Annotated in this window: 106 protein-coding genes and 1 pseudogene (1 of these 107 cut by a window edge); 57 read left to right on the top strand and 50 right to left on the bottom strand. The window is 58.6% G+C overall.

Annotated elements, in window-relative coordinates; all coding sequences use genetic code 11:
- Positions 1-1,996, top strand: partial view of a DNA polymerase I gene (gene polA, locus ACLK1G_RS14350; RefSeq protein ID WP_420766024.1) — the 3' portion only. It extends 773 nt beyond the left edge of the window; only the last 1,996 of its 2,769 coding nucleotides appear in the window; its start codon lies beyond the left edge, outside the window; its stop codon occupies positions 1,994-1,996.
- Positions 1,997-2,470: 474 nt separating this feature from the next.
- Here the strand turns inward: polA and yihA are convergent, their stop codons facing one another.
- Entirely contained in the window at positions 2,471-3,112 is a 642-nt protein-coding gene (gene yihA, locus ACLK1G_RS14345) for a ribosome biogenesis GTP-binding protein YihA/YsxC (protein ID WP_420766023.1), read from the bottom strand.
- A gap of 191 nt (positions 3,113-3,303) precedes the next feature.
- On the opposite strand from yihA, the gene ACLK1G_RS14340 reads away from it, so the two are divergent.
- The 7 genes from ACLK1G_RS14340 (at position 3,304) to ACLK1G_RS14310 (ending at position 10,565) form a co-directional block, all read left to right on the top strand.
- Positions 3,304-3,594, top strand: a complete 291-nt coding sequence (locus ACLK1G_RS14340) for a c-type cytochrome (RefSeq protein WP_420766022.1) — start codon at positions 3,304-3,306, stop codon at positions 3,592-3,594.
- A 45-nt stretch (positions 3,595-3,639) separates the two neighbouring features.
- On the top strand, positions 3,640-4,251 hold the full coding sequence (locus ACLK1G_RS14335) for a c-type cytochrome (protein ID WP_420766021.1): 612 nt from the start codon (positions 3,640-3,642) through the stop codon (positions 4,249-4,251).
- A gap of 187 nt (positions 4,252-4,438) precedes the next feature.
- Complete coding sequence (locus ACLK1G_RS14330) at positions 4,439-5,080, top strand: thiol:disulfide interchange protein DsbA/DsbL (RefSeq protein ID WP_420766020.1); 642 nt, start codon at positions 4,439-4,441, stop codon at positions 5,078-5,080.
- Positions 5,081-5,095: 15 nt separating this feature from the next.
- The gene (locus ACLK1G_RS14325) at positions 5,096-5,974 is read left to right on the top strand and encodes an endonuclease/exonuclease/phosphatase family protein (protein WP_420766019.1); all 879 of its coding nucleotides are present in this window, start codon (positions 5,096-5,098) and stop codon (positions 5,972-5,974) included.
- Positions 5,971-8,004, top strand: a complete 2,034-nt coding sequence (locus ACLK1G_RS14320; protein WP_420766018.1) for a diguanylate cyclase — start codon at positions 5,971-5,973, stop codon at positions 8,002-8,004. Before ACLK1G_RS14325 ends, ACLK1G_RS14320 begins: the two co-directional genes overlap by 4 nt.
- A 92-nt stretch (positions 8,005-8,096) precedes the next feature.
- Positions 8,097-8,876, top strand: a complete 780-nt coding sequence (locus ACLK1G_RS14315) for an N-acetylmuramoyl-L-alanine amidase (RefSeq protein WP_420766017.1) — start codon at positions 8,097-8,099, stop codon at positions 8,874-8,876.
- Positions 8,877-8,951: 75 nt separating this feature from the next.
- Complete coding sequence (locus tag ACLK1G_RS14310) at positions 8,952-10,565, top strand: EAL domain-containing protein (protein ID WP_420766122.1); 1,614 nt, start codon at positions 8,952-8,954, stop codon at positions 10,563-10,565.
- 7 nt (positions 10,566-10,572) lie between these two features.
- On the opposite strand, the gene ACLK1G_RS14305 is transcribed toward ACLK1G_RS14310, so the two are convergent.
- The gene (locus ACLK1G_RS14305; protein WP_420766016.1) at positions 10,573-12,363 is read right to left on the bottom strand and encodes an ATP-binding protein; all 1,791 of its coding nucleotides are present in this window, start codon (positions 12,361-12,363) and stop codon (positions 10,573-10,575) included.
- Positions 12,364-12,373: 10 nt separating this feature from the next.
- Positions 12,374-13,720, bottom strand: coding sequence for a sigma-54-dependent response regulator transcription factor AlgB (gene algB / locus ACLK1G_RS14300; RefSeq protein ID WP_420766015.1), 1,347 nt, complete (start codon positions 13,718-13,720; stop codon positions 12,374-12,376).
- Positions 13,721-14,157: 437 nt separating this feature from the next.
- Between algB and ACLK1G_RS14295 the strand changes: the two genes are divergently transcribed.
- The 5 genes from ACLK1G_RS14295 (at position 14,158) to ACLK1G_RS14275 (ending at position 18,598) form a co-directional block, all read left to right on the top strand.
- Positions 14,158-14,445, top strand: coding sequence for a hypothetical protein (locus ACLK1G_RS14295; protein ID WP_420766014.1), 288 nt, complete (start codon positions 14,158-14,160; stop codon positions 14,443-14,445).
- Between the two features lie 78 nt (positions 14,446-14,523).
- Positions 14,524-14,688 carry a DUF1328 domain-containing protein gene (locus ACLK1G_RS14290; RefSeq protein ID WP_003177151.1) on the top strand — a complete coding sequence of 55 codons (165 nt, stop codon included), beginning with the start codon at positions 14,524-14,526 and terminating at the stop codon, positions 14,686-14,688.
- Position 14,689: 1 nt separating this feature from the next.
- The gene (locus ACLK1G_RS14285) at positions 14,690-15,154 is read left to right on the top strand and encodes an inhibitor of vertebrate lysozyme family protein (protein WP_420766013.1); all 465 of its coding nucleotides are present in this window, start codon (positions 14,690-14,692) and stop codon (positions 15,152-15,154) included.
- Between the two features lie 692 nt (positions 15,155-15,846).
- Complete coding sequence (gene gltP / locus ACLK1G_RS14280) at positions 15,847-17,178, top strand: glutamate/aspartate:proton symporter GltP (RefSeq protein ID WP_420766012.1); 1,332 nt, start codon at positions 15,847-15,849, stop codon at positions 17,176-17,178.
- 190 nt (positions 17,179-17,368) lie between these two features.
- Positions 17,369-18,598: a nucleoside recognition domain-containing protein gene (locus tag ACLK1G_RS14275; protein WP_420766011.1), complete on the top strand. Its 1,230-nt coding sequence runs from the start codon at positions 17,369-17,371 to the stop codon at positions 18,596-18,598.
- A gap of 43 nt (positions 18,599-18,641) precedes the next feature.
- Here ACLK1G_RS14275 and ACLK1G_RS14270 read toward each other — a convergent pair whose 3' ends face one another.
- The 5 genes from ACLK1G_RS14270 to ACLK1G_RS14250 all read right to left on the bottom strand — a co-directional run bounded on the left by ACLK1G_RS14270 (position 18,642) and on the right by ACLK1G_RS14250 (position 25,314).
- Positions 18,642-19,649 carry a DUF5924 family protein gene (locus ACLK1G_RS14270; RefSeq protein ID WP_420766010.1) on the bottom strand — a complete coding sequence of 336 codons (1,008 nt, stop codon included), beginning with the start codon at positions 19,647-19,649 and terminating at the stop codon, positions 18,642-18,644.
- A 56-nt stretch (positions 19,650-19,705) separates the two neighbouring features.
- Positions 19,706-21,094, bottom strand: a complete 1,389-nt coding sequence (locus ACLK1G_RS14265; RefSeq protein WP_420766009.1) for a M16 family metallopeptidase — start codon at positions 21,092-21,094, stop codon at positions 19,706-19,708.
- Between the two features lie 72 nt (positions 21,095-21,166).
- Positions 21,167-22,825: a Na/Pi cotransporter family protein gene (locus tag ACLK1G_RS14260; protein ID WP_420766008.1), complete on the bottom strand. Its 1,659-nt coding sequence runs from the start codon at positions 22,823-22,825 to the stop codon at positions 21,167-21,169.
- A gap of 336 nt (positions 22,826-23,161) precedes the next feature.
- Complete coding sequence (locus tag ACLK1G_RS14255; RefSeq protein ID WP_420766007.1) at positions 23,162-23,929, bottom strand: TerC family protein; 768 nt, start codon at positions 23,927-23,929, stop codon at positions 23,162-23,164.
- Between the two features lie 77 nt (positions 23,930-24,006).
- Positions 24,007-25,314, bottom strand: coding sequence for a CitMHS family transporter (locus tag ACLK1G_RS14250; RefSeq protein WP_039593443.1), 1,308 nt, complete (start codon positions 25,312-25,314; stop codon positions 24,007-24,009).
- Positions 25,315-25,878: 564 nt separating this feature from the next.
- Between ACLK1G_RS14250 and ACLK1G_RS14245 the strand changes: the two genes are divergently transcribed.
- Entirely contained in the window at positions 25,879-26,538 is a 660-nt protein-coding gene (locus tag ACLK1G_RS14245) for an NAD(P)-dependent oxidoreductase (protein ID WP_420766006.1), read from the top strand.
- 5 nt (positions 26,539-26,543) lie between these two features.
- Here the strand turns inward: ACLK1G_RS14245 and ACLK1G_RS14240 are convergent, their stop codons facing one another.
- Positions 26,544-27,494: a choline sulfate utilization transcriptional regulator gene (locus ACLK1G_RS14240; RefSeq protein ID WP_420766005.1), complete on the bottom strand. Its 951-nt coding sequence runs from the start codon at positions 27,492-27,494 to the stop codon at positions 26,544-26,546.
- Between the two features lie 114 nt (positions 27,495-27,608).
- On the opposite strand from ACLK1G_RS14240, the gene betC reads away from it, so the two are divergent.
- The 3 genes from betC (at position 27,609) to ACLK1G_RS14225 (ending at position 31,785) form a co-directional block, all read left to right on the top strand.
- A complete protein-coding gene (betC, locus tag ACLK1G_RS14235) occupies positions 27,609-29,117 on the top strand; it encodes a choline-sulfatase (protein ID WP_420766004.1) in 1,509 nt (502 codons plus the stop codon).
- Between the two features lie 23 nt (positions 29,118-29,140).
- Entirely contained in the window at positions 29,141-30,061 is a 921-nt protein-coding gene (gene choX, locus ACLK1G_RS14230; protein ID WP_420766003.1) for a choline ABC transporter substrate-binding protein, read from the top strand.
- Between the two features lie 155 nt (positions 30,062-30,216).
- Positions 30,217-31,785, top strand: coding sequence for a SulP family inorganic anion transporter (locus ACLK1G_RS14225; RefSeq protein WP_420766002.1), 1,569 nt, complete (start codon positions 30,217-30,219; stop codon positions 31,783-31,785).
- A gap of 151 nt (positions 31,786-31,936) precedes the next feature.
- On the opposite strand, the gene aroE is transcribed toward ACLK1G_RS14225, so the two are convergent.
- On the bottom strand, positions 31,937-32,758 hold the full coding sequence (gene aroE, locus ACLK1G_RS14220) for a shikimate dehydrogenase (protein ID WP_420766001.1): 822 nt from the start codon (positions 32,756-32,758) through the stop codon (positions 31,937-31,939).
- A gap of 13 nt (positions 32,759-32,771) precedes the next feature.
- Positions 32,772-33,686, bottom strand: coding sequence for an oxygen-dependent coproporphyrinogen oxidase (gene hemF, locus ACLK1G_RS14215; protein WP_420766000.1), 915 nt, complete (start codon positions 33,684-33,686; stop codon positions 32,772-32,774).
- A 162-nt stretch (positions 33,687-33,848) separates the two neighbouring features.
- Between hemF and ACLK1G_RS14210 the strand changes: the two genes are divergently transcribed.
- Positions 33,849-34,826 carry an NADPH:quinone reductase gene (locus ACLK1G_RS14210; protein ID WP_420765999.1) on the top strand — a complete coding sequence of 326 codons (978 nt, stop codon included), beginning with the start codon at positions 33,849-33,851 and terminating at the stop codon, positions 34,824-34,826.
- Positions 34,827-35,093: 267 nt separating this feature from the next.
- On the opposite strand, the gene tsaC is transcribed toward ACLK1G_RS14210, so the two are convergent.
- From tsaC to ACLK1G_RS14195, 3 genes are all read right to left on the bottom strand, one after another.
- Entirely contained in the window at positions 35,094-35,651 is a 558-nt protein-coding gene (tsaC, locus tag ACLK1G_RS14205; protein WP_420765998.1) for an L-threonylcarbamoyladenylate synthase type 1 TsaC, read from the bottom strand.
- A gap of 60 nt (positions 35,652-35,711) precedes the next feature.
- On the bottom strand, positions 35,712-36,806 hold the full coding sequence (dprA, locus tag ACLK1G_RS14200) for a DNA-processing protein DprA (RefSeq protein WP_420765997.1): 1,095 nt from the start codon (positions 36,804-36,806) through the stop codon (positions 35,712-35,714).
- Positions 36,807-36,886: 80 nt separating this feature from the next.
- Entirely contained in the window at positions 36,887-37,912 is a 1,026-nt protein-coding gene (locus ACLK1G_RS14195; protein WP_420765996.1) for a LysM peptidoglycan-binding domain-containing protein, read from the bottom strand.
- 170 nt (positions 37,913-38,082) lie between these two features.
- Here ACLK1G_RS14195 and def point away from each other — a divergent pair, with 170 nt between their 5' ends.
- The 8 genes from def (at position 38,083) to ACLK1G_RS14155 (ending at position 46,415) form a co-directional block, all read left to right on the top strand.
- Complete coding sequence (gene def, locus ACLK1G_RS14190; protein ID WP_053126951.1) at positions 38,083-38,589, top strand: peptide deformylase; 507 nt, start codon at positions 38,083-38,085, stop codon at positions 38,587-38,589.
- A 71-nt stretch (positions 38,590-38,660) separates the two neighbouring features.
- The gene (gene fmt / locus ACLK1G_RS14185; protein ID WP_420765995.1) at positions 38,661-39,620 is read left to right on the top strand and encodes a methionyl-tRNA formyltransferase; all 960 of its coding nucleotides are present in this window, start codon (positions 38,661-38,663) and stop codon (positions 39,618-39,620) included.
- Complete coding sequence (rsmB, locus tag ACLK1G_RS14180; protein WP_420765994.1) at positions 39,617-40,927, top strand: 16S rRNA (cytosine(967)-C(5))-methyltransferase RsmB; 1,311 nt, start codon at positions 39,617-39,619, stop codon at positions 40,925-40,927. Before fmt ends, rsmB begins: the two co-directional genes overlap by 4 nt.
- Before the next feature lie 24 nt (positions 40,928-40,951).
- The gene (gene trkA / locus ACLK1G_RS14175; protein WP_420765993.1) at positions 40,952-42,325 is read left to right on the top strand and encodes a Trk system potassium transporter TrkA; all 1,374 of its coding nucleotides are present in this window, start codon (positions 40,952-40,954) and stop codon (positions 42,323-42,325) included.
- Positions 42,326-42,501: 176 nt separating this feature from the next.
- Entirely contained in the window at positions 42,502-42,813 is a 312-nt protein-coding gene (locus ACLK1G_RS14170; RefSeq protein ID WP_420765992.1) for a tetratricopeptide repeat protein, read from the top strand.
- Positions 42,814-43,038: 225 nt separating this feature from the next.
- Positions 43,039-43,281, top strand: coding sequence for a hypothetical protein (locus ACLK1G_RS14165; RefSeq protein WP_420765991.1), 243 nt, complete (start codon positions 43,039-43,041; stop codon positions 43,279-43,281).
- 61 nt (positions 43,282-43,342) lie between these two features.
- Complete coding sequence (locus ACLK1G_RS14160) at positions 43,343-44,050, top strand: DUF2459 domain-containing protein (RefSeq protein WP_420765990.1); 708 nt, start codon at positions 43,343-43,345, stop codon at positions 44,048-44,050.
- A gap of 172 nt (positions 44,051-44,222) precedes the next feature.
- Positions 44,223-46,415, top strand: a complete 2,193-nt coding sequence (locus ACLK1G_RS14155) for a TonB-dependent receptor (RefSeq protein ID WP_420765989.1) — start codon at positions 44,223-44,225, stop codon at positions 46,413-46,415.
- A gap of 264 nt (positions 46,416-46,679) precedes the next feature.
- Here the strand turns inward: ACLK1G_RS14155 and ACLK1G_RS14150 are convergent, their stop codons facing one another.
- The 5 genes from ACLK1G_RS14150 to ACLK1G_RS14130 are packed head-to-tail and all read right to left on the bottom strand — an operon-like array spanning position 46,680 to position 50,585.
- Positions 46,680-47,315 carry an SCO family protein gene (locus ACLK1G_RS14150; RefSeq protein ID WP_420765988.1) on the bottom strand — a complete coding sequence of 212 codons (636 nt, stop codon included), beginning with the start codon at positions 47,313-47,315 and terminating at the stop codon, positions 46,680-46,682.
- On the bottom strand, positions 47,312-48,211 hold the full coding sequence (gene cyoE, locus ACLK1G_RS14145) for a heme o synthase (RefSeq protein WP_420765987.1): 900 nt from the start codon (positions 48,209-48,211) through the stop codon (positions 47,312-47,314). Before cyoE ends, ACLK1G_RS14150 begins: the two co-directional genes overlap by 4 nt.
- Positions 48,199-49,278 (bottom strand): COX15/CtaA family protein, encoded by a 1,080-nt coding sequence (locus ACLK1G_RS14140; RefSeq protein ID WP_420765986.1) that lies wholly within the window; start codon positions 49,276-49,278, stop codon positions 48,199-48,201. The genes cyoE and ACLK1G_RS14140 overlap by 13 nt, the downstream gene beginning before the upstream one ends.
- Positions 49,279-49,288: 10 nt before the next feature.
- The gene (locus ACLK1G_RS14135; RefSeq protein WP_420765985.1) at positions 49,289-49,882 is read right to left on the bottom strand and encodes a hypothetical protein; all 594 of its coding nucleotides are present in this window, start codon (positions 49,880-49,882) and stop codon (positions 49,289-49,291) included.
- Positions 49,848-50,585 (bottom strand): SURF1 family protein, encoded by a 738-nt coding sequence (locus ACLK1G_RS14130; RefSeq protein ID WP_420765984.1) that lies wholly within the window; start codon positions 50,583-50,585, stop codon positions 49,848-49,850. Before ACLK1G_RS14130 ends, ACLK1G_RS14135 begins: the two co-directional genes overlap by 35 nt.
- A 70-nt stretch (positions 50,586-50,655) precedes the next feature.
- Between ACLK1G_RS14130 and ACLK1G_RS14125 the strand changes: the two genes are divergently transcribed.
- The gene (locus ACLK1G_RS14125) at positions 50,656-50,859 is read left to right on the top strand and encodes a twin transmembrane helix small protein (protein WP_420765983.1); all 204 of its coding nucleotides are present in this window, start codon (positions 50,656-50,658) and stop codon (positions 50,857-50,859) included.
- Positions 50,860-50,883: 24 nt separating this feature from the next.
- Here ACLK1G_RS14125 and ACLK1G_RS14120 read toward each other — a convergent pair whose 3' ends face one another.
- The 4 genes from ACLK1G_RS14120 to coxB all read right to left on the bottom strand — a co-directional run bounded on the left by ACLK1G_RS14120 (position 50,884) and on the right by coxB (position 55,265).
- Positions 50,884-51,771 carry a cytochrome c oxidase subunit 3 gene (locus ACLK1G_RS14120; RefSeq protein ID WP_420765982.1) on the bottom strand — a complete coding sequence of 296 codons (888 nt, stop codon included), beginning with the start codon at positions 51,769-51,771 and terminating at the stop codon, positions 50,884-50,886.
- Between the two features lie 24 nt (positions 51,772-51,795).
- The gene (locus ACLK1G_RS14115; protein WP_420765981.1) at positions 51,796-52,347 is read right to left on the bottom strand and encodes a cytochrome c oxidase assembly protein; all 552 of its coding nucleotides are present in this window, start codon (positions 52,345-52,347) and stop codon (positions 51,796-51,798) included.
- 121 nt (positions 52,348-52,468) lie between these two features.
- Entirely contained in the window at positions 52,469-54,055 is a 1,587-nt protein-coding gene (gene ctaD / locus ACLK1G_RS14110; protein WP_420765980.1) for a cytochrome c oxidase subunit I, read from the bottom strand.
- An 82-nt stretch (positions 54,056-54,137) separates the two neighbouring features.
- Positions 54,138-55,265, bottom strand: a complete 1,128-nt coding sequence (coxB, locus tag ACLK1G_RS14105; RefSeq protein WP_420765979.1) for a cytochrome c oxidase subunit II — start codon at positions 55,263-55,265, stop codon at positions 54,138-54,140.
- Between the two features lie 373 nt (positions 55,266-55,638).
- Between coxB and ACLK1G_RS14100 the strand changes: the two genes are divergently transcribed.
- Positions 55,639-56,289 carry a hypothetical protein gene (locus tag ACLK1G_RS14100; protein ID WP_420765978.1) on the top strand — a complete coding sequence of 217 codons (651 nt, stop codon included), beginning with the start codon at positions 55,639-55,641 and terminating at the stop codon, positions 56,287-56,289.
- Positions 56,290-56,461: 172 nt separating this feature from the next.
- Here the strand turns inward: ACLK1G_RS14100 and ACLK1G_RS14095 are convergent, their stop codons facing one another.
- The 5 genes from ACLK1G_RS14095 to ACLK1G_RS14075 all read right to left on the bottom strand — a co-directional run bounded on the left by ACLK1G_RS14095 (position 56,462) and on the right by ACLK1G_RS14075 (position 61,632).
- Positions 56,462-57,991 (bottom strand): SulP family inorganic anion transporter, encoded by a 1,530-nt coding sequence (locus tag ACLK1G_RS14095; RefSeq protein WP_420765977.1) that lies wholly within the window; start codon positions 57,989-57,991, stop codon positions 56,462-56,464.
- Between the two features lie 92 nt (positions 57,992-58,083).
- A complete protein-coding gene (locus ACLK1G_RS14090; RefSeq protein ID WP_420765976.1) occupies positions 58,084-58,815 on the bottom strand; it encodes a carbonic anhydrase in 732 nt (243 codons plus the stop codon).
- A 209-nt stretch (positions 58,816-59,024) separates the two neighbouring features.
- Positions 59,025-60,083 carry a PA0069 family radical SAM protein gene (locus ACLK1G_RS14085; protein ID WP_420765975.1) on the bottom strand — a complete coding sequence of 353 codons (1,059 nt, stop codon included), beginning with the start codon at positions 60,081-60,083 and terminating at the stop codon, positions 59,025-59,027.
- Positions 60,084-60,178: 95 nt separating this feature from the next.
- Positions 60,179-61,069 (bottom strand): 4-hydroxybenzoate octaprenyltransferase, encoded by an 891-nt coding sequence (gene ubiA / locus ACLK1G_RS14080; protein WP_420765974.1) that lies wholly within the window; start codon positions 61,067-61,069, stop codon positions 60,179-60,181.
- Complete coding sequence (locus ACLK1G_RS14075; protein WP_420765973.1) at positions 61,069-61,632, bottom strand: chorismate--pyruvate lyase family protein; 564 nt, start codon at positions 61,630-61,632, stop codon at positions 61,069-61,071. Before ACLK1G_RS14075 ends, ubiA begins: the two co-directional genes overlap by 1 nt.
- 175 nt (positions 61,633-61,807) lie before the next feature.
- Between ACLK1G_RS14075 and ACLK1G_RS14070 the strand changes: the two genes are divergently transcribed.
- From ACLK1G_RS14070 to ACLK1G_RS14060, 3 genes are all read left to right on the top strand, one after another.
- A complete protein-coding gene (locus ACLK1G_RS14070; RefSeq protein WP_420765972.1) occupies positions 61,808-61,975 on the top strand; it encodes a rubredoxin in 168 nt (55 codons plus the stop codon).
- A 24-nt stretch (positions 61,976-61,999) separates the two neighbouring features.
- Positions 62,000-63,148: an NAD(P)/FAD-dependent oxidoreductase gene (locus ACLK1G_RS14065; protein WP_420765971.1), complete on the top strand. Its 1,149-nt coding sequence runs from the start codon at positions 62,000-62,002 to the stop codon at positions 63,146-63,148.
- A 191-nt stretch (positions 63,149-63,339) separates the two neighbouring features.
- A complete protein-coding gene (locus tag ACLK1G_RS14060) occupies positions 63,340-63,615 on the top strand; it encodes an HU family DNA-binding protein (protein ID WP_003213368.1) in 276 nt (91 codons plus the stop codon).
- A gap of 104 nt (positions 63,616-63,719) precedes the next feature.
- On the opposite strand, the gene ACLK1G_RS14055 is transcribed toward ACLK1G_RS14060, so the two are convergent.
- Both ACLK1G_RS14055 and ACLK1G_RS14050 read right to left on the bottom strand, forming a co-directional pair.
- Entirely contained in the window at positions 63,720-64,082 is a 363-nt protein-coding gene (locus tag ACLK1G_RS14055) for a DUF6124 family protein (protein ID WP_420765970.1), read from the bottom strand.
- A gap of 166 nt (positions 64,083-64,248) precedes the next feature.
- Positions 64,249-64,476, bottom strand: a complete 228-nt coding sequence (locus tag ACLK1G_RS14050) for a hypothetical protein (RefSeq protein ID WP_420765969.1) — start codon at positions 64,474-64,476, stop codon at positions 64,249-64,251.
- A 417-nt stretch (positions 64,477-64,893) separates the two neighbouring features.
- On the opposite strand from ACLK1G_RS14050, the gene ACLK1G_RS14045 reads away from it, so the two are divergent.
- Positions 64,894-67,188, top strand: a complete 2,295-nt coding sequence (locus ACLK1G_RS14045) for a lasso peptide biosynthesis B2 protein (protein ID WP_420765968.1) — start codon at positions 64,894-64,896, stop codon at positions 67,186-67,188.
- On the top strand, positions 67,181-68,959 hold the full coding sequence (locus ACLK1G_RS14040) for an ABC transporter ATP-binding protein (RefSeq protein ID WP_420765967.1): 1,779 nt from the start codon (positions 67,181-67,183) through the stop codon (positions 68,957-68,959). The genes ACLK1G_RS14045 and ACLK1G_RS14040 overlap by 8 nt, the downstream gene beginning before the upstream one ends.
- Here ACLK1G_RS14040 and ACLK1G_RS14035 read toward each other — a convergent pair.
- From ACLK1G_RS14035 to tnpB, 4 genes and pseudogenes are all read right to left on the bottom strand, one after another.
- Positions 68,943-69,128 (bottom strand): DUF6124 family protein, encoded by a 186-nt coding sequence (locus tag ACLK1G_RS14035; RefSeq protein WP_420766121.1) that lies wholly within the window; start codon positions 69,126-69,128, stop codon positions 68,943-68,945. The genes ACLK1G_RS14040 and ACLK1G_RS14035 overlap by 17 nt on opposite strands.
- A 181-nt stretch (positions 69,129-69,309) precedes the next feature.
- Positions 69,310-69,916: pseudogene (gene tnpC / locus ACLK1G_RS14030) on the bottom strand (IS66 family transposase).
- Positions 69,838-70,179: a transposase domain-containing protein gene (locus ACLK1G_RS25865; RefSeq protein WP_489685933.1), complete on the bottom strand. Its 342-nt coding sequence runs from the start codon at positions 70,177-70,179 to the stop codon at positions 69,838-69,840. The pseudogene tnpC and the gene ACLK1G_RS25865 overlap by 79 nt, the downstream one beginning before the upstream one ends.
- The gene (tnpB, locus tag ACLK1G_RS14025) at positions 70,142-70,504 is read right to left on the bottom strand and encodes an IS66 family insertion sequence element accessory protein TnpB (RefSeq protein ID WP_420765966.1); all 363 of its coding nucleotides are present in this window, start codon (positions 70,502-70,504) and stop codon (positions 70,142-70,144) included. Before tnpB ends, ACLK1G_RS25865 begins: the two co-directional genes overlap by 38 nt.
- Positions 70,505-71,357: 853 nt before the next feature.
- Between tnpB and tssA the strand changes: the two genes are divergently transcribed.
- The 16 genes from tssA to ACLK1G_RS13945 are packed head-to-tail and all read left to right on the top strand — an operon-like array spanning position 71,358 to position 91,496.
- The gene (gene tssA / locus ACLK1G_RS14020) at positions 71,358-72,914 is read left to right on the top strand and encodes a type VI secretion system protein TssA (protein ID WP_420765965.1); all 1,557 of its coding nucleotides are present in this window, start codon (positions 71,358-71,360) and stop codon (positions 72,912-72,914) included.
- Between the two features lie 31 nt (positions 72,915-72,945).
- Positions 72,946-73,449, top strand: coding sequence for a type VI secretion system contractile sheath small subunit (gene tssB, locus ACLK1G_RS14015; RefSeq protein WP_420765964.1), 504 nt, complete (start codon positions 72,946-72,948; stop codon positions 73,447-73,449).
- 24 nt (positions 73,450-73,473) lie between these two features.
- The gene (tssC, locus tag ACLK1G_RS14010) at positions 73,474-74,949 is read left to right on the top strand and encodes a type VI secretion system contractile sheath large subunit (RefSeq protein ID WP_420765963.1); all 1,476 of its coding nucleotides are present in this window, start codon (positions 73,474-73,476) and stop codon (positions 74,947-74,949) included.
- A 14-nt stretch (positions 74,950-74,963) separates the two neighbouring features.
- Entirely contained in the window at positions 74,964-75,377 is a 414-nt protein-coding gene (tssE, locus tag ACLK1G_RS14005) for a type VI secretion system baseplate subunit TssE (RefSeq protein WP_420765962.1), read from the top strand.
- A 5-nt stretch (positions 75,378-75,382) separates the two neighbouring features.
- Positions 75,383-77,170: a type VI secretion system baseplate subunit TssF gene (gene tssF / locus ACLK1G_RS14000; protein WP_420765961.1), complete on the top strand. Its 1,788-nt coding sequence runs from the start codon at positions 75,383-75,385 to the stop codon at positions 77,168-77,170.
- Complete coding sequence (tssG, locus tag ACLK1G_RS13995; protein WP_420765960.1) at positions 77,134-78,153, top strand: type VI secretion system baseplate subunit TssG; 1,020 nt, start codon at positions 77,134-77,136, stop codon at positions 78,151-78,153. The genes tssF and tssG overlap by 37 nt, the downstream gene beginning before the upstream one ends.
- The gene (tssH, locus tag ACLK1G_RS13990) at positions 78,150-80,720 is read left to right on the top strand and encodes a type VI secretion system ATPase TssH (protein WP_420765959.1); all 2,571 of its coding nucleotides are present in this window, start codon (positions 78,150-78,152) and stop codon (positions 80,718-80,720) included. The genes tssG and tssH overlap by 4 nt, the downstream gene beginning before the upstream one ends.
- Entirely contained in the window at positions 80,720-82,246 is a 1,527-nt protein-coding gene (locus ACLK1G_RS13985; protein WP_420765958.1) for a sigma-54 interaction domain-containing protein, read from the top strand. The genes tssH and ACLK1G_RS13985 overlap by 1 nt, the downstream gene beginning before the upstream one ends.
- A gap of 55 nt (positions 82,247-82,301) precedes the next feature.
- Complete coding sequence (locus ACLK1G_RS13980; RefSeq protein WP_420765957.1) at positions 82,302-82,442, top strand: type VI secretion protein; 141 nt, start codon at positions 82,302-82,304, stop codon at positions 82,440-82,442.
- An 18-nt stretch (positions 82,443-82,460) separates the two neighbouring features.
- The gene (tagH, locus tag ACLK1G_RS13975; protein ID WP_420765956.1) at positions 82,461-83,642 is read left to right on the top strand and encodes a type VI secretion system-associated FHA domain protein TagH; all 1,182 of its coding nucleotides are present in this window, start codon (positions 82,461-82,463) and stop codon (positions 83,640-83,642) included.
- 5 nt (positions 83,643-83,647) lie between these two features.
- Positions 83,648-84,148 (top strand): type VI secretion system lipoprotein TssJ, encoded by a 501-nt coding sequence (gene tssJ / locus ACLK1G_RS13970; RefSeq protein ID WP_420765955.1) that lies wholly within the window; start codon positions 83,648-83,650, stop codon positions 84,146-84,148.
- Positions 84,145-85,476, top strand: coding sequence for a type VI secretion system baseplate subunit TssK (tssK, locus tag ACLK1G_RS13965; RefSeq protein ID WP_420765954.1), 1,332 nt, complete (start codon positions 84,145-84,147; stop codon positions 85,474-85,476). The genes tssJ and tssK overlap by 4 nt, the downstream gene beginning before the upstream one ends.
- A gap of 4 nt (positions 85,477-85,480) precedes the next feature.
- Positions 85,481-86,341, top strand: a complete 861-nt coding sequence (gene icmH, locus ACLK1G_RS13960; protein WP_420765953.1) for a type IVB secretion system protein IcmH/DotU — start codon at positions 85,481-85,483, stop codon at positions 86,339-86,341.
- Between the two features lie 12 nt (positions 86,342-86,353).
- The gene (gene tssM, locus ACLK1G_RS13955; RefSeq protein ID WP_420765952.1) at positions 86,354-89,809 is read left to right on the top strand and encodes a type VI secretion system membrane subunit TssM; all 3,456 of its coding nucleotides are present in this window, start codon (positions 86,354-86,356) and stop codon (positions 89,807-89,809) included.
- A complete protein-coding gene (locus tag ACLK1G_RS13950) occupies positions 89,809-90,537 on the top strand; it encodes a PP2C family protein-serine/threonine phosphatase (RefSeq protein WP_420765951.1) in 729 nt (242 codons plus the stop codon). The genes tssM and ACLK1G_RS13950 overlap by 1 nt, the downstream gene beginning before the upstream one ends.
- Entirely contained in the window at positions 90,534-91,496 is a 963-nt protein-coding gene (locus ACLK1G_RS13945; protein WP_420765950.1) for a serine/threonine-protein kinase, read from the top strand. The genes ACLK1G_RS13950 and ACLK1G_RS13945 overlap by 4 nt, the downstream gene beginning before the upstream one ends.
- 132 nt (positions 91,497-91,628) lie before the next feature.
- Here ACLK1G_RS13945 and ACLK1G_RS13940 read toward each other — a convergent pair whose 3' ends face one another.
- The gene (locus ACLK1G_RS13940; RefSeq protein WP_420765949.1) at positions 91,629-92,708 is read right to left on the bottom strand and encodes an aminopeptidase; all 1,080 of its coding nucleotides are present in this window, start codon (positions 92,706-92,708) and stop codon (positions 91,629-91,631) included.
- 59 nt (positions 92,709-92,767) lie between these two features.
- Between ACLK1G_RS13940 and ACLK1G_RS13935 the strand changes: the two genes are divergently transcribed.
- Entirely contained in the window at positions 92,768-93,181 is a 414-nt protein-coding gene (locus ACLK1G_RS13935; RefSeq protein WP_420765948.1) for a PA0061/PA0062 family lipoprotein, read from the top strand.
- Between the two features lie 38 nt (positions 93,182-93,219).
- On the top strand, positions 93,220-93,648 hold the full coding sequence (locus ACLK1G_RS13930) for a PA0061/PA0062 family lipoprotein (RefSeq protein WP_420765947.1): 429 nt from the start codon (positions 93,220-93,222) through the stop codon (positions 93,646-93,648).
- A 6-nt stretch (positions 93,649-93,654) separates the two neighbouring features.
- Here the strand turns inward: ACLK1G_RS13930 and ACLK1G_RS13925 are convergent, their stop codons facing one another.
- Positions 93,655-93,888: a DUF1161 domain-containing protein gene (locus tag ACLK1G_RS13925; RefSeq protein WP_420765946.1), complete on the bottom strand. Its 234-nt coding sequence runs from the start codon at positions 93,886-93,888 to the stop codon at positions 93,655-93,657.
- A gap of 137 nt (positions 93,889-94,025) precedes the next feature.
- Positions 94,026-94,457 (bottom strand): OsmC family protein, encoded by a 432-nt coding sequence (locus ACLK1G_RS13920; RefSeq protein WP_420765945.1) that lies wholly within the window; start codon positions 94,455-94,457, stop codon positions 94,026-94,028.
- A 235-nt stretch (positions 94,458-94,692) separates the two neighbouring features.
- Between ACLK1G_RS13920 and ACLK1G_RS13915 the strand changes: the two genes are divergently transcribed.
- Positions 94,693-95,694 carry an LLM class flavin-dependent oxidoreductase gene (locus ACLK1G_RS13915; RefSeq protein ID WP_420765944.1) on the top strand — a complete coding sequence of 334 codons (1,002 nt, stop codon included), beginning with the start codon at positions 94,693-94,695 and terminating at the stop codon, positions 95,692-95,694.
- 54 nt (positions 95,695-95,748) lie between these two features.
- On the opposite strand, the gene ACLK1G_RS13910 is transcribed toward ACLK1G_RS13915, so the two are convergent.
- Together ACLK1G_RS13910 and ACLK1G_RS13905 are read right to left on the bottom strand one after the other, a co-directional pair.
- Positions 95,749-95,973, bottom strand: a complete 225-nt coding sequence (locus tag ACLK1G_RS13910) for a DUF1161 domain-containing protein (protein WP_420765943.1) — start codon at positions 95,971-95,973, stop codon at positions 95,749-95,751.
- Positions 95,974-96,084: 111 nt separating this feature from the next.
- Complete coding sequence (locus ACLK1G_RS13905) at positions 96,085-96,300, bottom strand: dodecin (protein WP_003177209.1); 216 nt, start codon at positions 96,298-96,300, stop codon at positions 96,085-96,087.
- Positions 96,301-96,456: 156 nt separating this feature from the next.
- Between ACLK1G_RS13905 and ACLK1G_RS13900 the strand changes: the two genes are divergently transcribed.
- Entirely contained in the window at positions 96,457-96,783 is a 327-nt protein-coding gene (locus ACLK1G_RS13900) for an ElaB/YgaM/YqjD family protein (RefSeq protein WP_420765942.1), read from the top strand.
- Here the strand turns inward: ACLK1G_RS13900 and ACLK1G_RS13895 are convergent.
- Complete coding sequence (locus tag ACLK1G_RS13895; protein WP_420765941.1) at positions 96,780-97,673, bottom strand: LysR family transcriptional regulator; 894 nt, start codon at positions 97,671-97,673, stop codon at positions 96,780-96,782. The two genes, ACLK1G_RS13900 and ACLK1G_RS13895, sit on opposite strands and share 4 nt — an antisense overlap.
- Positions 97,674-97,785: 112 nt before the next feature.
- Here ACLK1G_RS13895 and trpB point away from each other — a divergent pair, with 112 nt between their 5' ends.
- Both trpB and trpA read left to right on the top strand, forming a co-directional pair.
- Positions 97,786-99,018 carry a tryptophan synthase subunit beta gene (gene trpB, locus ACLK1G_RS13890; RefSeq protein ID WP_420765940.1) on the top strand — a complete coding sequence of 411 codons (1,233 nt, stop codon included), beginning with the start codon at positions 97,786-97,788 and terminating at the stop codon, positions 99,016-99,018.
- Entirely contained in the window at positions 99,018-99,830 is an 813-nt protein-coding gene (gene trpA / locus ACLK1G_RS13885; protein WP_420765939.1) for a tryptophan synthase subunit alpha, read from the top strand. Before trpB ends, trpA begins: the two co-directional genes overlap by 1 nt.
- A 77-nt stretch (positions 99,831-99,907) precedes the next feature.
- Here trpA and ACLK1G_RS13880 read toward each other — a convergent pair whose 3' ends face one another.
- The 10 genes from ACLK1G_RS13880 to ACLK1G_RS13835 form a co-directional block, all read right to left on the bottom strand.
- Positions 99,908-101,869: a DUF7844 domain-containing protein gene (locus tag ACLK1G_RS13880; RefSeq protein WP_420765938.1), complete on the bottom strand. Its 1,962-nt coding sequence runs from the start codon at positions 101,867-101,869 to the stop codon at positions 99,908-99,910.
- Positions 101,866-102,186: a DUF2388 domain-containing protein gene (locus ACLK1G_RS13875; protein ID WP_420765937.1), complete on the bottom strand. Its 321-nt coding sequence runs from the start codon at positions 102,184-102,186 to the stop codon at positions 101,866-101,868. The genes ACLK1G_RS13880 and ACLK1G_RS13875 overlap by 4 nt, the downstream gene beginning before the upstream one ends.
- Before the next feature lie 27 nt (positions 102,187-102,213).
- Positions 102,214-102,522: a DUF2388 domain-containing protein gene (locus ACLK1G_RS13870; RefSeq protein WP_420765936.1), complete on the bottom strand. Its 309-nt coding sequence runs from the start codon at positions 102,520-102,522 to the stop codon at positions 102,214-102,216.
- Between the two features lie 106 nt (positions 102,523-102,628).
- A complete protein-coding gene (locus ACLK1G_RS13865) occupies positions 102,629-102,946 on the bottom strand; it encodes a DUF2388 domain-containing protein (RefSeq protein ID WP_420765935.1) in 318 nt (105 codons plus the stop codon).
- A gap of 335 nt (positions 102,947-103,281) precedes the next feature.
- Positions 103,282-103,497, bottom strand: a complete 216-nt coding sequence (locus tag ACLK1G_RS13860; protein ID WP_181288343.1) for a DUF1127 domain-containing protein — start codon at positions 103,495-103,497, stop codon at positions 103,282-103,284.
- Between the two features lie 318 nt (positions 103,498-103,815).
- On the bottom strand, positions 103,816-105,309 hold the full coding sequence (scpC, locus tag ACLK1G_RS13855) for a succinyl-CoA:acetate CoA-transferase ScpC (RefSeq protein WP_420765934.1): 1,494 nt from the start codon (positions 105,307-105,309) through the stop codon (positions 103,816-103,818).
- A 196-nt stretch (positions 105,310-105,505) separates the two neighbouring features.
- Complete coding sequence (locus ACLK1G_RS13850) at positions 105,506-106,942, bottom strand: NAD(P)(+) transhydrogenase (Re/Si-specific) subunit beta (protein ID WP_420765933.1); 1,437 nt, start codon at positions 106,940-106,942, stop codon at positions 105,506-105,508.
- On the bottom strand, positions 106,942-107,265 hold the full coding sequence (locus ACLK1G_RS13845; protein WP_003187010.1) for an NAD(P) transhydrogenase subunit alpha part 2: 324 nt from the start codon (positions 107,263-107,265) through the stop codon (positions 106,942-106,944). Before ACLK1G_RS13845 ends, ACLK1G_RS13850 begins: the two co-directional genes overlap by 1 nt.
- Before the next feature lie 15 nt (positions 107,266-107,280).
- Positions 107,281-108,402, bottom strand: a complete 1,122-nt coding sequence (locus ACLK1G_RS13840; protein WP_420765932.1) for a Re/Si-specific NAD(P)(+) transhydrogenase subunit alpha — start codon at positions 108,400-108,402, stop codon at positions 107,281-107,283.
- A gap of 436 nt (positions 108,403-108,838) precedes the next feature.
- Entirely contained in the window at positions 108,839-109,735 is an 897-nt protein-coding gene (locus ACLK1G_RS13835) for a LysR family transcriptional regulator (protein ID WP_420765931.1), read from the bottom strand.
- A gap of 155 nt (positions 109,736-109,890) precedes the next feature.
- On the opposite strand from ACLK1G_RS13835, the gene ACLK1G_RS13830 reads away from it, so the two are divergent.
- Both ACLK1G_RS13830 and ACLK1G_RS13825 read left to right on the top strand, forming a co-directional pair.
- Positions 109,891-111,072 (top strand): acyl-CoA dehydrogenase, encoded by a 1,182-nt coding sequence (locus ACLK1G_RS13830; RefSeq protein WP_039593369.1) that lies wholly within the window; start codon positions 109,891-109,893, stop codon positions 111,070-111,072.
- Between the two features lie 13 nt (positions 111,073-111,085).
- Positions 111,086-112,306 (top strand): CaiB/BaiF CoA transferase family protein, encoded by a 1,221-nt coding sequence (locus ACLK1G_RS13825; protein WP_420765930.1) that lies wholly within the window; start codon positions 111,086-111,088, stop codon positions 112,304-112,306.
- Positions 112,307-112,744 lie beyond the last annotated feature (438 nt).

Genomic DNA, 112,744 nt, shown 5'->3' with positions numbered 1-112,744 from the left:
CGGCCTTGACGACCTGCAGATGGGCTCGCCGGATCACGAAAAGCTCGCCGAGTTGTATACGCTGCTGGAATTCAAGAGCTGGTTCGAAGAGAACCAGCGCGACGCCAAGCGTGCCGGCCAGGATATCGTGGAAGTCACCGAAGAGCCGGCGGCGGGTATCGAGAAGAAGTACGAGGTCATCCTTGATCAGGCCAGCTTCGATGCGTGGCTGGCGAAGCTGGAGCAGGCGCCGCTGTTTTCCCTGGTGACACAAACCAATGGTGGGGATGCGCAGCATTCTCAACTGGTGGGGTTGTCGTTCTCCGTGGCCCCTTTCGAGGCGGCCTACATCCCGCTGACCCATTCCTACATGGGCGTGCCGGAGCAATTGGATCGCGACACAGTGCTCAAGGCGCTCAAGCCTTTGCTGGAAAATCCGCACAAGCTCAAAGTCGGTCAGCATGCCAAGTTCGAAACCAACATCCTGGCTAATTGCGCCATCGATGGCGACCAAAACAACGGCATCCTGGTGCAGGGCATCGTCTTCGACACCATGCTGGAGTCCTACGTACTGGATTCCACGGCGACCCGTCACGATATGGACAGCCTGGCGCTGAAATATCTGGGGCAAAGCAAGACCGATATCCAGGACATCGCCGGCAAAGGCGTCAAACAGCTGAGCTTCGACCAGATTTCACTTGAGCTGGCGGGCCCGTACGCGGCCGAAGACGCCGACGTGACCTTCCGCCTGCACCAGGCCTTGCAAGAAAAACTGGCCGTCACGCCAAGCCTGGGCAAGGTGCTCAACGAGATCGAAATGCCGTTGATGCCGGTCCTGGCGCGCATCGAGCGCCAAGGGGCGCTGGTGGATGCCAACCTGCTCGGTGTACAGAGTGTCGAGCTGGGTGACAAATTGGTGGCGCTGGAGCGTGAGGCGTTTGCCATTGCCGGTGAGGAATTCAACCTGGGCTCGCCCAAGCAATTGGGCGTGATCCTGTACGAAAAGCTCGGCTTGCCGGTGCTCAGCAAAACCGCCAAGGGCCAGGCATCGACCGCCGAAGCAGTGCTTGCCGAGCTGGCGGAGCAGGATTACCCGCTGCCAAAGGTGCTGATGCAGTATCGCTCGTTGAGCAAGCTCAAGAGCACCTACACCGATCGCCTGCCGGAGCAGATCAACAGCCGCACCGGACGCGTCCATACCAACTACCAGCAGGCCGTCGCCGCGACCGGGCGCTTGTCATCCATAGACCCGAACCTGCAGAACATTCCTATCCGTACCGCGGAAGGCCGTCGGATTCGTCAGGCATTCGTCGCGCCCAAAGGCTACAAGCTGTTGGCGGCGGACTACTCGCAGATCGAGCTGCGGATCATGGCGCACCTGGCTAAGGATGAAGGGCTGCTCCATGCCTTTCGCAACGACCTGGACGTGCACCGCGCCACTGCTGCCGAAGTGTTCGGCGTAGAGCTGGAGGCGGTGACCCATGATCAACGACGCAGCGCCAAGGCAATCAATTTCGGTTTGATCTACGGCATGAGCGCCTTCGGCCTGGCCAAGCAGATCGGTGTCGATCGCAAGCAGTCCCAGGCTTACATCGATCGCTACTTCACCCGTTATCCCGGTGTGCTGGAGTACATGGAGCGCACCCGCGCACAGGCCGCCGAACAAGGTTTCGTCGAAACCATTTTCGGTCGCCGGTTGTACCTGCCGGACATCAACGCGAAAAACCCGGCCCTGCGCAAAGGCGCCGAGCGCACCGCCATCAACGCGCCGATGCAAGGCACGGCGGCCGACATCATCAAGAAAGCCATGGTTGCCGTGGATGGCTGGCTGAGCGCGTCAGGGCTGGATGCGAAAGTCATCCTGCAGGTCCACGACGAACTGGTGCTGGAAGTGCGTGAAGACCTGGTCGACCAGGTGAGTGTGGAAATCCGCCAGCACATGAGCGCCGCGGCCTCGCTGGACGTCCCGCTGCTGGTGGAGGTGGGCGTGGGCAATAACTGGGACGAGGCACACTGATTCTTTCGTGCTGAGACCTCCGAGCTCTTGTGGCGAGGGAGCTTGCTCCCGCTCGGCTGCGCAGCAGTCGTAAACCGGGCGATGCGGTCTACTGGAAAATGCACGGGCCTGCGGCGCAGGCCAGCGGGAGCAAGCTCCCTCGCCACAGGGGATTGGTGTCAGGATAGGGATATGGCTATCGCGAGCAAGCTCGCGATAGCGTCAGCCCAGGCAATCGATACCGCATTGAATCACCGCAAACCCAGGCGTGGCCTCGTTAGCTCTGAAATTTCCTACAGTTATTTCCAAAATAATCTGAACTAAAGTTGTGAATTACCACTCAGAGATTCTGAATGGCTGGTGAAGCCCTTCAATGCTCCTATGTTGTGTTAAGTGTTGGCAGATATCTGGACCCCGCCCTAGCGGTCCGGAACTTGGACCCCGAACTTCCCCCTCCCCATACGAAGTCCGGGGTTTTTTTTGCCTGCGATTTGGCTATTCAGCCGCCTCGCCGCCCTTGTCCGCCAGCTCCATCCAATCGGCCAATACCGTGTAGGCCTCTTCCAGCCCCATGCGCTTGGGGGCAGAGAACAACTGGATAGTAATCGTGTCGCCCCAACCCTTACGGATCTCCGATTGCACTTTGAGCAGGGTGTTCTTTGCCGCGCCGTAAGTGAGCTTGTCGGCCTTGGTCAGCAAGATGTGCATCGGCATGCCGCTGGCAACGGCCCAATCGAGCATCAGCAGGTCGAAGTCGGTCATCGGATGGCGGATATCCATCATCAGAATCAGGCCTTTCAAACTCTCGCGGCTACCCAGGTAAGCTTCCAGGTGACGTTGCCAGTGCTGTTTGAGCGGGATTGGCACCTTGGCATAACCGTAGCCCGGCAGGTCGACCAAACGGCGTTCATCGTCTAGCTTGAAGAAGTTCAAGAGCTGTGTGCGACCCGGGGTTTTCGAGGTGCGCGCCAGGCTTGCATGGGTCAGGGTGTTCAGCGCGCTGGACTTGCCAGCGTTGGAACGTCCGGCGAAAGCCACTTCGAAACCTTCGTCGTCAGGGCATTGATCGACTTTGGCAGCGCTGAGCATGAAGGTGGACTGTTGGCACAGGCCAAGGATGGGGTTCTTCAGTTGCATGGGATTTCCGATGTGGGCGGCGTCGGGAATGGACGCGGCAAGCTGTGTCGTTTCCGTTTCAGTGACGCCAGTATATAATGCCGCAGATTTTGTGTGCGCTTTGTCCCAGCGTAGGATGAAGCTCACGGGAGCGATAGACCTGAATTGCGCATCAGAACGCAGCTCGTTCCCAACCCTGAAAAGGTCGTTTTATGACGAAATGGCTGCTAGCTGCCGGTGTCTTGATGCCGCTTTACAGCGCTCAGGCTACACAGGATCCGGAAGCTGTGTACAACCGTGTTTGTGGTGCCTGTCATTCCGGCCAACTACCCATGGCGCCTCGCAAGGGTGACCAGGAAGCTTGGACGCCGAGGTTGGCGAAAGGTATGGGGACGCTGGTGCAACACGTGACCCAGGGTTTCAAGGCGATGCCGCCGCGTGGTTTGTGCATGGACTGCAGTGCCGAGGATTACCAAGCCATCATCCAGTGGATGAGCGAGTAAGCCCGGTCCATAACTCTTAACCCTTAGCCGTAGTTGGATTAGCTGATGAACAAACTGATCGTGAGTCTGCTGTTGACCTTGGGGATAACCGGCGTAGCCCACGCCGCTGGCGATGCCGCCGCCGGTCAGGCGAAAGCGGCCGTATGCGGGGCCTGCCACGGTCCGGATGGCAATAGCATGGCGCCCAACTTTCCAAAACTGGCGGGCCAGGGTGAGCGCTACCTGACCAAGCAGCTGAAGGAAATCAGGGATGGCAAGCGTGTCGTCCTGGAAATGACCGGCCTGCTGAACAACCTGAACGATCAGGATCTGGCGGACCTCGCGGCGTATTTCGCCAGCCAGAAGGGCAGCGTCGGCGCCGCCGATCCAAAACTAGTGGCTCGCGGCGAAGCGCTGTTCCGCGGTGGCAACCTGGAAAAAGGCCTCCCAGCCTGCACCGGGTGCCACTCCCCTGACGGCAAGGGCAATGCCGCTGCCGGTTTCCCACACCTGGGCGGCCAGCATGCCCAGTACATCACCAAGCAACTCACCGATTTCCGCAAGGAAGAAGGTGGTCGCGCCAACGATGGCGACGCGATGACCATGCGTACGATTGCTCGCAAGCTGAGCGACGAAGACATCGCGGCCGTTTCCAGCTACATCCAGGGCCTGCACTGAGGCCGTTGCAAGGGGGACATCTCTTGCAACGTTAACGCCCGATTAATCTATCGATGCAAACATCAAAAGGGTGGCTTTGGCCGCCCTTTTTTGTGGCCGCTGCCGTTACACTAGCGAAACTGAACCCGCCGGGCCCTGTCTGAAAAACACGCCTCGCGAGGCCACCTCATTTGTCCAGGAGTAAAGCATGCGTAATCTGATCATCAGCGCCGCGCTCGTCGCCGCCAGCCTGTTCGGCGTGACTGCCCAAGCAGCTGAAGCACCCGCCGCGCCTTATGTCGAATTGGCCAACCCCGTGCCGGTAGCAGTGCCTGGCAAGGTCGAGGTCGTGGAGCTGTTCTGGTACGGCTGCCCGCATTGCTACGCATTCGAGCCTGTGATCAATCCATGGGCTGAAAAGCTGCCTTCGGACGTGAATTTCGTGCGCATTCCCGCCATGTTCGGCGGCCCATGGGACGCTCACGGCCAGATGTTCCTGACCCTCGAGGCCATGGGCGTCGAGCATCAGGTTCACGCTGCGGTGTTCAACGCGATCCAGAAAGAAGGCAAGAAGCTCACCAAGAAAGAAGACATGGCTGAGTTCCTCGCAACCCAGGGCGTCGACAAGGATAAGTTCCTGGCCACGTTTGATTCCTTTGCTATTCAGGGACAGATCAAGAAGGCCCGTGAGCTGGCGAAGAAATACGAAATCACCGGCGTACCGACCATGGTCGTCAATGGCAAATACCGCTTTGACATCGGCTCCGCTGGCGGCGCGAACGAAGCGCTGCAACTGGCGGACACGCTGATCGCCAAAGAGCGAGCGGCCACCAAGGCTGCTGCCAACTAAGCCCGGCCCACGGCCATGGCCCGCTGGAGTACCGAGCGCATCGTTGGCCTGCACGAACCGCGGGTCAACGAGCACCATGTCGCCTCCACGGGCCTGCCGGCGGACAGCCGCCTGCGGTTGCTCAGTTTTAATATCCAGGTCGGCATCAGCACCGAGCGCTACCGGCACTACCTGACCCGGGGCTGGCAACATCTGCTACCCCATACGGGACGCGCCGGTAACCTGCAAAAGATAGGCGACCTGCTGAAAGACTTCGATCTGGTTGCCTTGCAGGAAGCCGATGGCGGAAGCCTGCGCTCCGGCTACATCAATCAAGTCGAACACCTTGCCCATCTTGGTGCGTTCCCCTACTGGTACCAACAACTCAATCGCAACCTCGGCCGGCTCGGCCAGCACAGCAACGGCGTGCTGAGTCGCCTGCGACCGTGGGCGATCGAAGACCATCCGCTACCAGGCCCCAAGGGGCGTGGAGCGATCCTGGCGCGCTTCGGCGAAGGTCCGGAGGCGCTGATTGTGGTGATGATGCACTTGGCTCTCGGGGCTCGCACCCGAACGATGCAGTTGGCCTACATTCGCGAACTGATCGGCGGCTACAAGCACCAGGTGCTGATGGGCGACATGAACACCCACGCCAATGACTTGCTCCAGACGTCGCCTCTGCGCGACCTTGGCCTGCTCGCCCCGCAGCTCGAAGCCACGTTTCCCAGCTGGCGCCCCCAGCGCTGCCTGGACCATATCCTGCTGAGCCCGACCTTGACCCTCGAACGCGTCGAAGTATTGGCCCAGCCCATTTCCGATCACCTGCCGGTCGCGGTCGAGATACGTCTGCCGGGTTCGCTCACGGCCGACGCATTCCCTGCGCTGAGTCCTTCCCCTTGCGGACCCGATGAATGAGCGACGACGCCGAACGCTGGAGAGAGAAGTACCTCAAGAGCATCGAACAACAGGAAAAGCTTGAGCGCCGCTGGGACGCTCGGCTCGACTTGCTGCGTCGAGGCCTGGTGCGCAGCACCTTGGCCGCCGAGGGTACCGACCGGGCCGTAGACCAGTGCATGAAAGAGATGCGCGAGGTGGTGCGCACCGACGACATGGACGCCGCCCTCGCCGCCTTGCTGCCGCGCCTGGAGAAAGCCGTACTCGATTCCGAACAGCGTCGCGAGACGCGTGTGGACCAAATGAGCGCCGCGTTGACCGCGTTGGTCGCCCAGTTGCAATCCTTGCCGCTGCCTAAGGAAGTCAGCCGGCCATTGAAGAAGTTCTCCAAGCAATTGGACGCCCGGGTCGGCCAGGCGCGGGAAATCCCATTATTGCTCAGCGAATTGAGCGGCTTGCAGGGCAAGGCGCTGAGCGCGCTGGAAACGCCGGATCAGCCGAGCCGGCCCGGTCTGCTGCAACGGCTGTTCGGTGGGCACGGTCACGATGAGGTGCCCGTCCAGCCCCAGCCGTCCGAGCCGGCCCGGTCCAGCCCGACGCCTGAGACGGATGCCGAGGCGCTGGCGCCTGCGCAACCGGCAGTCGAGACGGTATCCATCGCACCTGCCCCCACCCCATTAGCGGAGCAAGACCACGCAGCCACCGTGCCAGAAACGGGGCCGGTCGCGGTAACGGAGCCGGCAGATGAACCGCAAGACGAGCCTGCACCGCAGCCCGAGCCGGAAGCCAGCACCCAGGTAGCCCAGGCCGCCGTCGAACCATCCCCGGTCCTCGCCGAGCACGCCGAACCCGGAACCGTGCTGGAAAACCCGGACGAGCTGGTGCCAGAGGCGTCAACGCAGCCGCTTGAGGAAATACCCCTTGCTGTCGAAGAGCCCGTCGAGCTCCCCGCATCGGTCGATCCCGATGAGGCTCATTACGCCCTGCCAGACTCGCCGGAACCCTCCTACAGCTCGGTCGCCAGGCATATCGAAGACACCCTGCTGGGCTTGCTTGGCGATCTGACGTTGCCCGAGCGTCATCGGCCCCAGGCGCAAGCCATGCGAGAGCGTTTGCGCAACGGTTTGAACTGGTATGAGTTGTTGCCGATCCTCGACGATCTGGCGGTGCTTATGTTGGCGATCACTGACAGCGGCCAGCACGAGTTTGAAGCTTATCTGCAACGACTCAACGATCGTCTGGAGTCATTCCAAAGCACGCTGCAAGCCGCCAGCGATGACCATGCCGACAATCTTTCGGCCTCCAGGGAAATGGACTACCAGATCCGCGAGCAAGTGGATGGCCTGCAGAGCAGCATGCAGCAAGCCGATGACCTGGAAGGCCTCAAGCAAGTGCTGGAAAACCATTTGGAAGGGCTGCTGGGTACGATGGATGAACATCGCAAGCAGCGTGACCAGCGTGAGAAGGACGTTTCGATTCGCCTGAAAAGCCTGGCCGAGCGCGTTGCGTTGATGGAGCAGGACGCTCTGATCGTGCGCGAGAACCTGGAGGAGCAGCGGCAAAAGGCCTTGATCGATCCGCTGACCGGCCTGCCCAACCGCGCAGCCTGGAGCGAGCGTCTCGAACGGGAAGTCGACCAGTGGCAGCGGCACGGCAATAGCCTGTTGATCGCCATGCTCGACCTCGATCACTTCAAGCGGATCAATGACAACTACGGTCACTTGGCCGGCGACCGGGTACTCAAGCTCATTGCCTCGGTCCTGCGCAAGCGTATCCGCGGTAGTGACTTCATCGCCCGCTTTGGCGGCGAGGAGTTCGTCCTGCTGGTGCCAGACACGCCTCTCGCGGCCGGCGCAAAACTGGCCGAGGTATTGCGCGCGGCCATCGAGGCCTGTCCGTTTCATTTCAAGGGCGAGCCAGTGACAATCACGGTGTCGATGGGCATGACGGCCTTCAAGCCGGGGGAACGCAGCGAGCTGGTGCTCAAACGAGCCGATGAGGCGTTGTATCGGGCAAAAAATGCCGGGCGTAACCGAGTGGAGCTAGGCTGAGCAATTGTTCCATTTTATTAAGGGCATCGGATCATCCCTAGGTGATACGTTACACTGTTGCATTATCTCTTCCTGCGTGCATGTTCTTTGCCATGAAACTTATCCCGCTTCTTGCTTCGCTGCTCCTACTGGCCGGTTGTGCGAGCGGCCCCCGGCTCGATACCAGCCATCCATCGGTCAACCACGACAGCCGTGCCCAATACATCGTGGTGCACTACACCTCGGCTTCGCTTGAACGTTCGTTGTCCCTGCTGACCCACGGCGAAGTCAGCGCTCACTACCTGATAGGGGACGATAAGGACGCGACCATCTACAAGCTGGTGGACGAAAACCGGCGCGCCTGGCACGCCGGGGAAAGCGAGTGGCAAGGCCGGACCTGGCTCAACTCCAGCTCCATTGGGATCGAGATCGTCAATCCGGGCTATATCGACACGGCCACCGGCCGCCTCTGGTACCCCTACAGCGAAGCTCAGGTGCAATCGTTGATCGCCTTGCTCAAGGACATCACCCGGCGTAACGCGATCAACCCGGTCAATATCATTGGCCATAGCGACATTGCCCCCAACCGCAAGCTGGATCCCGGTCCGTTGTTTCCCTGGAAGCGACTCGCGCAGGCAGGCCTGGGCGTCTGGCCGGACGAGGGAGCGGTCGCGCGCCAGCAGGCTGCCTATGGCGATCAGTTGCCGGCCGCCAGTTGGTTCCAGGCCGAGCTGGCCCGCCTTGGCTACCCGACACCTCGCACCGGCGAATGGGATGTCGCCACCCACGAGGTACTGGCCGCCTTCCAGATGCGCTACCGGCCGGCCCGGTTCGATGGCTCGCCAGACGCGCAAAGCGCGGCGATTTTGCAGGTGCTCAATCAGACAAAATAATGACGCTCGTCTGACTAATCGAACCAAATCCAAAACAGAAGCTATAACTCATTGGTAACTTTCGGATTACTGATGATGACGGCTGCGCGCGAAACCCTGCAGAGCTGGCTCCATCGCCCTATTTTCCTGGCGATGACGGCGGCTGCCCTAAGTACCGTGTTGTTGCTGGCGGGCAGCCTGTTTGTCGTCATGCAACAGATTCAACAGCGTGAAAGCGATCAGATGAATGCCCAAGGCGAGCGTTTCCTGCAGCGCCTGGAACAACTTTTCGGCCAACTGCGCGAAAGCCTCGATGACCTGCAGGCACAACCGCTGCGTGGCTGTAACGACGACATGATCGCCACCTTGCAGCAGGTGAGTTTCAATTATCGCTTCGTCTACGAGGCGGCTTATATCGACAGCTCCGGCATGTGCTCCAGTCGTCCGCGCCAGAGCGCTTTGTCGCTGGCACGAGCGCCTGACTTGCGGGGGCCCGCCTACAGCTATTGGCTCAATACCACCACGGAGCCCGACGAGAACCGTGCTGCGTTGATGTTGGGGCGCGGAAATTTCCGAGTGGCAACGTCTCGCGGCCACCTGACCGATGTGGTCGACCTGCCGCCAGGCAGCAGCCTGCTCGTCGTCCTGGATGCTGGCGAGCGGGCCATTCCAGTCCTAGGCACCGAACAGCGCTGGCCACCGACGGAGCCGTGGCCACCGAAAAGCAAAAATGCTTTGCAAGTCACCAAGCATCGGTTGATCTACCGAATGCCGACCGATAACCCGGAATACCAATTGGTGCTGATTGCGCCCCGTAACGGCGTACGCATTCCGGCCAACGCCTGGTGGATGCTGCCTATCAGCCTGGTGCTGGGGCTGGGCATTGGTTTCCAAGTCTTTTTACTCGCGCGCCAGCGTCAGTCCATGGATGCCGAGTTGCACGGTGCTATCCGACGCGGCGAGTTGCAGGTGCTCTATCAACCGATCTTCGATCTGCACAGCCGCAACTGCGTAGGCGCCGAGGCCTTGCTGCGCTGGCGCCGGCCGGACGGCACCCTGACCAGCCCGGATCTGTTTATTCCGATGGCGGAGGACACCGGGCAGATTCGCCAGATCACCGATTTTGTCCTCCAGCGGTTGTTCGACCAGTTGGGCCAGCTGTTGCGGGCCAATCCGCACCTCTACATTTCCGTGAACCTGGCGGCCTGCGACGTGATGGTGCCGCGCATCGGCGATGTGATCGCCCGGCTACTGGCGATGCATCGTGTGTCGGCGCACCAGATTGCCTTCGAAGTCACCGAGCGTGGCCTGGTCGACGTGCTCGTCGCTCGCGATAACCTGCAATCGTTGCGCGACGTAGGGCATCAGGTATTGATCGATGACTTCGGCACCGGCTATTGCAGCCTGGCTTACTTGCAGACACTGCCGGTGGACTGCCTGAAGATCGACAAGGCGTTCATCGACGCGCTGGGGCACGACGCCGCCAGCAGTGGCGTGGCCCCGCACATCATCCGCATGGCCCACGCGCTGGAGCTCAAGGTTATCGCCGAAGGCATCGAGCACGAGGCACAGGCGTCTTATTTGAGCAGCGAGGGCGTGAAGTTCGGTCAGGGTTGGTTGTTCGCCCACGCGCTCAGCGCGGTGCAGCTCATCGAATTGATCACTCGCGGTCGCCGTCTGGTCGGGCGACGCATGGATGACGAGGCGTGAAGCGCCCTCAGACCGTCAGGGCCATGTAGAACTGGGTGCCCTGCCCTGGCCTTGAGTACACGCCCATACGTCCTCCGTGAAGCTGGACGATCTCCTTGCACAGGGCCAGGCCGAGGCCGGCGCCGCCCTTTTTGCGCCCAACCTGGACGAAGGGTTCGAAGATCCGTCCTTGCTGGCCATAAGCAATCCCCTCGCCGTTATCTTCGACGCTGATGATTACCCGTTCGCCATGGCGTCGGGCTTGCAATCGGATCTGGCCGTCATCGTTGGTGTGGCGCATCGCGTTATCGATGAGGTTGTCCAGCACTCGGTCCAGTTGCGCCGCATCGGCATGCAGGCGCGGCAGCGGACCCTGGATCTCGACGAGTAATTCGATACCTTTCGCTTGCGCTTGTGCGGCAAAGCGCATCCTGGCGGCTTCCAACAGTTCTTCGATGGAGCATGGCGCCAGGGTGAGTTTCTGCAAGCCGTTCTGGTAGCGAGAGAAGTTGAGCAAGTCATTGATGAGCTGCATCAACCGCTGCATTTCTTCGTTGACGGTATTGAGTAGATCCGCTTCACGGGACTCTCGAGGAAAATGCACGCGCTCCTGCAGCAGCCCGAAGGCCATGTGCATGCCCGTCACGGGGGTGCGCAATTCGTGGGAGGCCCGCAGGACGAATTCACTGCGCACCCGTTCGAAGGCGCGTTGCTCGGTGACGTCATGCAGCACCATCACCGCGCCTAGAATCTGCCCTTGGGTATGGATGACCGGCGTGAGGCTGTAGGTCAGCACACGCGACTCGCCATCGACTTCGATGCTCAGGTCGTCCGGCGCCCGTTCTTGTGTGCCGCCGCGCAGGACCAGCTGCAACTCGTCGTCCAGCTCGACCCGTCCAAGCGCTTCCCCGAGCCCTTGTCCCAGTCGCTCCTGGTCCCAGCCCAATTGGCGTTGCGCCACGGGGTTGAGATGCTCGAGCCGACCTTGGCGGTCAATCATCAACAAGCCATCGTCAATGCTGTCGAGTACCGCTTGCAGGCGTTGCTGGCCGGCGAGTAGCTCCTCCACATTGGTCGCCTGATGTTCGCGCAGCGCCTGGGCCATGATGCCGAAGCGCCGGCTCAGCAAGTTCAGCTCCGCCGCCGAGGAGATTGGCAGCGTCACTTCGAAATTGCCTTGACCTATATCGTCAGCCGCCGCGACCAACGCCTCGATCGGCGCGCCAAAGCGCCGGGCGATGCCATGGGCCGTCACGAAGCCGATGATCAGCACCGCCAGCCCCACCAGCCCCAGCAGGCCTGAAATCAATAGGGCACGTTCGCGGGCGCGGTCCTGGGTTTCGCTGATTTTGTTCAGGGCATGGCGATAGCCCTCGATCAAGCCTCCACGTAATACGTTGAACTTATCGGTGAGCGCCTGAATGTTGGCAAGATGTTTGGGTTGCTGCAGAGAAGCATCGAAAGCCGCGAGAAAGCTGATGTAGTCGGCTCTGGCGCGGCTGAAGCTGGTGGCGGGTTCGTCCGATCGCTGTTCCTGAGCGATGCCTTCGTCAAGCAACTCGAAATACTGGCGCTTGGACGCTTCCAGCGCCGCCAGGTTGGGGGTTTCGTCGAGCATGATCATCAACTGGTCGCCCAGTGTCTGACGGAGCTTGAGGCCCAGGTCCAGCAGCACGAAGTTGTCGCGAACGGATTGTTCTTGGGTGTTGGCCATCTGCATTACGCTGACCAGTCCCAGCAACAGCCCTAGCAGCGCCACTGTGATCAGCGCCGAAATGCTGAGGAACAACCGTGTGCGCAGCTTCATCGCCAGTTTCATAAGGTGCTGCTCACAGGTTGTATTGCTTGCGTTTGCGATACAGCGTGGACGCGTCGATGCCCAGGGTCTTGGCGGCCTGGTCAAGGGTGTCGGCAGTGGCGAGCACTGCACCGATGTGCGCCTTCTCCAGTTCGTCGAGACTCAGCGCGGCACCGATACGCGGAGCGTTGTTGATCGGTTGCTCGGCCATGCCCAAGTGACTGATTTCAACCTTCTCCTGAGGGCAGATGATGCTGGCGCGCTCGACCACGTTGCGCAGCTCGCGAATGTTGCCCGGCCAGCGGTAGCCTAGCAGCGCTTCGCGTGCCTCATCGCTGAAGCCCCGTGCCGGACGCGCGTATTCTTTGACGAAGCGCGCCAGGAAGCGATCGGCGAGGGTCAGGATGTCCTCGGCGCGTTCGCGCAGGGGTGGCAGGTGCAGGGTAATGACGTTCAGGCGGTACAAGAGGTCCTCGCGAAACCGTCCATCGCGCACCATGTCCTCCAGATTGAGGTTGGTGGCGGCGAGGATGCGGACGTCGGCACGTCGGGTCACCGGATCGCCAACCCGCTCGTATTCCTTGTCTTGGATGAAACGCAGCAGTTTAGGCTGCAATGCGAGGGGAAAATCGCCAATTTCGTCAAGAAACAGCGTGCCGCCGTCCGCTTGGTTGACCCGCCCCAGCGTGCTTTCGCTGGCACCCGTGAACGCGCCGCGGCTGTGGCCGAACAACTCGCTTTCCATCAGTTCGGTGGTCAGCGATGGGCAGTTGATGGTGACGCAGGACTTCTTCGCGCGCTTGCTCCAGCCGTGGATCGCCCGCGCCAGTTCGCCCTTCCCGGTGCCGGACTCGCCGAGTATCAGGATATTGGCGTCCGTGCTGGCAACCTGCCGAGCGGTTTCGAGGACAACCTTCATCGCTGGGCTGTGGGAGTCCAGGCCGTCCTTAGGCTTACGCATTTCTCCTTCCAGGGCTTCGAGCCTCGCGGACAGTTGGCGTACCTCCAGTTGCTTGGCGGTCGCCAGCCGCAGTTGGTCCGGGCTGCAAGGCTTGACCAGATAATCGGCGGCGCCGGCCTGGATCGCGTCGACGGCCGTGTCCACGGCGGAATGAGCTGTCACGATCACGACGCGCATCCAGGGTGCCTGGATTCGCATCTGTCCCAATACGTCGAGACCGTTGTCTTCGCCCAGGCGCAGGTCCAGGAAGCACAAGTCGAATACCTGGCGTTGCAGCAAGGCTTCGGCCTGTGCGGCACTGTTGGCGGTAGCGACGCTATAGCCCTCGTCTTCCAGGCAATAACGGAAGGTACGCAGGATGGCGGACTCGTCGTCTACCAGCAGAATGCGGCCTTGATGCTCGGTGGCGGATTCCATCTTTCCTACGCTCCTTAATGAATGATGATGATTAGTGTCAGAAAAATCGGGCAAGTTGCATGGTCCATTCTGATCGAATATTACCCACCGAATCGGAATCTGTGGACCTCCTTCGTCTAAAAGACTGATTTTCGGCCAATTTTTAGCGCTGCCGGCGACAACGGTTCGGCTCGCTCATTCCGACATCCGTTTCCGACCCGCAATTCAAAAAAGAAATCGGCCGCAGACCTTTATCTCAATTCGTGCATAACGCACGACGCTCGCCAGGCCCATCGTGCAGGATGCGCTCCCGCAAATGGTTGCTGTCTTCCTAACTGATTGATTTAAAAAGGTTTTATTGTCACAAAAAATCTGGCATGCCGGCTGCAATGTTCTGGTCAACGTGGCGCTGAGGGCGCCTCAACCAGATCACCGCTAGGGTGGGGAGGAGTTTCAGGATGAATCGTCAAGTTGCCGCCCAATTTCGCATTACCCGCCTGCATATCCAGCAGGGGCTGTGGGCTTTTGTCGCGTTGCTGGTCACGCTTGTAGCGGGTCAGCAATTGATGCTCTGGCATGAAAGCCAGAAGCCGGAAGCTCCACTGGTATCCACCTACCGTGCCCCGCAAACCCATTTCAGTGCCGCCAGTACGCTGGCGCAGGAATCCGCTTCGATGCGGATGATGGAAGTTGACCAGGCGCAGCCTCTCTCGGAAATGCCTCGTGAAGAGCGCTGGGTGTTCTGATTCGAACCGGTCGTCCGTTGCACCGGAACCATCATTGCCAGATTCGTTACTAAATAGAAAAGCGTAAGGAGAATCACCATGTTGAGCTGGGCTATTACCTTCCTGATTATTGCCATCATCGCCGCTGTATTGGGCTTCGGTGGTATCGCAGGCACCGCCACGGGCATCGCCAAGATTCTCTTTGTCGTGTTCCTGGTGATGTTCATCGCATCGTTCTTCTTTGGCCGTCGTGGCCGAGGCTGACATGAGCGTGACTCTTAAAGGACTGGCCGCCGCCCTGCTGTTGGGCGGCAGTGCCATGGCAATGGCTGCCAACGACGGTCAAATGCGGGTCAACCAATTGCTGCAGTCGGACACGCAATATCGCGAGACTTGGCGGCAGGTCGTCAAGAAGGAAGAACGTCTGCCCGAATGGGTGATGAACCTGACGGGCGATGCAGAGCAAATGAACGCGGTCGAAGAGGACGGCGACAAGTATCTGGTCGGGCCGTTGTGCGAGACTCAGGCCACTTGCAAGAGCAAACGCCTGTTCGTCGCCTTCAGCTTCGATAAAGACGAAGCTTATGCCCTGTTGGTGGAGGTGCCCGCAGGCCTGCCGGCCGATAAGTCGCCGACCCGTCACGCGGACTATCGCTTTCTTGGCAATCCCGATGAAGGTATGCAAGAACTGTTAATGGAACAGCTCAAGAAAGATCCTAACTGGTACTGATTTCTTGAAGCGGGAAGAGCAACGCTGCTTTTCTCTCTGCGAAGCCCGAGGAGGGCCGAAGCATGACCAGGGGGCTGGGACGTTCTGACCATACAGGGTCGGAGTGACCTACGGGCACAAGGGGTGCCTGCGAAAGGGCCGGGTCAGGTAAAAGCTGCGACGCAAGTTCGCGAAGTCGTGACGGCTTGGCGGACTTGCGTAGAGCTTATCCCCACGCTAGAGCGTCTCGCTGCTCTTGCGCCAATATCCGCCATCCGGCCGCGACACATTGTCCTGTTTGTTCCCCACGCGCTCGAACCGTTACCGTATATCGGAGAATGAGTGCCAGGGTTCTTGTCTCCGACCGGAGCTTCGACCCGCTCCATCCATCGTCTTTCCAAGCAATCCGAATAACGCCCGGCTACGCTGAAATGGCCGCATCACGGCACTTTTGCCTGCTCCAATGGCGTATTCGCGTTGTTTGGGACGCACGTTTCGTTTTGTAAAACTCATGCCGATTCGGCATAGGGTAGGCGTTTACGGCATTAGACGATCCCCCCTTGCATCGCAATAGTTGCGCCTTTTTTCGCCTGCTGGTGAGCTGCCTTTGGCGCTCAGGGTGACCTTATACGGGGCAGCGGCATGGGTTCGAACCGCCGTCTGGCGGTCCGTTGATGCGGTTGTCCGAGTCAAACTGAAGTAAGGGTAATGATATGAAGAAGGCAAAACTAAGCCTCGCCTGGCAAATCCTCATCGGTCTGGTGCTCGGGATTGCAATCGGCGCGCTGCTCAACCATTTCAGTGCCGAAAAGGCCTGGTGGATCAGCAACGTGCTGCAACCGGCAGGCGATATCTTTATCCGTCTGATCAAGATGATCGTGATTCCCATCGTGATCTCCTCGCTGATCGTTGGCATCGCCGGCGTAGGCGACGCCAAGAAACTCGGGCGGATCGGCTTCAAGACTATCGTCTATTTCGAGATCGTGACCACCATCGCCATCGTCGTCGGCCTGCTCTTGGCGAATTTCTTCCAGCCGGGCAACGGCATCGACATGAGCACCCTGGGTACGGTGGATATCTCCAAGTACCAGGCCACGGCGGCCGAGGTCCAGCATGAGCATGCGTTTGTCCAGACGATCCTCAACCTGATCCCGTCGAACATTTTCGCGGCCGTCGCTCGCGGCGAAATGTTGCCGATCATCTTCTTCTCCGTCCTGTTCGGCCTTGGTTTGTCCAGCCTGCAATCGGACCTGCGCGATCCTCTGGTGAAGATGTTCCAGGGCGTGTCGGAGAGCATGTTCAAAGTCACCCACATGATCATGAAGTACGCGCCGATCGGTGTGTTCGCCCTGATCGCCGTGACGGTGGCCAACTTCGGTTTCGCTTCCCTGTTGCCGCTGGCGAAGCTGGTGATCCTGGTTTATGTCGCCATCGCCTTCTTCGCCTTCGTGGTGCTGGGCCTGATCGCTCGGGTGTTCGGCTTCTCGGTGATCAAGCTGATGCGCATCTTCAAGGATGAGCTGGTGCTGGCCTACTCCACCGCCAGTTCCGAAACGGTGTTGCCGCGGGTTATCGAAAAGATGGAAGCGTATGGGGCGCCAAAGGCTATCTGCAGTTTCGTGGTGCCTACCGGCTACTCGTTCAACCTTGACGGTTCGACGCTGTACCAGAGCATCGCCGCGATCTTCATCGCCCAGCTCTATGGCATCGACCTGTCCATCGGCCAGCAGCTGATGCTGGTATTGACCTTGATGGTGACCTCCAAGGGCATCGCTGGTGTGCCGGGCGTGTCCTTCGTGGTGCTGCTGGCCACACTGGGCAGCGTTGGCATTCCACTGGAAGGCCTGGCGTTCATCGCCGGTGTCGACCGCATCATGGACATGGCCCGTACGGCGCTGAACGTGATCGGCAACGCCTTGGCCGTGTTGGTCATTTCCCGTTGGGAAGGCATGTACGACGATGCCAAGGGCCAGCGCTACTGGAATTCTTTGCCGCACTGGCGCAGCAAGGAGCCGTTGCCGGCAGGGGAAACTTCCAGCCGCTGAGGCATGCCTTAAGGCCCCATCGCGAGCAGGCTCGCTCCCACAGAGATCACTCAATCATTGTGGGAGCGAGCCTGCTCGCGATGGTGGCGGCACATGCAACATCAAGCCAACCAGACCCCGGAGAAATCCGGGGTTTGTCGTTTCGGCCAGCCCCGCTATCATTCGCCGCATCTTCCGGGGGACTTAACCGATGCTCAATGGCCTGTGGCTTGGCTTCTTTATCGTGGCAGCCGTGTCCGCACTGGCGCAGTGGCTGATTGGCGGCAACGCCGGGATCTTCGCCGCCATGGTGGAAAGCATCTTTGCCATGGCCAAGCTGTCGGTGGAAGTCATGGTCCTGCTGTTCGGCACCCTGACCCTTTGGCTGGGGTTCCTGCGCATCGCTGAAAAAGCCGGCATCGTCGACTGGCTCGCCAAGGCCCTCGGGCCGCTGTTTCTTCGTTTGATGCCGGAAGTCCCAGCCGGTCACCCGGCGATTGGCCTGATCACCCTCAATTTCGCGGCCAATGGCCTGGGCCTGGACAACGCCGCCACGCCCATCGGCCTCAAGGCCATGCGCGCCCTGCAGGATCTGAATCCCAGCCCGACCATCGCCAGCAATGCGCAGATTCTGTTTCTGGTGCTCAATGCATCGTCGCTGACCCTGCTGCCGGTGACCATCTTCATGTACCGCGCCCAGCAAGGCGCGCCGGACCCGACCCTGGTGTTCTTGCCGATCCTGCTCGCCACCAGTGCCTCGACCCTGATGGGGCTGCTTTCCGTGGCATTCATGCAACGTCTGCGCCTGTGGGATCCGGTGGTCCTCGCCTACCTGGTCCCGGGCGCGCTGGCGCTGGGCGGCTTCATGGCGCTGCTGGCCACGCTTTCGGCCACGGCGCTGGCGGGGCTGTCCTCGATCCTCGGGAACCTGACTTTGTTTGGCTTGATCATCCTGTTCCTGGTGGTGGGCGCGCTGCGCAAGGTCAAGGTGTACGAAACCTTCGTTGAAGGCGCCAAGGAAGGGTTCGATGTTGCCAAGAACCTGCTGCCGTACCTGGTGGCGATGCTGTGTGCCGTCGGTGTGCTGCGGGCCTCCGGAGCGCTTGATTTCGGCCTGGACGGAATTCGGCACCTGGCCCAGTGGGCTGGCTGGGACACGCGTTTCGTCGATGCGTTGCCCACTGCCATGGTCAAGCCGTTTTCCGGCAGCGCCGCCCGGGCGATGCTGATCGAAACCATGAAGACCTCTGGGGTAGACAGCTTCCCTGCCCTGGTGGCGGCGACGATCCAGGGCAGCACCGAAACCACTTTCTATGTGCTGGCGGTCTATTTCGGCGCGGTGGGCATCCAGCGAGCGCGCCATGCGGTGGGTTGTGCCCTGCTGGCGGAGCTGGCCGGTGTGGTGGCGGCGATCGGGGTTTGTTACTGGTTCTTTGGCTGACCTGTGCAAGCGAGCCTGCTCGCGGTAGGGCCTGACGAGCCCTTTATTCCGTCACCTTGAACCGCAGCACGCCGATCATCTGGCCATTCTCGGTCAGCACCCGCACTTGCCATTTGCCTGTCGGGTCGCCTGGGAAATTCTGCTTGTGGGTCCAGGCGCGATAGCCTTCCTTGCGCCCTCCGTGAATGTCCAAAGCGATGCGGTCCACTTCTTTGCCGTTGAATTGCCAGACATGGTAGATCCGCTCGTCCAGGCCTCGCGGCGCATTGATGGCGGTGTAGGCGTATAGGCCATTGCTGCGAATCTGGGCGGCGCTGACTTCCTTGAGGCTGGCGCCAGGCGTGCGATCTTCCACTTGGGTGCTGATCGCCACCTCGGTCATCCAGAGCGTGGCGGGCGGTACCCAGGAGCGCAGCACCCAACCGGCGGCGCCAATGCCCAAGGTGATGCACAAGATGGCCAGGGCGTTGCGCACGGTACGGATCGGAAAGATCGAAGCCAGGCTCGGGAATGACAACAGCATGGCGATGCCCAGTGCCAGCTTGAAGCTCTGGTCGGTGGTCAGGTGCAGGATCACTGGCAGCGCGGTCAGCAACGCCGCGAACAGCGTCAGGGTGTGCAACGCCAGGAAAGCCCATCGCCGCGGCGCCAGCCATTTGTAATACAGGGGGTCGGTGATCGAGACCAATGCCGCCGCCGCGAGAAGGCCAGTGAAGATCAGTTGGCTGCTGTTCCAGGTGGTGGTGATGAAGAAAAACGGCAAGACAAAAAACAGGCTTTCCTGATGAATCATTTGCGTGGCGTAACGCAACAGCGGCTGGGGAATTTCCCGTTTGAAAATCCGTGTGAACAACCGGGTCAGGCTGTTCTCCAGCATCAGCCAGAGCCAGCTCACCAGCATCATGATGGCGATCCAGGTCGCCAGGCCTTGCTGGCGATCCACCAGCATGAAACTGCCGACCCCGGAAATGAAGCCGCCGAGCGCGATGACCCCTGGGTAGCGCTTCATCAGTTCGATAATGCGCTGGATTAAATGAGTCAGGTTCGGCATTCGGCAGGTTCACGCTAAGTCGTAGGAAAAATCCCTGACAGGGTACCACTGTGAATTCATTCCGGGTCCCGTCGATGCCTGCGCCGTATCAGCCAGGCCACCAGCCCCAGCAGAACCGCCACCAACCCGCCGAGTGTCCAGACAAGTTCGTCATCGCTGAGCAGCGGCTTCTCGATGCGCAAATAGCCTGGGTCCTTGAGCAGCTCACGCAGGGCCAGGTTGGCCTGTTCCAGACTGACTGCCTGCAGGCGCTCGGCTGGGTTGGCGAAACGGCCGTCTTCGTAGTCGCCCAGGGCGCTCCAGTAAAAGTCGGCCAGTGCGCTGTTGCCTTGGACGGCCCAGGACTGATGAGCAATGGCGGCACGCTTTATCCGCACGAAACTCTCGGGGTCCAGGCCGTCCCTCAACAACGTGTTGCGCAGCGTCTCGAGCGCGTGTTCGGCCTGGGGCAGGTCCTCGCGGGCCAGGTCGGCGTTGAGGCTCAGGAAACCGACGCCGCCGAAGACGTCCCGCTCCACCCACGGGCCATAGGACAGGCCGTCAGCCAGGCGCAGTTGCCGGTAGAGCGCCCAATCCAGGTAATCCTTGAGCAGGTCGAAGGTTTCATCATGTTGTTGCTCCAGCACCGGCTCCGGGAACAGCCAGTGAAGCTTGGCGCTGTCGCCGACCAGCCCACGAATCAGGTTGCGCTTGGTCACCGCGCTGTAGCGGATCTGCGCCAGCGGTTCGTGGACGCTGGGTTCGACCGGTTCGAGCTCGCCATAGGCGCGTTCCAGAGAGGCCGGCAGCAATCGATCGAGGTCACCTACGACGATCAACGTCATGTTATTGGGCGCGTACCAAGCCTTGCGCACCTGTTCCAGTTGGGCGACGGTAAAGCGTTCGACCTCGGCCCGTTCCGCACAACGCAAGCCCAGTTCCACGGCCAGTTGGTTGCTGGCTTTGTGGCCCAGGTCCTGGCGGTCGAGCCAGCGTTGCAGATGGGTGTAATGGCCGCCGTCCTCGCGCTCTACCACCCGTTTGGCCGCTTCCAGATTCTTTGCGTCAATTCGGGTACGGGTCAGCAATGCCAGCAACAAGTCCAGGACTTTGCGTTGATTGCGCGCTGGCGCCTCGATGACAAACGTCGTGTCGGCGTTGCTGGTGAAGGCGTTCCATTCGCCACCCAGCGCCTGCATGCGCTCTTCCAGGCCGCCCTCGCCGGTATCGTCGACGCCGCTGAACAGCACATGTTCGAGCAGGTGTGGCAGTTCCTTGTCGGCGCAGCTGAAATCATCGAGGCCCACGCCCACCACCAACCGAATCGCCACGTGTCCACGTTCCGTGCCGGGCTTGAGCAACAACTGCATGCCGTTGGGCAACGTATATCCCTCGACCTGGAAGCGATCCTGGGCAACGACGGGTAGGGAACCGAACAAAAGCAGGACGAGTAGCAGACAACGCATGGCGGGCTTCCTGGCGGCTTGTAAATCCATGGTCCGGGGACACACTTGTTGACTGGCCGAGACGCCAGTCGTTCAAGGCGAATGGGTGATGTCGGACATTTCATCGGCGGACAGGGCGCCGATCTCGGATGTTTCCAGCACCACATAGGCGCTGCCGCAGAACAACGAATTCAAGCGCCGCATGTCGGCGATCAGTTCCAAGTGAAGGGAACTCGTCTCAAGGCTTTGCACGACTTTGCGCTGCAAGCGGCTGACATGGGCGTGGGCCATCCGTCGTTCCTGCGCGCGAAAGCGCCGTTTCTCGCGCAGCAATTGGCGAGCACTTTCCCGATCGGCACTGAGGAAGACCGACAATCCCAGGCGCAGGTTAGCGATCAGATGGCTGTGCAGCCCCGCCAATTCTTCCAGGCCCACGTCAGAGAACGAGCGGCGTTGGGAGGTCTTCTGCTGCTGGACCTTGCGCAACATGCGTTCGATGAGGTCACTGGCCAGTTTGAGGTTGATCGCCAGCTCGATGATTTCCGCCCAGCGGCGACTGTCCTGTTCACTGAGATCTTCACGAGGCATTTGCGCCATGTAGAGCTTGATGGCGCTGCACAGCGCTTCGACGTCATCGCTCATGCTGCGCAGTTGTTGAGTGATCGCCGTTTGCTCGCCTCGCAGCACGCCGAGCATGGCCTCGAGCATGTTTTCGATCAGGTCACCAATGCGCAGGGTTTCCCGCGCGGCGTTCGCCAGCGCCAGGCTTGGTGTGGCGAGGGCGGCGGGGTCCAGGTGCCGTGACGTGGCTTTGCCATTGGCTTGCGGTCGTTCCGGCAGCAGCCAGGCACAGAGCCTGGCCATCGGTCCGACGCTGGGCAACAGCACCAGGCAACGCACGGTGTTATAGAGCAAATGAAAGCCAATGACGGTCTCTTGGGGGCTGAAATCCAGGCCGTCCAGCCAGCCCACCAGCGGGTCGAGTACCGGAATGATCAGCAGCAGGCCGATCAGCTTGTACAACAGGCTGCCCAGCGCCACCTGGCGTCCGGCGGCGTTCTGCATGCTGGTGCTGAGGAACGCCAGCACGCCGCTGCCGATATTGGCACCGATCACCAGGCCGATGGCGACTGGCAAGCTGATCACCGCAGCGCCGGCGAGGGTCGCGGTCAGCAAAACCGCCGCCAGGCTGGAATAGGAAATCATTGCGAACAGCGCACCCACCAAGGCATCGAGCAGGATGTCGCCGGTCAACGAGGCGAAAATCACCTTCACGCCTTGGGCCTGGGTGATCGGCGCGGCGGCTTCGACAATCAATTGCAGGGCCAGGATGATCAGGCCCAGGCCGATGGAGACCCGGCCCATCTGGCCGACGCGGGTCTGTTTGCGCGAGAGGAAAAAAATCACTCCGAGAAAGATCAGCAGCGGCGACAGCCACGACAGGTCCAGGGTCAGCACCCGGGCCATCAATGCGGTGCCGACGTCCGCACCGAGCATGGTCGCCAGGGCAGGGGTCAATGCCATCAGGCCCTGGCCGACGAAGGAAGTGACGAGCATCGCCGTGGCATTGCTGCTCTGGACCATGGCCGTGACCATGATGCCGGCGATGAACGCCAGCCAGCGCCTGGACATGTTCTGGCCAATGACATGGCGCAGGTTCGAGCCGTAGACCCGCAAGATGCCGGTCCGGACGATATGCGTGCCCCAGATCAGCAAGGCCACGGCGGAAAGTAGATTCAGCAGGGTCAGCATGAGGAGCCCCCTGTTAGCGTCCCAGATGGACAAATTGACGGTGCCACATCGTTTTACTTCTTGTACTTAAGCTGTAGTTGCCGAATGGTCCGGGCGCCAGCATTGCACAGCTGAAGATGGGTTTGAAACAAAACTGTCATAAAACAGTTTCCTCGAAAACACCCCGCCCCCTGTAGGAGCGAGCCTGCTCGCGACGGCGGCAGCACATCCAACATCTTTGTTCCAGGCGATCGCTTTCGCGAGCAAGCTCGCTCCAACAGGTTTTGCATTCGAGCGTTTTTTGCAGGCATGAAAAAGGGGCTCACAAGAGCCCCTTCGTTTCACTGCCCTACATCTTTACTGACCCGGGACATCCTTGCGCAGTTTCACCGGATCCTGTTGCTTGCGCTTGCGAGCAATCGCTGTGCGCATCTTGATGTTGATCGCTTCCACCGCCAGCGAGAACGCCATGGCGAAGTAGACGTAGCCCTTGGGCACGTGCACGTCGAACGATTCGGCGATCAGCACGGTACCGACCACCAGCAGGAACGACAGCGCCAGCATCTTCAGCGACGGGTGCTTGTCGATGAACGTGCTGATGGTGCCCGAAGCCAGCATCATCACCAGGACGGCAACGATGATCGCCGCCACCATGACCGGTACATGGGAAACCATGCCCACGGCGGTGATGACCGAGTCCAGGGAGAACACGATGTCGATGATTGCGATCTGGATGATGGTGTAGATGAAGTTGCCACCCTTGACCGACGGCTCATCGCTGCTTTCTTCCTCGCCTTCCAGCGCGTGGTACATCTCCTGGGAGCTTTTCCACAGCAGGAACAAGCCACCGAAGAACAGGATCAGGTCACGACCGGAGATGCCCTGGCCGAATACTTCGAACAGATCGGCGGTCAGGCGCATGACCCAGGTGATCGACAGCAGCAACAGGATCCGCGTGATCATCGCCAGCGCCAAGCCGAAAATCCGGGTGCGCGCCTGCATGTGCTTGGGCATGCGGCTGACCAGGATCGAGATCATGATGATGTTATCGATGCCCAGGACAATTTCCAGGGCGGTCAGGGTAAAGAAGGCAACCCATATTTCCGGGTTGGTCAGCCATTCCATGTGAGTTCCTTTGAGCGAGTGTTAGGCCGCGCCGCGCCTTCGGTTGACCGATAGGGGCGACGCAGCGGGCATTGCTTTTATAGAGTGCTGAACAGCGGAAAAATCCCCATCAGCAAGGCGGCGAACATTATGCACAGGCAAACCAGTACTGCCCACTTCAAGGTGAAGCGCTGGTGATCGCCGAATTCGATACCGGCCAAGGCTACCAGCAGGTAAGTCGACGGAACCAGCGGGCTCAGCAGGTGGACGGGCTGGCCAACGATGGAGGCACGGGCCATCTCGACGCCAGTGATGCCGTAATGGCTGGCCGCTTCCGCCAGAACTGGTAACACCCCGTAATAAAATGCATCGTTCGACATGAAGAAAGTGAACGGCATGCTCACCAGCGCGGTGATGACCGCCAGGTACGGGCCGAGGAAGTCCGGGATGACCGCCAGCAGGCTCTTGGACATGGCGTCGACCATGCCGGTGCCGGACAGGATGCCGGTGAAGATCCCCGCCGCGAAAATCAGCCCGACCACCGCCAGGACGCTGCCGGCGTGGGCCGCGACGCGGTCCTTCTGCTGCTGCAGGCACGGGTAGTTGACGATCATCGCGATACTGAACGCCACCATGAACAGCACGGGCAGCGGCAACAGGCCGGCGATCAGGGTGCACATCAAGACCAGGGTCAGCGCGCCGTTGAACCAGATCAGCTTCGGACGGCGGGCGTCCGGGAACTGGGAAACGCTGATTTCGCTGTGGTCCATTTCGTCGCCCGCCAGGTGCAATTCACCCAGGCGCGCACGCTCGCGTTTGCCGTACATGTAGGCAATCGCCAGGATCGCCACGACGCCGGCCAACATGGCGGGAATCATCGGCACGAAGATGTCGGACGGATCCACATGCAGCGCACTGGCCGCCCGGGCGGTCGGGCCGCCCCAGGGGGTCATGTTCATCACGCCGCCGGCGAGGATGATCAGGCCAGCCATGATCCTTGGACTCATGCCGATGCGGCTGTAGAGCGGCAGCATCGCGGCCACGCAGATCATGTAAGTGGTCGCGCCGTCACCATCAAGGGAAACGACGAGCGCCAGAACGGCGGTACCGACCGAAACTTTCAACGGGTCGCCCTTGACCAGCTTGAGGATCTTGCGCACGGCCGGGTCGAACAGGCCGGAGTCGATCATCAGGGCGAAATAGAGAATCGCAAACATCAGCATCACCCCGGTAGGGGCGAGCTTGGTGATGCCTTCGAGCATCATCGGGCCGATCTTCGGTGCAAAACCGCCGAACAGGGCGAACAGGATCGGGATGATGATCAAGGCGATCAGCGCGGAAAGGCGCTTGGTCATGATCAGGAACATGAACGTGATGACCATGGCAAAGCCAAGGAAAGTCAGCATGGGAAATACTCCAGGCGTGGCGCGGCGGGCAAAGGCGAACCGGTCAGGTCAGCGCAGGATGCAAAGCACGGGGCGGACGGATGGAGTGGGCGCAACGGGATGGGTAGCAGCGGACATCAGAATCACCATTGTTGTTGTTAAAAAGGCCGCACGAGCATCAGCAAGCTCGTTGTAGGCCACCGGTCTGTTGCCGGTAGGTGAGGCGATCCTAATCGCGCAAGCTTTCAGCAGCCTTTCGCAGGCCGACCGTATGACCAACGCATGAAGTTACTTTGTGGCGAGGGGATTTATTCCCGTTGGACTGCGAAGCAGACCCAAAAGGGCAGACCGCATTCTTTTGAAATTTCGCAATGACAGGTTTCAGGGCCGCTCCGCGCCCAGCGGGAATAAATCCCCTCGCCACAAAAGCAATCAGCGTTTCACTTTGAAGGCTGAAAGATTCAAATACACGTGGGCGTGGTAGCCCTTGATCCGTTGCATCGGTCAATCCTTGATAAAGAGGCGAACCCTCTTGGTTTTCCGCGGGTCAGAGCCTTTACACGCGGGAAAAAAGGAACGCCAGCCATGAAAAACGCGGAAACCCCGGTTATCAAAGTGGTGCTTTATGGTGCCATGAGCAGCCTCGGCAGTGCGTTGATGGCTGAACTGCTGCGACGACAGCATGAAGTAATCGCCGTTCTGGATGACCTTACCGCCCTGGCCCCACGCCCGGGACTGCGGGCCAAGACCGGCGATCTGTTCGACCCGGAGCGGGTCAAGCAAAGCGTCGCCGGTGTCAGCGCCGTCGTATGCCTGTTGAACGCACCGGGATTGCCGATGAACAGCGAGCAGGTGGAGCGCACATTGATTCCCGGCCCGGTGGAGCAAGTCCTGGCGGTGGATGCGTTGATTGCCGGCATGCAAGCGGTGAACATTTCACGGTTGTTTTTGGTGGGTGACTTTGCGGTGCTCGACGAAGAACAAGCCGACGACGACTTGCAGCGCCATGCCGCCGAAGAAGTGCTTGATGCTCTGAAGAACAGCACGCTGCAGTGGACCCTGATCAACGCGCCCTATGCCGCGCCAGGCTTGGGCATCGAACACTTCAGCCAGGTCAGTACCAGCCTCGAGCCGGGCCTGGCCGAAACCCTGGAGCGGCTCAACCGCGTGGCCGTCGGCATCGCCGATGAGCTGCGCTTGAACCTGCATGTGGGCGAGCACGTCAGTTTTGTCACGGCCGTGTAGGCCTATCAAACGGCGATGGAAGGCAGCGGCAAGCCAGTGAGCGACTCGGCGCTGTTGGCCTGTTCTTCCATCAACCAATCCACGAACAACTTGATAAGAACACCGCGGCGCTTGCGCTGGGGCAAGACCACGTAATAACCCAGCCGGGACAGCACCGTTTGGGCGATCGGACGACACAACAATCCTTGGGCCAGCAAGTTATCCACAAGGTGTCGCCAGCCGATGGCGACGCCCTGGCCGCCAATCGCCGCCTGGATGAGCAGCGTGTAATTGTCGAAGCGCAACTGCCCGGGCGCTGGCGGCGAGTTGATGCCTAATTCGCGAAACACACCACTCCAGTCGAACCAGTTGCTGCTGTTGCCCGCGCGCAGGTGCAGCAACGGGAATTCCGCCAAGGCCTGGGCGGGCAAGGGCAGGGGACGTTCTCCGAGTAGCAGCGGACTGCACACGGGGAAAACTTCTTCGCTGAACAGCCAGCGACTTTCGCCTTGTTTGAAGCGACCATCGCCGAACAACACTGCAACGTCGATATCGGTACGGAGCATGTTGTGGTTGCGCTCGCTGGTCACCAGGCTCACATCTACCTGGGGATTGGCGGCGTGAAACCGATGCAGCCGAGGCATCAGCCAATAAGCGGCAAAGGCAAAGTCCGTCGCCACTTGCAGCACTTCGTGCTGGTGCTGGGCGGTGATCGCGTTCAGACCCGCATCGATGCTTTGCAAACCGGCCTGGACTTGCTCGAACAGCAGCGTGCCGGCTTCAGTCAGCTCGATGCCTCGATAGATGCGGTCAAACAGCCGCGTGCCCAGCTGTTCTTCCAACCGTTTGATCTGCTGGCTGATGGCCGGCTGCGTGGTGCCCAGCTCGATCGCGGCCGCGGTGAAGCTTTGCTGGCGAGCCGCTGATTCGAAGACACGGAACAGGTCCAGGGAGAGGTCGCCCAAGGCTTCATACATAAGCTGTGCTTATCCTAGTCATTGTCTCGCATGGGCTTTACCCCAAAACTCAGGGGCTACATGCTCAATCGCAGCACTATCGCATAACTGCCTACTATGGAATGCCGCGAATACATGAAGCGCAAGAACATTCTTTTCATCATGGCCGATCAAATGGCCGCGCCAATGTTGCCGATCTATGGTCCGTCGCCCATCAAGTTGCCGAACCTGTCCCGCCTGGCCGACCAGGGCGTGGTGTTCGATGCCGCGTATTGCAACAGTCCGTTGTGCGCGCCGTCACGCTTTACCCTGGTGAGCGGCCAGTTGCCAAGCAAGATTGGCGCCTACGACAACGCGGCGGATTTTCCAGGGGACGTTCCGACGTATGCCCACTACCTTCGCCGCCTCGGCTACCGCACGGCGTTGTCTGGCAAGATGCATTTTTGCGGACCGGACCAGCTGCACGGCTACGAAGAACGTCTGACCAGTGATATCTATCCTGCCGACTACGGCTGGGCCGTGAATTGGGATGAGCCGGATGTGCGGCCGAGCTGGTATCACAACATGTCATCGGTGTTGCAGGCCGGCCCGTGCGTGCGGACCAATCAGCTGGACTTCGATGAAGAGGTGGTGTTCAAGGCCCAGCAATACTTGTTCGACCACATCCGCGAGGACGGCGACCAGCCGTTTTGCCTAACGGTATCGATGACACACCCACACGATCCGTACACGATTCCCAAGGCATTTTGGGATTTGTATGACGACAACGAGATCCCACTGCCGCAAACCTCGGCGCAGGCTGAACTCGATCCGCATTCCCAGCGCCTGCTCAAGGTCTATGATCTTTGGGATAAGCCGCTGCCTGTGGATAAGATCCGCGATGCTCGTCGAGCGTATTTCGGCGCGTGCAGCTACATCGACAGCAATGTCGGCAAGTTGCTGCAAACCCTGGAGGACACCGGGCTGATCGACGACACCATCGTCGTCTTCTCCGGCGATCATGGGGATATGCTCGGCGAAAAGGGCCTGTGGTACAAAATGCACTGGTTCGAAATGGCCGCTCGGGTACCGTTGCTGATCAGTGCCCCGGGGCAGTTCGCCAATCGCCGTGTCGGTGCGGCTGTGTCCACCGCCGACCTGCTGCCGACCCTGGTTGAACTGGCCGGCGGTACGCTGGAGCCAGGTCTGCCACTGGACGGCCGTTCGCTGGTGCCGCATCTGCAAGGGCAGGGCGGACATGATGAGGTCTTCGGCGAATACATGGCTGAAGGCACGATCAGTCCGTTGATGATGATCCGTCGCGGCCAGTGGAAATTCATCTACAGCGAGGATGATCCATGCCTGCTGTTCGATCTACGCAACGATCCCAAGGAGCAGCAAGACCTCAGCCAATCGCCCGAACATCAGTCACTGTTCGCTGATTTTCTCGCCGAAGCGCGGGCCAAATGGGACATTCCGACGATTCATCAACAGGTACTCGCCAGCCAGCGACGTCGACGTTTCGTCGCCCATGCGCTGACCCTGGGCAAACTCAAGAGCTGGGATCACCAGCCGCTGGTGGACGCCAGCCAGCAGTACATGCGCAACCACATCGATCTGGACGATCTGGAGCGCAAGGCCCGTTATCCACAACCCTGCCAATAAACCAATAACGTAAGGGGAAGCACATGCAAAAGTTATCCACAGTACTGGCCGCCGGGCTGTTGGCGTTGAGCAGTGTTTCGGCGTGGGCCGAGCAAAGCTGCGAGACGGTCAAAATGGCTGACCCGGGCTGGAGCGACATCGCTGCGACCAACGCCATCACCGGTTTCCTGCTGGAAGGCATGGGTTACAAGCCCAAGGTCGATACGCTTGCCGTGCCGATTACGTTTGGCGGCCTGAAAGATGGTCAGGTCGATGTGTTCCTGGGTAACTGGATGCCGGCGCAGCAGGGCTTCTATGACAAATTCGTCGCTAACGGTGATGTTACGCAACTGGCCAAGAACCTTGATGGCACCGAATTCACCCTGGCGGTGCCCGATTATGTCTGGGACGCAGGCGTGCATAACTTTGCCGACCTGAACAAATTCGCGGACAAGTTCGACAAGAAGATCTACGGCATCGGGTCCGGTGCCCCGGCCAACCTTTCCCTGAAAGAAATCATCAAGACCAACGATTTCGGCATGGGCGAATGGAAGCTGGTGGAGTCCAGCGAACAGGCCATGTTGGCGGAAGTCTCCCGGGCGGTGAAAAAACAGAAGTTCGTGACCTTCCTCGGCTGGACCCCGCACCCGATGAACGTGCAACTGAAGATGCACTACCTCAAGGGCGGCGAGAAATATTTCGGCGACACCGGCAGCGTGTACACCTTGACGCGCAAAGGTTATGCACAGGCCTGCCCGAACGTTGGCAAACTGCTGACCAACCTGAGCTTCACCCAGGAAATGGAAAACAGCATCATGGCTGAGGTGGTGACCAAGAAAGTCAGCAACGCCGACGCGGCCAAGGCCTGGATCAAGGCCAATCCGGCGGTGCTGGATAAATGGCTGGATGGCGTGAAGACCGTTGACGGTAAGGACGCGCTGGCGGCGGTGAAGGCCAAGCTCTGACAGCTGCGCCGGGCTCTTGTGGCGAGGGAGCTTGCTCCCGCTCGGTCGCGCAGCGGCCGCAGAATCGGGCCTGCTGCGCAGTCCAGCGGGAGCAAGCTCCCTCGCCACGTTGGTTCACCTGATACTCTTGCGCCAAACCCCATTCTAGAGGCCCCATGGCAATCCCCACGCGCCATTCGCTGTTTCCATTCCTGAGCTGGCTACCCCGGCAGACGCGCGCCAGTGTCGGCCGTGACCTGGTTGTCGGCCTCAGCGGTGCGATCCTCGCGCTGCCGCAGTCCATTGCCTACGCCCTGATTGCCGGATTGCCACCCGAGTACGGACTGTACGCGGCGATCGTGCCGGTGCTGATCGCCTGCCTGTGGGGTTCGTCGTGGCATTTGATCTGCGGTCCTACGGCGGCGATCTCCATTGTCCTGTACGCCACGGTCAGTCCCCTGGCCGTTCCGGCAACCCAGGACTACATCACGCTGATCCTCTTGCTGACGGTCTTGGCGGGTATTTTCCAATGGCTGCTCGGGTTGTTGCGGTTCGGGGCGCTGGTCAATTTTGTCTCGCATTCGGTGGTGCTGGGTTTCACCTTGGGCGCAGCGGTGGTCATTGCCTTGGGGCAGCTGCCGAACCTGCTGGGCCTGGACCTGCCGAACGAAGCCACGGCGTTGAAAAGCTTGCTTATGTTGTTCAACCACATCGCAGCTGTGGATAAGCCTTCGCTGTTGTTGGGACTGGGCACCCTGGCGCTGGGCATTGTGCTCAAGCGCTTGCTGCCACGCTGGCCAAGCCTGTTGATAACTTTGGTCATCAGCAGCCTGGTGGTCTGGGTGTGGCCGGCGATGTTCGGGCATGTGGCGTTGGTTAGTGCCTTTGTCGGGCGCCTGCCGCCGTTCACACCGCTGCCGCTGGACCTGGAATTGATCTTGCGCCTGCTGCCCGGTGCCGTGGCGGTGGGCATGCTCGGGCTGGTGACCAGTCTGTCCATTGCCCGGTCGCTGTCGGTCCGCTCCGGGCAGTTGCTCGATGCGAATCAGGAGGTGAGGGCGCAGGGTCTTTCCAATATTGTTGGAGGATTTTTCGCAGGATCGTTATCAGCCGGTTCCTTCACTCGCTCGGGCCTCAGCTACGAGGCTGGCGCCTGCTCGCCCCTGGCCGGGATGTTTTCGGCATTGTGGGTAGCGCTGTTTGCCGTTGCCGGCGCGAAATTGATCGCGCACATTCCGATTCCCGCCATGGCCGGCAGCATCCTGCTGATCGCCTGGGGCCTGGTGGACCATCGCGGCATCCGGGCGTTGTACCGGGTGAGTCGCTCCGAATTCCTGGTCATGGGCCTGACCTGCCTGGCCACGCTGTTGCTGGAATTGCAAACCGCTATCTACGCCGGCGTACTCGCCTCGCTGTTTTTCTACCTCAAGCGCACCTCCCAGCCACGTGTGCACCATAGCCGCGAAGGCGAGGCGGACATCTTGCGGGTGGGCGGCTCGATCTTTTTCGGCGCCAGTCATTATTTGCAGGTGCGTTTGCAGCGTATGCAGGCGCAACGGGTGGTGATCGACGCCCAGCAGATCAACTTCATCGATTATTCGGGCGTGGAAATGCTCCATCAGGAAGCCCGGCGGCTGCGCGGCCAGGGGCGTAGCCTGACCTTGCGTGGAGCAAGGCCGCAGGTGGTGGAGGAGTTGTTGAAGTTGGAAGGATCGGACAAATGCCCGATCCACTTCGAGGGTTGAAGAGTGGAGGAGCTTATGGCGCATAGGTCTGTAGGTTTACACACCTGTGGCGAGGGGATTTATCCCCGCTGGGGCGCGAAGCGGCCCCGCTTTCTGGGGACTGCTTCGCAGTCCAGCGGGGATAAATCCCCTCGCCACAACAGCCTGAAGCCTACTGTGCGAGCTGGCGGCGTAGCTCGGCCAGCACCGGCGCCGTATCCGGGCGTACCCCGCGCCACAGGTAGAACGCTTCGCCCGCCTGCTCGGCCAGCATGCCCAGGCCGTCCATCGCCACCGCCGCGCCATGTTCTCGGGCCCAGCGGCAGAAGGATGTCGGCTCTTTGCTGTACATCATGTCGTAGCAGAACGTCTGGCCCGGCTCGATCAGGCTTGCGGCAATCGGCGGTACATCGCCCGTCAGGCTGGCGGACGTGGCGTTGATGACCAGGTCTACCGGCTCCTTCAACCAATCAAAACCACTGGCCGAGACCGGGCCCAGGTCGGCGAACAGCTCAGCCAGCAACTCGGCTTTTTCCACCGTCCGATTGGCGATGATCACCGACGCCGGTGCTTCGGCCAGCAGCGGTTCCAAGGCGCCGCGCACCGCACCGCCGGCGCCGAGCAAGAGGATGCGCTTGCCCTTGAGGCTGAAACCGGCGTTGACGGTCAGGTCCCGCACCAGCCCCGCACCGTCGGTGTTGTCGCCCAAGAGGCGGCCGTCGACCAGTTTGCTCAAGGTGTTGACCGCCCCGGCGCGCTGCGCCCGGTCGGTCAAGCTGTCAGCCAGGCGGAAGGCGTCTTCCTTGAACGGCACGGTGACGTTCGCCCCACGGCCCTCGCGGAAAAATTCCCGGGCGCAACCGGCAAAATCCTCCAAGGGTGCCAGCAACGTGCTGTAGTCCAGCACCTGCCCGGTCTGCTCGGCAAACAGGCGATGGATCATTGGCGACTTGCTGTGGCCGATCGGGTTACCCATTACAACGTAGCGGTCCATTGATAATCCCCGTTCAGACCGTGGCCAGCCAATCGCGATCCTGCAGGAAGTACTCGGTCAGGCGAGCCTCTTCGCTGCCCGGTTCGGCTTTCCAGTCATAACTCCAGCGGACCTGCGGCGGCAGGGACATCAGGATCGACTCGGTACGCCCGCCCGATTGCAGGCCAAACAGCGTGCCTCGGTCATAGACCAGGTTGAATTCCACGTAGCGTCCACGGCGGAACTCCTGGAATTCCCGCTGCTTGGCCGTGAACTTGTCATCCTTGCGACGTCGCACGATTGGCAGGTACGCATCGATGTAGGCATCGCCAATGGCGCGCATGAAGGCGAAGCTGGTGTCGAAGTCCCACTCGTTCAGGTCATCGAAGAACAGGCCGCCGATGCCCCGGGGCTCGTTGCGGTGCTTGATGTGGAAGTAGCTGTCGCACCAGGCCTTGTAGCGCGAATAGATATCCGGGCCGAACGGTTCGCAGGCTTGCTGGGCAATGCGGTGCCAATGCACGCAATCTTCTTCCACGCCGTAATAAGGCGTCAGGTCGAAGCCACCGCCAAACCACCAGACCGGCTCCTCGCCTTCCTTTTCGGCGATGAAAAAGCGCACGTTGGCGTGGGACGTCGGCACATGGGGGTTGTGGGGGTGGATAACCAGTGACACGCCCAGGGCTTCGAAGCCGCGCCCGGCCAGCTCAGGCCGGTGGGCACTGGCTGACGGTGGGAGACCGCTGCCGAAGACGTGGGAAAAGTTGACGCCGCCCTTTTCGATCACCGTGCCGTTTTCGATCACTCGCGTACGACCGCCACCTCCGGCTGGCCGGGTCCAGGCGTCCTCGACGAAGCGAGTGCCACCGTCCTCGGTTTCCAGTGCCGCGCAGATGCGGTCTTGCAGGTCCAGCAGATAGGCTTTCACGGCCTCGGTGCGAGTAGTCATGACATCACCTTGATCAGGGCTACGCTGCTCGGCGTACAAGGCCGCCGGCAAAATGGGCGCACAGGATAACACCGCATCCGCCCACACCACAGTTGACGTGGATCAAGCTTAGGAGTCCGATAGCAGGCTTGGTAAAAGTCACACAATAAGGAGAAAGTGAAGATGGCCAAACGCATCCAGTTCAGTTCCCACGGCGGCCCAGACGTACTTGAGTTCGTGGATTACCAGCCCGCCGAGCTCGCTCCGCAACAGGTCCGCGTGAGCAACAAGGCCATCGGCCTGAACTTCATCGACACCTATTACCGCAGTGGCCTTTATCCGCCACCGGCCTTGCCGTCGGGGCTCGGTGCGGAGGGCGCGGGTGTGGTCGAGGCCGTTGGTTCGGACGTCACGCGTTTCAAGGTCGGTGACCGCGTCGCCTACGGCAGTGGTCCGCTGGGGGCGTACAGCGATGTCCACGTATTGCCCGAGGCCAATCTGGTCCACTTGCCCGAGGCCATCAGCTTCGAACAGGCTGCCGGGGTAATGCTCAAGGGCCTGACCGTGCAATACCTGCTGCGTCAGACTTACGAGCTCAAGGGCGGCGAGACTGTTCTGTTCCACGCCGCCGCCGGTGGCGTGGGCTCCTTGGCCTGCCAATGGGCCAAGGCTTTGGGCGTAAAACTGATCGGCACTGTCAGCTCGGCGGAAAAAGCCGCCATCGCCAGATCCCATGGCGCCTGGGAAGTCATCGACTACAGCAAGGAAAACGTCGTACAGCGCGTGCTGGAATTGACTGACGGCAAGAAAGTCCCAGTGGTGTACGACGGGGTTGGCAAAGACACTTGGCTGACGTCGTTGGATTGCACGGCGCCGCGTGGCCTGGTGGTGAGCTTCGGCAATGCTTCTGGTGCGGTGGACGGCGTGAACCTGGGGATTCTCTCGGCCAAGGGCTCGCTGTACGTCACCCGCCCGACCCTGGCGACCTACGCCAACAATGCCGAAAACCTGCAGCGCATGGCCGATGAGCTGTTCGGGATGATCGCCAGTGGCAAGCTCAGCGTGGATATCAATCAGCGATTCCCGCTGGCTGACGCGTCCAAGGCGCATACCGAATTGTCGGCGCGGCGGACGACGGGGTCGACGATCCTCCTGCCCTGATCCAGTGGCCGCTAAAAAACCGGTGGGAGCGAGCTTGCTCGCGATAGCGGTGTATCAGTCAACATCTATGCTGACTGACCTGACGCCATCGCGAGCAAGCTCGCTCCCACAGTTGCTTTGTGGTGTTCATAAATACTGCGTGAACACAAAACCCTGTGGGAGCGAGCCTGCTCGCGAAAGCGGTGTATCAGCCAACATTGATGCTGGCTGACCTGACGCCTTCGCGAGCAGGCTCGCTCCCACAGTTGATTGTGTGCTGACAAAAAGTCAGTCCGGGCGCACCACCTTGCCCGTCGCCAAATCACGAATCACGCTCGGGTTCTTGCGCCCGCCCAGGTTACCGCCCAGCACCAGATCGAGCTGGCCGCGGAAATACTGTTCGACGCGGATGCGCGTGCGCGCCGCCGGCCGGCCTTGTGGGTTGGCCGACGTGGAGACCAGCGGGCCGATCAACGAGCACAAGTCACGGACGATAGGATGATCGCTGACCCGCAGCGCAACGGTGTCATGCACGCCGGTGATCCACTCCGGCAACAGATCCTGGTGCGGTACCAGCCAGGTATTCGGCCCTGGCCAGGTGCTGGCCATGCGGTCCATCCAGGTTTCGGGGAAGTCCTCGAACAGAAAGTCGAACTGGCGGATGTTGTCAGCCACCAGGATCAGTCCCTTGTCGGGCCGTCGAGACTTGATCGCCAGCAGACGCTCCACCGCATCCTCGTTCCACGGATCGCAACCCAGGCCCCAGACGGCTTCGGTTGGGTAGGCAATGACCGCCCCGGCGCGAATTTCTTGCGCGGCTTGTTGCACACGCCAACTGTTGACCATGAAAAGATTCTCCGCAACGCAATAAGGCTGTGCGCAGTTTACCGATCTTCCCCATAAAACCTAGCGAGCAAACCAGCGGCCGTGCTCGCAGATGGCCCGTCCGTCCATTTCCAGATCGGTCAGTGCCGCCAGGACCTTGGACAAGCCCCAGCCGCTGGCATCGGCCAACGCTTCACTGGTCTGCGGCGCGGCATGCAGCAGGCGCAACAGCGGGTGCGTCACCGGCACTGGCTCCGAGGCGAGGGGCAATCGCTGCCAACCACGCAACGCTTCGAGGATATGCTCGACGGTTTCCACCAGGGCCGCGCCATCACGGATCAACTGATGGCAACCCCGGGCGCCGGGATGATGGATCGACCCCGGAATGGCGTAGACCTCGCGGCCCTGTTCCGCCGCCAGCCGCGCGGTAATCAGCGAACCACTGGCGACACTGGCCTCGACCACCAGCACGCCGAGAGACAAGCCACTGATGATTCGGTTGCGGCGCGGAAAGTTGCTGGCGTGGGGCGCTGCGTCCAACGGAAACTCCGAGACCACCGCGCTGCCCTGGGCAATCATCGCCTCCGCCAACCGGCGATTGCGCTGTGGATAAAAATTTTCCAGGCCCGTGCCCAGCACGCCGACGGTCAGCCCGCCGACATCCAGCGCCGCTTGATGCGCGGCGGCGTCGATGCCCAGGGCTAGGCCGCTGGTGATGACAAAACCGGCGCCGGCCAGGCTTCGGGAAAACGCCGCCGCCGTGTCCATGCCCGGACGTGATGCCCGGCGACTGCCGACCATGGCCAGTTGCGGTTTTTCCAGGATCAAGGGGTCGCCAGCGACAAACAACAGCGGCGGCGGATCACTGATCTGTGCCAGCAGCGCAGGGTACTCAGGCTGGTCCCACATCAATAAATGCTGGGCCGGACCGTCTAGCCAGGCCAATGCGTGGGCGGCACCGTCGCGTATTTGCGGGGCGCGTCGGGCCTCGGCGCACGTGGCCGGCAACCCCAGCGCCCGCCATGCGCTGGCCGGTGCGCTGATGGCTTTGGACGCTGAGCCAAAAGCCTCCATCAGAGTCATGAAACGTTTAGGCCCCAGTTCCGGCAAGCGATGCAAGCGCAGACGGGCCTCTAGTTCCGCAGGCGGAACCGAAGCAGATTCAGGCAATGGCATGTGATCAATCCTTGATCGTTATAGCCCCGTTCAAGCGGGAACAAGCTGTGGATAACTCTGTTGGTAACTTGTGAGACACGTTACGGATTGCGCACCTTGTCGAGTATCGCCAGCGATCGCGAGGCGTACAGCACCAGGCCATAACTGAGTTTGTCGTAGGTGCGGAATACCATCAGCAGGCCGGCGCGTTCGTCCGGGATCTTCACCGGTGCACCGGTGATACGGTCACGCACGGTTTCGCCGGTCTTCATCACGGCCAGAACGTTGCCCTCAACCAGCCCGTCGCGCCGCCCCTTGTTCAGCGTCACCACGTCCATCGCGCCGATCTGCGTTACGCCACGGGGTACGTCGAGGATGAGCCCCTGGATGTCCGATTTCGGCGCGCTGGGCATGAAAGTCGAATTGATCGAGCGCTCTTCGCCGCTGAACAGGCGATCGCCCAGGCGTACCTCTTGCGTGGTCCGTCGCAGGGCCAGTGTCGTGACATCGCCTTCGGTGGCAACGATTTCACCGCTGCCGATGTCATCGGCATTGATGCCCAGAAACTCCTTGGTCTCGGGATCGGTGTAGACCTTACCCTGGCGGAAGATGCCATAGGCCGGCTGGCTCGTGTCGAAGTCGCCGCGGGCGAAGATCCGGTCGCCGGTGCCGCTGAGCACTCGTTCGGCGTCGCCTGCAACGACGTAGGGTGCCTTGTTGAAATCTTCCGCCGTGTCGACGATGCGGTTGCTCAGCAAAAAACTGTTAATGGCCTGCAGCGGGATGCTCGGGATCGCGTCAGCCACCGGTGAACTGCGAATGCGAGGCGACAGCTTGATGGTGCCGCGGGAGGCGCCGCGATCAAGGGTCAGCCGTGGCTGGCCGTTGACGTAGACCAGCGACAGGGTGTCGCCGGGGTAGATCAGGTTCGGGTTTTGCACCTGTGGGTTGGCCTGCCAGAGTTCGGGCCATTTCCAGGGCTCGCGCAGGTATTTGCCGGAAATGTCCCACAGCGTGTCCCCCTGGACCACGGTGTATTGCTGTGGAAAACCTTCCCGAAGTTGCACTTGCCCGTGCGCGATACCGGCCGAGGCCAGGAGCAGCAGGGCGAGTAGTGATTTCCTCATGCGGTGAATCCCTTTATTATGTGCGTTCGCGTAAAACGCCAGAGCCCCCGTGGCTCGCTACCTTGCGGAGCTGTTCTGCAAAAGAGCAACGTTTTACAACGGTAGCCTGCATCCCGATACACGCCAGGCGAGCCACCCGACTTTACTTCACACGTGCATTTATCAAGCTTATGGCCATTTTGAACATTCTCGAATTTCCGGACCCGCGCCTGCGCACTATCGCCAAACCGGTGGCCGTAGTGGACGACGAAGTGCGTCAGTTGGTCGATGACATGTTTGAAACAATGTATGAGGCGCCCGGCATCGGCCTCGCCGCGACCCAGGTCAACGTGCACAAGCGTATCGTCGTCATGGACCTCTCCGAAGACCGCAGCGAGCCGCGGGTGTTCATCAACCCCGAGTTCGAAACCCTGACCGACGAGATGGAGCAGTACCAGGAAGGCTGCCTGTCGGTGCCGGGCTTCTACGAAAACGTCGACCGTCCGCAGAAGGTCAAGATCAAGGCCCTGGACCGTGACGGCCAGCCTTACGAGCTGATCGCCGAAGGCCTGCTGGCGGTGTGCATCCAGCACGAATGCGACCACCTCAACGGCAAGTTGTTCGTCGATTACCTGTCAAATCTCAAGCGTGACCGGATCAAGAAAAAACTGGAAAAGATCCATCGCCAGAACGCTTGATGCCCCTCTTCAAAGGCTTGCCGCGGCAAGCCTTTTTCTTTTTGCGACTGCTTTGTAATTGAGAGTTTTCCATGACTGAGCCACTGCGCATCGTCTTTGCCGGCACTCCCGAGTTTGCCGCCGAACACCTCAAGGCCCTGCTGGCCAGCCCCCACGAAATCGTCGCGGTCTACACCCAGCCGGACCGTCCTGCCGGTCGCGGACAAAAACTGATGCCCAGCCCGGTCAAGCAACTGGCCCTGGAGCACGGCATCACGGTGCTGCAGCCGCCGACCCTGCGCGACGCCCAGGCCCAAGCCGAATTGGCGGCACTGAAACCGGACTTGATGGTGGTGGTCGCCTACGGCCTGATCCTGCCGCAAGTGGTGCTCGATATTCCGCGCCTGGGTTGCATCAACAGCCACGCCTCGCTGCTGCCGCGCTGGCGCGGTGCCGCACCGATCCAGCGTGCCGTGGAAGCGGGCGATGCCGAGAGCGGCGTGACCGTGATGCGCATGGAAGCCGGCCTGGACACCGGGCCGATGCTGCTCAAGGCCAGCACCCCCATCAGCGCCGAAGACACCGGCGGCAGCCTGCACGATCGCCTCGCGCTGATCGGCCCGCCAGCGGTGGTCCAGGCCATCGCAGGCCTGGCCGCCGGCACGCTGGAAGGCGACGTGCAGGACGACAGCCTCGCCACCTACGCGCACAAACTGAACAAGGACGAAGCCCGCATCGACTGGAGCCGCCCGGCCGTTGAGCTGGAACGCCTCGTGCGCGCCTTCAACCCTTGGCCGATCTGCCACAGCACCTTGAACGGCGAAGCCCTGAAAGTGCTGGCAGCCAGCTGCGCCGAAGGGCAGGGCGCACCGGGAGAAATCCTCAGCGCCAGCAAGGACGGCCTCATCGTCGCCTGTGGCGAGCAGGCACTGTGCCTGACCCGTCTGCAACTGCCCGGCGGCAAGGCGCTGAATTTCAGTGACCTGTTCAACAGCCGTCGTGAGAAATTCGCTGTCGGCACCGTCCTCGGCCAAGCGACGGACGCCTCATGAACCCGCGTCTGGCCGCCGCCAAGGCACTTGCCGCCGTCCTCAGCGGCAAAGCTTCGCTGAACAGTTCCCTGCCGACCCAACTGGACAAGGTCGAAGACCGCGATCGCGGCTTCACCCAGGACCTGGCGTTCGGCACCGCCCGTTGGCAGCCACGCCTCTCGGCCCTCGCGGCGAAGCTGTTGCAAAAGCCCTTCAAGGCCGCCGATGCCGACGTCGAAGCGCTGCTGCTGGTGGGCCTCTATCAATTGCTCTACACCCGCGTCCCGGCCCACGCCGCCATCGGCGAAACCGTCGGTTGCGCCGACAAGCTGAAAAAGCCTTGGGCCAAGGCCCTGCTCAACGCCGTGTTGCGCCGCGCCCAGCGCGAAAGCGAAACCCTGCTGGCCGAACTGGAACACGACCCGGTGGTGCGCACCGCCCACCCGCGCTGGTTGCAGAAATCCCTCAAGGCGTTCTGGCCCGAGCAATGGGAAGCCATCTGCGCGGCCAACAATGCCCACCCGCCGATGATCCTGCGGGTCAACCGTCGCCACCACACACGCGATGCCTACCTGGCGTTGCTGGGCGAGGCGGGTATCCCGGCCATTCCGTGCCAGTACAGCCGCGACGGCATCGTCCTGGAAACCCCGGGCGATGTGCGTGCACTGCCGGGCTTCGCCGAGGGCTGGATCAGCGTCCAGGACGAAGCCGCGCAATTGGCTGCCGACCTGCTGGAGCTGGCGCCCGGCCAACGGGTGCTGGACGCCTGTTGCGCGCCGGGTGGCAAGACTTGTCACATCCTCGAGGCCGAGCCGAAACTGGCCGGCGTGGTGGCCGTTGACCTGGAAGCCAAGCGCCTGGTGCGAGTGAAGGAAAACCTTGAGCGCCTGGGCCTGGACGCCGAACTATTCGCCGCCGACGGTCGCGACACGGCTGCGTGGTGGGACGGCAAGCCGTTCCAGCGCATCCTGTTGGACGCGCCTTGCTCGGCCACCGGCGTGATCCGTCGCCATCCGGACATCAAGCTCACCCGGCAGCCGGACGACATTGCCGCATTGGCTGTGTTGCAAGGCGAACTGCTTGATGCCATGTGGTCGACCCTGGACGTGGGCGGCATGCTGCTCTACGCCACCTGCTCGACTTTGCCGACGGAAAACACCGAAGTGATCGAAGCATTCCTCGCTCGCACGCCGGGTGCCCGTGAGCTGGACATTGCCACCCAGGCTGGCATCAAGCAGCCCCATGGCCGGCAGTTGTTGGCCCAGGAAGGCGGGCACGACGGGTTCTATTACGCCAAGCTGATCAAAATCGCCGCCGCACGCGGTTAAAACCGATTCGATAGGAGTGACTGGATGAAAATCATCATCCTGGGTGCAGGGCAGGTTGGCGGTTCGCTGGCGGAACACCTGGCCAGCGAGGCCAACGACATCACCGTGGTCGACACCGACGGCGAACGCCTGCGCGACCTCGGCGACCGCCTCGACATCCGTACGGTACAAGGGCGCGGCTCCTTGCCGACGGTATTGCGCCAGGCCGGCGCCGACGACGCCGACATGCTGGTGGCGGTGACCAACAGCGACGAAACCAACATGGTCGCCTGCCAGGTCGCCCACACGTTGTTTCACACCCCGACCAAAATCGCCCGGGTTCGCGAAGGGGCCTACCTGACCCGCGCCGACCTGTTCGACAACGAAGCGATCCCGGTGGACGTGCTGATCAGCCCCGAGCAGGTGGTGACCAACTACATCAAGCGCCTGATCGAACACCCCGGTGCCCTGCAAGTGATCGATTTTGCCGAGAGCAAGGCGCAACTGGTGGCGGTCAAGGCCTATTACGGCGGACCGCTGGTGGGCCAGCAACTGCGCCAATTGCGCGAGCACATGCCCAATGTCGAGACCCGCGTGGCAGCGATTTTCCGCCGTGACCGGCCGATCCTGCCCCAGGGCGACACCGTGATCGAAGCCGATGACGAAGTCTTCTTCATCGCCGCCAAAGCGAATATTCGCGCGGTCATGAGCGAAATGCGCCGCCTCGACGAAAACTACAAACGCATCGTCATCGCCGGCGGCGGCCAGATCGGCGAACGCCTGGCCGAAGCCATCGAAAGCCGCTACCAGGTCAAGATCATCGAGATGAACCCGGCACGCTGCCGCTACCTCTCCGACACCCTCGACAGCACCGTGGTGCTGCAGGGCAGCGCCTCCGACCGCGACCTGCTGCTGGAAGAAAACATCGCCGACGCCGACATCTTCCTGGCCCTGACCAACGACGACGAAGCCAACATCATGTCCTCGCTCCTGGCCAAGCGCCTGGGGGCCAGGAAGGTCATGACCATCATCAACAACCCGGCCTACGTCGACCTGATCCAGGGCGGCGACATCGACATCGCCATCAGCCCGCAACTGGCAACCATCGGCACCTTGCTCGCCCACGTACGCCGCGGCGACATCGTCAGCGTCCACTCCCTGCGCCGCGGCGCGGCCGAAGCCATCGAAGCCATCGCCCACGGCGACGCCAAGTCCAGCAAAGTCATCGGCAAAGCCATCCGCGACATCGGCCTACCACCCGGCACCACCATCGGCGCCATCATCCGCGACGAAGAAGTCCTCATCGCCCACGACGACACCGTGATCCAGACCGGCGACCATGTGATCCTGTTCCTGGTAGATAAGAAGCACATTCGTGATGTGGAGAAGCTGTTCCATGTGGGGTTGAGTTTCTTCTGATCCAGGCTGTGCGGTGGCAGTCATGGCCTCATCGCGAGCAGGCTCGCTCCCACAAGGGTTCGCTGTCGTTCACAAATATTGTGATCGACCGAGATCCACTGTGGGAGCGAGCCTGCTCGCGAAAGCTATCTAACTCCCAGCAGATCCATCACTGACACAACAGATAAGGACGCCCCATGCTCGACTCCCTGGAAAAAATGCTCGCCAAGGGCATGGACAACGCCCTTCTCCGCTTCGGCCTTGGCAAAGGCTACCTAGTCCTAGGCGAGTTCCCCCGCGCCGCCGAACACCTCCAACGCTGCGTTGAATTCGACCCGAAGTACTCCGCAGCCTGGAAACTACTGGGCAAGGCCCACCAAGGCCAAGGCGACGCCGCCGCAGCCCGCCAAGCCTGGGAACAAGGCCTGGAAGCCGCCCGGGCCCATGGCGACAAACAGGCTGAAAAAGAAATGACCGTGTTCCTCAAGAAGCTGGATCGCCAGCCCTGAATCCACACAAAACTGCTTTTGTGGCAAGGGAGCTTGCTCCCGCTTGACTGGGCTGGCGCTCCAGTGCGCAGCACTCACAAAAAAGCCTACCGCGTTCTCAATACCAGCCCATCAAGCAGCCAACACGATCTGTCTGGCTGCTTACTGACAGGCTTTCACTGCTTCAGCATCGGCCCCCAACGCACCCTCTCGATACTGATCACCAAGACCTGACCGGAGACATACATGTCCGAAATTACTCAATTGGTCATTGCCTTGGTGTTGTCCTTTCTGCTTGATCGATTCCTCAAACCGTATCTGCTGCGCAAGTGGCTAGGCGTGGTGTTGATGGCTGCGGGTGTGGTTGGCTGCTTTGTGGCAGGTCAGACCCGCGTGTTGGGGTTTGATCTGGGATTGCTGTCGGTTTTTGCCGTGGTGATAGGGATGGGGTTGTTCATGAAGCGGCGGCGGTTTGAGGAGGTTGGCTGAGGGGGGATGGCGGATGGATTAATATCAGGTAATAAATCCGTTCCCTTAAGTGGTCCTGTGTATGCGCATTGCAGTGCTGGCCCTGGTCCTCACGCTGTTCGGCTGCGCTAGCGCGTCGGACCCGCCGAGGGGCGAGGGTGGCGGTTGGCGGTCCTTCTATGTGGTGAATCATGGACTGCATACTGGGTTGGTGATTGCACGCTCCGATCTGCTTCAAGTGCTTCCCGCACTGGTCGAAGCATTCAGCGAAGGCGACTTCGTTGAGTTCGGCTGGGGTGACGAGGATTTCTACCGAGCCCCACAAGCCACCTTGAGCCTCGCCCTGGGAGCCTTGTTCGGGTCGACGGCAACCGTGCTGCATGCGGTCAAGATTGACGGGGACCCGAGGCGGCGTTTCGCCGCAAGCGAGGTCATCGAGGTGCGGGTGACGGAGGACGGCTACCGACGACTGCTCGCGTTCGTGGCCGGGACCTTCACCCGCTCAGCGACGGGCACCTTGGTGGTGCTCGGGCCTGGCCTGTATGGAGAGAGCCGGTTCTACCAGGCCGAGGGTCACTATTCGCTTTTTTATACCTGCAATACCTGGGTCGCAGAGGCGCTGGCCGCGAGCAACTGCCCAATGTCGCCCGTAGCGGTGATTACGGCGGGGAACGTCATGTCGCAGTTGCGCAGAGCGACAGCGGTCGGCACTTTTTGCGGGCTCGCTCCCACAGTGGGCGGCGTTGGGCTCGGTGTTCGGTTCGACACATCCCCCCTCGTGTGGAAGTGAGAGCAAATTTCCCCTTCCTGATAGCCAGTCCCTGTGGCGATTCAGGCGCTTGATGCCGACAGAACCGCTTCCAGATCTTTATAGCATCGTGTCGGTTGGTATAGATAATCTATCTGCGAATCATTAGCATTAGCATTAGCGGCATTGGCCGTTTCCCCGCAGGTACTCACTCATGCTATTTCCATCTCGCCTTACGTTGCTCGCTGCGTGCTGCTCAGTCAGTTTTCTTGCCCAGGCGGCAGCGCCTATTGAATTGGGCGTGACCGACGTTACTGCCGATGCGATTAAAACCAATTCCAACACGCTATCGGCGCCCTATGCGGGGGGGCAGGTGGCGAGGGGAGGCCAGATGGGGGTGCTGGGCAATCAGGACAACATGGATGTCCCGTTCGTGATGACCAGTTACACCTCGCAGTTGATTGAAGATCAGCAAGCGGAAGACGTGGGTGATGTGCTGCTCAATGATCCTTCGGTGCGTCAGTCCTATGGGTTTGGTAACCAATCCCAGGTGTTCGTGATTCGAGGCCTGCCGCTTGCTAGCGACGACATTTCCTACAACGGGCTGTACGGTGTTTTACCGCGCCAAATTCTGTCGACGGATGCGATCGAGCGCGTCGAGGTGTTCAAGGGGCCCAACGCGTTCATCAACGGCGTCAGCCCGACGGGTTCGGGTCTTGGGGGCGGTGTCAATTTGCAGCCCAAGCGCGCGGAGGATGTCGCGACTCGTCGCTATACGCAGAACATCAGCACCGATGGCCGCATGGGCGAGCATTTGGATATCGGGCAGCGGTTCGGCGAGGACAATCGGTTTGGCGCCAGGTTGAACCTGAGCCAGCGCGAAGGTGAAACAGCGATCGACAACCAGGATCAGCGCACAAAGTTGTTCGTTGCTGGCTTGGACTATCGAGGTGATGACTTCCGCGTTTCCACCGATTTCGGGTACCAGAAACAGCGTATCAATGGACTGCGTAACTCTGTAAACATCGGCAACGCCACGCGCATTCCCACGGCTCCGGATGCGAGTCACAATTATGGACAGGACTGGACTTACTCCGAAACCGAAGACACCTTCGGCATGGTTCGTGGCGATTGGGACTTGAACGAAAACTGGACCGCCTACCTGGCTGGCGGTGTAAAGCACACCCGAGAAACTGGGGTATACGCCACACCGACGCTGGTCGGCAATAACGGTGTCGCGACGATCGGTGGCTCAGAAATTCCACACAACGAAGACAACACATCGTTCAGTGGCGGGCTGAACGGGCGCTTCAACACGGGACCTGTTTCCCACCAGGTTGCGATCGGCGGCTCAACGATCTGGACCGAGCAGGAAAACGCCTACACCTTCTATCGTCCCGTTACCGGCAACAGCAATCTCTACGACACCCCAACGCTACCCAAGCCGACCGCGGTGTCCAGCACCGGCGGTGAAATGGGCGATCCCGGGGTGACCGGCAAAACCCGCAACCGTAGCCTAGCGATTTCCGACACGTTGGGCTTGTTCGATGACAAATTGCTGGTCACTTATGGTGTCCGTCGTCAGCAGTTGCGTGTCGAAAACTATAAGTACGATGGCACCACCTCAAACGGTGTAGCCAATCCAGCAAACGACGGCAGCCGTAGCACGCTCTACGATGAAGCCGTTACCACGCCTGTCTACGGCATTGTCTACAAGCCTGTGGAGAGCGTGTCGCTCTACGCCAACCGAATCGAAGGCCTTGCAAAAGGGCCAGTGGCGTCCGGTTCAGGCATCACCAACCTGGGCCAAGCCTTTCCCCCGGGCCGCACAAAACAGTTGGAAGCGGGCATCAAGCTGGACATGCAAACCTTCGGTGCCAACGTGGGTGTTTTCCGTATCGAGAAACCTTCCGATGGCTACGTCGACAACGCGCAGAACCTCTATGTGCGTGACGGTGAGCAGGTCAACAAAGGGCTGGAGATCAGCGTATTCGGCGAGCCCATCGAAGGTCTCCGGTTGATGGCCGGCGGCACCCGAATGACGTCCGAACTCAAAAAAACTGCGGGCGGTTTCAACGATGGCAACCACGCCATTGGCGTGCCAACGTTCCAGCTCAATGCCAGCGTGGATTGGGATGTCCCAGGCATCGAAGGCGCCGCGCTCAGCGCGAGGATGTTGCGCACGGGCGGGCAGTACGCGGATCAGGCTAACAACTTGACTTTGCCGACCTGGAACCGGTTCGACGCGGGCGCACGTTATAAGATGAAATTCGTAGAGAAAGACCTGACGTTGCGCGTCAATGTGGAAAACATTACCGACAAGAACTACTGGGCCTCGGCGAACGGCGGCTATCTTTCGCAGGGTGATCCGCGGTTGGTGAAGTTTTCGGGGACTATTGATTTCTGATCAGAAGCGGAACGTGGAGCGTCCCTGGCGACATCCATGGGAGCAAAGCTTGCTCGGATAGTGGAGACCCGCCAAACCTGTATCGACAGACCTGCCCCAATCGCGAGCAAGCTTTGCTCCCACAGATTTCGGCATTTTTTCAGGTAAACCGCATCGTCTGGTTTTGCGACTGCTGCGCCCGAGACGTCGGACCGGCCGAGCGGGAGCAAGCTCCCTCGCCACGGGGAGATGCATTATCAGGAAGCAAGTGGCCTCGCCTTGGCTTCATTTGCGCTTAAGCATCTCCGGCAACTGCGCCACCAACTTCTGATTATTCAACGGCGCCCGAATAAACCCGCGTTGCTTGCCGTCCGGTCCAATCACGGCAAGGTTGCCGCTGTGATCGACGGTGTAGTTGGGTTTGCTAGTGTCCGCCGGGATGAACGGGATGCTCACCGCATTTGCCAGTTTCTGCAGGTCTTCCACCGAGGCGGCGGTGAGGCCTTTGAACTGCGGGTCGAAGTAACCCAGGTATTGCTTGAGTTGCTTAGGGGTGTCGCGGTTCGGGTCGACGCTTACCAATACGACCTGCAACTTGGCCACAGCCTCGGGCGGCAGTTCGCTTTTGATCTGGCGCAGTTGGGCGAGGGTGGTTGGGCAGATGTCCGGGCAGAAGGTGTAGCCGAAGAACAGCAGGCTCCACTTGTCTTTCAGCCCATCCATCGCCACGGGCTGGCCGTCCTGGTCGGTCATTTTCACGTCCGGCAGGTTGCGGCTTTGCGGCAGCAGGATGATGCCGGCGTCGATCAATGCGGTCGGGTCACCCTGGCCTTTGCTGGACAGCACCTTGTTGATGGTCAGGCCGAGGATCAGTGCGATCACGGCCGCGAGGATGAAGACGGTTTTCTGGGTTCGAGTCATAGGCTCAACAGTAAGTAGTGATCAACGAGCAGGGCGATGAACAGCAGGAACAAGTACCAAATAGAGTACTTGAACGTATTGATCGCCGCGTGCGGCCGACTGCCACGGTACAACACCACGGCCCATTGCAGAAACCGGGCACCCAGCACTAGCGCACAAACCAGGTAGATCAACCCGCTCATCTGGATCACGAACGGCATCAGGCTCACCGCCAGCAGCACCAAGGTGTACAGCAGGATATGGATCTTGGTGTAGTGCTCGCCGTGGGTCACCGGCAGCATCGGAATGTCGGCCTTGGCGTATTCCTCCTTGCGATGAATCGCCAGGGCCCAGAAGTGCGGTGGTGTCCAGGCGAAGATGATCAACACCAGCAACAGCGGTTCGGCGCTGACGTGTCCGGTGGCCGCCACCCAGCCCAGCAGCGGCGGAGCGGCGCCGGCGAGGCCGCCAATGACGATGTTCTGCGGCGTTGCCCGCTTGAGGAAGCCGGTGTAGATCACGGCGTAACCGAGGAGCGAGGCGAGGGTCAGCCAGGCGGTCAGTGGGTTGGTAAAGATCAGCAACATGGCTTGCCCGGCGACGGCCAGCGCCAGGGCGAAAGTCAGTGCAGCGGCGGGCGAGACCCGCCCTTCGGCCAGCGGCCGCTTATGGGTGCGGGCCATCACCGCGTCGATACGCCGATCTACCACGTGGTTCACCGCGGCCGCGCCACCTGCGCACAGCGCGATGCCCAGGTTGCCGAATACAAGGACCGTCCACGGCACTCCGGCGCGGGTCGCGAGAAACATGCCGACCAGCGAGGTGATCAGCATCAATACCACCACTTTGGGCTTGGTCAGCTCCAGGTAATCGCGCCAGATCGCCTGGCTGTGGCGTTCACCGGTCAAGGTTGCCATGGCATCTCTCCTTTAATCGTAATGGGGGCGACGCCGTGTTCGGGCGGATTGAAGCGCCAGCGCAGCGGGACGTGGTGCCGTACCCGGACCAGGCTGGTGCGGGCGTGATAGTTGACCAGCACCAGGGTCAGCAGCAGGGCGGCGCCCCCGGCATTGTGGGCCACGGCCACCGGCAGCGGCAGATGAAACACGACGTTGCTTATACCTAATGTAATTTGCGCGACCAGCGCGGTGAGGACCAGCCCCGCCAGTCGGGTCATGCCCACCGTCTTCAGTTGCCAAGCCAGCCCAAGCAGCACCACAGTCACCAGTAACGCGCCGATGCGATGGGTCACATGGATGGCGGTACGGGCGTCGCTGTCCAGTTGCCCGCCCAGGTAGTTCGGGCCGATGTGCTGGGTCAGGTGAAAGCCGTTGGCGAAATCGGCGGGCGGCATCCATTCACCATGGCAGGTGGGGAAGTCGATGCAGGCCACCGCGGCGTAGTTGGAACTGACCCAGCCGCCCAAGGCGATCTGGCCGATCACCAGCAGCAGCCCGGCCGTGGCCCAATGTTGCAGGCGCTTGGGCACGGTCAGCGCCGGCAACACGCCGGACAATCTCAGGGTAAGCAGAAACAACAGGCTCAACGTCGCGAACCCGCCCAGCAAATGACCGGTGACCACTTGCGGCCAGAGCTTCAACGTCACGGTCCACATGCCGAACGCCGCTTGCGCGAACACAACGGCGAGGAGAAACAGTGGCAATTTCAATGGCAAGCCAGGGTGACGACGGTTCGTCCAGGCCCGGGCGGCCAGCGCGGCAATCATCAGCGCCAAGGCACCTGCGAAATACCGGTGGACCATCTCGTTCCAGCCTTTATGGGCCTCAACCGGGGCGTCGGGGAAATGCAATTCGGCATGGGCCAGTTGGGCTTCGCCCTTGGGTACGCTGATGAATCCGTAGCAACCCGGCCAGTCGGGGCAACCGAGGCCGGCGTGAGTCAGGCGGGTGTAGGCGCCTAACAGTACGACAATCAATGCCAGCAACGTGGCGAACAGCGCGAGGCGAAATCCAGGCTTGGCCATGTCGATGTCCTCATCCGATGTTCGACAGTTTCAGCAGGTGCCGCAGGTCGTTGAGCAAATCCTTGCCCTTGACCCGGGCGTCGTAGCGCAGCACCAGGTTGCTGTGGGGATCGATGATCCACAGCTGGGCGCCGCCGGAACCCTGGGCGCCTTTCTGATAGGCAGGCAGATCCAGCGGGTAGCGTTGCAGCTGGGGATATTCGCGCTGCAGCTGGGCGTCGTACTCGCTGTCCAGGGGTTGCGCGATGGCCAGGGCATGGCTGGCGCGGCCGGCTTCGCGGCCCAGGCCGATCTGCACTTGCCGGGCAAGGTAGACCAGCTGGCGGCAGTCCACCGAGCACTCTTGAGGGGCCGTCACCAGGATCTGCCAGCGCTGCTCGTCGGCCTGCACGCCGATGTCGGCGCGAGACTGGCCGTTGCCGATCAACTCGCCGTGGTAGCTGCGGCTATCGGGGACCCAGAACTGGAATTTGTACATGCCGGTGGCGAGGATCATCGGGCCGATCACGCCCAGCACAATCAACAGCAATTGCACGCGGCCCTTGCGGCGGCTGCGTGCATTGGGCGCTTCAGACGTGTTGGTTGGATTCATGGTGCTTCCCATGGTGTCTCCCTGCGTTGTGCCATCCGAGATAGAGGAAAAGGCCGAACAGCGCCGCCGCCATGGCGAACCACTGCACGGCATAGCCGAGGTGTTTTTCCGGACCCATGGCAACCACCGGCCAATCGGTCCGGTAGGCGCCGGGGCCGCTTTGTTGTCTTAGTTCGTAAGCGAAGCCGCCACGGTCCAGTTCTGCCCAGAGTTTCTGCGGTTCGATGGTGGTGACCAGCCGCGGCCACGGTGCGCTTGCCGGGTCGGCGTGAAGTTGGAACGTGGCGCCGGGTGCGACGTAGACCCAGGCTTGAAGGTCGACAGTCTGTTCAGGTGTGCTGAAGACTGGCGGGGTGCGGCGATCCGGCCAGGGCAGCCAGCCACGATTGACCAGCAGCCAAAGCCCGCTGGCGTGATCGAGGAACGGCTGCAGCAGTTCGACGCCCACCTTGCCGTCGTGCTGGCGGTTGTCCAGGAGCAGGCTGTGCTCGGCGTCGAATTGGCCACGCAGGCTGACCGGACGAAAGGCCGGATCCGTCGTATCCGAAAGCTCGACGCTGTTCATCGGCTTGGCCACGCGGCGCTCGGCATAAGTGTCCATGAGCACACGTTTCTGTTCGCCCCGGCTCATTTGCCAGAACCCCAGGCACACCATCACCGGCACCAGCACGGCCACCACGAGTGACGGCACGATGCCCGGCCGGAAGCCTTTCATGGCGCCGCCCTAAGGCTAATGAACGGGATAGCTATACTCACGTGCATCGCGTCCCCCCGGAGTGTTTCCAATGCTCAAAGCAGCCATCGCCCTGATGCTGATCGCCACGGTTGCCAGCCTGTTCAGCGGCTTGTTTTTTCTGGTCAAGGACCAAAGCGATTCCAATCGCCTGGTCATCGCCCTGGCAATTCGCGTGGCCTTGGCCGCTGTGACCGTCGGCTTGATTGCCTGGGGCTTTTTCAGCGGCCAGTTGGTGTCGCATGCTCCTTGGTAAAGAGCCGCCCTGATAACGCCTGCCTCAGAGTATGTAGACGAAGAAGAACAAGCCGATCCACACCACATCGACGAAGTGCCAGTACCAGCTCGCGGCCTCGAAGCCGAACTGATGCTCGTTGTCGAAGTGCCCCCGCATGATGCGCATCAGCATCACGAACAGGATGATCGTGCCGATGGTGACGTGGGCGCCGTGGAAACCGGTGAGCATGAAGAACGTCGCGCCGTAGATCCCCGAGCCCAACGTCAGGCCCAGCTCTTTATAGGCGTGGATGTATTCCTCGGCCTGGAAGCCCAGGAACGCGCAACCCAGCAGCACGGTGATCGCCAGCCACACCTTCAATGCGCCGCGATGGCCTTTTTTCAGGGCGTGGTGGGCGATGGTCACGGTGACGCTGGAACTGACCAGCAGGATGGTATTGAGCAGCGGCAAGCCCCAAGGGCTGATCACGTCCTTGGGCGGTGGGAAGAGTTTGGGATCCGGGTTGTTCAACAACGGCCAGACGTATTCGAAGTTCGGCCACAGCATCTCCGACAAACCCTTGCTGCCTTCACCGGCCAGACCGGGCGCCGACACCACTCGTACGTAAAACAACGCGCCGAAGAACGCCACGAAGAACATCACTTCGGAAAAGATGAACCAGCTCATGCCCCAGCGAAACGAGCGATCGAGCTGCGCGCTGTACAGCCCGGCGCGGCTTTCCTTGATGACGGCGCCAAACCAGCCGAACAACATGTAGGCCACCAACAGGCCGCCGACGAAAAAGATCAGCGGGCCGTTGGAGTCCGGGCGTGCCGCCTTCAGGTCGTTGAACCAGGTTGCCAGCCCATACACCGTGACGAACATCCCGACCGTGGCGATGATCGGCCATTTGCTCTGGGCCGGAACGTAATAGTGCTCATGAGTTGCCATTTATTGTTCTCCTTATCGGGCACGCTATCGGTCAGTGTTTAGAGCCACCGGAGGATGACGAGCAGTGATATCGAACAGCGTGTAGGACAGCGTCAGATGCTTCACTTCCTTGGGCATGTCCCGGTCGACGATGAAGCGCATGGGCATCTCGATGCGTTCGCCGGGTTGCAGCACTTGCTGGGTAAAACAAAAACATTCGGTCTTGTGGAAATACGCCGCCGCCGTGCTCGGCGAGATGCTCGGAACTGCCTGGGCGCTCATCGGCCGGTCGGTGGGATTGTGGGCGACGAACACCATTTCGTTCACTGCCCCCGGCTTGACCACCAATTGATCGCCCTTGGGGTAGAAATCCCAGACCATGTCCACCGCGTTGGTCGACAGGAATTGCACCCGCACTTGCCGTGACTCATCCACCGTCTGCACGCCTTCGTACTGCCCACCGGTCTTGCCGTTGATGCCGAACGCCTTGCACATCACGTCGTAGATCGGCACCAGGGCAAACCCGAAGATGAACATGGCCACCACTACCAGCAGCAGGCGGGTGACCAGTTTCTTCAGCGAGATTGAATCAGCCATGGTTCCCGCTCCTCCCCGAGAACCCTGTGGGAGCGAGCCTGCTCGCGATGGCGGCGACTCGGTGTGTCAGACACACCGCCATCGCGAGCAAGCTCGCTCCCACACAAGGCCCCGGAGTCATCTATTTCACTTCCGGCGGCGTAGTAAACGTGTGATACGGCGCCGGCGACGGCACGCTCCACTCCAGCCCTTCGGCGCCATCCCACGGCTTGGCCGGGGCTGGCTCGCCGCCGCGGATGGTCTTGATCACGATGAACAGGAAGAAGATCTGCGTGGTGCCGAACATGAACGCGCCGATGGACGAGACCATGTTGAAGTCGGCGAACTGCAGGTTGTAGTCGGGAATCCGCCGGGGCATGCCCGCCAGGCCGACGAAGTGCATCGGGAAGAACGCCATGTTCATGCCGATGAACGAGAGCCAGAAGTGCAGCTTGCCGAGGGTTTCGTCGTACATGTGGCCGGTCCATTTCGGCAGCCAGTAGTACGCCGAGGCGAAAATCCCGAAGATCGCGCCGGGCACCAGCACGTAGTGGAAATGCGCGACCACAAAGTAGGTGTCCTGGTACTGGAAGTCCGCCGGGGCGATGGCGAGCATGAGCCCGGAGAAGCCGCCGATGGAAAACAGGATCACGAACGCCACGGCGAACAGCATCGGCGTCTCGAAGGTCAGCGAGCCCTGCCACATGGTGCTGGCCCAGTTGAACACCTTCACCCCGGTGGGCACGGCGATCAGCAGGGTCGCGTACATGAAGAACAACTCGCCCACCAGCGGGATGCCGACCACGAACATGTGGTGCGCCCAGACGATGAACGACAGGAACGCAATGGCGGCCGTGGCGTAGACCATCGAGGTGTAGCCGAACAATGGCTTGCGCGAGAACGCCGGGATGATCGAGCTGACGGCACCGAAGGCCGGCAGGATCATGATGTACACCTCGGGGTGGCCGAAGAACCAGAACACATGCTGGAACAGCACCGGGTCACCGCCGCCGGCGGCACTGAAGAAGCTGGTGCCGAAGTGGATGTCCATCAGCATCATCGTCACGCAGCCGGCCAGCACCGGCATGACCGCGATCAGCAAAAACGCGGTGATCAGCCAGGTCCAGACGAACAACGGCATTTTCATCAGGGTCATGCCGGGGGCGCGCAGGTTGAGGATGGTGGCGACCACATTGATCGCGCCCATGATCGAGCTGATGCCCATCAGGTGGATGGCGAAGATGAAAAACGTCACGCTTTCCGGCGCATAGGTGGTGGACAGCGGCGCATAGAATGTCCAGCCGAAATTCGGCCCACCCCCCGGTGTGAACAGCGTCGAGACCAACATCAGGAACGCCGCCGGCAACAGCCAGAAACTGAAGTTGTTCATGCGTGGCAGGGCCATGTCCGGCGCGCCGATCATCAGCGGCACCATCCAGTTGGCAAGGCCGACGAAGGCCGGCATCACCGCGCCGAAGACCATCACCAGGCCATGCATGGTGGTCATCTGGTTGAAGAACTCCGGCTGTACGATCTGCAAACCGGGCTGGAACAGCTCGGCGCGGATCACCATGGCGAACGAGCCGCCCAACAGGAACATGGAGAACGCGAACCACAGGTACAGCGTACCGATGTCCTTGTGGTTGGTGGTCAGCACCCAGCGCATCAGGCCCTTGGCGGGGCCGTGGGCGTGGTCGGCATGACCGTGGTCATCGATCACAGCACTCATGTCCTTTCTCCTTCGAACCAATGGGCTGGACGGCGCGGGGCAACGCGCCCCGACCGGTTGCGGGAACAGACGTCAGGCCGGCTCATTGGCTTTCTGCCTGTTTGAGTTCCAGCACTTCTTTAGGCGTGACCATGTCGCCCTTGTTGTTGCCCCAGGCGTTGCGTTCATAGGTCACGACCGCCGCGATATCGACTTCCGACAATTGTTTGCCGAACGCCGCCATGGAGGTGCCGGTCTTGCCATGGAAGACGATGTTCAAGTGATCCTTGATTGGCCCGGTGGCGATTTTCGAGCCCTTGAGCGCCGGGAACATCGGCGGCAAGCCCTGGCCTTCGGCCTGGTGACATGCAACGCATGTGGTGTGGTAGACCTTGTCGCCACGCTCGACGAGTTCTTCGCGCGTCCACTCCTTGCTGGTCAACTCTTTAAGCTGCGCGGCTTCGGCCTTGCGTTCGCCCAGCCATTTCTCGTAGTCGGGTTTGCTCTTGACCTCTACCACGATCGGCATGAAGCCATGGTCCTTGCCACACAACTCGGCGCATTGGCCGCGATAGATGCCGGGCTTGTCGACGCGGGTCCATGCTTCGTTGACGAACCCTGGAATAGCGTCGCGCTTGACCGCGAAGGCCGGCACCCACCAGGAGTGGATCACGTCGGCGGAGGTCACCAGAAAGCGCACCTTGGCATCGACCGGCAGCACCAGCGGCTTGTCGACTTCCAGCAGGTAGTGCTCGCCCTTGGCGCTCTGGTTGTTGATCTGTTCGGCGGGGGTCGCCAGGTTGCTGAAGAACTCGACGTCCTGGCCCAGGTATTTGTAGTGCCACTTCCATTGATAGCCGGTGACCTGGATGTCGATCTCCGACTCGCTGGAGTCGTACATCTTGATCAGCGTGGCTGTGGCAGGGATCGCCATCAGCACCAGGATCAGGAAGGGCACGATGGTCCAGAGGATTTCGACGCGGGTGTTTTCGTGGAAGTGCGCGGCATTCTGGCCGGTTGAGCGGCGGTGCATCATCATCGACCAGAACATGGCGCCGAAGACGATGATGCCGATGACCACACAGATCCAGAAAATGGTCATGTGAAGGTCGAACACTGCATTGCTGATCTGTGTCGCTCCAGGCGCCATATTCACAGTCCAGGCCGCTTGCGCCTGACTGAAAATCGACCACAACAGGAGGCCCATCCATACGTGTGGATGTCGCGTCATTGCGGGTTCCCCTTATCGTTCTTGTTATCCCGTAGGCGTAACGCCTGCGGCAAGGGATCGGCTTTTCAGACTGCTTAATTGACTCGCCGCGCCTTGCTGCACATGCAATCGGGTGTCATCAGCTAACTCCATTCCAACCCGAGTATAGACAGCACCTGCAACCTCGCAACGCGACGGCGTAAATCGTTTGAAACAGCCGGGGCTTGCGCTAGAGCCCATGAATGGAGAAGGATGCGAACTGAGTGATGGCAAACCGATATAACGGCGACGTATCAGGGAAGGGGCGGTTATGAAAAATAGGTCTTAGGAGTCAATGCGCGCCAGCTAAGTTATGTCATTCCTATTTCATTGCCTGTTGTTTCCTGGAGTTGTCATGAACACCGCCGCATTGCGCGAGCAGATCCAAAAAGCCCTGCAACATGAGGCCGAGACCGGCCTGTTGAGCCGTCAGTTGACGGCGCAGTTACCAACGCTGCACCCCGCCATTCAGTTGCCGGATGCGAACGCCAATGACGTCCTGGCGAGATTTGTCGCCGCCTACATCAACGAAGTGCCTGACCTGCTGGATGCAGCCAACGTCGTTGCCAGGGAGGCGGGTATCGAGTCGCAAATCAAACCCGTACTGAAAATTGCCGAGCAGTACTTTCTCCAGCCACCGACCATCACGGCCGGGCATGTCGGGCTCAACAGCCTGCTCGACGAAGCCTATCTGGCGCACCGGTTCGTCGAAGAGGTGAACGACCTCTACATCAAGCATTTCGGCCAGCCGCTGATTCCGTTGGACATGACGGTCGCCAACCTGATCGCCCACCAATTGATCGGTGAGGCGTTTGCCAACCAGCTCGATGAAGTGGTGCATCACACGTTCGATGAGATGCTCAACGACGAGACGTTTGCGTTGGAGTCGGTGGAAGCCTATCGCGAGAAGCTCAGCAGCCCGGAGACCGGCGCGGCCTGGAAGCGCTGGCCGTGCATGTCGCGTCGCTTGGGCGTGGGCCTGGAGCTTGATCAGCCGGCGGCTTGATCTACCGGGGACACATAACCCCCTGTGGGAGCGAGCTTGCTCGCGATTGCATTGGGTCAGCCACAGTGTAGTGGACTGACACGCCGCCATCGCGAGCAAGCTCGCTCCCGCATTGAGTTTGTGGTCTTCAAGAATTATCTGCCCTACACCCAGCTCCGTTGGGAGTGAGCTGTCAGGCAGAGGCTGCGCCAACCCCCACCGTCGTGCGCAACCGCCCTTCCAACCGGCGCTTGAGCCCGCGGGATTCAATCAGCAGCTTCGAACCCTTGCTGGCGTTCGCCCGGCCCCATTCTTCGAGCAACTCCAGGCACGAGTGATCGATGTAGCTCAGGTTATTGAGCGGCACATGCACCGTCGCGCCTTCGGGAATGGTACCTAGTACCTGGGTCAAGGCCGGAACCTTGAGGAAGGTTGCCGCACCCACCAATCGCAGTTCCATCTCGCCTTCCTGCGGCAGGTCGATCAGGCTGATTTTCAGGCGCGAAGCTTTCCAGGCCAGCTTCACCAGGGTCAGGCCGAAACCGACCAGTACACCGGTCAACAGGTCGGTGAAGATGATCGCCAGTGCCGTTGCGGCATAGGTGAACATGGGCATCCGCCCATAACGACCGAGGCTGCGGAACGCCTTGATGTCCACCAGCTTGAAACCGGTATAGACCAGCACACCCGCCAGGCTCGCCACCGGAATGCTTTGCAGCACGCTCGACAGCAACAGCACGAACAGCAGCAACCACAAGCCGTGGAAGATCGTCGACATCCGCGTGGTCGCGCCGGCCTGGACATTGGCCGAGCTGCGCACGATCACGCCGGTCATGGGCAAGGCGCCGAGCAGGCCGCAGAGCATGTTGCCGATACCTTGCGCCGATAATTCCCGGTCGAAATCCGCCCGTTCGCCGCTGTGCATGCGGTCCACGGCGGCCGCCGACAGCAGGGTTTCGGCGCTGGCGATGAAGGCGACCGCGAAGGCCGCGATCAGCAGCGTTGGATCGGCCAGGTTCAGCAGATCCGCCGGGCGCAGCCAGTCAATGGCTTCGGCCATGTTTTCCGGGACTTCCACGCGCTTGACCTGCAACGCCAGCAGCAGGCTCGCGACGGTTGCCAGGCCGACGCCCAGCAGCGCGCCAGGAATGAAGCGCAGGCTATGGGGCCGAAATTTTTCCCACAGCCACATCACCGCGATCGTCGAAAGGCCCAGCAAGCCGGCCTGCCAGCCGAACGACGGCAAGGCCTGGGCGACTGCCGCAGGGAATGCCGCCAGGTTGTCCAGGCCGGAAGGCTTGGGCGCTGCGTCGAGCATCACATGGACCTGGGACAACACGATCAGCACGCCGATACCGGCGAGCATGCCGTACACCACCGCAGGCGCGGTGACCCGGAACCAGCACCCGAGGCGAAAGCGTCCGGCCAACAGTTGCAGAAGGCCGGCCAACAAGAGGATCGGCCCGAGCATGGCCACGCCGTGCTGGCGCACCAGTTCGAAAACCAACACCGCCAACCCGGCGGCCGGACCGCTGACTTGCAGCTTGGAGCCCGCCAGAAAACCCACCACCAAACCACCGATGATCCCGGTAATCAGGCCCTTGGCCGGTGGCAGGCCTGATGCGATGGCAATGCCCATGCACAATGGCAGCGCCACGAGGAATACAACCACCGAAGCCAACAGCTCCCGTGGCAGAACAGCTTTTAATTGAGCAGCACGCATGGCGACTCTCCCGAAGTTTCTTCAGGCATGGCGAGGCCCTACCGCCTCAATAGCGGTAAGGCTGAACCATACAAGGATGATTAGGAGTGGTTTTAGAAGCGCGCTTTGGGCGTCGCCACCGGTATCGGATGGCTGCCATCGAGCGGCAGGAAACAGCCCCGGTCCGCGTCAAAGGCTTTGATCTCGCTGGTCTCGATGTTGTACACCCAGCCATGGATGAACAACTGGCCGCTGGCCATGCGAGAAGCCACCGAGGGGTGCGTTCGCAAATGCTGCAACTGCGCGATCACGTTCTCTTCGGTGAGGACGGGCATGGTCTGCTTCTCGTCACCGCACGGGCAGTTGTCATGGACCATGGTCTTGGCGACTTCGGCGTGGCGCAGCCAGGCCTTGACCGTCGGCATTTTTTCCAGGGTATCGGGGTTGAGCACGGCACGCATGGCGCCGCAATCGGAGTGGCCGCAGACGATGATGTGCTGCACGCCGAGGGCGAGCACGGCGTATTCGATGGCGGTGGAAACACCGCCGTTCATCTGGCCGTAAGGCGGAACGACGTTGCCGACGTTACGGGTCACGAACAGGTCGCCAGGAGAGCTATGGGTGATCAACTCGGGCACGATGCGCGAATCGGCGCAGGTGATGAACATCGCCCGGGGCTTCTGGGCGGTGGCGAGTTTCTTGAAGAGCTCTTCCTGCTGGGGAAAGATCTCGTGATGGAAATGCAAAAAGCCGTCAACAATGTGCTGCAGCGCTGCATCGGCGGTTTCCGCCTGGGGTTGGGCTGAAGCCGACGCAGCCAACGGCTGTTTATCCTTGTCACTCATGATTCATCCTCTTTGAGACGCCAGTGGCTGGTTAAAAAACATCCAGGTCGAAAGGCTCGACCCGTCAGTCACTCGATGAACAAGGTAGCGGCCGAAACTTAACTCAAACTGAATGGAAGGCTCTAGAACGCATATTACGAGGCGTAAACAAAGCGCCAGGTATGTTTGCGCCGCGCCATCTCCAAAGATCAATTTAAAGCGAACTGTATTTAAATCAATGACATCTGTCGCCCCGGCGGACAGAAGGCATCGCAATCAAGATCGTAACCGTCGCGTCGATCCATTCCCAATCGCTTAATCGTTTTAGCGAAACGCTGCGCCAGCAGATCGGCAAACGGGCCTTCGCCGCGCATCCGTACGCCAAACCGGCTGTCGTACAGCTCACCGCCGCGACTCTGGCGCACCAGGCTCAACACATGGGCGGCGCGCTGCGGGTAGTGCGCCTGCAACCACTCCTCGAACAGCGGCGCCACTTCCAGTGGCAGGCGCAACATGACATAGGCGGCGGTCTGCGCGCCGGCGGCATGGGCTTCGGCCAGCAGGCTTTCGATCTCGCTGTCGTTGATCATCGGAATCATTGGCGCACACAGCACCCCCACCTTGATACCCGCCTCGCGCATGACCCTTATGGCCCGAAGCCGTGCGCTGGGCGCGGCCGCGCGGGGTTCGAGAATGCGCTTGAGCTCATCGTCCAGCGTGGTGAGGCTGATCATCACGTGTACGAGGCGTTGCCGGGCCAGTTCGGTCAACAGGTCCAGGTCCCGCAGGATCAACGAGCCTTTGGTGACGATGGTCACCGGGTGCCGATGACGCAGCAACACCTCGAGAATCCGCCGGGTAATGCGTTGCTCGCGTTCGATCGGCTGGTAGGGGTCGGTGTTGGAACCCAGGGCGATCGGCGCGCACTGGTAGCCGCGCCGGGCCAATTGTTGCTCCAGCACGTCGGCGGCGTTGGTCTTGGCGATCAGCTTCGTTTCGAAATCGAGCCCGGGCGACATGTCCCAGTAGGCATGGCTGGGCCTGGCATAACAATAGATGCAACCGTGTTCGCAGCCTCGGTAGGGGTTGATCGAGCGATCGAAAGGGATGTCGGTGGAAGTGTTGCGGGTGATGATGGTCTTGGCGGTTTCGATGCGTACTTCGGTGCCCTGGGTCGGCGGTACTTCCTGGTACCAGCCATCATCCTCGGCCATCGAACGGCTTGGGGCGAAACGGTTATGCGGATTGGTGGCGGTGCCGCGGCCACGGGGCGGAAGAGGGACGGACATGGGCAATACTCCGAAAGCTGTATGTGCATACAGTATTCGTTGATTGCCATTGCGGCCAGTGCCATTGGGCGGGTTCTATGGATAAGCGAGTCGCCTCAGCGCAACCCATACTCCAGCACAATCCCCACGAAAATCGCCAACCCGGCCCAATGGTTGTGCAAGAACGCCTTGAAGCAGCGCATCCGATCCTTGCTGCGGGTGTACCAGAACTCCCAGGCGAAACACGCGGCAGCGGCCACCAACCCCAGGTGAAACCAGCCACCGAGCTTGAATGTCGACCCGGCCAGCAACAGGCAAGCCAGGGCCAGGCCTTGCAGCGTGAGGATGATCACCCGGTCGGCATCGCCGAACAGGATCGCCGTGGATTTCACGCCTATTTTCAAATCATCGTCCCGGTCGGTCATGGCGTAATAGGTGTCGTAGCCCACCGTCCACAGCAGGTTGGCGATGTACAGCAACCAGGCGGCCGCCGGCAGATGGCCGGTTTCGGCGGTGAAGGCCATCGGCATGCCCCACGAAAACGCCGCGCCCAGCACCACTTGGGGGTAATAGGTATAGCGCTTCATGAACGGGTAGCTGAAGGCCAAAGCCAACCCGCCCAAGGACAACAGAATCGTCGGCGCATTGGTGCACAGCACCAGCAGGAAGCTCACGCTCATCAACACCGCGAAGAACACCAGCGCTTCCCTGGAGCTGATCTTGCCGCTCACCAATGGACGCTGTTCGGTGCGCTTGACGTGGCCGTCCACCTTGCGGTCGGCCCAGTCGTTGATCACGCAGCCGCCGGCACGGGTCAGTACCACGCCGAGAATAAAAATCACGATGTTGGCCAGGGATGGCGAACCCTCACCGGCGATCCACAGCGCCCACAACGTCGGCCACAGCAGCAGATAAATACCGATGGGCTTGTCCATGCGCGTCAGTTGCACGAAGTCCCAGGCCCGCGGATTGAGGCGGTTCAAGGATTTGAGCAGTTGCACGTACATCAGCAATTCTCCGAATAGGCGCGAGCGACTGTCCACAGGCTCGGCAGAAACACCTCCGCCACCAGTACGCTCAACGTGCCGCGATCAAAACGTGAACGACGGCCCCACAACGCGGTGGCGCGAACCTCTGCCGGCAACCATTCGCTCGGGTAGTGGCAGACCTCGATCGCCCGACGCTGGAACGCCTGGTCACAAAACAGCAGCTCGCCCAACGAGCGGCTGCCCAGTTCGTCCATCTGCAAGCCGTCGCCCTGCAACGCGCTGCGCGCCGCCACGCTGCGGGCAAACACCCAAGGCTGGCCGTGGCCGCGCAGGTACACCTCGCGCACCCAGCCCTCGCTGCCCTGGGCCAGGTCCAGCGCGGCACACTCATCGGCGCGCAACGGCTGCCAGCCTTCGAACAGCGGCGTCACGCTGAAGTGATCGTCCGACAGGCCGGTCAGGCGCCGGGTCAGGGAGCCTTCGTCAAACAGCCAGTCCATGACGCACGCATCCGGGCGGGGCGACAGCAGGTGTTGGGGCAGCCATTGGAGTGTAGGAAATATCGAATTTGTAGGCGGCACAGGGGTCTTGAATGGCAGCAAATGAGGCCGCGAGCTTACCATGCCGGTCGGCGATTTTGGCCGAGCCAACCCGCCGTCGCGCCGATGCCGCTTGCATCTGTCGCGACCGATCAGTACAAAACGGCCCTGAGCCGGAAAATACCGGCCAAGCCTGACATCTTGAGGAAGTATTGGAATGAAGAAGTGGCAATGTATTGTCTGTGGCCTGATCTACAACGAAGCTGACGGTTGGCCTGACGATGGCATCGCGCCCGGCACTCGCTGGGAAGACGTACCGCAAGACTGGCTGTGCCCGGACTGCGGCGTCGGCAAAATGGATTTCGAAATGATCGAAATCAACTGATCGTTTCACCAAACGGAGAGCAACATGAGCGCACCTGTCGTCATCGTCGGCACTGGCCTGGCCGGTTACAACCTGGCCCGGGAATTTCGCAAGCTCGACAGCGAAACCGCGTTGCTGCTGATAACCGCGGACGACGGCCGCTCCTACTCCAAGCCGATGCTCTCCACGGGCTTCGGCAAGAACAAAGACGCCGATGGCCTGAGCATGGCCGAGCCAGGCGCGATGGCCGAGCAACTGAATGCCGAGGTACGCACCCACACGCGCATCAGCGGCATCGACCCGGGCCACAAGCGCCTGTGGATCGGTGAAGAAGCAGTGAGCTATCGCGACTTGGTGCTGGCCTGGGGCGCTGAAACCGTGCGCGTGCCGGTGCAAGGCGACGCGGCGGACCTGATCTTCCCCATCAACGACCTGGAAGACTACGCCCGCTTTCGCGCCGCCGCCGCTGGCAAGCGCCGGGTGCTGCTGCTAGGCGCCGGCCTGATCGGCTGCGAATTTGCCAACGACCTGATTCTGGGTGGCTATGAAGTAGAACTGGTCGCCCCATGCGAGCAAGTCATGCCGACGCTGCTGCACCCGGCGGCCGCCGCAGCGGTACAGGCCGGGTTGGAAAGCCTTGGCGCGCGGTTCCACCTCGGCCCGGTGCTCAATCGCCTGCAACGGGTGGCCGACGGTTTGGAAGCGCACCTATCGGACGGCCAAGTGATCGCCTGCGACCTGGTGGTCTCGGCCATCGGTCTGCGCCCGCGCATCGACCTGGCGGCCGCCGCCGGCCTGGTGGTCAATCGCGGCGTCGTGGTGGATCGTCATCTGAAGACTTCCCACGCCAATATCTACGCCTTGGGCGACTGCGCCGAAGTCGATGGCTTGAACCTGCTCTACGTGATGCCGCTGATGAGTTGCGCGCGCGCCCTGGCCCAAACCCTGGCCGGCAACCCCACCGCCGTAGGCTACGGCGCCATGCCGATCACGGTGAAAACCCCGGTGTGCCCATTGGTGGTTTCGCCACCACCACGGGGTAGCGAAGGCGTGTGGAGCGTCGAAGGGCAAGGCGCCGATATCAAGGCCCTGTGCCGCGACGCCCAAGGCAATCTGCTGGGCTACGCCCTGACCGGCGCGGCGGTGATGGAAAAACTGGCGTTGAACAAGCAGCTTCCAGCCCTGCTGGCGTAAATACTGGCCGTTCTGTCATAAATAACCTGCTTTTGAGGGCACAAACCCCCGCCGGCCACTGGCGCCGGTTGCGGCCCCGTGCCATCCTCACTCCCGTCTGCCGCAGAGTAGAGCCTGCGGCGCCTTAGGGGGTGTTCCGAAGAGAACAGCCCGGACATAACAACAAAAAAACCGTCAAAGGGGCTTCATTCATGCGTAAACCAGAACTCGCTGCCGCCATCGCGGAAAAAGCAGACCTCACCAAAGAACAAGCCAACCGCGTCCTCAACGCCGTCCTCGAAGAAATCACCGGCGCCCTGCACCGCAAGGACAGCGTCACCCTGGTCGGCTTCGGCACCTTCCTGCAACGCCACCGCGGCGCCCGCACCGGCAAGAACCCACAAACCGGCGAGCCAGTGAAGATCAAGGCCAGCAACACCGTTGCGTTCAAGCCGGGCAAGTCCTTGAAGGACAGCGTTAACCCGTAATCGCGGCGAGTACCTCTGACGAGGGAAGGAAGCGGCAACAAAAAAGGCATACCGATGGTGATCGGTATGCCTTTTTTGTGCCTGAGTAAACCGTGGCGCAGCGGTTAGCGCGGATCGACGTTGTTCAACACTCGGTTCGCCAGTAACGAACTCAGCTCGATCCGTTGTTGAATGTCTAGGAGAAAGTGGCGGTACGCGCCATCCAGGTCGACGGCCAGCGTGCTGACCATCGCGTCAGCGGAGGCCAGGGTTTCGCTGAGGTTGGCCAGCAGGCATTCGTTGCCCATGTCTTTTACGACGGTGAACAGCTGGCCAGGTTGAGGGGGTTCTTCGGGCTTTCCCGGTTTGGGCGCCAGGTAATAATCCAGCGTGTGCTTGGCGGCTTCGTCGTGTTTCTTGGCGTTGGGGCCGTCGAGGTACGGAGAGTTGGGATCTGCTTCTGGAGGATTCGGAGTTATTTTGAACATCGTTACGCTACCTCTGATTTAGTAGGCCGCAACCGTCTCGCTACTAAACGAAAGGAGGCAGCTGTGCGCAAGTTAGTAGACCGGTAGAGGCAACGGAACCCGGCGCGCCCGAAGGCGCCATGCGCACAACCACCATCGAGTGCAGGCAATGCCTGACTGATGAGACTCATGCAGCCGGCTTCCGAAAACGTCCCTTGGCGGTGACCAGCAAAGTACTCAGCGCCGCCAGCCGAGCGCGCCAACCTATGACGGCGCTTGTGAGCAGCGTTTCCGCGAGCAGCAATGCGACTGCTCCACCTAAGCTTTGGCCGCAGATCAATAAAGTTCTAACTTTCATGAAAACTGTCTGATCTCCTTTGAACGCATAGGCTTCATCAACTACGAACTCCCGCATTTTCGCAGTCCGAAGAGCCGGATATAGCTTGCTGATAAACTTCCACCGCCTCCCGCTAATTCTCTAGCGGCTCCGCCCGAATCCAACAGTTGTTTGAACAAAAGACTACGGATCATTCTGATTTTTTCAAAAGACAATTTATTTGAGAAGCGTCCTACTTTTTTATTTTTTTAAATTTGGCAATCTCTATATCAGTCAGCTGTCGCTGGCGTTAACCGAACTAGCACAAGGAAAGCATAAAATGTTCAAAAACTTGATTAAACTACCTGCGTCACCAAATATTCAAGGAGCACCAGGTTTCGCAGACTTGGAGATGCCGCACTGGTCGAGGTACGCAATAAATAGCTAATACACTATAGCAGCGTGGATGCAGTCGCTGGCGAAGGGCTGCTTCCTTTTCTCAAGGATTAGAGTGCTATGGATTTTATTTTACAAGCTTCAAATCAAAGCTCTCTTGAATTTGTATTCTCGCCCTCTGGAAATAATGGCGAATACCTATTAAGTAGCGATGATCAACATAGATCAAGCAGTACATTGGAATTTAAGGGTGTTGGCCTGCTAACTTTTTGTGCGAGCAAACTTTCAGTCAGTATATTTTCTGAGCATCAAGTGTTTGTTTATAAGGAAAAGTGCGGAAATTTACTGATCTCCTCCAGTTTGGAGCTGCTTCTTTCCTGTAAAAAAAGCAGAACAACCCCAAATATTAATTATTTCATTGAGTATATCGCGTGCGGTGCAACGCCAAGAGTGCACACTCCGTTCTTGGACGTTTTTTACTTGCCTCCAGGTAGCGTATTAAGCTCTTCAGATATGCATGTTGATTTGGGGGAGGAGCTTGACCCTAGAGAAATAGAACTTTTAGAGACTTTGGAGGATGGGTTAAGAAAGAGACTGGCTGGTGTTCGAACAGTTATGTTGGAATACTCTGGCGGACTCGAGTCTAGCATACTGCTGCATTCTCTATTAGAAGTAATGCCTGATGGCGATTTACAGCTGATTCACCTCACTGACTTTGCTAGCGGTCAGGTAGATGACTTGCAGCGCGTAAAGAGTCTAGCGGCTAAACATCGTTGCGATCTGACGATTCTAGACGTAGAAGATCTCAAACCCTTTCAGGTCACCACCTGTTCAAATATTAAGCCAAATTTCCCTCATCCGGGACTTGTGAATATCGGATACTTAGACTACTCGTCTCACCTGCTTTCGTCGCAGAGCACGGCCATATTTAACGGCGCAGGCGGGGATTCAATTTTTTGTGCCGCCCCTCAAAAAGGATTGCCAGTTGAGCTATTGAAGAAAGGAGACGTTATTGGAGCGTTTAAAAGTTCACTATGTATTTCTAATTATTTGCGTTCGCCTTTTATACACGCCATCAAAGAGAGCTTTGAGGAATATAGAGGTATGCAAATGAAATTAGACGATCCTGGACGTTTTTTTGCAAACAGTAACGGTATAAATAAAGTTGTCGCAAGTGGCCACTGTGCAGGTGAGTTTAAGGTTGATATTCCAGCCCATCCCCACTGTAGGGAAGTCAGTACGCTTGAGCGACACCTGAATTCAGCAGTAAATAGATATGAAATGCAATCGTCCCCGATGGCTGCTTTTGCAGGTCGCTATATTTGTCCGTTTTTGGCTCCAGATATTTTAAGTACAGGCCTAGCTACTCCTTCGGATCAACTTTTAAAATATGGGATAGACAGGTACAGCATCCGCAAGCGCGCCGCGGATAAGTATCAATCTGACGAATTTTGGTATAGGCGGAAGGGTGGCGTAGCAGGACTTACGCAGCGCTGTTTTTTGCATTACAAATCAGAGATTAAAAGTTTCATAACGGAAGGCTACTTGGTTCGAGCAGATATAGTGAACGTAGATGGTATGTGTCGGCTGATAGATGAGGTTGCGGCTGGAGTTGTAAAGTGTCCAGGGTCACTAATTAATTTATTCACTGCAAACATTTATATCAATCACTGGAAGGGTTATGTTGATGAATTTGAACAGCAAAAGGAGGGATTTGTACAGTGGGGTAAGGGAGTAACGGCAGCTATCTATAACGGAAAAATCACAGCTCTTAACGAGGCGTCTAATGAGTTCATATTCTTTGATGACATACAAAGCAGCCTGCTGTTTTCGATCCTCGGTGCGCCCTCTTCGAAACTCTCAGAGGACGAGGTTGGCTCCCTTAATGACTTGGTTTCCCAAGGTTTGATTCGCTTAGGAGAAAAACTGCCAAAGGAATTTTTTCAAGATGAGAAAATTTCTAAGGGAGCTTTTGAATGCGACTGGGCATTAGGTAAAAGCAGAGTCGATTTATCAGATTTCAGGCCGAAGTATTTCATAAGGGCCATGATATTTCTATCATCCGCAAAAAAGAACTCAGACAAAGGAAAGCTTCATATAATACTTCAGGACCTGCGGCGGTTTCCTCCCGATAGTATGGCGGCAGATGAAGCCGAATTGCATAAAATTGCGAGCAATGTAAACCTAGCCGTATTTTGCCTATGGCGTAAGGTCAAGTGCTTGGAGTTTGCTTACGCAGTTGCCCGTATCGCATTTAGCCATAATGTGAAATGTAAATTTATAGTCGGTGTTCAAACGCATCCTTTCATTTCTCATGCTTGGGTCGAAGGTGAAAGCGGCGTTGTCTATGATAGAAAGGAATTGCCCATGGAGTTGGCTAAGATAGTGTCTATTGGTGGAAGCGGAAATGCTTGATAAGGATTTTTTAAGCGCCGTTAAAGCTTGCTGGAATATCTTAATTAACTCTAGTTTGAGCGTTAAGTTGTCATTTTTAGCGGCCTGCCTGTTGGATTTAATAACAGTATTCATGTCGGTGGCCGCGCCCGCTGTACTTAAGATATTAATTGATTCACTGAGCGCCAAGGAAGCCGTTGCGGAGGTCGCCTGGTTAGGCGCTGTTTATGGTGCCACATGGTTGGGCGCAGAACTACTACTTCGTCTGAGAGGAGTTCTTGCGGCCATCGTAGTGGAGAAAATTAAATTTGAAGCCACTAAACGATTCTGTGTTAACTCAATTTTTAAATTAGAAGTGGAACTAAAGGAGAGTCCAAGTGGAGTCTTTGCTACAAAGTTAAGTCAAACCAACAATGCGCTTCCCATGTTCATAGATGGTGTGGTTTGGCAGATCGTCCCGTTATTGGTAAGGCTTATCCTGTCGGTGTCAGTGCTTGTTCATTTTTCATCTTTAATTTACGCTTCGCTGTTAGCGGCTACAGTTTTGATCTTTGTTGTAATTTCTTTATTTAGCTACAAAGGTGTTGGCGAAAGACAAAAGTTTTCGAATTTGTCAGCGCAGTCAACTTATTGGCGAATATTAGATGCCTTAAAAAACCGCACCATAATTATTGCCCACGCAGACGAGAGGGCTGAGTTCAAGCACATCGAGAGGGCTCTACTAGCATCTACAAAATCGGCGATCGGAGTCGTCAATTTTTCACAAGCCATAAGCTCCCTGCAAATTATGGTGTTAGGCGCTGGACTCACAGCAATTACAGTGTTTGCCGCGAGGGATCTAGCGGGGGGGGTTATTACGGCTGGAGATTTCGTGCAAATTAACGCATATGTGCTTCAGTTCGTGTTGCCGGTTAGCTATGTAGGCATGGTTTTGAGCGCCATCAAAAGGACTTCGGTCACCATAGCCGAAAATGCGGAACACCTGGTGCAGCCGTGCGTGTTGATCGACGACCCGAAAGAAGTTCAGCCACTGCCACCGCCAGTGATTACGTTGGATAAAGTTTGTATACATTCACTTGACGGGAAAATTCTCCTAAAAGACATAAGCGTCGTGATAGAAAGTGGGAGCAGTTTGGCGGTAGTGGGTAACTCAGGCGCTGGAAAGTCAACGTTGGCTAAAGCTTTGCTTGGTTTGGTTGAAGTGAGTGCTGGCGTGATTAAATATGATTCGCAGGAACTTTCGGGTGAGGCAATAAGGGCTTTGAGGAAACATGTAGGCTACGTGCCGCAAGACACATTTTTGTTTGATAGATCTGTCAAGGATAATGTGTTTGGGAATTTATCATTTGATCAGGCGGAGATTCCTCGCATATTGAGGGTAAGTGGAATTGATGATGATAAGGGGTTGCTCGAATGCAACGCTTGCCATGGCTTGTCCGGAGGTGAGAAGCAAAGAGTTTCATTCGCTCGCGCGATAGCTAGATACCCAAACGTCATAGTTTTAGATGAGCCTACTTCTTCACTTGACAAAGCAACTAAGAAAATTCTTTCCTCAGCTATCTATGCTGCTCTTAATGGTGTCACACGAATAATAATAACTCACGACTTAGTGGAGGCTAGCAAGGCGGACAAAATTATCGTTATGGATAACGGCACAATAGTTGAGTTTGGTACTCATCTCTCGCTATTAGATACCGGGGGGTGGTACGCGAAACACTACACATTATCCAAGGCGGTACAGACGCCACGTACAGAGCCGCCAACGGATACGATCGCTACAAACAACGTCTAGTTGAGCATAACCTGCGATTAGTGTCATCCGGATATTCGCCGCGTTGCGAGAGCTCGCCAAATAGAAAGCGGTGGGGCGAGCCTTCCAAATCGAAGGCCAGGTTACTCACCATCGCATGATCCGACGCGAGGGTTTCGTAGAAGTTGGCCAGCAGGCATCCGTTATCCATCTCTTTCACGATCGGGAGTAGCAGGCCGGGTTGATGGGGCGCTTCTGGATTGCTGGCTGCTTGCGGCATTAGCGGAAGCTCGACAAGGCGCGTTGAGTCCATAGCCGCCTGTTAAACCGAGTGCGGCATTCTTGTTTCTCTGCGCGCCTCTTCAGACAATAATCTGTCATTGCTAGAAATTCTAGTGGAGTTTTAATTCGAAGAACTTGCGCCGTGCATGGGCCATGCAACCGATCTCGGTCACTCCGAGTTCGAAACTGGCCTTGTAGCCACCAAAATCATCACACACCAGCTTGCCCTTCCAGTCTTGCAAGAAGTTGCGAGCGTGCTCACCGGCGCGACTGGGGCTGAAGTCGTAAACCACCGCTGCCAAATTCGAGAACTGGCTGGTGGCGTAGGCCCAACATAAGAGCGGTGAGCTTTCTTTGAGCCCGGCACGAGCATCTGCACGGGTGTTTCATCGGCATGAATAACCTGCTGCCCAAGCACTACGTCGCGCAGTGCATTGACCAGAGGTTGCAACTGCACCCCGGTCACACCAACCCATTGAGCCAAAGTTGAACGTGGAATCGCCAAACCGCACGGCCGAAGATCGATTCCTGACGGTAAAGCGGCAGATGGTCAGCAAACTTGGCGATCATGACGTGGGCAAGTAACCCGGCAGTCGGGAATCCCTTGTCGATGACCTGCGCCGGAACCGGCGCTTGGATCAGCGTTTCGCAGTCATCGCAGACCCACTTGCCACGGATATGGCGCTCAACGGTAAACACGCCGGGCGTGTAGTCCAGCTTTTCGCTGACGTCCTTACCGATACGCTTGAGTACGCAGCCACATGGGCAATGAGTGTGTCCGGTTCGTGACGGATTAGCGTGCATTGAAACTCTGCCGGGAAAACAGTGCGTTTGGGCTTTTGCTTTTTCTCGGTCGCAGCCAGCACTGTTTGCAAGGCATGAAGCTCTGCTTCAATCGCCGCGATATCGGTATCGATCAGGTCATCGAGCAAGCTGGCCTGCTCAGGATTCGTCTGCTCGCTGCGCTTGGCAAACTTCAAACGCTTGAGTTGTGCGATCTCGTGTGTGAGCTTCTCGATAACCGTTCGCCAAAGCGCGCAAATGTTCAGGGGTGTTCGGTATCCAACTCCATTTCCGAGCCTTGGTGAATGCCTGGCCAATTGACTTGCCTTGGTTCAAACGCCGAGCCGCCAGCCCGATCCCGAAGCCGTCATGCACCAGAACTTTCGTGCGCGTGGCGCGGCGGTTGGCAAATAGATACGCACAGTGCGGCTTCGCCGCACCGAACACCGCGATCACCCTGGCCAGCGCGGTGTTGGTGCCCGCTCGCATGTCCATCGGCTCGGTGGCGAGCCAGATGGTCAATGCGGATCACAGAGCAAGCCCTCGGACGAAGCGGGCGCATCCGTCAGGGTCTGAGATTGGCCACTTCACGGTGATCAATTGCTCGCCGAGTGGCAGCTCAATGATAATAGCGTCCGCTTAACAATACGCGGACACAATCACCCTTATTGGCGGGGCTCGGAAGGTGTGTTCACCGGCCCCTTACCTTCATCTTCATGAAAAAAATTCCTTGTTTCGGTAGCCGTAGGGCCATCCGTTTGATGACCTTAATTCAGTATTGGGCTACCACACGAACAGGCCGTAGGCCACTCGTGCCAGAAGGCAATGCTGGCGCACCTCCAGGTCACACGGGAATCGGCTGGTCTGGATGATGAGATCGATCAGCGTGTCGCCATCAGGTTTGATGGCGACAACAGAAAAGCCCTCCCAAACGGAAGGAACGTATCGCGCATAAGAACGCCGCTTTGTTAGATGTGTTTGCTCGCACGAACATCATCTCGAATCGGCGTTTTTTGTTTTGAGCTCTCAAGCTTCCGTTACTAACCTTTGTTAAGCCACTCGGAGGGAGAAACTATTTGAACTAAATTCGTGCTCGGCATCTATAGGCAAAATTACTAAAAAATAGTAGCCATCTTCGGTCGAGCAAGAAAATGTGTTGGTATCATTTTTTTTCATTCTCGGTTCGCATTTAGCGAAATGTCCTACATTTTTTTCGTTTAGAACTTGGCATGCTTCACGCCGATCGGAAAGCCATGTCGATGCAGCTTTCGCAGAAAATCATCATGGAGTTAAGTTTTCTATAGCTGCGCATCGAATTTACCCTTCGTTCCGGAACAATTAGATCTATACGACCAAAGCTTATCAAAGGCTACACATGTCTTATTCTGAAGAACTGTCCGAGTATTATTTAAAACTAGCCCAAACGCCTATTTCCAACGGGAATTTCGCGGGCGCGGATATGCGTTTTTCAGACGAATACGAAGTTTTGGAAGTGGAGCTTGGCAAAGCCCAGTCGGTGCATGAAAACGGTCGAGTCGACTGGTTGAATATATTGGAGCGAGGGGAAGCTTTGTTGCGCACCCAGTCGAAGGATCTACGAGTGGCGGCGTGGATGACTTGGGCGTTGTATCAGCGAGACTCGTTCCAAGGGCTGCTCGCCGGGGTGGGTCTCTTGCGATACCTCTGCAAGAATCATTGGGCTGAACTGTACCCTTTGAAGGTTCGGACACGTGCGGCCAGCCTCAGTTGGCTCCTTCCGCGCCTGGAGGAGGCATTGGGTGATGATGTCGCGATTAAAACCCAACTGACCTTATTCCAGATTCTGGCTGGCCAACTCGAAGATCTTGACGCGGTGTTCACCGATCACTTGGGCGATGACGCACCTCTATTACTCCCGCTGTGTCGGCGCCTCAGGAGTCTGGTGCAGCGTTCCATCGATAATAAGCCGCCGCCGAGCGCCGTTGAAGCGATGGTAGCGCAGGTGAAGCAAGCTGCTACTCAACTATTCACTGCCGATGTTCCAATCGAAAATGAAAAGGACGCCCATCGGGCTCTGCGCGCCCAGCAGGAAAGCGCTCGTTCGTTATGCACATGGTGGCTCAAGCAAAAGGCGACCGATGCTCGGGCTTTGCGGCTGAGCCGTACCGTGCTCTGGCTGAGTATCGATGCTGTTCCAGAGCATGATGTAGAGCTAAAAACCCTTTTGCGTGGGCTTCCTGCGGATAAGCTCAGGGCGTACCGGGAAAGTTTCCAGCAAAGTAACTACGCAAATCTCCTGGTTGAAATAGAGGCCAGCTTGGCTAAGGCACCTTTCTGGTTTGATGGCCAGAGGCTCGCCTGGGAGTGTTTACAAGGGCTGGGTGCGGAGCCTGCCATGCGCGAGCAGGAAATCCATTTCGCATTGTTCCTGCAACGTTTGCCCGGAGTCATCGAGTTGCGTTGGCACGATGGCGAACCGTTCGCGGATCCGTCCACTCGAGCATGGATAGCCGCCCATGTCATGCCTCGTCTGGATCTTCCAGACGCTGGGCCCCGAACCGATGTGAACGACAACCACATGCCTTGGGAACGAGCTTTGGAAGAAGCTCAGGTGATGCTACGCAACGAAAGTCTCAAGTCTGCGGTGCAGTTTCTCAGCCAGGCAATGCAAAACACATACGGCGGACGTACGCGCTTCCTTTGGCGGTTCGCGATGGCTCGTTTGTGCTTCTCGGCCAAGAAATACGAGCTCGCCAAAGCCCAGCTCGAGGCGCTCGATCAGACGTTGCTGGGCGCAGATTTGAACGAATGGGAGCCCGATCTCGCATTGCAGGTGCTGCACCTGTTGTATCGCTGCTGCGAGCTATTGCCTCAGAACCATCTCGTGCGCGAATGCAGGGATGAAACTTACCGCCGCTTATGTCACCTCGACCTGGAACGGGTAATCGAATAGGCCTACGGGCCCCATAGTAAGGAAAGAAATCATGGCCAAAGAAGGCTCTGTCGCTCCCAAGGAGCGCATCAACGTCACGTTCAAGCCCGCAACCGGGGGCGCTCAGGAAGAAATCGAGTTGCCGCTAAAACTGCTCGCAGTCGGCGATTACACCCACCGTCAGGATGGGCGCAAGGTTGAGGATCGTAAACCGATCAGCATCGACAAGATGACCTTCGACGAAGTGCTGGCCAAGCAGGAGTTGAATCTGGTCCTGAGTGTACCGAATCGCCTTCAACCAGAAGGTGACATAGACGAGCTCGCGGTTCAATTGCGCTTGAACTCGATGAAGGATTTCAACCCCGCTAGCCTCGTCGAGCAGGTACCTGAGCTCAAGAAATTGATGGAACTGCGTGATGCGTTGGTAGCGCTCAAAGGTCCGTTGGGTAATGCCCCCGCCTTTCGCAAAGCTATCGAAGGCGTGCTTGCAGACGACAAATCACGCAGTCGCATATTGGACGAACTAGGCCTGCCGACTTCAGCGCAGGCTGTTTGATTCACTGAGCCAAGGAAGACACACATGCACACCTCAATAGCGCAGCAAGATGTCCGCGACGATAGCGAGTGCAGCATCCTCGAAAGCATCATCGCCGAAACCCGACTGACACCGCGGGACGATGCTTACGACATTGCCAGGCGGGGCCTGGCCGCATTTATCGCGGAGCTTCTCAAGCCTCAGCACAACCGCGAGCCGGTCAAGAAGGCGATGGTAGATCGCATGATCGCCGACATCGACGCGAAGCTCAGCCGGCAGGTTGACGAGATCCTCCATCATCCCGCCTTCCAGGCATTGGAGTCAGCATGGCGTGGTTTGCAACTGTTAGTGGATCGCACCGACTTTCGCGAGAACATTAAAGTTGAATTGCTCAACATATCCAAAAGCGATTTGCTGGATGATTTTGAGGACTCTCCGGAAGTCATGCAGTCGGGCCTGTACAAACATGTGTACACCGCCGAGTACGGTCAATTCGGTGGACAGCCGGTTGGCGCGATTATCGCGAATTACTTCCTGTCTCCAAGCTCACCCGATGTAAAGCTGATGCGGCATATATCCTGCGTAGCAAGCATGGCGCATGCGCCTTTTATCGCTGCGGCCGGTCCGGAATTCTTTGGATTGGAGAGTTTTACTGGATTGCCTGATCTCAAAGACTTGAAGGATCATTTTGAAGGCCCGCAATTCACCAAATGGCAGAGCTTCCGTGAATCGGAAGATGCGCGCTACGTGGGGCTGACCGTACCGCGATTTCTCCTGCGTAGTCCCTACGATCCTCAGGAAAACCCGGTAAAGTCTTTCGTCTACAAGGAAGTCGTCGCCAACAGTCACGAGCATTATCTATGGGGGAATGCGGCGTACGCGTTTGGTACTCGTCTTAGCGAAAGCTTTGCCAAATTCCGCTGGTGTCCAAATATCGTCGGCCCCCAAAGCGGAGGGGCAGTGGAAGATCTTCCACTGCATCACTTTGAAAGCATGGGCGAAATCGAAACCAAGATTCCCACCGAAGTTCTTGTCTCGGATAGACGCGAATACGAGCTGGCCGAAGAAGGTTTTATCTCGCTGACGATGCGCAAAGGTAGCGATAACGCTGCATTTTTCTCTGCCAGTTCGGTACAGAAACCAAAGTTTTTCGGGATCAGTGCTGAAGGGAAGATGAATGAGCTGAACTACAAGTTAGGTACGCAGCTGCCATACATGATGATCGTCAACCGCCTGGCTCATTATTTGAAGGTTTTGCAGCGAGAGCAGCTCGGGTCATGGAAAGAGCGTACTGATCTGGAACTGGAGCTGAACAAGTGGATCCGCCAGTACATTGCCGACCAGGAAAATCCGAGTGCTGAAGTCCGTGGTCGCCGGCCGTTGCGGGCTGCCCAGGTCATCGTCACCGATGTCGAAGGTGAGCCCGGCTGGTATCGCGTGAGCCTGCATGTACGCCCACATTTCAAGTACATGGGCGCCGACTTTACCCTGTCGTTGGTTGGCAAGCTGGACAAAGCGTGAGCGGAGCCTAGCTCATGACTGGATACGGCAGCTTTTTCGAGCGTCTGAACGGCGACGTCGAAACACGCGCACTCATGAGCCGCGATGACTGCATCGTGGCTTCAGTGGCTGCTCATCTGGCGAAGATGCTTGGCACTCGTGCCGGTAGCGTGCCGATAGCGCCTGACTACGGATTACCCGACCTCAACGACATGCGCCTTAGTTTGCACGATGTGCATAGTCAGGCCTGCCATGCGATTCAGACATTCATCAGGACTTACGAGCCACGCCTGAGCAATGTGTGTGTGATTGCCAGGTCTGGCGATGCCGAGCGACTCAGTCTGTTTTTCAGCATCGATGCCCTGTTGAACGTGGAAGGGTTGAGGCGGCAAGTGAGTTTTTCCGCCTGTTTGAGTGGCAGCGGACAAGTCAAGGTCAGTCAAGGATAGACAGCATGTCATTCAATCATTACTACCAGAGTGAACTCACTGCGCTTCGGCAGTTGGGCCGGCGTTTTGCCGAGCGAAATCCCGCTCTGGCACCGTTCCTGGGGCAGGCGGGACGTGATCCTGATGTCGAGCGGTTGCTCGAAGGGGTCGCTTTCCTTACCGGGCGCTTGCGCCAGAAGCTCGATGATGAGCTACCGGAGTTGAGCCATTCCCTGATGCAGTTGCTGTGGCCGAATTACATGCGGCCCCTACCAGCTTTCAGCATGTTGCAGTTCGATCCGCTGCAGCGAACAGGCCCCGCAGTACATGTGGAGCGTGATACTCCGGTCGAAAGCGTCCCTGTCCAGGAAGTGCGTTGTCGTTTCCGTACGTGTTACCCAACCGAGGTGCTCTCGCTAGACCTGACTGGGCTCAGCTACTCGATTAAAGGCGAGGGTTCATTGTTAAACCTGCGTCTGCAAATGCAATGCAACGGCCACTTGGGCGAATTGAAGTTGAGTCATTTGCGCCTTCACCTGGCCGGCGAGCGTTATGTCAGCCAGATGCTCTATTTCAATCTGTTGCGCAATCTAAAAAGCATCCAGTTGGTTCCACTGGATGGGGAAGGGCATGTCGTAAACGACATGAACGGAGTCCCGCTGACATTCAGCATCTGCGCCGATAAAGTCCAGCCGGTGGGGTTTGCGGAAGAGCATGCGTTGGTACCCTATCCATTAAATACTTTTCGCGGCTACCGGTATCTGCAGGAATACTATGCCTTCCAGGACAAGTTTCTATTCGTCGATGTCAATGGTCTAGACGTACTCAACGCTTTGCCGCAGGACGCGCTGAAGCAGATGCGAGGATTGGACCTGCGTTTCGATATCGGTAGGAGTGGCGCCCAGCGGTTACGTCCGACTAAGGACAATGTGAAGCTCTACTGCACGCCTATCGTCAATCTTTTCAAACATGACGCTCAGCCGATTCGTCTGGATGGAAAACAGGACGAGTATCTCCTTTTGCCCGCTCAATACAACCCGGAACACTGCGGGGTATTCTCAGTCGAGAGCGTCGTTGGTTGGAGTCCCGGTGGCCTGGGTTACGACACTTATTTGCCGTTCGAGTCTTTCGAGCACGACTCAAATTCTGATGCTTCTGGCAAGCGCGCATATTACAGCGTCCGGCAGCGCCCGTCCGTTCTTCACGGTGGCCTGGACACTTGCCTGGGCTTTGGCGGCCGGCACAACCCAGCTGACGAAACCCTTTCCATAGAATTGATGTGTACCAACCGGAACCTGCCGTGCCAGCTGAAGCCGGGCGATATCAACCAGCCAGGTGAAAAAAGCCCGGAATCGCTAAGTTTCCGCAATATTGGCCCCGTTACGCCAAGCTTTGCGCCCCCCTTGGATAATGACTTCCTCTGGAAGCTCATCAGCAACATGTCGCTTAACTACCTATCGCTGGCCGACGTCAACGCGTTAAAGGTAATACTCGAAACTTATGATTTTCCGCGCTACTTCGACGAGCAAACACAGAAGGTCAGCAAACGTTTACTAGATAGCCTGAAGTCGATCAGGCATTGCCATACGGATCGACTCCATCATGGTTTACCGGTTCGTGGGTTATGTACAGAGCTGACAGTCGACCCGCAAGGATATATCGGTGAAGGCGACTTGTTTCTCTTTGCTTCGGTTCTCAATGAGTTTTTTGCGCTTTATGCGAGCCTGAATTCGTATCACGAGTTGCGGGTGAACAGCACACAGGGAGAGGTGTATCAATGGTTACCCCGCATGGGCCAGCAGCCGCTTCTATAAGCGCGCTGACGCGAGGAATACGCGAGTATTCGTTATTTCAGGCGGTGCTGCTGATTATTGATCGGCTGCGCGAAAGCCATCCTTATCTGAACGACGAGGAACTGTACGATCAATTGGAATTCCAGGCCAACCCAAGCCTCGGGTTTCCAGCCAGCGATGTCGAGCGTGTGGTTTTTTTCGAAGAACACGGACAGGCACGGGCTCGTCTGAGCATCAATCTGATTAGCCTGGTGGGCTCCGGATCGCCTTTACCGGCCTTTTACAGCGAACAGGCCTTAAGTGTCGAAGATATCAATCCGACGCGCCAGTTCCTCGATCTTTTCCACGATCGCCTCCAACGGTTGATGTTGCCGATCTGGCGCAAGTACCGCTATTGCGCAAGTTTTCAAAGCGGTGCTCGGGACGCGTTTTCCGAGCAGCTATTCGCACTGATTGGCTTGAGGGGCGAAAAAATTCGCAAAGCCACGCAATTGAACTGGAAGCGGCTGCTGCCGTACCTCGGTTTGTTGAGCCTGCGTGCTCACTCGGCGGCTTTGATCGAAGCTGTGCTGCGCTATTACTTCAAACACCCCGAGCTGAACCTTGAGCAGTGTGTAGAGCGTCGAGTAAACATTATTGCCGAGCAACGCAATCGGCTGGGAATGGCCAATAGTTTGTTAAGCGAAGAACTGGTGCTCGGCGCTCAAGTTCGGGATCGCAGCGGCAAGTTCAGGATTCACATCGCGGAGCTGGACTGGCAACGTTTTCATGAGTTTCTTCCGATTGGTATGGGTTACCAGCCTCTCTGCGCGTTGGTGCGATTTACCCTGCGCGACCCTCTTGAATATGACATCCGCCTGGTCTTGCAAAAGGACGAAATAAGGGCGCTCAGCATCGGAGAGCGGAACACCTGCCGCTTGGGATGGACCAGTTGGCTGGGACATGAGCGAGCCGATGGCGCGGTGATTCTTGGCAGCAACATTCATCAGGAGCGACTCACATGATCGACGTAAACCTCCAACAGCTCATCCAGGCGCTCGATGCTGATAGCCGACGCGAATTGGAGCGTTCTGCCGAGCGATGTGTTGAGCGTGGCGCGAGTAAAGTCCTGGTAGAGGATCTGTTGCTTAGCCTGCTAGAGCGAAGCCAAGGCCTACTCGGGCGAGCCTTACAAGACGCTGGGGTGAGCGCAGGCGAGCTGATCGCGATTCTGCAGCCACGAACAGAGGATGGCACGTCGCGTAATCCAGTATTTGCCCCCGAGCTGATCCAATGGCTACAGGATGCGTTGCTTTTGGCGAATCTCGAGCTAGGTCAGAGCATCGTGAATGAGGCTGCTTTGATCCTGGCGTTGATACGGAATCCGGCTCGCCACGCAGGCACTCGTTTCCAGCCACTACTAGCCCGATTGAACATCGAACGACTGAAAGAATTCGCTTTGTCAGGTCAAGCTCAAACGGGGACTGAACTATCCAAAGCTCCAGATGAGTCGCTCCTTGAGCGTTTCACTCACAACCTGACCCAACAGGCCCGTGACGGCAAGCTGGACCCGGTGCTTTGTCGAGACGGGGAAATTGGACAGCTGATCGATATCCTATCTCGTCGCCGCAAAAACAATCCTATCGTGGTCGGTGAGGCAGGGGTGGGAAAGACTGCGGTTGTGGAAGGGTTAGCTCTGCGCATCGCAGCAGGTGAAGTGCCACCGGGGCTTGAGCGAGCAGAGATCCTGACGCTGGATATGGGCTTGCTGCAGGCTGGAGCGAGTATCAGGGGGGAGTTTGAACGTCGTCTCAAAGGTGTAATCGACATCGTCAAGGCTTCGCCTGATTCCGTCATTTTATTCATCGACGAAGCCCATACATTGATTGGCGCAGGCGCAAGCTCCGGAGGGACCGACGCGGCTAACCTGCTCAAACCGGCTTTGGCCCGGGGGGAGCTGCGCACGATCGCGGCTACTACATGGACTGAGTACAAAAAATACTTCGAGAAGGATCCGGCTCTTGCTCGTCGGTTCCAGCCTGTGCAGTTGCGCGAGCCGGCGATCGGCGATGCGGTGACCATCTTACGTGGTCTGGCGCGATTGTATGAGGCGACCCATGGGATTTATCTGCGCGATGATGCGGTGGTTGCCGCGGCCCATCTGTCGGCCCGCTACCTGGCGGGGCGCCAACTGCCGGACAAGGCTGTCGATGTGCTTGATACCGCTTGTGCTCGTGTACGCATCAGTCTGGCTGCCGCCCCGCAACGCCTTGAGCGCTTGCGCGGCGAATTGGCCGAGGAGGAGCGGCGATACCAGGCGTTGCGGCGCGATGCTCAGGCCGGTTTGACAGTTGATCTTCAAGCGTTGCAATTGCTGCAAACACGATTGGAAGCTCTCAAAGACGAATGCCAGGCATTGGAAGCGCAGTGGTCCGAACAGCGAACTCTGGCCGAACGCCTGTTATCGCTGCGTCGACAAATTTCCGAGGCCGGGGAACAACATACGAACGAGGTCTTGGAAACCGCGTTACATGTTACTCACAGCGCTTTGTTGGTCGCACAGACGCAGGAACGCCTCGTCAGCTTTGAAGTATGTCCGCGACTGGTGGCTGAAGTAATCAGCGCATGGACTGGCGTACCGCTGACGCAGCTGGCATATGAGCACAATATAAAAATCGCCCGTTTCTCGGCTGACTTGCGAACCCGTATCCGGGGGCAGGAACCAGCCGTGCAAGCACTCGACCGAGCGATGCGTGCCGCCGCTGCTGGCTTGAACAAACCTGACGCGCCAGCAGGCGTGTTTTTGTTGGTCGGGCCTAGTGGTGTGGGCAAGACCGAAACGGCCTTGGCCCTGGCTGAACTCTTATATGGAGGTGATCGTTTTATAACGACCCTCAACATGGCCGAATTCCAGGAAAAACATACCGTATCGCGGTTGATTGGCGCGCCACCGGGCTATGTCGGGTTCGGCGAAGGAGGCATGCTTACCGAAGCAGTCAGGCGAATGCCCTATTCAGTTGTATTGCTCGATGAGGTCGAGAAAGCCGATCCGGATGTACTTAATCTGTTCTATCAAATTTTCGACAAAGGCCTGGCCAATGATGGGGAAGGAAGGGAGATAAACTTTCGCAACACGCTCATTTTGATGACTTCGAATCTGGGCAGTGAGCGCATTCGCGATTTGTGTGCAAACGGCAGGCAGCCGAGTGCTGAATGCCTAGAAGAAGCCATTCGTCCATTGCTTAGCAGCCATTTCCAACCCGCTTTACTGGCCCGTATGTGCGTGGTGCCCTATTACCCGATAAGCAAAAAGGTAATGCGCGAGCTGGTGGAGCTGAAACTGGTTCGTTTGGGCGAGCGATTGAAGCGTCGCCAGTTGAGCTTCAGTTTTTGCGCGCGACTTGTTGATTATTTGGTCGAGCGCTGCGTTTGCAGCGAAAGTGGTGCCCGCTTCATTGACCAACTGCTTGACTTGCACTTGATGCCCGGGCTGGCCGACGGCCTGCTCGCAGCGATGGCGGACGGTGAAAAGCCGCAGAAGGTGCGAGCCATTCTTAATGGTCAGGCCACCATAGCTTGCGAGTTCACTTAATGGGCGCGCTTGTCACGCAGGAGTCCCAACCGCTGGCTTATGCCGAGGCCCTTTTGGCACTTTTTTACAGCCTTTCGCGATCAACGGACGAGGTGTCTCTGCTCGAGGCGTTCGTCAAGGGCGCGGCGCGGTTAAGTGGTTGTGAACTGGCTCAGTTGTATTTGCTCGATTCCAAACAATCCCGGTTGGAAATTCACAGCGAGTGCCTTGGCGAGCGATTGCAGTTTCGGGACCGGAGCGGCCTACCTTGCGATTACAACCACGAACAGTTGCTGCAATTCGCCCTGAGCCAAAATCGTGTGGTTTGCCTCGATGCACTGTCCGGCAGCTTGCACAGCACAAATTTTCTGCCGGTCCATGTCATGCCGTGGCAGTCGTTGTTATGCGTGCCACTTGTCACTACGCCCGGAGCAGTCAACGGGTTGTTGCTATGCGCCAGCGCCAGACATATCGACTTGGCTGGATTCGCGGAATCTCTGGGGCACTTGGGAGCGTTCGCCCTTAGTCAGATTAGCTTATTGCGGCGCCAGCGCCTTCCTGTACCCGCCGACTTACCAGCTGTTACCAACGTATCGAACGCTGACCGCTTCGGCCTGATTGGCAGGAGTGCGGCAATGCGTCAGACCTGCTTGTTGATCGGCAAAGTCATAAATAGCCCTTATACCGTCTTGCTGTGTGGCGAGACTGGTACCGGCAAGGAGGTGGTAGCCCGCGCCATTCACGATCATGGGCCGCGCAGAACCGAGGCGTTTATTGTCCAGAATTGCGCGGCGCTCCCGGAACATCTTTTGGAAAGCGAACTGTTCGGTTACCGAAAAGGCGCATTCACTGGCGCTGACCGTGACCGTACTGGCCTGTTCGACGCGGCTGACAAAGGTACATTGCTGCTCGACGAGATCGGTGACATGCCTCTATCCCTCCAGGCCAAGCTACTGCGAGTTTTGCAGGAAGGTGAAGTTCGTCCGCTGGGGTCAAACCACACCCACACAATTGATGTGCGCATCGTCGCCGCCACCCATCGGGACCTTAAGGTTCTGATGAAGGAGGGCAAGTTCAGGGAAGACTTGTATTACCGAATCGCGCAGTTCCCTATCCAATTACCGGCGTTGCGCCATCGCGGCCCTGACATCATCGAATTGGCACGGCACTTTACCGAAAAGGCTTGCGCGCTCCTGAAGCGAGATAGCGTGTACTGGTCAGATGCCGCGCTGGCTCATCTGGCTGCCTATGATTTTCCAGGAAACATCCGCGAACTCAAGGGCATCGTGGAAAGAGCAGTGCTGTTGTGCGAAGGCAGAGAGCTGCTGGTCGAGCATTTTGCGCTGCACATCAAAAATCCATCCGATCAAGGCCGCGTAAGTCTTCGCGAACGGCTGGAACAGATCGAGCGTAACTTGGTGATTGATTGCCTACGCAAGAATGCCGGCAACCAAACCATTGCTGCGCAAGAACTCGGTCTGCCGCGACGTACGCTCTTGTATCGAATGAGCCGCCTGAAAATACGCCGCAAGGATGCCGAAAATTAATCTTCGCGGCTTTCCATCCGTATCGATTCCATTCATTTATTTCGGAAAACTTCGAATGCTTGTCCGTGCTCTGCCGATCGTACTGCTGACTTTTATCGGGTTGCTTGGCCTCGGTGGTTGTAGTGGCAACTTCAAATTCACTGACCGCGATTATCGCCCCCTGGGTGATCCGCAAGCGGTCAATCGCGGCAAGTGACAGCAAGGAGCACCATTCATGGAAGTTGTTTTTGAAGTGCTGAGCGCCAACCAATTCATTGCCCCTGATCTTTGCCGAAAACGCTTTGGCGCGGATGGCGGGGTGATTGGCCGGGGAGAGGATTGTGACTGGATGATCCCCGACCGTGAGCGGCTCCTGTCCAAGCGTCATGCGGGGGTGAGTTTCGACAACGGAACGTTTTTCCTGACTGACAGCAGTGGCAACGGTGTACTCGATCGTAAAAGCGGCTCGCGGCTGCCCAAGGGCGAGCCGGTACGTATCACGGACGGCGACGTCTTCATCATGGGAGGGTATGTGGTTCAGGCCCGGGTCGTTGTAGAGAAAATGACCTGCGCTTTGGAAGCCAACCGGTCGGCACCGCTAGGTAACCTCGTTCCGGATGATGCATTTCTCAACCTGGACCCGTTGAGGGCGTTGGACCGGGAGGAGCATGTTTTTTCTGAAATGGACGAACTGAACGACCTTTCCCTGACGACTTCGCACGCGTTGTTACGCTCGGATCATGCATGCGTTGACGTGGAAAATTTGGTGTTGCCGAAGCTGATCGAGGTCGAGCCGGAGCCACCCCTGCCTTACGACCCGTCGGGGTCATCTAGTGAGGGGTTCTGGCAACGCTTCGGCTCCTCGCTGGGCATGGACCTGAATGATCTGGACCAAGAGGCGCGCGAAGCGTTGGCCATAAAGGTCGGATCGTTGCTCAAGCAAAGCGTTGAAGGCCTGCAGCAAGGCTTGCGCACCCGTTCGGAGTTAAAGGGCGAGCTTCGCCTGGCCCATACCCTCGCCCAAGGTGGCCAGCAGAACCCGTTGAAGCACTGCGATGACGCTTTGCACGCATTGTTGCAGCCAACTGCGCCTGGCCAGTTACCAGCCAGCAAGGCTATCGCTAGTGCCTTTCGCAGCCTGCAGGCTCATCAAGTGGCTTTGTTCGTTGCCAGCCGCGCCACCCTGCGCTCAACCCTCGATTACTTTTCACCCCGGCAACTGGTTCTTCGCCTGAAGCGCGAGCAACCGTCGCTATTACATACATCGGGTCGCTACTGGCGAGCTTACGGCCGCCACCATCAGTCGCTATGTCAAGACGATGACTGGACTGAACGCTTGCTGGCCCGTGATTTCGCCAAAGCTTATGAGGAACAAGTCCGTCTGATTTCCACGCTGCAACACGACTGTCAGGGATGAAGTATATGCATTACAGAACTTTGCTTTTGTGCCGAACCCTAGCGCTTATCGCCACGACGCTGCTATCAGGATGCGCCACGCTGTCACCGTTCTCAACGATGACCAAGCTCAACGTGACGCTGGTTGCCAGCGACGAACTCAATCCGGATGTGAATGGACGGCCCTCGCCATTGGTAATGCGTTTTTTTGAACTCAAGCACCCGGTGGCTTTTGAAAACGCGGACTTTTTTAGCATCTATGATCGTGCCTGGGAGACCTTATCCCCCGATCTGCTCGCCAGCGAGGAATTGGAATTACGCCCAGGCGAAACCGTCACGCTCAGATTCGCCATGGCAGATAGCGGTCGTTACGTTGGCGTGTTGGCGGCGTATCGTGACCTCCCGCATACGCAATGGCGCTACACACTGCCGGTCGCTGTTGCGCGAGTGAATGAGGCGAATCTGGCTCTCAATGAAGATGGTATCGCTAGTTTTACCAAAGGCCTTGCCAGGGCTGACGACAAATGAACCACGATAAGGTGATCTGGCAGGAAGGGATGTTGCTACGACCGCAACATTTGCAACACAACGATCGACATTTCGACCACCAGTTGAAAGCCCGTACTCGGCTGCTGGGCGGTTACGCCTGGGGTTTCCTTTCGTTGGAAATCGATTTGCAATTTCTCCATATGGGGCGGCTGGTGATCAGCAGTGCTTCGGGCGTCCTGCCAGATGGCAGTCTGTTCGAATTGAGCAGCAACACTGAGCCGTTGGTCCTGGAAGTATCACCCAACACCTGCAACAAACCGATCTATCTCGCTCTGCCTCTGATGGCTGGCAATCACATAGAGTCCCGCTGCCCAGCACAAACAGATGTGTTGGCGCGTTACATCACCTACGAGGTGCAAGTAGCGGACTCCAATGCGGCGGATACTTCCAGCAGCCAGATAAGCTGTGGTCGCTTGGACTTTCGCCTTCTACTGGGTGAACAACAAGGTGATCAGGCTTTTGTAAAACTCAAGCTCTGCGATGTTCTCGATACTACGCCTGATGGTTTGATCAGACTCGATCCGGATTTTGTCCCGACGTTTATCCAGATCAAATCCTCTGCCTATCTTCTATCCTGCCTCAAGGAGGTCATCGGCATGCTTGGTCATCGGGGCGAGAGTCTTGCCGAGCGACTTCGCTCCAGCGGGAAAGCGGGCGGTGCTCAAGTTGGCGATTTCATGATGCTTCAAATGATCAACCGCACCGAATTGTTGCTGCGCCATTATCAGGAGCTGGAGCAGATTCATCCCGAAACGCTATATCGGACGCTGTTGGCGCTGCTAGGCGATTTGGCAGTTTTTTCTACAGATAGCAAGCGCCCATCGTTCGACAACCGCTATCACCACAGCGACCAGGGAAGATGCTTTCGGGACCTCATGTGTTCGATGCGCCAAGTATTGTCGATGGTACTCGAACAGCACGCCATTGAGCTGCAATTGCAGGCTCGGCAGTACGGTATCAGCGTTTCGCCGGTGAATGATTTTTCTCTGCTGGACTCGGCTTCGTTCGTATTGGCAGCCAGCGCCGATTGTGATGCCGAGGAGCTGCGCCGTCGCTTACCCTCCCATTTGAAAATCGCTCCGGTGGAGCGTATCCGCCAGTTAGTCAATTTGCATTTGCCAGGTATCAGGATCAGGGCTCTTCCCGTAGCGCCGCGGCAGATCGCGTTTCATGCCAATAAAGTTTATTTCATTCTCGAGCCCAGCGCCGAAGACCTTGTTCAAGTGAAGCGCTCCGCGGGGTTTGCGTTTCACATTTCGGGTGAATTTGCCGAGCTTGAACTGAATTTTTGGGCCATTAGGAACTGATCAAATGGATAAGGAAAATCCTCAGGACGAAACAACTGTCCTGCTAGATCATCATGGAAAGCGCCCCATATCCGGGCCGCTGACCGACACCGCTGCGCTACGTATTGAACAGTTGGAGGAGCGAATGATCTACGCCGCCCGTCAACGGCGATCTCCGAGATTCGCTCCCAGCCTCAATCCGTTGGTAGCGGCAGCGTCCGGGTTGTTGTCGCAGATCCTGCTACTCAGGCGAATCAATGAAAGACTCGATCCTAAAAAGCTCAAGCAAGAGCTGTCCTTGGAATTGAAACAATTTGAAGCCTTGGCGAGAAGGGACAATGTTGAGGAAAGCCAGTTGGTCGCCGCCCGCTATGTGTTATGCACAGTGCTCGATGAGTCGGTCGTCGCCACATCGTGGGGCAGTGAAAGTGGCTGGTCGCAGATAAGCCTGCTAAGCAGCTTTCACAACGAGACGTTCGGTGGCGAGAAGGTGTTCCAATTACTTGATCGTTTATCGAAAGATCCAGCCAAACACTTGTATTTACTTGAATTGTTATACCTGTGCCTATCGTTGGGCTTTGAAGGTAAATATCGCGTTCAAGCCCGGGGAGAATTTGAGCTAGAAGGGATCCGTGACGCGCTGTACCGCGCGATCAGGCAGGTACGTGGTGAAGTTCCCAGTCCCTTGTCAGCCCACCTTGAAAGCTCCAAAGCTGAGCCCATCAAACCATTGCCTATGGTGCCTTTCTGGGGGGTGACGGTTTTCACGCTGATTAGTTTAGGTGTGATCTATTCGGGTTTTGCCTGGGTGTTGAGTGAGCAGCGCGTAAACATATTGCAACCTTATCAATCGCCAGAGTCGTTAATTGCTCAGCCGCTGCTGTAACAGGGACGTGTCATGAAATTGCTTTTCAGGAAAATTGGTGCCTGGTTGTCCCAGGCTTGGGTCTGGACGCTGTCATGCGTATTGAGCGTGTGCTTGTTGGTGTGGCTTTTGGGGCCGCTTTTTGCGGTGAATGACTACAAGTTCTGGGCTAGCCCCACGGCACGTCTGCTTACGATCAGCGCGTTGTTCCTGGGTTGGGGGCTGGGAATGGTTTGGTTCGATCGGCGAGCCGGTACAACAAGGCGGGCCAGGCAGGCTGCCGTTTCCCCTCCTGGCGCGCTCGACCAAGCCAGGATTGACGACGACCGACGCGAACTGCGCACGCGCTTCAAGGAGGCTACGAGAGCGTTACGCGCCTCAACGTTCCATTCCGGTCTTGGCAGACGCGGACGCAGTGACCTGCCTTGGTACTTATTGGTGGGCCCCGTCGCTAGCGGAAAAACCAGTCTGCTCGGTTCCTCGGGTCTTGATCTATCGCTCAGCCGGCGTGAGCGAAGGCCAGCTGACATATCCGGCACGCACAGCTGTGACTGGTATTTCGCAGAGCAAGCGGTGTTGATCGATACTCCTGGGCGCTATTTGACCCAGTTGGAAATAGACGCCGACGCCAGTGCCTGGAGCGGTTTGCTCGAGCTGCTGCGCAAGCGTCGTCGTAACCGACCGCTGTGCGGCATCCTGGTAACAGTGCCTGTCGAAACTTTGTTGATGGGAAGTGAAGAAGAGATCGCCACGCTGTCTTGGCAGATTCGGGGGCGTCTTCAGGAAGTTCGACGGCAGCTGCGCGCTGATGTGCCTATTTATCTGATCCTAAGCAAAGCTGACAGTTTGATTGGGTTCAAGGAGTTCTTTGATTCTTTGACGCGGGAAGAACGTGACCAAGTGTTGGGCGCCAGTTGTAGTCGAGACCAACACGACAGCAACGTGGAGGTGTTGCGAGCCGAGTTCGAGGCATTGCTGCGTCGGATCAACAGCCAGGTACTCATGCGTCTGCACGGGGAGCGCGACATTGTACGGCGTGGCTTGATCCTGGATTTCCCACAGCAGTTGGCACAGATCGGTCCGCAGATCAGCTCGGTAGTCGAACTGATTTTAAGCGGGGACACCTGCCCGCTGCGAGGCGTTTACTTGACCTCTGCCTCCGGCCCTGACCATGCGGGAGCTGGTATTTCGATGAGGGCTGCGCCCCGGAGGGACGATCGCAACGGCTATTTTATCCATCACTTGCTTACCAAGGTCATCTTCCCTGAAGCCGGCCTGACGTGTCTTGATCAGCGAGGACGCAGTCGTGTTTATTGGGGGCAGCGCGCGATGTACATCGGTGCGCTGATGACTTTGAGTTTATTTGGATTGTTATGGGCCAACGGTTTCACTGCCAACAATGAACGCTTGGAAAATTTGCGTGAGTTGACTCAACGTTGGGAGCAGCACTCATCGCAAGTCACCGACGATGATTTGATCGTAACTTTGGAATCGCTTGATCTCCGTCTCGAGGCGGCACGAGTTTTTCCTCCCGAAACAGGCGTGTCGTTATACGAGCGTGGCGGGCTTTATCAAGGTGCTGCAGTTGGCCCCACAGTGCTCAAGGCTTATGAGCATGAACTGATGTCGCAACTGTTACCTCGGGTTGCGCAGATGTTGGAAGAGCAAATCCGCAGCAACCTAAATGAGCGCGACCGGGTATTAAACAGCCTGCGCGCATATTTGATGCTGGCCCTGCCGGAACGTCGCGATGCCGCCTGGCTCAGGGCTTGGGTCGCCCAGGCTTGGTCGCTGCGTTACCCCGGTGATGCGTCCATACAAGATGGGTTGAATGGCCATTTCGGACGCCTATTGGAGCAACCTTTCGTTCATGGCCTCGACGAATCACTGGTGAACTTGGCTAGGAAGACACTGCGGAGTGAATCCCTGGCGGCTGTTGTTTACCGCATGCTGCGTGATCAGGCCAACCATCTGCCTCATTACAGACTTAGCCAGCATTTGGGACCGCAGGGGTCGTTGCTGGTAGGCACTGATCACATCATTCCGGGCTTTTATACCCGCCAGGGTTACGAGCAGTACTTCTCGATTCAGGGCGTGGCGCTGATTACTGGACTGCTACGTGACGATTGGGTCCTTGGGGAGGGGGCAAGTCTTACAAGCTTGGACTTGCGCCGTATGCGGATAGAGCTCGAACAGTTGTATTTTCGCGACTATGCAAATCTCTGGAGCGAGGCGGTCGGTCAGGTCGCGCTGCAGCCGATTCACGGCGCAGGCGAAGTCGCCGACCAATTGGCGGGCCTGACTTCAGCCCATTCACCTGTATTGCACTTGCTGATACAGGTGCGTGAGAACACCAGGATTGGGGGGATCGTCGAGCGTATGGACGACGCTTCGCAGGCGGCAGTGAACACTGGCCAGATTGCCTCCGTCGCAAGCAAAGTCTCCGATTCGGTGAGGCGGGATCTGCCGGACACGGGACAGAAATCCTTGCAACGGCGTTTCGAACCATTGCACCGTTTGCTGGATACAGACAACGGCCCGGACGCGGACCTGACCTTGGCACTTCGGGCCCTCGACGACACCCAAACCCAATTTGCGAACCTAGTTCGTGCAAGTGCGCCGGAGCAAGCCGCCTACGAACTGGCGAGACATCGGATGGCTGGCCAGAGCGATGCACTGAGTGAAATGCGTAGGGCGTCTACACGCTTGCCACACCCAGTCAATCAATGGTTCAGCGGGCTGGCCGAGGATAGTTGGCGCTTGGTACTAAAGGATTCATACCGCTACCTGAACGAGCGCTATCAAAGCGAGCTCTATGGTTTTTATCGGAGGTCAATCAACAAGCGGTATCCGTTCAATGCCCACGGCACCAGCGATGTCGCTATCAATGATTTTCAGGAGTTCTTCAAAGGCCAAGGCGTTGCTGACCGATTTTTTGAAAGCTATATGCGTCCATTCGTCGACGGTCAACCAGGGCATTATCGAGTGCGCACTATTGACGGCCAGAGCTTGCCTATAACCAAAACCTTTCTTGAGCAGATGGCGAGCATACATACCATCCGCCAGAGCTTTTTCCTGGAAAGCCGTGCCGAGCCACAAGTGCATTTCAAGCTCGAGCCATACACGCTCGACCCGTCAGTAAGTCGAGCTGAGTTCCGCTTTGGTGATAAAACGCTGGAGTACCGTCACGGCCCCATACAGTCAGTAGCCTTTACCTGGCCAAGTGAGGAGCAGGGCGGCAGGACATCTCTTGTGCTGGATAAAATGGCCGGAGGGCGAGGGATCGGCGTTGAGAAGAATACCGGGCCATGGTCATTGTTTCGTTTGCTCGATTTGATGCAGACGGAATACCTGACGGGCCGTGACGTACGCGTGCTCAAGGCTGATGTCGGCGGCATGCGCGCCAATTATTTGTTGATAAGCCAGCGCACGCCGAACCCTTTCGACATGGCCGTGCTACGTACTTTCAGAATGCCGGTACAGCTCTGATGCATTACGCAGGCCACTGGCGTAGCGCCGCTCGCACCGATCCCGGCAAGGTCCGCCGGCGAAACGAGGACGCTTTCCTGGACAGCCCACGGCTGGGGTTATGGGCGGTCGCCGACGGGATGGGCGGTCATTCGAATGGCGATATCGCCAGCCAGTTGATCGTTTCCAACCTGGCTGAGTTGCCCCTGTATCGAGATATCGATCAGCGTTCGAGAGCCGTGCGCCAGTGCCTGCACTGGACCAATCGACGTCTGAGCCAGGAGTTGACCGTCACCGCTGAAAATTCACTCGGCATCATGGGTAGCACGGTGGTAGTGCTGTTGCTGGAAGGTAATCGTGCTGTTTGTATCTGGGCAGGCGACAGTCGTTGTTATCTATGGCGTAACCGACGGCTCTATCAATTATCCAAGGATCATTCATTGCGCCAGCAATTGGTGGATCAGCGGCTGGTTGGCCTTGACGAGGCAAATGCCCATCCTGCGGGCAACGCATTGACTCGTGCGGTAGGAGCCTCGCAGGAGTTGAGGCTTGAAATACTCGAATTCGATGTTCGTTGTGGCGATGCTTTTTTGCTGTGCAGCGACGGTTTGTATCAGGAATTGAGCAGCCAGAAGCTGGGCGAGGCAATGAGCCTGATGTCACCCAACAAGGTAATGGCGCAGCTTTTCGAGGGGGTCTTGAGCGGATCGGCGCGGGATAACCTGACGGCCGTAATGATTGGCGAATGAAAAGTCCTGAGGCAGCCCCCGAATTCCGGGACAGCGACGAGAATCATTTCAGCGCTTCTCTTTTTGCCGAAACATCGAGTGTCGCGGTACCGAGCCCGCACACTACTGGCGAAACGCCAGAGATATTTGCAGGACGTTACTGTCTCGAGCGTTTGCTCGGTGCTGGCGGTATGGGGGTTGTGTATCGGGCCCGGGACTTGCTGCATGAACAGTTTGGCGATCCGGATCCGTACATTGCGCTGAAGATACTCAGCGAGGAGTTCGACTCGTCCCCTGACGCCAGCGCGCTACTTTTTAGCGAATTTGCCCTGACGCGGCGTTTATTTCACCCTAACGTGCTGCGCCCATACACCTTCGCAGTGGATGCGGTTCATCGTAAGGCTTTTTTCACGATGGAGCTGATGCGCGGGCTGACCTTGGACAAATTGCTCTGCGAATGTCCGCTCGGTTTGCCATGGTCAGAGCTGAGGGCAATTGCATTGCCTCTGCTAGACGCCTTGGCATATATCCACAGTCGAGGTGTACTGCACGGCGATATCAAGCCAAGCAACATCATGTTGAGCGAAACGGGAGTGAGGCTGTTCGATTTTGGGCTGGGCACTGCGCAAGAAGGGCCGTTGAAAAACCTGCCTTCCTTGAACCGCCAGCGTCTCAAGGCCTGGACCCCGGGGTATGCCTCCCCCGAAGTACTTGAAGGCGCACCGCTCTCGGCTCATGCCGATCTGTACAGCCTGGCTTGCGTGCTCTACGAACTGGCGAGTGGCAAGCATCCATACCGGCGTTTGGCTTCATCTGAGGCCCGCGATACAGGGCTGGAACGCCAACTCAAGGTCCCGCGCAACATGCCCAGGCGTTGCTGGTCGGCATTACGCACAACGCTGGCCTTTGATCCAGCGCGGCGAAACCTCAGCGCCGCGCAGTTGCGTGAGGTTTGGGCCGGTGGTTCGTTCTGGTGGTAGAGGGGCTGGTTGGTATTCCCGGAATATGTATTGGCTGTTGGGCCGCGATCGCGAGCAGGCTCGCTCCCACCGGGGGGCTTGGCTGGGTTGAGGTTTTGGGCGTGCTCGCGATCAGGCTTTGTTCGTTTGCCGTCAATTGGTTGAGGCCAGCGCCTTCAGCGCTGCCTTGCGCTCTACGGTTGGCAAGCGGCCGAGTTTTTCCACCGCGCTGTAAAACGCCAGCCAATCCTCGCCCTCACGCTTGAATAACGCCCCGAACGCCGGCACCCATTGGTCGTACAGGCCGAACGGCAATATTCGGGCGTTGTTCAGGGGCGCGTAGATCCAGGCGTCGTAGCGTTTGTCGCCGGCCCATTGGCTGTCGCGTAGGTGCGCGTAGTCGGCGCGCAGGCGTTCGAATTCCTCGGCTTTGCGTTGGCGCATCTGCTCGGTCGGTAGGGGTTGGGCGTAGAGGGTTTCCAGCCGTTGGCGGGTGTCGAGGATCAACTGGATGAACTGGTCGCGCTGGCGCAATCGGTTGCCGTTGTCCGGCGCCAGGCCGCGATGGGCGCGCCATTGGCGGGTGCCTTCCTGCTCGACGAAGGTGGCGAATGATTCGTTGAACTCCGTGTCGTCCTTCACGTAGACGCGTTGGTGCGCCAGTTCATGAAAGATCAGCGTCGCCAGGCGTTCGTCGCCCCAATGCAGCATCGAACTGAGGATCGGGTCGTCGAACCAGCCCAGCGTCGAGTAGGCCTCTACGCCGGCAATCGACACATCCATGCCTCGCAAACGCTGCAAAGCGGCCTCGCCCCGGGCGGCGCCCTGGCTGTAATAGCCCCGATACGCTACGCAACCGGCGATGGGAAAACAGTGGGTTAGCGGGGCCAGGGAAAACTCCGGGGTGGCGAAGACGTTCCAGACGACGAAGGGGCGGCCGATGTCCGCGTACAGGCGATAGCTCTGGTTGTCGGGCAGGTGCAGGTGTGTGCTGGCGAACGCGCGGGCCTCACGGGCCTGAGCCAGATGGGTGCGCAATCCGGAATCACGGGTGGGGTCGGCAATGACCCGGTCGATGGGCTCGCGTGCTTGCAGCAGTCGCCATTGTCCGCTGGCGAGCTGGCCGTAATAACCGACGCTTGTACAACCGTTGAGTAACAAAAGCAGGAAGGCCGGAAACAAAATCCTGAAAACACGGTCGAGTAACCGATGGCGTGAACGCTGCCTGATCAATTTTGGAATCACCCTGGGAAGTCTGCCTCAAGACTATCTCGCCTGCCCGGAGCTTCGCTATGCGCGTGTTGATGCTGACAAGTGGCCTGTTGCTGCTGACCGGCTGTGCCGGTTTGCCCGATCCAGATCCCTCCCAGGCGTGGATTGACCTAGGTAACCATCGGGACACGGCGTTGCAAGCGTTGGAAGTCGATGACAAGGCATCCATCGACCGGCGTTATTTCGAGGTTCAACCGGGTAGCCATGAGCTGACGGTGCGTTATCAATTTGCCGTGGAGCCGGGCAACATCGGGCCAGATGCCGAGCCGCTGTGGCGCGATTGCCGGTTGAACGTAAAATTCAAGGATTTCAACGCGGGCCAGCGCTATCAGTTGCAAGCAGGCAGTATCGGGTTCCGGCCGTGGGCCAAGCTTTACGACCAACAGCGCAACGTGGTGGGCCAAGGCACGCCGGCAGGCTGCCAGCAAAGCTGATTGGCGCTATGCTCGGGGCCTGACTTCAGGAAATCATCATGCGCCTACCCACGTTGTTTTTGGCTCTTGCGACATTGAGCGGATGCGCGACGAGCCCATTGCCCGAGATGGACCCGAACATGGCCTGGGTCGACTTCGCCACCCCTATGCCGGGCGGCAAGCTGCTGATGGCTGAAAGCCTGGACGGCCAGCGGCTGCGGGACGGACGCTTTTTTCAGGTTTCACCCGGTAGCCACGAACTCAAGGTGCGCTTCGACTTCGAGGTGTTCGGCGCGGGCGGTGGGCTGGGCATGATGAACGACCCGAAGGAACGGCTGTGCTATCTGATCGTGCGCTACGACCATTTCGAGGCCGGCCAGCGTTATCGCCTGGAGGCTCGTAATCTGGCGTACTCCCCCAGTGCCCGGCTCTATAACGCCAAGCGTGAAATCGTTGCCGAGGATCGACAGGCCAATTGTTTGATGTAGCGCTGCCTAGCGGTCGTTCTTCTGGTAGATGATTTTCTTGGTGCCGTTATCGCAACTGCCCACCACCATGTTCTGGTCGTGGACTTCGTCGTTGGTGACGATTTCCAAGGTGTATGAGGACACGTTTGCGGCCTGGATCTTGGCTTCGATCTCTGCTTTCAATTCTTCGCAGGGCTTGGGTGCCGCGAGGGCCGATGTGGTCAGTGCGCAACCGATGACTGCCAAGGCCAAACGTTTCATGCTCGAACTCCTCAATACAGCGCGCACGCCTGTGCGCTGAAACTGCAGACCTGCATTCGACCACAGTTGCCTTCGGGTAAATAGCGGATAAACCATAGAAGACCGCGGCCTCGGGAGACCGCGACCTTCTCGGTTCGTCAGTTCACCAGGGTCGCGTCCAGGGTGATGTTGGCGTTGAGCACCTTGGAAACCGGGCAACCTTCCTTGGCCTTGTTGCTCAGCTCTTCGAATTGCTGTTGGCTGGCGCCGGGAATCTTGGCTTTGAGAATCAGCTTGATCGCGGTGATCGCAAAGCCGCCGTCGACCTGGTCCAGGGTCACTTCGGCGTTGGTGTCGATGCTGTCGGCCTTGAGCCCGGCGTCGCCAAGGATCATCGAAAACGCCATGGAGAAGCAGCCCGCGTGGGCCGCGCCGATCAGTTCTTCAGGGTTGGTGCCCTTGCCGCCTTCAAAACGTGCCTTGAAACCATAGGGCGCTTCGCGCAACACGCCGGTTTCCGTGGAGATGGAGCCTATGCCGGTCTTCAGGTCACCTTCCCAGTGAGCCGATGCTTTCTTGACGATAGCCATGTGTGCCTCCTCATGATTCGGCGCGAGGGTTCGCGCCTGGGTATTTTTCAATGCCAGGATTGTGAGGATAGACCGGCCGATAAAGTTCACCCGGTCGATTAGTCGACTAATTTAGTAGGAAAATTCTTCGCTACTATTGAAACTCGGGTATATGCCCACATTCATAGGACACACCTAGAGAAACGGCAGGCTTTCGCCTACAGAAAAGCTCGTACGCCGTTGGAGATGCCGGCCCATGAAACAGCTGTCCGAAGTTAAATTTTCAACCCTCGACCTTGTGCCCGTCCGCGCTGACGGCAATGCAGCCCAGTCCCTGCGCAATTCCCTGGATTTGGCGCAGCACGTGGAAAAGTTTGGCTACACCCGTTTCTGGGTGGCGGAACACCACAACATGGACGGCATCGCCAGCTCCGCGACGGCGGTGTTGCTGGGCTACCTGGCGGGGGGGACGTCGACCATCCGCGTCGGCTCGGGCGGGGTGATGCTGCCCAACCACGCGCCGTTGGTGATCGCCGAACAGTTCGGCACCTTGGAAAGTCTATTTCCGGGCCGGATCGACCTTGGGTTGGGACGCGCCCCCGGTTCCGACCAGATGACCGCGCGTGCACTACGCCGCGAACGCTCCGGCAGTGCTGATGATTTCCCTGATGACGTGGCCGAACTGATGCGCTATCTCGGCCCGCGTACCCCCGACCAACGCATCATCGCCATGCCCGGCACGGGAACGAATGTACCGGTGTGGCTGTTGGGTTCTAGCCTGTTCAGTGCGCAGTTGGCCGGGGAGCGCGGTTTGCCCTACGCGTTCGCCTCCCATTTCGCACCGCGGTTCATGCACGAGGCGATTCGTGTTTATCGCAATCACTTCCAACCGTCGGCCGTACTCGACAAGCCGTACGTGATGCTCGGGGTGCCTTTGGTGGCGGCTGACACGGACGAGCAGGCCGATTACCTGGCGACGTCGGTGTACCAGCGGATCCTGGCATTGATGCGCGGCCAGAGCCTGGTGCAGCGCCCGCCGGTGGAAACCATGAATGGTCTATGGCTGCCCCATGAGAAGGAAGCGGTGGGGGATTTCCTTGGCCTGGCCATGATTGGCGGTCCTCAGAAGATCCGCGCCAAGTTGGAGGTGTTGATCGAACAGACTCAGGCCGATGAGCTGATCTTCACCAGCGACCTCTATGAGCACGCCGACCGCCTGCACTCGTATGAACTGCTGGCACAGGTCATGAAAGGCTGAGTCGCGGCCAATAAAAAGCCGACGCGATGCGTCGGCTTTGATCTGAGCGCGTTATCAGCTGCGTATGTAGACGATTTCTTTCGAACCGCCCTCACAGGTGCCGACGACTTTTCCGTCACCCGCTGCACCTTTATCGACGATCTCCAGCGAATAACCCGACACGCCTTTGGTATCGAGCTTCGCTGCGATTTCGCTCTTTAACTCCTCGCATGGCTTGCCGGCCGCAAACGCAGTACCCGCAAGGCTCAGCAAACCCAGGGCCACCATCAACTTCTTCATCGCTCGCACTCCTCGGTCGGATCAGATAGGGAGGTTTCGTAAAGACGTGATGCGCCCAATAGCGCATCGCCATTCCCTATGGCACTCCGCCAGCGTGCAAGTTCAAAGAACTCAGCTGTTGGCGATCCGGAACCCAACCTTGATGGTCACCTGGAAGTGCGCGGCCCGGCCATTTTCGATGTGGCCCCGGGTTTCCGTAACTTCGAACCATTCCAAGTGCTTGAGGCTCTTGCTGGCCTCGGCCAGGGCATTGTTGATGGCGTCTTCAATGCTGGTGGGAGACGAACCGACCAGCTCGACTTTTTTGTACGTGTGGTGATCACTCATGACGTTCTCCTTGGTTGTCTTAAACAGCCTAGCAGCGATTTTTCGCCTTACATGTGGCGCCGTTTACGCTTGGAAAGTTCAGATTTAGTGCACTTTCCCAAACGGTCGCAGTCCCAATCCACACACGCTACTCAACCACTGCAGGAGAGAGCCACCATGGCCAGCACTTCGTTACGCAAAGCCTCGTTGCAAAGCATGGAAGCGGAGATCGAGAGTCTGCTCAAGTCGTTGGAAAGCCTGAAGGACGACGCGTCGGACGAGTCGCGTAGGACGCTCAAGTCGCTTAAGGCAAATGCCGAAAGCGCACTGAAACATTCTCGGCATCTGCTCAGCGATGCGTATGAAGAGGTGAAGGTGAAAACCCGCGAAACCGGGATCGCCACGCGCGACTACGCTCAGGAACATCCATGGACCACCGCTGGCGTTGCCGTTGGCGCACTGGGTCTGTTGGCCGCTTACTTGTTGTGCAAGCGCGGTAACTAGTTCGATGGGTTCAGCTCATGCCTGAGCCACTGCGCCAATTGCCGGGCGCGCCCGTCTGCGGCGCGCTTGGGCAACCATAGCGCCAGTCGTGCGGGGGTTTCACCGAACCCCCATGGCGCGACCAGGCGACCAGCCCGCAAGTCCTCGGTCACCAGGGGCTCGGGAGCGATCGCCACGCCAAGCCCGGCCACGGCCGCCTCCAGCAAATAATACAAATGCTCGAAACCTTGCCCCAACTTCAGTGCTTGGGGTTCCAGGGCATTTTGCCGTGCCCAAGTGGGCCAGGCCTGGGGGCGTGAGGTGGTGTGCAACAGCGGTTCGCCCAGCAGCGCAGTGGCGGATGCATTGCACAAGCGGGTAAAGCCCACGTAGTGAGGGCTCATCACCGGCCCGATCCGCTCGTTGGCCAGTTCATACACATGCATGTCTGCCGGCCAGGGTGGTTCGGCGAATACCAGTAGGGCGTCCAGCCCTGGGCGCCTCGGGTCGAGGTCGCCCTCACCTGCGGACAGGTGCAGGCGCAAATCAGGCAGATCGGCATTGAGCCTGCCCAGGCGGGGGATGAACCAACGCGCCAACAAGCTTCCCGAGCAGCCCAACACGAACGGGGCGTCCGCTGTGCTTTGGGTCAGCTCGGCGCAAACGGTGCGCAGGCGCTCGAACGCATCGGCGCTGGCGTCACGCAGGCGCAGTCCCGCATCTGTGAGTTTCAGGCCTCGCCCATCCTTGACGAACAGGCTGATCCCCAAGTGCTCTTCCAGCACTTTGAGTTGTCGACTAACCGCGCCGTGGGTGACGTGCAGCTGTTCCGCCGCCTGGCTTACGCTGTTCAGGCGGGCAGTGGCCTCGAAGGCACGCAGGGCGTTGAGCGGTGGCAGATCGTGGCTCATGGCATTTGTGAGTTTTTCTGACAGGTTGCGGCGATCTTATCGGTTTTCAGAGCGATATGTCAGGGGTAGAGTGGGCTCATTGTTTTTTCTACGCATTCGCCTGGAGCGCCCGATGACCCAGCCTACGACCCCTTTCAACCTGCGCAGCGGTCCCGATGCCAACGGCCTGTTTGGCGCGTTCGGCGGCCGTTATGTCGCGGAAACGCTGATGCCGCTGATCCTTGATCTGGCCCGTGAATACGAAACGGCAAAGGAAGATCCTGCGTTCATCGAGGAATTGGCCTACTTCCAACGGGACTATGTGGGTCGTCCAAGCCCGCTGTATTTCGCCGAGCGCCTGACGGAGTTCTGCGGCGGCGCGAAGATCTACCTCAAGCGTGAAGAACTGAATCACACGGGCGCGCACAAGATCAACAACTGCATCGGCCAGATCCTGCTGGCGCGGCGCATGGGCAAGAAACGCATCATCGCCGAGACCGGCGCCGGCATGCATGGGGTGGCCACTGCCACCGTGGCCGCTCGTTTTGGCCTGGACTGCGTAATCTATATGGGCACCACCGACATCGAGCGCCAGCAGGCCAACGTGTTTCGGATGAAGCTGCTTGGCGCCGAAGTCATCCCCGTGATCGCCGGTACCGGCACACTCAAGGATGCGATGAACGAGGCGCTGCGTGACTGGGTGACCAACGTCGACAGCACGTTTTACTTGATCGGCACTGTAGCCGGCCCGCACCCCTATCCAGAGATGGTCCGCGACTTCCAAGCCGTGATCGGCAAGGAAACCCGTGACCAGCTGCAAGCCCAGGAGGGTCGTCTGCCGGACAGCCTGGTGGCGTGCATCGGCGGTGGCTCCAATGCCATGGGCCTGTTTCACCCATTCCTCGATGACAAGAGCGTTGAAATCATTGGAGTCGAAGCGGCGGGCTACGGCATCGAGACCGGCAAGCATGCGGCGAGCCTGAACGGTGGGGTTCCAGGCGTGCTGCACGGTAATCGTACCTTCCTGTTGCAGGATGAGGACGGCCAGATCATCGACGCGCATTCGATCTCTGCTGGCCTCGACTACCCCGGCATTGGCCCTGAACACGCCTGGTTGCATGACATTGGCCGCGTCCAATACACCTCCATCACCGATGCCGAAGCTTTGGAAGCGTTCCATAAATGCTGCCGCCTGGAAGGGATTATTCCTGCCTTGGAGAGTGCCCATGCCTTGGCTGAAGTGTTCAAGCGCGCACCAAACCTGCCCAAGGATCACCTGATGGTGGTCAACCTGTCCGGCCGTGGCGATAAAGACATGCAAACCGTGATGCACCACATGGAACAGTCCCAGCAGGAGAAACACTGATGAGCCGCCTGCAAACCCGTTTTGCCGAACTCAAAACACAGAACCGTGCCGCCCTGGTGACGTTTGTCACGGCTGGCGATCCGGGCTACGACACGTCGCTGGCGATCCTCAAGGGCCTGCCTGCCGCCGGCGCCGATGTTATTGAGTTGGGCATGCCGTTCACCGATCCGATGGCCGACGGCCCGGCAATCCAATTGGCGAACATTCGTGCCTTGGGCGCCCAGCAGAACCTTGCGAAAACCCTGCAGATGGTTCGGGAGTTCCGCAAGGACAATACCGAGACGCCGCTGGTGCTGATGGGGTACTTCAACCCGATCCATCGTTATGGCGTGCAGCGTTTCATCGGCGAAGCGCTGGATAGCGGTGTCGATGGCCTGATCGTCGTGGACATGCCGCCCGAGCACAACAGCGAACTGTGCGAGCCGGCCCAGGCTGCCGGCCTGGATTTCATCCGTCTGACAACGCCAACCACCGATGATGTGCGTTTGCCGACCGTGCTCAACGGCAGCTCGGGGTTCGTTTATTACGTGTCGGTCGCGGGTGTGACCGGTGCCGGTGCCGCGACGCTGGAGCATGTAGAAGAAGCGGTGGCGCGTCTGCGTCGGCATACCGATCTGCCGATCAGCATTGGCTTCGGTATTCGCACCCCGGAACAGGCGGCAGCCATCGCCCGGTTGGCCGACGGCGTAGTGGTCGGCTCCGCGCTGATCGACCATATCGCCAGCGCCGATACGTCGGAACAGGCGATTGATGGTGTGTTGAGCTTGTGCGCGGCCTTGGCTGATGGTGTACGTAAGGCGCGTCTTGGCTGATTTGGCTCGCGCCAATGAAAAAGGGGTTCGGAACTGGGTTCCGAACCCCTTTTTGTTATCGCTTCAAGGCTTGGCAGTCACGGCAACTCCAACCCACCTGCGGCTTTGTGCAGCTTGCGCAGATGTTCGCCGATCTCCTTCACATTGGCCTCGCTCGCGGCGATTTCAGCAGCGCGGCTCGGTTCAAGCAATGCCCTGACTTCCTTATCCAAGTCGCCGGTCAGCGTTTGAAGCTGTTTCTGGCGCAGGCTGCTTTCCGATTCCAATCGCTGCCATTCGCTGGGTTGTGGCAATCCGTAGCCGCTGCTGCCCAGCAGTTCGGCTGGACGGCTCAGGAAGCCGCTATTGGCGAGAATCTGTTGCAACGTCGCGTTGGCTCTCTCCATGCCACCGTTTTGAAGCTCACGCGCGCCAAGGTAGCGCTGTTTGACTTCATCCTGGGCGAGCAGCAATTGCCGACGGAAACTGGCCTGTTCCAGCAATAGCAATGCCGCGCTGGTGCGCAGGTCGGCCTGTTCAAACCAAACGCGGCGTTCGGCAGCGTCCAGCGCGAGCCAGTCTTCGACGGTTTGTTGCCGTATCGGCAGGCGTTTTTTCAGAACGTCGAACATGGCTTGGTAGCGTTCGCGGAATGAGTCGAAGCGGTAACCCAGGCGCAAGGCTTCCTTGGGATCATCCAGCACACTGGTGTCGGCCAAGCCACGGCCCTTGAGCACTTCCAGCAGACCGTTGGGCATGATGCTGTCCAGGCCCTTGAGCTGTTCGTTATTACTGCCGCTGCGCAGCAGCTTCAAGCTTTCTACCGCGCAATTATTGGAGAGGAAGTAATAGTTGCCGTCATAGCTCCAATGCATTTCGGCGGCGTGTTCGACCGTTTCTTCGATTTCGGTGCGCGACAGCTTGAGGGGCACCGACGCCAGGCTGCGCAGTTCGGTCTTGGTGTACTCATCGATGACCTGGGCCAACGGCAGTACGAACAGACGCGACGGGTATTTGCCCACCAGGCCATCCCAACTCGACAGTTGAACGTCGCCTACGAAGGCGCGGTACGACAGCACCAGGTGTTGGTCCAGATCCAATCGGCAATCTGGCCCACGTGGACGGCCCGGTGCGCATATCACCAGGCGGAGCATGCTATGGCCCCAACGGCTGACCCAGTTCTGGTTGGCTTCAGCCAACAGGTAGTCGATGGCATAGACGCGTTCCGGATCGACCTTGCCCAGTGGTGTCTTGGCAAAATCATTGCCGGCATTGAGAAAGGCGAACGACGTGGAGCAGGTGTCCTTGGCGGCGGGCGCCCAGCCAAAGTGCTCACGGTAATAGCGATACAGCGCGGGACGTCGGCAGGCGTAGCTTGGATCGAGGAGGAAATACTCCATATTGACCGCGACGAACTCCTTGGGACTGCTTGTCTCATAGAGGTCCGGGCTGCGGGCAACCTGACGGTTGTGCTGCTCGCGTTCGCCGCGACGGCCCACATATTGCGGCCAGCCGGCGAGATCCAGCAGGCGAGGATCATCGCTGAGCGTGAAGCGCCGGTCGTTCTGGCCTCTGCACTCATCCGTCATGCCGATCAGCCCGGCGCTGCTGTTACGCCGAGTACAGCGTTGGATCAGCACACGTTCGGCATTTGGCCAAAGGCGCGAGCGGTCATAGATATGAGTCAGTTCGTGCAGCACGGTAGCGAGCATTTCGCGCCGCACGGTGCCGTGGGGGCGCAAGGTCTTTTGCTTGGCGGCGCTGCCATCGGTGAGGCTGTCCAGCAGGTTCCGGTTCAAGTCCAACTGCGACACCAGTGAAGCCTGGCCGTAGGCGTTTGCGGGCATCCGATCGGTCCAGCCGACATCGATGCGCCGGTCCAGTCGCTCGATGAAGCGTGGCGGCAATGCCTGCATGGCTTCATCGAGCAGTGCCTGGCTGGCCTGTTGTTGTGCCGGGCTCAAGCCATCGCTATTGAGATGTAACTGGAGACCGGCCTGGGCTGTGCCGCTCAGAAGCAGCACAACCCCGGCAGTCAGCCAGGCGGCCAGCCGCCTCACAATGCGAGGATAGCTTCGGCGAGAACCTGGTCGCTGGCGTCGCGGGCTTCCGGTACGCGGGTACGCAATGTCTGGAAGGCCGCTTCGAGATGAGCGCCACGAATCTCGCCGTTGCTGGCGACGAAGCTGGCAGCGTCATCGTGAGCTTCGCGGACAATCTTTGAGTCACGAATGGATGTGGTGGTGTCAGAGGTGAAATCAATCGAACGCTGGGAGGCGCGAACGATGATGTTACTGGTGGCTACCAGGGTATGTGCCTGGGCCACATCGGCCAACACCAGCAGGCCAAGGGCGGCAGCAATCAGCGGGCTACGCATGGAACGACTCCGGAGAATTAAAGATAGTTATTGGACGAGAATTGCCTGTGCCAGTTCAAGGTCGCTGGCGTGAAGTTTCGGCTGGTTCCGGCGCAGGTAGTCCAGGGCCGACTCCAATTGCGCACCTCGGAATTGTCCTTCGCTGGCAATGAACGCGGCGGCGTCATCACGAGCGGCGACGACCCGTTTATTGTCGAAGGGTGCGGAGGTCACCAGGCTCGTAGCGTAGCCACTGGCGACCACTTGTTGGGTGGACACATCGAAGGCATGGGCCGGGACAGACCAGCAAAAAACTGTGAATAAACAGGCGCTGTAAAGTTTTGAGTAAAAACGCATGGGACTCGACGGTTGTTGGCGAGCTTGAAGGCTAGCGCAAACCTGCGGGCCAGGGCCAGCGCGGAAACATCGGAGCACCCTTGGGTGCCCAATGTTTCATGTTGCATCAGATTACCAGGATGGCCTGTGCAAGCTGCGCATCGGTGGCGTTGAGCTGCGGTGCCTGCTGGCGGATGTAATCCAATGCACTCTCCAGTTTCACACCGCGGATAGCGCCTTCGCTGGCCACGAAGCTGGCGGCGTCGTCACGTGCGGCTTGAACGATTTTATTGTCACGCAGTGATGAGGTTGCATCGGAGGTTACGTCGGACGTGGCCTTGAGGGCGCCGACAATGGAGTCGGTGGTGACGATGAAGCTGCTGGCGTTGGACTGAGCAGCTACGGCCAACAGCGCTACTGCGCTGAGCAGGCGAAGACGGGACATGATGGAGCTCCTTGTATATGAGGTGATACCGGTGCCTGTAGCTGGAAGGGGAGACACATGCTCGACTCGCTTCGCCACGGTTGCATCAATATTAGGACAGATCGCGTTTGCTTACAGCTTTGCAATGGTCCTTGGCTCGTCCCAAGGCAAGATAATCCCCATCCAACAAACTGTACTGGTGCCTGAATAGTTTTTTTATAACTGTTCTACTTCCCGGTCTCAGACCGGTTCAGGCTCGAAAACGACAAGACCCGTCGCGGTTTCCCACGACGGGTCTTGTTTATTCAATTCGGTGCTGGCGATGGACCCGATGGGTCAGGGCCAGCGACGCTGAATTAGCGCCAGAACGGCTTGCTCAGCTCTTCGTAGCGCTGTGCTTCGCTGATACCGGCATCTGCCAGCAGGCGCGAATCCAGACGGGCCAATTGATGGCGGCTGGCAATGCGGCGCTGCCACAGCATCAGGTTAGCGATAACGCGAAGAGGCATGGAAGCCTGGTTTTTTTCAGCTTTGTCTTCGAAAAACAGCTCGGAACTGAGTGTACGTTCCATGGTTGACATCCTTCCGCTTGTGGCGGGATTAGGTAGTGGTTTAACTGGTGCTCATGATCCTCCCGTTTGGCCAGTCCCTGTAGATACAGTTCATCTGTATTGTAAGAGACCAGTTAACTGTTAAAGGGCGGTGTACTGGTCAATCTTGAGGCAACTGTATCTATCGGCACTAAATTGGTGCGTTATTCAGTGCCTGGCTGTGTTTTGTGGGATATGACTGTAAGAAATCACCGGTACAGAAGTACAGTTTCTGCAAAGAATTTGCCGAGCCCTTTGGATTTATGAAACTGTTTTAGTCCTAACGGTGATCCAGCTGTATCAAACCGCAAGCATGCGTCCGGTTGCTTCCAGGTTCATGTGCCAGCTGAGTGCGTCCCGCAAAATATGCGGCGTATGTCCGCCCAAGGCGCTTGCCGCCTGGAAATACTCGTTCAATGCCTGGCGATAGGATGGATGCACGCAGTTTTCGATGATCGCCCGCGCCCGTTCGCGTGGCGCCAAGCCCCGCAAGTCAGCCAGTCCAATCTCGGTCACCAGGATGTCGACATCATGCTCGGTATGGTCCACATGGCTAACCATCGGAACGACGCTGGAAATGGCGCCGCCCTTGGCAATGGACTTGGTCACGAAAATAGCCAAGTGTGCGTTCCTGGCAAAATCCCCCGAACCCCCAATGCCATTCATCATTCGCGTGCCGCATACGTGAGTCGAGTTGACGTTGCCATACAGGTCGAATTCCAGCGCCGTGTTGATGCCGATGATGCCCAGGCGTCGCACTACCTCCGGATGGTTGGAGATCTCCTGCGGGCGCAGCACCAGTTTGTCCTTGTATTTCGCCAGATTCCCAAAGACATCCGTGTTGCGCCGAGCGGACAACGTAATGGAGCTGCCAGAGGCGAAACTCAGCTTGCCGGCATCGATGAGGTCGAATGTGGAGTCCTGCAATACCTCGGAATACATGGTCAGTTCTTCAAACGGAGAGTCGATCAATCCGCACATCACTGCGTTGGCAATGCTGCCGATGCCGGCCTGCAGAGGGCCAAGCTTGTTGGTCATGCGCCCGGCCGCGACTTCTTGCTTGAAAAAGCTGATCAGATGGTCGGCGATGGCCTGGGTGTCGTCATCCGGCGGCAAGACCGTCGAAGGGGAATCTGATTGTTGTGAGATGACAATGGCGGCGATTTTGTCCGGTGGGATCGGGATGGCGGTGCTGCCGATACGGTCGTCAACCTTCACCAGGGGGATCGGCAGGCGAGTTGGACGATAGCTGGGGATGTAAATGTCGTGCAGGCCTTCCAAATCTGGATTATGGGCCAGGTTGATCTCCACGATCACTTGCTTGGCGAAGATTGCAAAGCTGGCGGAGTTACCTACCGACGTGGTCGGCACGATATGACCTTGCTCGGTGATCGCCACCGCTTCGATCACTGCAATATCTGGCAACGTGAGCTGGGCGTTACGCATCTGTTCGACGGTTTCCGAAAGATGCTGGTCGATGAACATCACCTCGCCTGCGTTGATGGCCTTGCGTAGGGTGCTGTCCACCTGGAAGGGCATGCGTCGTGCCAGTACGCCAGCTTCGGTGAGCTGCTTATCCAGATCGTTGCCCAGGCTTGCTCCGGTCATCAGGCTGATTTTCAGCGGCGTGACCTTGGCGCGTTCGGCCAGTGCGTGCGGCACGGCCTTCGCTTCTCCGGCGCGGGTAAAGCCGCTCATGCCGACGGTCATTCCGTCTTCAATGAGCAAGGCTGCCTCGGCAGCGCTCATCACTTTATTCAACAACGAAGGCAGGCGGATACGATCACGGTACATGAATGGTTTCTCGGGCTGGAAGCTGGATGCGCAGTCTAGAGAATTCGCGCCGAGCCCGACCCGCTACAAAAGTCGCATTTAAGGCCTCTATTACGGGCGTTTCAGGCAAAACATCATTACCGGATCGGTAACGCTTTGCCTTGATACAAATCAAAACGCCCCGACAAGTCGGGGCGTTTTGATAAACAGCTGACGCTTATTCCACTGCTTTGACCATGTCTTCGATGATCTTCTTGGCGTCGCCGAACACCATCATGGTCTTGTCGAGATAGAACAGCTCGTTGTCCAGGCCGGCATAACCGCTGGCCATCGAGCGCTTGTTGACAATGATGGTCTTGGCCTTGAACGCCTCGAGAATCGGCATGCCGGCAATCGGCGACTTCGGATCGTTCTTCGCCGCCGGGTTGACCACGTCGTTGGCGCCCAGCACCAACACCACGTCGGCCTGGCCGAACTCGGAGTTGATGTCTTCCATCTCGAATACCTGGTCGTAAGGCACTTCGGCCTCGGCCAGCAGGACGTTCATGTGGCCGGGCATACGACCGGCAACCGGGTGGATTGCGTATTTCACCGTCACGCCGTGGTGGGTCAGCTTCTCGGTCAGTTCTTTCAACGCGTGCTGCGCCCGGGCGACCGCCAAGCCATAGCCTGGAACGATGATCACCGTATCGGCGTTGGTCAGCAGGAAAGTCGCGTCGTCAGCCGAGCCGGATTTCACTGGGCGGGCTTCTTTGGAGCCTGCCGGGCCAGCAGCATCTGCGGCGTTGCCGAAACCGCCGAGCAGTACGTTGAAGAACGAGCGGTTCATCGCCTTGCACATGATGTACGAGAGGATCGCGCCGCTCGAACCCACCAACGAGCCTGCAATAATCAGCATCGAGTTGTTCAGCGAGAAGCCGATGCCCGCTGCGGCCCAACCGGAATAGCTGTTGAGCATCGAGACCACCACCGGCATGTCCGCACCGCCGATCGGGATGATGATCAGCACGCCCAGGACAAACGCCAGGGCCAGCATCAAGGCGAATGCGCCGAGGTTGCCGGTGAACATGAAAGCCAGGCCCAAGCCCAGTGTGGCGAGGCCCAGGATCAGGTTGAGCTTGTGCTGACCGCCAAACTGCACCGGAGCGCCTTGGAACAGGCGGAACTTGTACTTGCCCGACAGCTTGCCGAAGGCGATCACCGAACCGGAGAACGTGATTGCGCCGATTGCCGCGCCAAGGAACAGCTCCAGACGGTTACCCGCCGGAATCGAATCCCCCAATTGCTTGACGATGCCCAGCGATTGCGGCTCGACGACAGCGGCGATGGCAATGAACACCGCCGCCAGGCCGATCATGCTGTGCATGAACGCCACCAGCTCCGGCATCTTGGTCATCTCGACACGCTTGGCCATGATCGAACCGGCGGTGCCGCCGATCAACAAGCCAACGATGACATAACCAATGCCGGCAGTCGCCAGCTCGGCTCCCAGTTTGTAGATAAGTCCGACGGTAGTAAGCACCGCCAATGCCATGCCGAGCATGCCGAACAGGTTGCCGCGACGGGAGGTGGTAGGGTGCGACAGGCCTTTGAGGGCTTGGATGAAGCAGATGGACGCAATCAGGTAGAGCGTCGTTACCAGGTTCATGCTCATTACTTGGGCGCCTCTTCTTTTACGGCTTTCGGGGCTTTTTTCTTGAACATCTCGAGCATGCGGCGCGTCACCAGGAAGCCACCGAACACGTTCACCGCTGCCAGGGCCACGGCGAGAGTACCCATGGTCTTGCCCAGAGGCGTTACGGTCAGGGCGGCGGCGAGCATCGCGCCGACGATCACGATGGCCGAAATGGCGTTGGTCACCGCCATCAGCGGCGTATGCAGCGCAGGCGTTACGTTCCAGACCACGTGGTAACCGACATAAATGGCCAGCACAAAGATGATCAGGTTGTAGATACCGGGGGAGATAAGCTCTTCCATTGTCTGAATCCCTGCTTAGGCGTTTTTGCGGATGACTTGGCCGTCGCGGCACATCAGGCACGCTGCGACGATGTCGTCTTCCAGGTTCACGTCGAACTGGCCTTCCTTGGTGAAGACCAGCTTCAGGAAGTCCAGCAGGTTACGGGCGTACAGCGCCGAGGCATCGGCCGCGACTTCGCCAGCCAGGTTGGTCGGGCCGACGATGGTGACGCCGTTCTCGACAACCACCTGGTCGGCCACGGTCAGCGGGCAATTGCCGCCCTGGGCTGCCGCGAGGTCGATGACCACCGAGCCGGGTTTCATTTGCGCGACGGTTTCGGCGCTTAGCAGCGTCGGTGCCTTGCGGCCCGGAATCAGTGCCGTGGTAATGACAATGTCAGCTTGTTTGGCGCGCTCGTGCACAGCCCATGCCTGACGCTGCATCCAGCTGGCAGGCATGGGCCGGGCGTAACCTCCAACGCCGACGGCGCATTCGCGCTCTTCGTCGGTTTCGTAAGGCACGTCGACGAACTTGGCGCCGAGGGATTCGATTTGTTCCTTTACCGCGGGCCGCACATCCGAAGCCTCGATCACAGCACCCAGGCGCTTGGCCGTGGCAATTGCCTGCAGCCCCGCCACACCGGCGCCAAGGATCAATACTCGCGCCGCTTTCACGGTGCCCGCCGCTGTCATCAGCATCGGCATGAAGCGTGGATAGTGATGGGCGGCCAGCAGCACGGCCTTATACCCGGCAATGTTCGCTTGAGACGACAACACATCCAGGCTTTGGGCCCGGGACGTGCGTGGGGCGGCCTCAAGGGCGAATGCGGTAATGCCGCGCTCGGCCAGCTTGGTAATGGTCTCGTTATTGAACGGATTGAGCATGCCCACCAGAACGCTGCCGCTCTTGATCAGCACCAGTTCGCTATCGCTGGGGGCGACCACCTTGAGGATCAGTTCGGCCCCGAACGCATCGCTGGCGCTGCCAATAGTTGCGCCCGCCGCTTCGTAAGCAGTGTCGACCACGCTGGCCTTGATACCGGCGCCACTTTGAACAGTAACCTTATGGCCTTGGCCGATGAGCTTCTTGATGGTTTCCGGGGTAGCAGCAACCCGTGTTTCACCCGTTTGGGTTTCGAGGGGAACACCAATGTGCACGTCAAATCTCCTGCGTGATCTTATTGAGTAAACCCAGGCACTTCGGATGGTGCGGCTGGGGCGGCCGATCAGCACGACCTCGCCTCTTCAGGCGGGGCGCGGCATTTTGCAGGCGAAAATTCTGCCCTTCAAGGGATTATGACGTGTGACGAAAAATTAACTACAAGTCACCCTGTGACCTAGTGTCGCAACCATCAGGTTCAATTGCCCGTGAAGCCTTGTTCTTCAAGGGATAGGCGGGGAATCGTCTTACTTTTTACATTGTCAAGGTGAATACGTAAGCATGCGTTGGAGAATGTGGCTCAAAGCCACGTATTTAGCCGGTTGTGGGACGATTGTACTTCTTCCATAACAGTTTGGTTTTATGCGACATAAGCTTATATCTGTAGCGATCCTAATAAACTGACTACGTAGTCAAGATCGTAATTTTGCATTGCTATTCAAGGAGATAGCCCTTGGCCTGGTTTACCAGCCAGTCGCGAAACGCCTGAAGCGAAGCAGATTTCACCTTTCGTTCGGGAATCATCAGGTAATACGCCTTGATGCTCGACAATGCGTTGCGATTGGCGATTACCAAACGACCCTCCGCCAGTTCGCGCTGGATCAGAAAAGGCGGGATCAACGCGATTCCCATGTCATGCATGGCTGCTTGGGCCAACATCGAGAATAGTTCATAACGCGGTCCTGTCAGGTCCCGTGCAATGTTCAGCTCCTGCGAGCTGAACCATTGGCGCCATGCATAGGGGCGGGTGGTCTGCTGAAGCAGTGGCAATTGAGCAATAGCCTCCGGTGTCAGCGCCTTTCGGTTTCCCAGTAATGCCGGGCTGCATACCGGCATCGGGTTTTCGCCCATCAACTTGTGGGATTCGGTACCGGACCAATCGGCATCGCCGAAATAGATGGCGGCATCAAAATCGGTGTCGGCAAAGAGGAAAGGGCGTGTTCGGTTGGTCAGGTTGACCGTAACTTCGGGGTGCTGCTTTTGAAAATCCTTCAGCCGTGGCAACAACCATTGCGTACCGAATGTTGGCACTACCGCCAGCTCGATGACGTTCGCGCCGGTATGGCCCATGACTGACAGAGTGTCACGCTCGACCGCGTCCAGCTGCATGGCAATTCGACGACTGTAGGAAAGCCCTGCTTCGGTCAGCTTTACGCCGCGCCTTGAACGTCGAAAGAGTTCCACGCTCAGAAACTCTTCCAGGCTGGCAACCTGTCGGCATATCGCGCCCTGTGTGAGCGAAAGCTCTTGCGCGGCCTTGGTAAAGCTTTCATGGCGGGCCGCGGCCTCGAAGCTGACCAGGGCGGCGGTGCTGGGAATCTTGCGGCGCATGTACGGAGACCTCACTCGTGAAGGGCATAAACGGCCTTTTCGCCTTTTACGGAGTGAGAAATTAGCACAACAACATGCGGAATCCTCGTTTGCTCTAGTAGGAAACCGCGCCTAGGATCAATCCACAAATTTTCATCTCATTGGCGAGGTTTCTCATGGCCGGTAAAGCGAGCTTCAACTGGATCGACCCACTGTTGTTGGATCAGCAGCTCACAGAAGAAGAGCGAATGATTCGTGACACCGCCGAACAATTTGCCCAGCAGAAGCTCGCGCCTCGAGTGCTGGAAGCGTTCCGTCATGAAAAGACCGACCCGGCGATTTTTCGTGAAATGGGCGAAGTGGGCCTGCTGGGGGCGACCATTCCCGAGCAATACGGTGGCAGCGGATTGAACTATGTCAGCTATGGCCTTATTGCCAGGGAAGTGGAGCGCGTCGATTCCGGCTATCGCTCGATGATGAGCGTGCAATCCTCGCTGGTCATGGTGCCCATCAATGAATTCGGGACCGAGGCGCAAAAACAGAAATATTTACCGAAGCTGGCTTCGGGCGAATGGATCGGCTGTTTCGGCCTGACTGAGCCAAACCACGGTTCCGACCCGGGCGCGATGATTACTCGCGCGCGGAAAGTGGAAGGCGGCTACAGCTTGACGGGTAGCAAGATGTGGATCACCAACAGCCCGATCGCTGATGTGTTTGTCGTCTGGGGCAAAGACGACGCTGGCGATATCCGCGGCTTCGTCCTGGAAAAAGGCTGGAAAGGCCTGAGTGCGCCGGCTATTCACGGCAAGGTCGGGCTGCGCGCGTCGATTACTGGCGAAATCGTCATGGACAATGTATTCGTTCCGGAGGAGAACATCTTTCCAGACGTCCGAGGCCTGAAGGGGCCGTTTACTTGCCTGAACTCGGCACGCTATGGCATCTCCTGGGGGGCGTTGGGGGCCGCTGAGTTTTGCTGGCACACCGCCCGTCAGTACACGCTTGATCGGCAACAGTTCGGACGCCCGTTGGCGGCAAATCAGTTGATCCAGAAGAAGCTGGCCGACATGCAGACGGAAATCACCCTCGCGCTGCAAGGCTGCTTGCGTCTGGGGCGCATGAAAGACGAGGGCTCGGCTGCGGTGGAGATTACCTCGATCATGAAGCGTAATTCTTGCGGTAAATCTCTGGATATCGCGCGCATGGCCCGAGACATGTTGGGCGGCAACGGTATATCCGACGAATTCGGCATTGCTCGTCACCTAGTGAACTTGGAAGTGGTGAATACCTACGAAGGCACCCATGATGTCCATGCGTTGATCCTGGGGCGCGCGCAAACCGGTATTCAGGCGTTCTATTAATAGGAGGCCGGCGATGGGCGCGCTTTCGCATCTGAGGGTATTGGATTTATCAAGGGTCCTGGCCGGGCCTTGGGCTGGGCAGATCCTGGCGGACCTGGGCGCGGATGTCATCAAGGTCGAGCGCCCTGGCAATGGTGATGATACGCGTGCGTGGGGCCCGCCCTTCCTTAAGGACGCTTACGGCGAGAACACGACCGAGGCGGCTTATTACCTAGCGGCCAATCGCAACAAGCAATCGGTCACGATCGATTTTACTCGCCCCGAGGGCCAGAAGCTGATCCGGGAGCTAGCGGCGAAGTCCGACATTCTGATCGAAAACTTCAAGGTGGGTGGACTCGCTGCCTATGGCCTGGATTACGACTCGATAAAGGCTATCAATCCGCAGTTGATCTATTGTTCGATCACCGGTTTTGGCCAGACGGGGCCATATGCCAAGCGCGCCGGGTATGACTTCATGATCCAAGGGCTGGGAGGCTTGATGAGCCTTACCGGTCGACCGGAAGGGGAAGAGGGAGCTGGGCCGGTGAAAGTCGGTGTTGCATTGACGGATATTCTGACCGGCTTGTATTCGACCGCTGCCATCCTGGCGGCGTTGGCTCATCGCGACCATGCCGGAGGTGGGCAGCATATCGATATGGCTTTGCTGGATGTTCAGGTGGCATGCCTGGCCAACCAGGCAATGAATTACCTGACCACAGGCAGTGCGCCGAAGCGGTTGGGAAATGCGCATCCCAATATCGTGCCTTACCAGGATTTTCCCACAGCTGATGGTGACTTCATCCTTACGGTGGGTAACGACGGTCAATTTCGAAAATTCGCCGAGGTCGCCGGCCAACCGCAGTGGGCCGATGATCCCCGGTTCGCGACGAACAAGATGCGAGTGGCGAACCGGGCGGCACTGATCCCGTTGATTCGCCAGGCGACGGTATTCAAGACGACTTCCGAGTGGGTGGTTCAGTTGGAGCAAGCCGGAGTGCCGTGTGGCCCTATCAACGATTTGGCCCAGGTGTTTGCCGATCCTCAGGTGCAGGCTCGCGGGTTGGCGATCGAGTTGCCCCACCTGTTGGCCGGTACAGTGCCGCAAGTAGCCAGCCCTATTCGCTTGTCCGATACGCCGATTGAATATAGAAACGCGCCTCCCTTATTAGGCGAACATACGATGGAGGTGTTGCAGCGGGTACTGGGGCTGGATACTGCAGCGATAGCGACCTTGCGGGACTCCGGCGTCCTGTAGCCTCCCTTCTATATAGAAGGGCGCTTGCGGTCATTTGGGTATCTGATTGATAGAAAACAAAATAAAGGGTTGACGGCAAATTCTGGATGTCTATAATTCGCCCCACTTCCGGCGCAATCGAAACGGAAAACTCCTTGAGTTTCAACGAGTTAACCAAGTTTCGGTAAGTGCTTCGCTTCAGTTCATCGAGGCGCGGAAGGAGTGGGTGGGCCGGTTTGTTGGGCGCTATCGACGGTTCGATCCTCTCGGTCGAAAGCGGTAAAAAAGAGGTGTTGACAGCAGCGGGTAACGCTGTAGAATTCGCCTCCCGCTAACGAGAGATCGAAAGCGCAAGTGGTTGAAGTTGTTAAGGATTTCCAAGCGAAACTTTGAAAACTTCTTAAAATAACCGCTTGACAGATACACGGGGCGCTGTAGAATGCGCGCCTCGGTTGAGAC

It is taken from the genome of Pseudomonas algeriensis (genome assembly GCF_048847255.1).
Lineage (GTDB): Bacteria > Pseudomonadota > Gammaproteobacteria > Pseudomonadales > Pseudomonadaceae > Aquipseudomonas.
The sequence above is the reverse complement of the archived record's forward strand: the minus strand, read 5'-3'. Positions and strand labels throughout refer to the sequence as shown.

What these genes read in the sequence shown, in the direction of transcription:
- yihA (WP_420766023.1), bottom strand. Translation starts at nt 3,112, where the DNA reads ATGCAACTGAAGAACCCCATCCTTGGCCTGTGCCAACAGTCCACCTTC.
- ACLK1G_RS14340 (WP_420766022.1), top strand. Translation starts at nt 3,304, where the DNA reads ATGACGAAATGGCTGCTAGCTGCCGGTGTCTTGATGCCGCTTTACAGC.
- ACLK1G_RS14335 (WP_420766021.1), top strand. Translation starts at nt 3,640, where the DNA reads ATGAACAAACTGATCGTGAGTCTGCTGTTGACCTTGGGGATAACCGGC.
- ACLK1G_RS14330 (WP_420766020.1), top strand. Translation starts at nt 4,439, where the DNA reads ATGCGTAATCTGATCATCAGCGCCGCGCTCGTCGCCGCCAGCCTGTTC.
- ACLK1G_RS14325 (WP_420766019.1), top strand. Translation starts at nt 5,096, where the DNA reads ATGGCCCGCTGGAGTACCGAGCGCATCGTTGGCCTGCACGAACCGCGG.
- ACLK1G_RS14320 (WP_420766018.1), top strand. Translation starts at nt 5,971, where the DNA reads ATGAGCGACGACGCCGAACGCTGGAGAGAGAAGTACCTCAAGAGCATC.
- ACLK1G_RS14315 (WP_420766017.1), top strand. Translation starts at nt 8,097, where the DNA reads ATGAAACTTATCCCGCTTCTTGCTTCGCTGCTCCTACTGGCCGGTTGT.
- ACLK1G_RS14310 (WP_420766122.1), top strand. Translation starts at nt 8,952, where the DNA reads ATGACGGCTGCGCGCGAAACCCTGCAGAGCTGGCTCCATCGCCCTATT.
- ACLK1G_RS14305 (WP_420766016.1), bottom strand. Translation starts at nt 12,363, where the DNA reads ATGAAACTGGCGATGAAGCTGCGCACACGGTTGTTCCTCAGCATTTCG.
- algB (WP_420766015.1), bottom strand. Translation starts at nt 13,720, where the DNA reads ATGGAATCCGCCACCGAGCATCAAGGCCGCATTCTGCTGGTAGACGAC.
- ACLK1G_RS14295 (WP_420766014.1), top strand. Translation starts at nt 14,158, where the DNA reads ATGAATCGTCAAGTTGCCGCCCAATTTCGCATTACCCGCCTGCATATC.
- ACLK1G_RS14290 (WP_003177151.1), top strand. Translation starts at nt 14,524, where the DNA reads ATGTTGAGCTGGGCTATTACCTTCCTGATTATTGCCATCATCGCCGCT.
- ACLK1G_RS14285 (WP_420766013.1), top strand. Translation starts at nt 14,690, where the DNA reads ATGAGCGTGACTCTTAAAGGACTGGCCGCCGCCCTGCTGTTGGGCGGC.
- gltP (WP_420766012.1), top strand. Translation starts at nt 15,847, where the DNA reads ATGAAGAAGGCAAAACTAAGCCTCGCCTGGCAAATCCTCATCGGTCTG.
- ACLK1G_RS14275 (WP_420766011.1), top strand. Translation starts at nt 17,369, where the DNA reads ATGCTCAATGGCCTGTGGCTTGGCTTCTTTATCGTGGCAGCCGTGTCC.
- ACLK1G_RS14270 (WP_420766010.1), bottom strand. Translation starts at nt 19,649, where the DNA reads ATGCCGAACCTGACTCATTTAATCCAGCGCATTATCGAACTGATGAAG.
- ACLK1G_RS14265 (WP_420766009.1), bottom strand. Translation starts at nt 21,094, where the DNA reads ATGCGTTGTCTGCTACTCGTCCTGCTTTTGTTCGGTTCCCTACCCGTC.
- ACLK1G_RS14260 (WP_420766008.1), bottom strand. Translation starts at nt 22,825, where the DNA reads ATGCTGACCCTGCTGAATCTACTTTCCGCCGTGGCCTTGCTGATCTGG.
- ACLK1G_RS14255 (WP_420766007.1), bottom strand. Translation starts at nt 23,929, where the DNA reads ATGGAATGGCTGACCAACCCGGAAATATGGGTTGCCTTCTTTACCCTG.
- ACLK1G_RS14250 (WP_039593443.1), bottom strand. Translation starts at nt 25,314, where the DNA reads ATGCTGACTTTCCTTGGCTTTGCCATGGTCATCACGTTCATGTTCCTG.
- ACLK1G_RS14245 (WP_420766006.1), top strand. Translation starts at nt 25,879, where the DNA reads ATGAAAAACGCGGAAACCCCGGTTATCAAAGTGGTGCTTTATGGTGCC.
- ACLK1G_RS14240 (WP_420766005.1), bottom strand. Translation starts at nt 27,494, where the DNA reads ATGTATGAAGCCTTGGGCGACCTCTCCCTGGACCTGTTCCGTGTCTTC.
- betC (WP_420766004.1), top strand. Translation starts at nt 27,609, where the DNA reads ATGAAGCGCAAGAACATTCTTTTCATCATGGCCGATCAAATGGCCGCG.
- choX (WP_420766003.1), top strand. Translation starts at nt 29,141, where the DNA reads ATGCAAAAGTTATCCACAGTACTGGCCGCCGGGCTGTTGGCGTTGAGC.
- ACLK1G_RS14225 (WP_420766002.1), top strand. Translation starts at nt 30,217, where the DNA reads ATGGCAATCCCCACGCGCCATTCGCTGTTTCCATTCCTGAGCTGGCTA.
- aroE (WP_420766001.1), bottom strand. Translation starts at nt 32,758, where the DNA reads ATGGACCGCTACGTTGTAATGGGTAACCCGATCGGCCACAGCAAGTCG.
- hemF (WP_420766000.1), bottom strand. Translation starts at nt 33,686, where the DNA reads ATGACTACTCGCACCGAGGCCGTGAAAGCCTATCTGCTGGACCTGCAA.
- ACLK1G_RS14210 (WP_420765999.1), top strand. Translation starts at nt 33,849, where the DNA reads ATGGCCAAACGCATCCAGTTCAGTTCCCACGGCGGCCCAGACGTACTT.
- tsaC (WP_420765998.1), bottom strand. Translation starts at nt 35,651, where the DNA reads ATGGTCAACAGTTGGCGTGTGCAACAAGCCGCGCAAGAAATTCGCGCC.
- dprA (WP_420765997.1), bottom strand. Translation starts at nt 36,806, where the DNA reads ATGCCATTGCCTGAATCTGCTTCGGTTCCGCCTGCGGAACTAGAGGCC.
- ACLK1G_RS14195 (WP_420765996.1), bottom strand. Translation starts at nt 37,912, where the DNA reads ATGAGGAAATCACTACTCGCCCTGCTGCTCCTGGCCTCGGCCGGTATC.
- def (WP_053126951.1), top strand. Translation starts at nt 38,083, where the DNA reads ATGGCCATTTTGAACATTCTCGAATTTCCGGACCCGCGCCTGCGCACT.
- fmt (WP_420765995.1), top strand. Translation starts at nt 38,661, where the DNA reads ATGACTGAGCCACTGCGCATCGTCTTTGCCGGCACTCCCGAGTTTGCC.
- rsmB (WP_420765994.1), top strand. Translation starts at nt 39,617, where the DNA reads ATGAACCCGCGTCTGGCCGCCGCCAAGGCACTTGCCGCCGTCCTCAGC.
- trkA (WP_420765993.1), top strand. Translation starts at nt 40,952, where the DNA reads ATGAAAATCATCATCCTGGGTGCAGGGCAGGTTGGCGGTTCGCTGGCG.
- ACLK1G_RS14170 (WP_420765992.1), top strand. Translation starts at nt 42,502, where the DNA reads ATGCTCGACTCCCTGGAAAAAATGCTCGCCAAGGGCATGGACAACGCC.
- ACLK1G_RS14165 (WP_420765991.1), top strand. Translation starts at nt 43,039, where the DNA reads ATGTCCGAAATTACTCAATTGGTCATTGCCTTGGTGTTGTCCTTTCTG.
- ACLK1G_RS14160 (WP_420765990.1), top strand. Translation starts at nt 43,343, where the DNA reads ATGCGCATTGCAGTGCTGGCCCTGGTCCTCACGCTGTTCGGCTGCGCT.
- ACLK1G_RS14155 (WP_420765989.1), top strand. Translation starts at nt 44,223, where the DNA reads ATGCTATTTCCATCTCGCCTTACGTTGCTCGCTGCGTGCTGCTCAGTC.
- ACLK1G_RS14150 (WP_420765988.1), bottom strand. Translation starts at nt 47,315, where the DNA reads ATGACTCGAACCCAGAAAACCGTCTTCATCCTCGCGGCCGTGATCGCA.
- cyoE (WP_420765987.1), bottom strand. Translation starts at nt 48,211, where the DNA reads ATGGCAACCTTGACCGGTGAACGCCACAGCCAGGCGATCTGGCGCGAT.
- ACLK1G_RS14140 (WP_420765986.1), bottom strand. Translation starts at nt 49,278, where the DNA reads ATGGCCAAGCCTGGATTTCGCCTCGCGCTGTTCGCCACGTTGCTGGCA.
- ACLK1G_RS14135 (WP_420765985.1), bottom strand. Translation starts at nt 49,882, where the DNA reads ATGGGAAGCACCATGAATCCAACCAACACGTCTGAAGCGCCCAATGCA.
- ACLK1G_RS14130 (WP_420765984.1), bottom strand. Translation starts at nt 50,585, where the DNA reads ATGAAAGGCTTCCGGCCGGGCATCGTGCCGTCACTCGTGGTGGCCGTG.
- ACLK1G_RS14125 (WP_420765983.1), top strand. Translation starts at nt 50,656, where the DNA reads ATGCTCAAAGCAGCCATCGCCCTGATGCTGATCGCCACGGTTGCCAGC.
- ACLK1G_RS14120 (WP_420765982.1), bottom strand. Translation starts at nt 51,771, where the DNA reads ATGGCAACTCATGAGCACTATTACGTTCCGGCCCAGAGCAAATGGCCG.
- ACLK1G_RS14115 (WP_420765981.1), bottom strand. Translation starts at nt 52,347, where the DNA reads ATGGCTGATTCAATCTCGCTGAAGAAACTGGTCACCCGCCTGCTGCTG.
- ctaD (WP_420765980.1), bottom strand. Translation starts at nt 54,055, where the DNA reads ATGAGTGCTGTGATCGATGACCACGGTCATGCCGACCACGCCCACGGC.
- coxB (WP_420765979.1), bottom strand. Translation starts at nt 55,265, where the DNA reads ATGACGCGACATCCACACGTATGGATGGGCCTCCTGTTGTGGTCGATT.
- ACLK1G_RS14100 (WP_420765978.1), top strand. Translation starts at nt 55,639, where the DNA reads ATGAACACCGCCGCATTGCGCGAGCAGATCCAAAAAGCCCTGCAACAT.
- ACLK1G_RS14095 (WP_420765977.1), bottom strand. Translation starts at nt 57,991, where the DNA reads ATGCGTGCTGCTCAATTAAAAGCTGTTCTGCCACGGGAGCTGTTGGCT.
- ACLK1G_RS14090 (WP_420765976.1), bottom strand. Translation starts at nt 58,815, where the DNA reads ATGAGTGACAAGGATAAACAGCCGTTGGCTGCGTCGGCTTCAGCCCAA.
- ACLK1G_RS14085 (WP_420765975.1), bottom strand. Translation starts at nt 60,083, where the DNA reads ATGTCCGTCCCTCTTCCGCCCCGTGGCCGCGGCACCGCCACCAATCCG.
- ubiA (WP_420765974.1), bottom strand. Translation starts at nt 61,069, where the DNA reads ATGTACGTGCAACTGCTCAAATCCTTGAACCGCCTCAATCCGCGGGCC.
- ACLK1G_RS14070 (WP_420765972.1), top strand. Translation starts at nt 61,808, where the DNA reads ATGAAGAAGTGGCAATGTATTGTCTGTGGCCTGATCTACAACGAAGCT.
- ACLK1G_RS14065 (WP_420765971.1), top strand. Translation starts at nt 62,000, where the DNA reads ATGAGCGCACCTGTCGTCATCGTCGGCACTGGCCTGGCCGGTTACAAC.
- ACLK1G_RS14060 (WP_003213368.1), top strand. Translation starts at nt 63,340, where the DNA reads ATGCGTAAACCAGAACTCGCTGCCGCCATCGCGGAAAAAGCAGACCTC.
- ACLK1G_RS14055 (WP_420765970.1), bottom strand. Translation starts at nt 64,082, where the DNA reads ATGTTCAAAATAACTCCGAATCCTCCAGAAGCAGATCCCAACTCTCCG.
- ACLK1G_RS14050 (WP_420765969.1), bottom strand. Translation starts at nt 64,476, where the DNA reads ATGCGGGAGTTCGTAGTTGATGAAGCCTATGCGTTCAAAGGAGATCAG.
- ACLK1G_RS14045 (WP_420765968.1), top strand. Translation starts at nt 64,894, where the DNA reads ATGGATTTTATTTTACAAGCTTCAAATCAAAGCTCTCTTGAATTTGTA.
- ACLK1G_RS14040 (WP_420765967.1), top strand. Translation starts at nt 67,181, where the DNA reads ATGCTTGATAAGGATTTTTTAAGCGCCGTTAAAGCTTGCTGGAATATC.
- ACLK1G_RS14035 (WP_420766121.1), bottom strand. Translation starts at nt 69,128, where the DNA reads ATGGATAACGGATGCCTGCTGGCCAACTTCTACGAAACCCTCGCGTCG.
- tssA (WP_420765965.1), top strand. Translation starts at nt 71,358, where the DNA reads ATGTCTTATTCTGAAGAACTGTCCGAGTATTATTTAAAACTAGCCCAA.
- tssB (WP_420765964.1), top strand. Translation starts at nt 72,946, where the DNA reads ATGGCCAAAGAAGGCTCTGTCGCTCCCAAGGAGCGCATCAACGTCACG.
- tssC (WP_420765963.1), top strand. Translation starts at nt 73,474, where the DNA reads ATGCACACCTCAATAGCGCAGCAAGATGTCCGCGACGATAGCGAGTGC.
- tssE (WP_420765962.1), top strand. Translation starts at nt 74,964, where the DNA reads ATGACTGGATACGGCAGCTTTTTCGAGCGTCTGAACGGCGACGTCGAA.
- tssF (WP_420765961.1), top strand. Translation starts at nt 75,383, where the DNA reads ATGTCATTCAATCATTACTACCAGAGTGAACTCACTGCGCTTCGGCAG.
- tssG (WP_420765960.1), top strand. Translation starts at nt 77,134, where the DNA reads ATGGTTACCCCGCATGGGCCAGCAGCCGCTTCTATAAGCGCGCTGACG.
- tssH (WP_420765959.1), top strand. Translation starts at nt 78,150, where the DNA reads ATGATCGACGTAAACCTCCAACAGCTCATCCAGGCGCTCGATGCTGAT.
- ACLK1G_RS13985 (WP_420765958.1), top strand. Translation starts at nt 80,720, where the DNA reads ATGGGCGCGCTTGTCACGCAGGAGTCCCAACCGCTGGCTTATGCCGAG.
- ACLK1G_RS13980 (WP_420765957.1), top strand. Translation starts at nt 82,302, where the DNA reads ATGCTTGTCCGTGCTCTGCCGATCGTACTGCTGACTTTTATCGGGTTG.
- tagH (WP_420765956.1), top strand. Translation starts at nt 82,461, where the DNA reads ATGGAAGTTGTTTTTGAAGTGCTGAGCGCCAACCAATTCATTGCCCCT.
- tssJ (WP_420765955.1), top strand. Translation starts at nt 83,648, where the DNA reads ATGCATTACAGAACTTTGCTTTTGTGCCGAACCCTAGCGCTTATCGCC.
- tssK (WP_420765954.1), top strand. Translation starts at nt 84,145, where the DNA reads ATGAACCACGATAAGGTGATCTGGCAGGAAGGGATGTTGCTACGACCG.
- icmH (WP_420765953.1), top strand. Translation starts at nt 85,481, where the DNA reads ATGGATAAGGAAAATCCTCAGGACGAAACAACTGTCCTGCTAGATCAT.
- tssM (WP_420765952.1), top strand. Translation starts at nt 86,354, where the DNA reads ATGAAATTGCTTTTCAGGAAAATTGGTGCCTGGTTGTCCCAGGCTTGG.
- ACLK1G_RS13950 (WP_420765951.1), top strand. Translation starts at nt 89,809, where the DNA reads ATGCATTACGCAGGCCACTGGCGTAGCGCCGCTCGCACCGATCCCGGC.
- ACLK1G_RS13945 (WP_420765950.1), top strand. Translation starts at nt 90,534, where the DNA reads ATGAAAAGTCCTGAGGCAGCCCCCGAATTCCGGGACAGCGACGAGAAT.
- ACLK1G_RS13935 (WP_420765948.1), top strand. Translation starts at nt 92,768, where the DNA reads ATGCGCGTGTTGATGCTGACAAGTGGCCTGTTGCTGCTGACCGGCTGT.
- ACLK1G_RS13930 (WP_420765947.1), top strand. Translation starts at nt 93,220, where the DNA reads ATGCGCCTACCCACGTTGTTTTTGGCTCTTGCGACATTGAGCGGATGC.
- ACLK1G_RS13925 (WP_420765946.1), bottom strand. Translation starts at nt 93,888, where the DNA reads ATGAAACGTTTGGCCTTGGCAGTCATCGGTTGCGCACTGACCACATCG.
- ACLK1G_RS13920 (WP_420765945.1), bottom strand. Translation starts at nt 94,457, where the DNA reads ATGGCTATCGTCAAGAAAGCATCGGCTCACTGGGAAGGTGACCTGAAG.
- ACLK1G_RS13915 (WP_420765944.1), top strand. Translation starts at nt 94,693, where the DNA reads ATGAAACAGCTGTCCGAAGTTAAATTTTCAACCCTCGACCTTGTGCCC.
- ACLK1G_RS13910 (WP_420765943.1), bottom strand. Translation starts at nt 95,973, where the DNA reads ATGAAGAAGTTGATGGTGGCCCTGGGTTTGCTGAGCCTTGCGGGTACT.
- ACLK1G_RS13905 (WP_003177209.1), bottom strand. Translation starts at nt 96,300, where the DNA reads ATGAGTGATCACCACACGTACAAAAAAGTCGAGCTGGTCGGTTCGTCT.
- ACLK1G_RS13900 (WP_420765942.1), top strand. Translation starts at nt 96,457, where the DNA reads ATGGCCAGCACTTCGTTACGCAAAGCCTCGTTGCAAAGCATGGAAGCG.
- ACLK1G_RS13895 (WP_420765941.1), bottom strand. Translation starts at nt 97,673, where the DNA reads ATGAGCCACGATCTGCCACCGCTCAACGCCCTGCGTGCCTTCGAGGCC.
- trpB (WP_420765940.1), top strand. Translation starts at nt 97,786, where the DNA reads ATGACCCAGCCTACGACCCCTTTCAACCTGCGCAGCGGTCCCGATGCC.
- trpA (WP_420765939.1), top strand. Translation starts at nt 99,018, where the DNA reads ATGAGCCGCCTGCAAACCCGTTTTGCCGAACTCAAAACACAGAACCGT.
- ACLK1G_RS13875 (WP_420765937.1), bottom strand. Translation starts at nt 102,186, where the DNA reads ATGCGTAGCCCGCTGATTGCTGCCGCCCTTGGCCTGCTGGTGTTGGCC.
- ACLK1G_RS13870 (WP_420765936.1), bottom strand. Translation starts at nt 102,522, where the DNA reads ATGCGTTTTTACTCAAAACTTTACAGCGCCTGTTTATTCACAGTTTTT.
- ACLK1G_RS13865 (WP_420765935.1), bottom strand. Translation starts at nt 102,946, where the DNA reads ATGTCCCGTCTTCGCCTGCTCAGCGCAGTAGCGCTGTTGGCCGTAGCT.
- ACLK1G_RS13860 (WP_181288343.1), bottom strand. Translation starts at nt 103,497, where the DNA reads ATGGAACGTACACTCAGTTCCGAGCTGTTTTTCGAAGACAAAGCTGAA.
- scpC (WP_420765934.1), bottom strand. Translation starts at nt 105,309, where the DNA reads ATGTACCGTGATCGTATCCGCCTGCCTTCGTTGTTGAATAAAGTGATG.
- ACLK1G_RS13850 (WP_420765933.1), bottom strand. Translation starts at nt 106,942, where the DNA reads ATGAGCATGAACCTGGTAACGACGCTCTACCTGATTGCGTCCATCTGC.
- ACLK1G_RS13845 (WP_003187010.1), bottom strand. Translation starts at nt 107,265, where the DNA reads ATGGAAGAGCTTATCTCCCCCGGTATCTACAACCTGATCATCTTTGTG.
- ACLK1G_RS13835 (WP_420765931.1), bottom strand. Translation starts at nt 109,735, where the DNA reads ATGCGCCGCAAGATTCCCAGCACCGCCGCCCTGGTCAGCTTCGAGGCC.
- ACLK1G_RS13830 (WP_039593369.1), top strand. Translation starts at nt 109,891, where the DNA reads ATGGCCGGTAAAGCGAGCTTCAACTGGATCGACCCACTGTTGTTGGAT.
- ACLK1G_RS13825 (WP_420765930.1), top strand. Translation starts at nt 111,086, where the DNA reads ATGGGCGCGCTTTCGCATCTGAGGGTATTGGATTTATCAAGGGTCCTG.